The organism is Haladaptatus caseinilyticus (assembly GCF_026248685.1).
In the GTDB taxonomy this organism is placed as follows: Archaea; Halobacteriota; Halobacteria; order Halobacteriales; family Haladaptataceae; genus Haladaptatus; species Haladaptatus caseinilyticus.
This window is the reverse complement of sequence record NZ_CP111036.1, coordinates 495618-603595: the sequence shown is the minus strand read 5'-3', so window position 1 is coordinate 603595 and position 107978 is coordinate 495618. Positions and strand designations below refer to the sequence as shown.

General features: G+C 59.7%; 130 protein-coding genes and 2 tRNA genes (2 of these 132 cut by a window edge). 78 read left to right on the top strand and 54 right to left on the bottom strand.

Going from position 1 to position 107978, the window contains the following annotated elements; translation table 11 throughout:
• Together OOF89_RS03420 and secF are read right to left on the bottom strand one after the other, a co-directional pair.
• Positions 1-959, bottom strand: the 5' portion of a protein-coding gene (locus OOF89_RS03420) for a preprotein translocase subunit SecD (protein ID WP_266078473.1). 598 nt of this gene lie to the left of the window's left edge; only the first 959 of its 1557 coding nucleotides appear in the window; the start codon lies at positions 957-959; the stop codon falls past the left edge of the window.
• Positions 956-1810: a protein translocase subunit SecF gene (secF, locus tag OOF89_RS03415; RefSeq protein ID WP_266078471.1), complete on the bottom strand. Its 855-nt coding sequence runs from the start codon at positions 1808-1810 to the stop codon at positions 956-958. The genes OOF89_RS03420 and secF overlap by 4 nt, the downstream gene beginning before the upstream one ends.
• 110 nt (positions 1811-1920) lie before the next feature.
• Between secF and OOF89_RS03410 the strand changes: the two genes are divergently transcribed.
• Positions 1921-2262: a hypothetical protein gene (locus tag OOF89_RS03410; RefSeq protein WP_266078469.1), complete on the top strand. Its 342-nt coding sequence runs from the start codon at positions 1921-1923 to the stop codon at positions 2260-2262.
• Here OOF89_RS03410 and OOF89_RS03405 read toward each other — a convergent pair.
• The 5 genes from OOF89_RS03405 to OOF89_RS03385 form a co-directional block, all read right to left on the bottom strand.
• Positions 2259-3146, bottom strand: a complete 888-nt coding sequence (locus OOF89_RS03405) for a carbohydrate kinase family protein (RefSeq protein ID WP_266078467.1) — start codon at positions 3144-3146, stop codon at positions 2259-2261. The two genes, OOF89_RS03410 and OOF89_RS03405, sit on opposite strands and share 4 nt — an antisense overlap.
• Positions 3147-3240: 94 nt before the next feature.
• On the bottom strand, positions 3241-4053 hold the full coding sequence (locus OOF89_RS03400) for a DUF63 family protein (RefSeq protein ID WP_266078465.1): 813 nt from the start codon (positions 4051-4053) through the stop codon (positions 3241-3243).
• Between the two features lie 138 nt (positions 4054-4191).
• Positions 4192-4551 carry a DUF7344 domain-containing protein gene (locus OOF89_RS03395; protein WP_266078463.1) on the bottom strand — a complete coding sequence of 120 codons (360 nt, stop codon included), beginning with the start codon at positions 4549-4551 and terminating at the stop codon, positions 4192-4194.
• Between the two features lie 82 nt (positions 4552-4633).
• Positions 4634-5320, bottom strand: coding sequence for a helix-turn-helix domain-containing protein (locus OOF89_RS03390; protein WP_266078461.1), 687 nt, complete (start codon positions 5318-5320; stop codon positions 4634-4636).
• 74 nt (positions 5321-5394) lie between these two features.
• Positions 5395-6348, bottom strand: coding sequence for a ribose 1,5-bisphosphate isomerase (locus OOF89_RS03385; RefSeq protein ID WP_266078459.1), 954 nt, complete (start codon positions 6346-6348; stop codon positions 5395-5397).
• Between the two features lie 215 nt (positions 6349-6563).
• Between OOF89_RS03385 and deoC the strand changes: the two genes are divergently transcribed.
• Entirely contained in the window at positions 6564-7199 is a 636-nt protein-coding gene (deoC, locus tag OOF89_RS03380) for a deoxyribose-phosphate aldolase (RefSeq protein WP_266078457.1), read from the top strand.
• Positions 7200-7247: 48 nt separating this feature from the next.
• Here deoC and OOF89_RS03375 read toward each other — a convergent pair whose 3' ends face one another.
• The 3 genes from OOF89_RS03375 to OOF89_RS03365 form a co-directional block, all read right to left on the bottom strand.
• On the bottom strand, positions 7248-7991 hold the full coding sequence (locus tag OOF89_RS03375) for a mechanosensitive ion channel family protein (protein ID WP_266078455.1): 744 nt from the start codon (positions 7989-7991) through the stop codon (positions 7248-7250).
• Between the two features lie 320 nt (positions 7992-8311).
• A complete protein-coding gene (locus tag OOF89_RS03370) occupies positions 8312-8494 on the bottom strand; it encodes a hypothetical protein (protein WP_266078453.1) in 183 nt (60 codons plus the stop codon).
• A gap of 117 nt (positions 8495-8611) precedes the next feature.
• On the bottom strand, positions 8612-8767 hold the full coding sequence (locus OOF89_RS03365; RefSeq protein WP_266078451.1) for a hypothetical protein: 156 nt from the start codon (positions 8765-8767) through the stop codon (positions 8612-8614).
• Between the two features lie 207 nt (positions 8768-8974).
• Here OOF89_RS03365 and OOF89_RS03360 point away from each other — a divergent pair, with 207 nt between their 5' ends.
• A complete protein-coding gene (locus OOF89_RS03360; protein ID WP_266078449.1) occupies positions 8975-10231 on the top strand; it encodes a tRNA (N(6)-L-threonylcarbamoyladenosine(37)-C(2))-methylthiotransferase in 1257 nt (418 codons plus the stop codon).
• A gap of 39 nt (positions 10232-10270) precedes the next feature.
• Positions 10271-11230: a hypothetical protein gene (locus OOF89_RS03355; protein WP_266078447.1), complete on the top strand. Its 960-nt coding sequence runs from the start codon at positions 10271-10273 to the stop codon at positions 11228-11230.
• 145 nt (positions 11231-11375) lie between these two features.
• Here the strand turns inward: OOF89_RS03355 and OOF89_RS03350 are convergent, their stop codons facing one another.
• Both OOF89_RS03350 and OOF89_RS03345 read right to left on the bottom strand, forming a co-directional pair.
• Entirely contained in the window at positions 11376-12311 is a 936-nt protein-coding gene (locus tag OOF89_RS03350; protein ID WP_266078445.1) for a cation diffusion facilitator family transporter, read from the bottom strand.
• Positions 12312-12384: 73 nt separating this feature from the next.
• A complete protein-coding gene (locus tag OOF89_RS03345) occupies positions 12385-12921 on the bottom strand; it encodes an HIT family protein (protein WP_266078443.1) in 537 nt (178 codons plus the stop codon).
• A 460-nt stretch (positions 12922-13381) separates the two neighbouring features.
• On the opposite strand from OOF89_RS03345, the gene OOF89_RS03340 reads away from it, so the two are divergent.
• From OOF89_RS03340 to OOF89_RS03330, 3 genes are all read left to right on the top strand, one after another.
• A complete protein-coding gene (locus OOF89_RS03340; RefSeq protein WP_266078441.1) occupies positions 13382-14059 on the top strand; it encodes a potassium channel family protein in 678 nt (225 codons plus the stop codon).
• 1 nt (position 14060) lies between these two features.
• Positions 14061-15734: a TrkH family potassium uptake protein gene (locus OOF89_RS03335; RefSeq protein ID WP_266078439.1), complete on the top strand. Its 1674-nt coding sequence runs from the start codon at positions 14061-14063 to the stop codon at positions 15732-15734.
• Between the two features lie 205 nt (positions 15735-15939).
• Complete coding sequence (locus OOF89_RS03330; protein WP_266078437.1) at positions 15940-16140, top strand: DUF7835 family putative zinc beta-ribbon protein; 201 nt, start codon at positions 15940-15942, stop codon at positions 16138-16140.
• 88 nt (positions 16141-16228) lie between these two features.
• Here OOF89_RS03330 and map read toward each other — a convergent pair whose 3' ends face one another.
• Together map and OOF89_RS03320 are read right to left on the bottom strand one after the other, a co-directional pair.
• Complete coding sequence (gene map / locus OOF89_RS03325; protein ID WP_266078435.1) at positions 16229-17125, bottom strand: type II methionyl aminopeptidase; 897 nt, start codon at positions 17123-17125, stop codon at positions 16229-16231.
• A 404-nt stretch (positions 17126-17529) separates the two neighbouring features.
• Positions 17530-18381 carry an isoaspartyl peptidase/L-asparaginase family protein gene (locus OOF89_RS03320; RefSeq protein ID WP_266078433.1) on the bottom strand — a complete coding sequence of 284 codons (852 nt, stop codon included), beginning with the start codon at positions 18379-18381 and terminating at the stop codon, positions 17530-17532.
• A gap of 318 nt (positions 18382-18699) precedes the next feature.
• Here OOF89_RS03320 and icd point away from each other — a divergent pair, with 318 nt between their 5' ends.
• Together icd and OOF89_RS03310 are read left to right on the top strand one after the other, a co-directional pair.
• Positions 18700-19965, top strand: a complete 1266-nt coding sequence (gene icd, locus OOF89_RS03315) for an isocitrate dehydrogenase (NADP(+)) (protein ID WP_266078432.1) — start codon at positions 18700-18702, stop codon at positions 19963-19965.
• Positions 19966-20198: 233 nt separating this feature from the next.
• A complete protein-coding gene (locus OOF89_RS03310; RefSeq protein ID WP_266078430.1) occupies positions 20199-20957 on the top strand; it encodes an ATP-grasp domain-containing protein in 759 nt (252 codons plus the stop codon).
• Between the two features lie 90 nt (positions 20958-21047).
• On the opposite strand, the gene OOF89_RS03305 is transcribed toward OOF89_RS03310, so the two are convergent.
• On the bottom strand, positions 21048-21383 hold the full coding sequence (locus OOF89_RS03305) for a cupin domain-containing protein (RefSeq protein WP_266079843.1): 336 nt from the start codon (positions 21381-21383) through the stop codon (positions 21048-21050).
• Positions 21384-21543: 160 nt separating this feature from the next.
• Here OOF89_RS03305 and OOF89_RS03300 point away from each other — a divergent pair, with 160 nt between their 5' ends.
• Positions 21544-22065, top strand: a complete 522-nt coding sequence (locus tag OOF89_RS03300) for a DUF5817 domain-containing protein (protein ID WP_266078427.1) — start codon at positions 21544-21546, stop codon at positions 22063-22065.
• Between the two features lie 30 nt (positions 22066-22095).
• Here OOF89_RS03300 and OOF89_RS03295 read toward each other — a convergent pair whose 3' ends face one another.
• Both OOF89_RS03295 and hmgA read right to left on the bottom strand, forming a co-directional pair.
• Positions 22096-22236 carry a hypothetical protein gene (locus OOF89_RS03295; protein WP_266078425.1) on the bottom strand — a complete coding sequence of 47 codons (141 nt, stop codon included), beginning with the start codon at positions 22234-22236 and terminating at the stop codon, positions 22096-22098.
• Between the two features lie 119 nt (positions 22237-22355).
• A complete protein-coding gene (gene hmgA, locus OOF89_RS03290; protein ID WP_266078423.1) occupies positions 22356-23567 on the bottom strand; it encodes a hydroxymethylglutaryl-CoA reductase (NADPH) in 1212 nt (403 codons plus the stop codon).
• An 85-nt stretch (positions 23568-23652) separates the two neighbouring features.
• On the opposite strand from hmgA, the gene OOF89_RS03285 reads away from it, so the two are divergent.
• The gene (locus tag OOF89_RS03285) at positions 23653-24156 is read left to right on the top strand and encodes a GNAT family N-acetyltransferase (protein WP_266078421.1); all 504 of its coding nucleotides are present in this window, start codon (positions 23653-23655) and stop codon (positions 24154-24156) included.
• 251 nt (positions 24157-24407) lie between these two features.
• Here the strand turns inward: OOF89_RS03285 and OOF89_RS03280 are convergent, their stop codons facing one another.
• Entirely contained in the window at positions 24408-24593 is a 186-nt protein-coding gene (locus OOF89_RS03280) for a hypothetical protein (protein WP_266078419.1), read from the bottom strand.
• Between the two features lie 57 nt (positions 24594-24650).
• Between OOF89_RS03280 and OOF89_RS03275 the strand changes: the two genes are divergently transcribed.
• From OOF89_RS03275 to OOF89_RS03255, 5 genes are all read left to right on the top strand, one after another.
• The gene (locus OOF89_RS03275; RefSeq protein ID WP_266078417.1) at positions 24651-26183 is read left to right on the top strand and encodes an amidohydrolase; all 1533 of its coding nucleotides are present in this window, start codon (positions 24651-24653) and stop codon (positions 26181-26183) included.
• 25 nt (positions 26184-26208) lie between these two features.
• On the top strand, positions 26209-26400 hold the full coding sequence (locus OOF89_RS03270; RefSeq protein WP_266078415.1) for a hypothetical protein: 192 nt from the start codon (positions 26209-26211) through the stop codon (positions 26398-26400).
• Positions 26401-26544: 144 nt separating this feature from the next.
• Positions 26545-27297 (top strand): inositol monophosphatase family protein, encoded by a 753-nt coding sequence (locus OOF89_RS03265; RefSeq protein WP_266078413.1) that lies wholly within the window; start codon positions 26545-26547, stop codon positions 27295-27297.
• Positions 27298-27416: 119 nt separating this feature from the next.
• The gene (locus tag OOF89_RS03260) at positions 27417-27806 is read left to right on the top strand and encodes a hypothetical protein (RefSeq protein WP_266078411.1); all 390 of its coding nucleotides are present in this window, start codon (positions 27417-27419) and stop codon (positions 27804-27806) included.
• Positions 27807-27861: 55 nt separating this feature from the next.
• Positions 27862-28062, top strand: a complete 201-nt coding sequence (locus OOF89_RS03255; protein WP_266078410.1) for an HVO_0649 family zinc finger protein — start codon at positions 27862-27864, stop codon at positions 28060-28062.
• Here the strand turns inward: OOF89_RS03255 and gpmI are convergent.
• Positions 28053-29570, bottom strand: a complete 1518-nt coding sequence (gene gpmI / locus OOF89_RS03250) for a 2,3-bisphosphoglycerate-independent phosphoglycerate mutase (RefSeq protein ID WP_266078408.1) — start codon at positions 29568-29570, stop codon at positions 28053-28055. The two genes, OOF89_RS03255 and gpmI, sit on opposite strands and share 10 nt — an antisense overlap.
• A gap of 81 nt (positions 29571-29651) precedes the next feature.
• Between gpmI and OOF89_RS03245 the strand changes: the two genes are divergently transcribed.
• Positions 29652-30902, top strand: a complete 1251-nt coding sequence (locus OOF89_RS03245) for a DNA double-strand break repair nuclease NurA (RefSeq protein WP_266078406.1) — start codon at positions 29652-29654, stop codon at positions 30900-30902.
• On the opposite strand, the gene OOF89_RS03240 is transcribed toward OOF89_RS03245, so the two are convergent.
• A complete protein-coding gene (locus tag OOF89_RS03240; RefSeq protein ID WP_266078404.1) occupies positions 30896-31231 on the bottom strand; it encodes a DUF7113 family protein in 336 nt (111 codons plus the stop codon). The genes OOF89_RS03245 and OOF89_RS03240 overlap by 7 nt on opposite strands.
• A gap of 258 nt (positions 31232-31489) precedes the next feature.
• On the opposite strand from OOF89_RS03240, the gene OOF89_RS03235 reads away from it, so the two are divergent.
• Both OOF89_RS03235 and OOF89_RS03230 read left to right on the top strand, forming a co-directional pair.
• Complete coding sequence (locus OOF89_RS03235) at positions 31490-33298, top strand: ATP-binding protein (RefSeq protein WP_266078402.1); 1809 nt, start codon at positions 31490-31492, stop codon at positions 33296-33298.
• A gap of 165 nt (positions 33299-33463) precedes the next feature.
• Positions 33464-33598 (top strand): DUF7503 family protein, encoded by a 135-nt coding sequence (locus OOF89_RS03230; protein ID WP_266078399.1) that lies wholly within the window; start codon positions 33464-33466, stop codon positions 33596-33598.
• Here the strand turns inward: OOF89_RS03230 and OOF89_RS03225 are convergent.
• Both OOF89_RS03225 and OOF89_RS03220 read right to left on the bottom strand, forming a co-directional pair.
• The gene (locus tag OOF89_RS03225; protein WP_266078398.1) at positions 33595-35676 is read right to left on the bottom strand and encodes a hypothetical protein; all 2082 of its coding nucleotides are present in this window, start codon (positions 35674-35676) and stop codon (positions 33595-33597) included. The genes OOF89_RS03230 and OOF89_RS03225 overlap by 4 nt on opposite strands.
• A gap of 4 nt (positions 35677-35680) precedes the next feature.
• The gene (locus tag OOF89_RS03220; RefSeq protein ID WP_266078396.1) at positions 35681-36385 is read right to left on the bottom strand and encodes a DUF7504 family protein; all 705 of its coding nucleotides are present in this window, start codon (positions 36383-36385) and stop codon (positions 35681-35683) included.
• A gap of 109 nt (positions 36386-36494) precedes the next feature.
• Here OOF89_RS03220 and OOF89_RS03215 point away from each other — a divergent pair, with 109 nt between their 5' ends.
• Positions 36495-36923 carry a universal stress protein gene (locus tag OOF89_RS03215; RefSeq protein WP_266078394.1) on the top strand — a complete coding sequence of 143 codons (429 nt, stop codon included), beginning with the start codon at positions 36495-36497 and terminating at the stop codon, positions 36921-36923.
• Between the two features lie 53 nt (positions 36924-36976).
• On the opposite strand, the gene OOF89_RS03210 is transcribed toward OOF89_RS03215, so the two are convergent.
• Entirely contained in the window at positions 36977-38146 is a 1170-nt protein-coding gene (locus OOF89_RS03210; protein ID WP_266078392.1) for a KaiC domain-containing protein, read from the bottom strand.
• Positions 38147-38319: 173 nt separating this feature from the next.
• On the opposite strand from OOF89_RS03210, the gene OOF89_RS03205 reads away from it, so the two are divergent.
• From OOF89_RS03205 to OOF89_RS03180, 6 genes are all read left to right on the top strand, one after another.
• Positions 38320-39144: an NAD(+)/NADH kinase gene (locus tag OOF89_RS03205; RefSeq protein ID WP_266078390.1), complete on the top strand. Its 825-nt coding sequence runs from the start codon at positions 38320-38322 to the stop codon at positions 39142-39144.
• Positions 39145-39216: 72 nt separating this feature from the next.
• A complete protein-coding gene (gene mptA / locus OOF89_RS03200) occupies positions 39217-40158 on the top strand; it encodes a GTP cyclohydrolase MptA (protein WP_266078388.1) in 942 nt (313 codons plus the stop codon).
• A 239-nt stretch (positions 40159-40397) separates the two neighbouring features.
• On the top strand, positions 40398-41765 hold the full coding sequence (locus tag OOF89_RS03195) for an NAD(P)/FAD-dependent oxidoreductase (RefSeq protein WP_266078386.1): 1368 nt from the start codon (positions 40398-40400) through the stop codon (positions 41763-41765).
• 139 nt (positions 41766-41904) lie between these two features.
• The gene (locus OOF89_RS03190; protein WP_266078384.1) at positions 41905-43074 is read left to right on the top strand and encodes an inorganic phosphate transporter; all 1170 of its coding nucleotides are present in this window, start codon (positions 41905-41907) and stop codon (positions 43072-43074) included.
• Between the two features lie 113 nt (positions 43075-43187).
• A complete protein-coding gene (locus tag OOF89_RS03185) occupies positions 43188-43835 on the top strand; it encodes a DUF5828 family protein (protein ID WP_266078382.1) in 648 nt (215 codons plus the stop codon).
• 65 nt (positions 43836-43900) lie between these two features.
• On the top strand, positions 43901-44347 hold the full coding sequence (locus OOF89_RS03180) for a universal stress protein (RefSeq protein ID WP_266078380.1): 447 nt from the start codon (positions 43901-43903) through the stop codon (positions 44345-44347).
• A gap of 46 nt (positions 44348-44393) precedes the next feature.
• On the opposite strand, the gene OOF89_RS03175 is transcribed toward OOF89_RS03180, so the two are convergent.
• Positions 44394-44978 carry a DUF6149 family protein gene (locus OOF89_RS03175; RefSeq protein WP_266079841.1) on the bottom strand — a complete coding sequence of 195 codons (585 nt, stop codon included), beginning with the start codon at positions 44976-44978 and terminating at the stop codon, positions 44394-44396.
• Between the two features lie 145 nt (positions 44979-45123).
• Between OOF89_RS03175 and OOF89_RS03170 the strand changes: the two genes are divergently transcribed.
• The 3 genes from OOF89_RS03170 to OOF89_RS03160 all read left to right on the top strand — a co-directional run bounded on the left by OOF89_RS03170 (position 45124) and on the right by OOF89_RS03160 (position 47251).
• Complete coding sequence (locus OOF89_RS03170; RefSeq protein WP_266078378.1) at positions 45124-46371, top strand: NAD(P)/FAD-dependent oxidoreductase; 1248 nt, start codon at positions 45124-45126, stop codon at positions 46369-46371.
• A 150-nt stretch (positions 46372-46521) separates the two neighbouring features.
• A complete protein-coding gene (locus OOF89_RS03165) occupies positions 46522-46779 on the top strand; it encodes a hypothetical protein (protein ID WP_266078376.1) in 258 nt (85 codons plus the stop codon).
• Between the two features lie 58 nt (positions 46780-46837).
• Positions 46838-47251, top strand: coding sequence for a DUF7124 domain-containing protein (locus OOF89_RS03160; RefSeq protein WP_266078374.1), 414 nt, complete (start codon positions 46838-46840; stop codon positions 47249-47251).
• Positions 47252-47264: 13 nt separating this feature from the next.
• Here OOF89_RS03160 and OOF89_RS03155 read toward each other — a convergent pair whose 3' ends face one another.
• Entirely contained in the window at positions 47265-47522 is a 258-nt protein-coding gene (locus OOF89_RS03155; RefSeq protein ID WP_266078372.1) for a hypothetical protein, read from the bottom strand.
• A 178-nt stretch (positions 47523-47700) separates the two neighbouring features.
• On the opposite strand from OOF89_RS03155, the gene OOF89_RS03150 reads away from it, so the two are divergent.
• From OOF89_RS03150 to OOF89_RS03140, 3 genes are all read left to right on the top strand, one after another.
• Positions 47701-48234: a DUF5815 family protein gene (locus tag OOF89_RS03150; protein WP_266078369.1), complete on the top strand. Its 534-nt coding sequence runs from the start codon at positions 47701-47703 to the stop codon at positions 48232-48234.
• 54 nt (positions 48235-48288) lie between these two features.
• Positions 48289-48516, top strand: a complete 228-nt coding sequence (locus OOF89_RS03145) for a hypothetical protein (RefSeq protein ID WP_266078367.1) — start codon at positions 48289-48291, stop codon at positions 48514-48516.
• A gap of 91 nt (positions 48517-48607) precedes the next feature.
• Positions 48608-49495, top strand: coding sequence for a Vms1/Ankzf1 family peptidyl-tRNA hydrolase (locus OOF89_RS03140; protein WP_266078365.1), 888 nt, complete (start codon positions 48608-48610; stop codon positions 49493-49495).
• 26 nt (positions 49496-49521) lie between these two features.
• Here OOF89_RS03140 and OOF89_RS03135 read toward each other — a convergent pair whose 3' ends face one another.
• From OOF89_RS03135 to radB, 3 genes are all read right to left on the bottom strand, one after another.
• Entirely contained in the window at positions 49522-49728 is a 207-nt protein-coding gene (locus tag OOF89_RS03135; RefSeq protein WP_266078363.1) for a hypothetical protein, read from the bottom strand.
• 32 nt (positions 49729-49760) lie between these two features.
• Positions 49761-50645 (bottom strand): homoserine kinase, encoded by an 885-nt coding sequence (locus OOF89_RS03130; RefSeq protein ID WP_266078361.1) that lies wholly within the window; start codon positions 50643-50645, stop codon positions 49761-49763.
• 208 nt (positions 50646-50853) lie between these two features.
• Positions 50854-51552, bottom strand: coding sequence for a DNA repair and recombination protein RadB (gene radB, locus OOF89_RS03125; protein ID WP_266078358.1), 699 nt, complete (start codon positions 51550-51552; stop codon positions 50854-50856).
• Positions 51553-51638: 86 nt separating this feature from the next.
• Between radB and OOF89_RS03120 the strand changes: the two genes are divergently transcribed.
• On the top strand, positions 51639-52367 hold the full coding sequence (locus OOF89_RS03120) for a hypothetical protein (RefSeq protein ID WP_266078356.1): 729 nt from the start codon (positions 51639-51641) through the stop codon (positions 52365-52367).
• Positions 52368-52427: 60 nt separating this feature from the next.
• Here the strand turns inward: OOF89_RS03120 and OOF89_RS03115 are convergent, their stop codons facing one another.
• Both OOF89_RS03115 and larC read right to left on the bottom strand, forming a co-directional pair.
• Positions 52428-52652 carry a hypothetical protein gene (locus tag OOF89_RS03115; protein ID WP_266078354.1) on the bottom strand — a complete coding sequence of 75 codons (225 nt, stop codon included), beginning with the start codon at positions 52650-52652 and terminating at the stop codon, positions 52428-52430.
• A 24-nt stretch (positions 52653-52676) separates the two neighbouring features.
• Positions 52677-54035: a nickel pincer cofactor biosynthesis protein LarC gene (gene larC, locus OOF89_RS03110; RefSeq protein ID WP_266079839.1), complete on the bottom strand. Its 1359-nt coding sequence runs from the start codon at positions 54033-54035 to the stop codon at positions 52677-52679.
• Positions 54036-54239: 204 nt separating this feature from the next.
• Between larC and OOF89_RS03105 the strand changes: the two genes are divergently transcribed.
• On the top strand, positions 54240-56462 hold the full coding sequence (locus OOF89_RS03105) for a CDC48 family AAA ATPase (RefSeq protein WP_266078352.1): 2223 nt from the start codon (positions 54240-54242) through the stop codon (positions 56460-56462).
• Positions 56463-56977: 515 nt separating this feature from the next.
• Here OOF89_RS03105 and phoU read toward each other — a convergent pair.
• The 5 genes from phoU to OOF89_RS03080 are packed head-to-tail and all read right to left on the bottom strand — an operon-like array spanning position 56978 to position 62297.
• Positions 56978-57655, bottom strand: a complete 678-nt coding sequence (gene phoU, locus OOF89_RS03100; RefSeq protein ID WP_266078350.1) for a phosphate signaling complex protein PhoU — start codon at positions 57653-57655, stop codon at positions 56978-56980.
• 50 nt (positions 57656-57705) lie between these two features.
• The gene (gene pstB, locus OOF89_RS03095; protein WP_407661579.1) at positions 57706-58587 is read right to left on the bottom strand and encodes a phosphate ABC transporter ATP-binding protein PstB; all 882 of its coding nucleotides are present in this window, start codon (positions 58585-58587) and stop codon (positions 57706-57708) included.
• 3 nt (positions 58588-58590) lie between these two features.
• Positions 58591-60273 (bottom strand): phosphate ABC transporter permease PstA, encoded by a 1683-nt coding sequence (gene pstA / locus OOF89_RS03090; RefSeq protein ID WP_266078348.1) that lies wholly within the window; start codon positions 60271-60273, stop codon positions 58591-58593.
• 1 nt (position 60274) lies between these two features.
• Positions 60275-61231, bottom strand: coding sequence for a phosphate ABC transporter permease subunit PstC (pstC, locus tag OOF89_RS03085; RefSeq protein WP_266078346.1), 957 nt, complete (start codon positions 61229-61231; stop codon positions 60275-60277).
• Between the two features lie 55 nt (positions 61232-61286).
• A complete protein-coding gene (locus OOF89_RS03080; protein WP_266078344.1) occupies positions 61287-62297 on the bottom strand; it encodes a PstS family phosphate ABC transporter substrate-binding protein in 1011 nt (336 codons plus the stop codon).
• A gap of 320 nt (positions 62298-62617) precedes the next feature.
• Between OOF89_RS03080 and OOF89_RS03075 the strand changes: the two genes are divergently transcribed.
• Both OOF89_RS03075 and OOF89_RS03070 read left to right on the top strand, forming a co-directional pair.
• Entirely contained in the window at positions 62618-63616 is a 999-nt protein-coding gene (locus OOF89_RS03075; RefSeq protein WP_266078342.1) for a phosphate signaling complex PhoU family protein, read from the top strand.
• A 98-nt stretch (positions 63617-63714) separates the two neighbouring features.
• Entirely contained in the window at positions 63715-64140 is a 426-nt protein-coding gene (locus OOF89_RS03070) for an ester cyclase (RefSeq protein ID WP_266078340.1), read from the top strand.
• Positions 64141-64230: 90 nt separating this feature from the next.
• Here OOF89_RS03070 and OOF89_RS03065 read toward each other — a convergent pair whose 3' ends face one another.
• Positions 64231-64608: a 30S ribosomal protein S8e gene (locus tag OOF89_RS03065; RefSeq protein WP_266078338.1), complete on the bottom strand. Its 378-nt coding sequence runs from the start codon at positions 64606-64608 to the stop codon at positions 64231-64233.
• Positions 64609-64699: 91 nt separating this feature from the next.
• On the opposite strand from OOF89_RS03065, the gene OOF89_RS03060 reads away from it, so the two are divergent.
• Both OOF89_RS03060 and OOF89_RS03055 read left to right on the top strand, forming a co-directional pair.
• On the top strand, positions 64700-65146 hold the full coding sequence (locus tag OOF89_RS03060) for a DUF2240 family protein (RefSeq protein ID WP_266078336.1): 447 nt from the start codon (positions 64700-64702) through the stop codon (positions 65144-65146).
• Between the two features lie 24 nt (positions 65147-65170).
• The gene (locus OOF89_RS03055; RefSeq protein ID WP_266078334.1) at positions 65171-65548 is read left to right on the top strand and encodes a hypothetical protein; all 378 of its coding nucleotides are present in this window, start codon (positions 65171-65173) and stop codon (positions 65546-65548) included.
• Positions 65549-65564: 16 nt separating this feature from the next.
• Here OOF89_RS03055 and OOF89_RS03050 read toward each other — a convergent pair whose 3' ends face one another.
• Positions 65565-66221, bottom strand: a complete 657-nt coding sequence (locus tag OOF89_RS03050) for an HAD family hydrolase (RefSeq protein WP_266078332.1) — start codon at positions 66219-66221, stop codon at positions 65565-65567.
• 72 nt (positions 66222-66293) lie between these two features.
• On the opposite strand from OOF89_RS03050, the gene pyrF reads away from it, so the two are divergent.
• Positions 66294-67091 carry an orotidine-5'-phosphate decarboxylase gene (gene pyrF, locus OOF89_RS03045; protein WP_266078330.1) on the top strand — a complete coding sequence of 266 codons (798 nt, stop codon included), beginning with the start codon at positions 66294-66296 and terminating at the stop codon, positions 67089-67091.
• 46 nt (positions 67092-67137) lie between these two features.
• Here the strand turns inward: pyrF and OOF89_RS03040 are convergent, their stop codons facing one another.
• Positions 67138-67362: a hypothetical protein gene (locus OOF89_RS03040; RefSeq protein ID WP_266079835.1), complete on the bottom strand. Its 225-nt coding sequence runs from the start codon at positions 67360-67362 to the stop codon at positions 67138-67140.
• Between the two features lie 77 nt (positions 67363-67439).
• Between OOF89_RS03040 and OOF89_RS03035 the strand changes: the two genes are divergently transcribed.
• The 5 genes from OOF89_RS03035 (at position 67440) to OOF89_RS03015 (ending at position 72684) form a co-directional block, all read left to right on the top strand.
• The gene (locus OOF89_RS03035) at positions 67440-67955 is read left to right on the top strand and encodes a J domain-containing protein (protein WP_266078328.1); all 516 of its coding nucleotides are present in this window, start codon (positions 67440-67442) and stop codon (positions 67953-67955) included.
• Between the two features lie 164 nt (positions 67956-68119).
• Positions 68120-69523, top strand: a complete 1404-nt coding sequence (locus OOF89_RS03030; protein WP_266078326.1) for a BGTF surface domain-containing protein — start codon at positions 68120-68122, stop codon at positions 69521-69523.
• A gap of 79 nt (positions 69524-69602) precedes the next feature.
• The gene (locus OOF89_RS03025; protein ID WP_266078324.1) at positions 69603-70574 is read left to right on the top strand and encodes a restriction endonuclease; all 972 of its coding nucleotides are present in this window, start codon (positions 69603-69605) and stop codon (positions 70572-70574) included.
• Positions 70575-70664: 90 nt separating this feature from the next.
• The gene (locus OOF89_RS03020; RefSeq protein WP_266078322.1) at positions 70665-72308 is read left to right on the top strand and encodes a GTPBP1 family GTP-binding protein; all 1644 of its coding nucleotides are present in this window, start codon (positions 70665-70667) and stop codon (positions 72306-72308) included.
• A 31-nt stretch (positions 72309-72339) separates the two neighbouring features.
• Positions 72340-72684: a hypothetical protein gene (locus tag OOF89_RS03015; protein ID WP_266078320.1), complete on the top strand. Its 345-nt coding sequence runs from the start codon at positions 72340-72342 to the stop codon at positions 72682-72684.
• 175 nt (positions 72685-72859) lie between these two features.
• Here OOF89_RS03015 and OOF89_RS03010 read toward each other — a convergent pair whose 3' ends face one another.
• The 6 genes from OOF89_RS03010 to OOF89_RS02985 all read right to left on the bottom strand — a co-directional run bounded on the left by OOF89_RS03010 (position 72860) and on the right by OOF89_RS02985 (position 75864).
• Complete coding sequence (locus OOF89_RS03010) at positions 72860-73345, bottom strand: hypothetical protein (RefSeq protein WP_266078318.1); 486 nt, start codon at positions 73343-73345, stop codon at positions 72860-72862.
• Complete coding sequence (mch, locus tag OOF89_RS03005; protein WP_266078316.1) at positions 73342-74274, bottom strand: methenyltetrahydromethanopterin cyclohydrolase; 933 nt, start codon at positions 74272-74274, stop codon at positions 73342-73344. Before mch ends, OOF89_RS03010 begins: the two co-directional genes overlap by 4 nt.
• A gap of 90 nt (positions 74275-74364) precedes the next feature.
• Positions 74365-74676: an MTH1187 family thiamine-binding protein gene (locus OOF89_RS03000; protein ID WP_266078314.1), complete on the bottom strand. Its 312-nt coding sequence runs from the start codon at positions 74674-74676 to the stop codon at positions 74365-74367.
• Between the two features lie 140 nt (positions 74677-74816).
• Positions 74817-75458 carry a DNA starvation/stationary phase protection protein Dps gene (dps, locus tag OOF89_RS02995; RefSeq protein ID WP_266078312.1) on the bottom strand — a complete coding sequence of 214 codons (642 nt, stop codon included), beginning with the start codon at positions 75456-75458 and terminating at the stop codon, positions 74817-74819.
• On the bottom strand, positions 75455-75607 hold the full coding sequence (locus OOF89_RS02990; protein ID WP_266078310.1) for a hypothetical protein: 153 nt from the start codon (positions 75605-75607) through the stop codon (positions 75455-75457). The genes dps and OOF89_RS02990 overlap by 4 nt, the downstream gene beginning before the upstream one ends.
• A 186-nt stretch (positions 75608-75793) precedes the next feature.
• A tRNA-Gly gene (locus tag OOF89_RS02985) sits at positions 75794-75864 on the bottom strand.
• Positions 75865-76117: 253 nt separating this feature from the next.
• Between OOF89_RS02985 and OOF89_RS02980 the strand changes: the two genes are divergently transcribed.
• Complete coding sequence (locus tag OOF89_RS02980; RefSeq protein ID WP_266078308.1) at positions 76118-77092, top strand: DMT family transporter; 975 nt, start codon at positions 76118-76120, stop codon at positions 77090-77092.
• A gap of 191 nt (positions 77093-77283) precedes the next feature.
• Here the strand turns inward: OOF89_RS02980 and OOF89_RS02975 are convergent.
• Positions 77284-77354 (bottom strand) — tRNA-Gly (locus tag OOF89_RS02975).
• Positions 77355-77567: 213 nt separating this feature from the next.
• Between OOF89_RS02975 and OOF89_RS02970 the strand changes: the two genes are divergently transcribed.
• The 25 genes from OOF89_RS02970 (at position 77568) to secY (ending at position 92045) form a co-directional block, all read left to right on the top strand.
• On the top strand, positions 77568-78410 hold the full coding sequence (locus tag OOF89_RS02970) for an RNA methyltransferase (protein ID WP_266078306.1): 843 nt from the start codon (positions 77568-77570) through the stop codon (positions 78408-78410).
• Positions 78411-78414: 4 nt separating this feature from the next.
• A complete protein-coding gene (locus OOF89_RS02965) occupies positions 78415-79431 on the top strand; it encodes a 50S ribosomal protein L3 (protein WP_266078304.1) in 1017 nt (338 codons plus the stop codon).
• Between the two features lie 3 nt (positions 79432-79434).
• Entirely contained in the window at positions 79435-80181 is a 747-nt protein-coding gene (gene rpl4p, locus OOF89_RS02960; protein ID WP_266078302.1) for a 50S ribosomal protein L4, read from the top strand.
• Positions 80178-80429: a 50S ribosomal protein L23 gene (locus OOF89_RS02955; RefSeq protein WP_266078300.1), complete on the top strand. Its 252-nt coding sequence runs from the start codon at positions 80178-80180 to the stop codon at positions 80427-80429. The genes rpl4p and OOF89_RS02955 overlap by 4 nt, the downstream gene beginning before the upstream one ends.
• A gap of 2 nt (positions 80430-80431) precedes the next feature.
• Positions 80432-81154, top strand: coding sequence for a 50S ribosomal protein L2 (locus OOF89_RS02950; RefSeq protein WP_266078298.1), 723 nt, complete (start codon positions 80432-80434; stop codon positions 81152-81154).
• Positions 81151-81576 carry a 30S ribosomal protein S19 gene (locus OOF89_RS02945; RefSeq protein ID WP_266078296.1) on the top strand — a complete coding sequence of 142 codons (426 nt, stop codon included), beginning with the start codon at positions 81151-81153 and terminating at the stop codon, positions 81574-81576. Before OOF89_RS02950 ends, OOF89_RS02945 begins: the two co-directional genes overlap by 4 nt.
• A 3-nt stretch (positions 81577-81579) precedes the next feature.
• Complete coding sequence (locus OOF89_RS02940) at positions 81580-82041, top strand: 50S ribosomal protein L22 (protein WP_266078294.1); 462 nt, start codon at positions 81580-81582, stop codon at positions 82039-82041.
• The gene (locus OOF89_RS02935) at positions 82041-82934 is read left to right on the top strand and encodes a 30S ribosomal protein S3 (RefSeq protein WP_266078292.1); all 894 of its coding nucleotides are present in this window, start codon (positions 82041-82043) and stop codon (positions 82932-82934) included. The genes OOF89_RS02940 and OOF89_RS02935 overlap by 1 nt, the downstream gene beginning before the upstream one ends.
• Entirely contained in the window at positions 82934-83140 is a 207-nt protein-coding gene (gene rpmC / locus OOF89_RS02930) for a 50S ribosomal protein L29 (RefSeq protein ID WP_266078290.1), read from the top strand. Before OOF89_RS02935 ends, rpmC begins: the two co-directional genes overlap by 1 nt.
• Before the next feature lies 1 nt (position 83141).
• Positions 83142-83570: a ribonuclease P protein component 1 gene (locus OOF89_RS02925; protein WP_266078288.1), complete on the top strand. Its 429-nt coding sequence runs from the start codon at positions 83142-83144 to the stop codon at positions 83568-83570.
• Complete coding sequence (locus OOF89_RS02920; protein ID WP_266078286.1) at positions 83561-83887, top strand: 30S ribosomal protein S17; 327 nt, start codon at positions 83561-83563, stop codon at positions 83885-83887. Before OOF89_RS02925 ends, OOF89_RS02920 begins: the two co-directional genes overlap by 10 nt.
• On the top strand, positions 83887-84285 hold the full coding sequence (locus OOF89_RS02915) for a 50S ribosomal protein L14 (RefSeq protein WP_049969849.1): 399 nt from the start codon (positions 83887-83889) through the stop codon (positions 84283-84285). Before OOF89_RS02920 ends, OOF89_RS02915 begins: the two co-directional genes overlap by 1 nt.
• Positions 84282-84638, top strand: coding sequence for a 50S ribosomal protein L24 (rplX, locus tag OOF89_RS02910; RefSeq protein WP_266078284.1), 357 nt, complete (start codon positions 84282-84284; stop codon positions 84636-84638). Before OOF89_RS02915 ends, rplX begins: the two co-directional genes overlap by 4 nt.
• On the top strand, positions 84635-85336 hold the full coding sequence (locus OOF89_RS02905) for a 30S ribosomal protein S4e (protein WP_266078282.1): 702 nt from the start codon (positions 84635-84637) through the stop codon (positions 85334-85336). The genes rplX and OOF89_RS02905 overlap by 4 nt, the downstream gene beginning before the upstream one ends.
• The gene (locus OOF89_RS02900) at positions 85333-85851 is read left to right on the top strand and encodes a 50S ribosomal protein L5 (RefSeq protein WP_266078280.1); all 519 of its coding nucleotides are present in this window, start codon (positions 85333-85335) and stop codon (positions 85849-85851) included. The genes OOF89_RS02905 and OOF89_RS02900 overlap by 4 nt, the downstream gene beginning before the upstream one ends.
• The gene (locus OOF89_RS02895; RefSeq protein ID WP_266078278.1) at positions 85848-86024 is read left to right on the top strand and encodes a 30S ribosomal protein S14; all 177 of its coding nucleotides are present in this window, start codon (positions 85848-85850) and stop codon (positions 86022-86024) included. The genes OOF89_RS02900 and OOF89_RS02895 overlap by 4 nt, the downstream gene beginning before the upstream one ends.
• A gap of 2 nt (positions 86025-86026) precedes the next feature.
• Positions 86027-86419: a 30S ribosomal protein S8 gene (locus OOF89_RS02890; protein WP_227776046.1), complete on the top strand. Its 393-nt coding sequence runs from the start codon at positions 86027-86029 to the stop codon at positions 86417-86419.
• 4 nt (positions 86420-86423) lie between these two features.
• The gene (locus OOF89_RS02885; RefSeq protein WP_266078274.1) at positions 86424-86960 is read left to right on the top strand and encodes a 50S ribosomal protein L6; all 537 of its coding nucleotides are present in this window, start codon (positions 86424-86426) and stop codon (positions 86958-86960) included.
• A gap of 3 nt (positions 86961-86963) precedes the next feature.
• Positions 86964-87662, top strand: a complete 699-nt coding sequence (locus OOF89_RS02880; RefSeq protein ID WP_266078272.1) for a 50S ribosomal protein L32e — start codon at positions 86964-86966, stop codon at positions 87660-87662.
• Positions 87659-88099, top strand: coding sequence for a 50S ribosomal protein L19e (locus OOF89_RS02875; protein WP_266078270.1), 441 nt, complete (start codon positions 87659-87661; stop codon positions 88097-88099). Before OOF89_RS02880 ends, OOF89_RS02875 begins: the two co-directional genes overlap by 4 nt.
• Before the next feature lie 2 nt (positions 88100-88101).
• Entirely contained in the window at positions 88102-88656 is a 555-nt protein-coding gene (locus tag OOF89_RS02870; protein ID WP_266078268.1) for a 50S ribosomal protein L18, read from the top strand.
• Position 88657: 1 nt separating this feature from the next.
• Positions 88658-89305 (top strand): 30S ribosomal protein S5, encoded by a 648-nt coding sequence (locus OOF89_RS02865; protein ID WP_266078266.1) that lies wholly within the window; start codon positions 88658-88660, stop codon positions 89303-89305.
• Complete coding sequence (rpmD, locus tag OOF89_RS02860) at positions 89305-89769, top strand: 50S ribosomal protein L30 (RefSeq protein ID WP_266078264.1); 465 nt, start codon at positions 89305-89307, stop codon at positions 89767-89769. The genes OOF89_RS02865 and rpmD overlap by 1 nt, the downstream gene beginning before the upstream one ends.
• A gap of 2 nt (positions 89770-89771) precedes the next feature.
• Entirely contained in the window at positions 89772-90260 is a 489-nt protein-coding gene (locus tag OOF89_RS02855) for an uL15m family ribosomal protein (protein WP_266078262.1), read from the top strand.
• 324 nt (positions 90261-90584) lie between these two features.
• On the top strand, positions 90585-92045 hold the full coding sequence (secY, locus tag OOF89_RS02850; RefSeq protein WP_266078260.1) for a preprotein translocase subunit SecY: 1461 nt from the start codon (positions 90585-90587) through the stop codon (positions 92043-92045).
• Positions 92046-92148: 103 nt separating this feature from the next.
• Here secY and OOF89_RS02845 read toward each other — a convergent pair whose 3' ends face one another.
• A complete protein-coding gene (locus OOF89_RS02845; RefSeq protein WP_266078259.1) occupies positions 92149-92880 on the bottom strand; it encodes a hypothetical protein in 732 nt (243 codons plus the stop codon).
• A 116-nt stretch (positions 92881-92996) separates the two neighbouring features.
• Between OOF89_RS02845 and OOF89_RS02840 the strand changes: the two genes are divergently transcribed.
• Positions 92997-93998, top strand: a complete 1002-nt coding sequence (locus OOF89_RS02840) for an AI-2E family transporter (protein WP_266078258.1) — start codon at positions 92997-92999, stop codon at positions 93996-93998.
• A gap of 10 nt (positions 93999-94008) precedes the next feature.
• Here OOF89_RS02840 and OOF89_RS02835 read toward each other — a convergent pair whose 3' ends face one another.
• A complete protein-coding gene (locus OOF89_RS02835; RefSeq protein ID WP_266078256.1) occupies positions 94009-95040 on the bottom strand; it encodes a NosD domain-containing protein in 1032 nt (343 codons plus the stop codon).
• A 95-nt stretch (positions 95041-95135) separates the two neighbouring features.
• Entirely contained in the window at positions 95136-95840 is a 705-nt protein-coding gene (locus OOF89_RS02830; protein ID WP_266078254.1) for a 5-formyltetrahydrofolate cyclo-ligase, read from the bottom strand.
• 109 nt (positions 95841-95949) lie between these two features.
• On the opposite strand from OOF89_RS02830, the gene OOF89_RS02825 reads away from it, so the two are divergent.
• Positions 95950-96231, top strand: coding sequence for a GYD domain-containing protein (locus OOF89_RS02825; RefSeq protein ID WP_266078252.1), 282 nt, complete (start codon positions 95950-95952; stop codon positions 96229-96231).
• 816 nt (positions 96232-97047) lie between these two features.
• On the opposite strand, the gene OOF89_RS02820 is transcribed toward OOF89_RS02825, so the two are convergent.
• Positions 97048-98013: a succinylglutamate desuccinylase/aspartoacylase family protein gene (locus tag OOF89_RS02820; RefSeq protein WP_266078250.1), complete on the bottom strand. Its 966-nt coding sequence runs from the start codon at positions 98011-98013 to the stop codon at positions 97048-97050.
• Between the two features lie 298 nt (positions 98014-98311).
• On the opposite strand from OOF89_RS02820, the gene OOF89_RS02815 reads away from it, so the two are divergent.
• From OOF89_RS02815 to OOF89_RS02805, 3 genes are read left to right on the top strand one after another with little or no spacing between them, the layout of a single operon-like run.
• Complete coding sequence (locus OOF89_RS02815) at positions 98312-98725, top strand: hypothetical protein (protein WP_266078248.1); 414 nt, start codon at positions 98312-98314, stop codon at positions 98723-98725.
• 47 nt (positions 98726-98772) lie between these two features.
• Positions 98773-98949, top strand: a complete 177-nt coding sequence (locus tag OOF89_RS02810) for a hypothetical protein (RefSeq protein ID WP_266078246.1) — start codon at positions 98773-98775, stop codon at positions 98947-98949.
• 42 nt (positions 98950-98991) lie between these two features.
• Positions 98992-99198, top strand: a complete 207-nt coding sequence (locus tag OOF89_RS02805) for an SHOCT domain-containing protein (RefSeq protein ID WP_266078244.1) — start codon at positions 98992-98994, stop codon at positions 99196-99198.
• Here OOF89_RS02805 and OOF89_RS02800 read toward each other — a convergent pair.
• Positions 99170-99787, bottom strand: coding sequence for an adenylate kinase (locus OOF89_RS02800; protein ID WP_266078242.1), 618 nt, complete (start codon positions 99785-99787; stop codon positions 99170-99172). The two genes, OOF89_RS02805 and OOF89_RS02800, sit on opposite strands and share 29 nt — an antisense overlap.
• An 85-nt stretch (positions 99788-99872) precedes the next feature.
• Here OOF89_RS02800 and OOF89_RS02795 point away from each other — a divergent pair, with 85 nt between their 5' ends.
• The 3 genes from OOF89_RS02795 (at position 99873) to OOF89_RS02785 (ending at position 103151) form a co-directional block, all read left to right on the top strand.
• Positions 99873-100325, top strand: a complete 453-nt coding sequence (locus tag OOF89_RS02795) for a hypothetical protein (RefSeq protein ID WP_266078240.1) — start codon at positions 99873-99875, stop codon at positions 100323-100325.
• Between the two features lie 160 nt (positions 100326-100485).
• On the top strand, positions 100486-100917 hold the full coding sequence (locus tag OOF89_RS02790) for a universal stress protein (protein WP_266078238.1): 432 nt from the start codon (positions 100486-100488) through the stop codon (positions 100915-100917).
• Positions 100917-103151, top strand: a complete 2235-nt coding sequence (locus OOF89_RS02785) for an amino acid permease (RefSeq protein ID WP_266078236.1) — start codon at positions 100917-100919, stop codon at positions 103149-103151. Before OOF89_RS02790 ends, OOF89_RS02785 begins: the two co-directional genes overlap by 1 nt.
• A 14-nt stretch (positions 103152-103165) precedes the next feature.
• Here the strand turns inward: OOF89_RS02785 and OOF89_RS02780 are convergent, their stop codons facing one another.
• The 4 genes from OOF89_RS02780 to OOF89_RS02765 form a co-directional block, all read right to left on the bottom strand.
• Positions 103166-103396, bottom strand: coding sequence for an Lrp/AsnC ligand binding domain-containing protein (locus OOF89_RS02780; RefSeq protein ID WP_266078234.1), 231 nt, complete (start codon positions 103394-103396; stop codon positions 103166-103168).
• 41 nt (positions 103397-103437) lie between these two features.
• Positions 103438-105027, bottom strand: coding sequence for a TrkH family potassium uptake protein (locus OOF89_RS02775; RefSeq protein ID WP_266078232.1), 1590 nt, complete (start codon positions 105025-105027; stop codon positions 103438-103440).
• Positions 105024-106364 carry a Trk system potassium transporter TrkA gene (gene trkA, locus OOF89_RS02770; RefSeq protein WP_266078230.1) on the bottom strand — a complete coding sequence of 447 codons (1341 nt, stop codon included), beginning with the start codon at positions 106362-106364 and terminating at the stop codon, positions 105024-105026. Before trkA ends, OOF89_RS02775 begins: the two co-directional genes overlap by 4 nt.
• A 77-nt stretch (positions 106365-106441) precedes the next feature.
• Positions 106442-107978, bottom strand: the 3' portion of a protein-coding gene (locus OOF89_RS02765) for an amino acid permease (protein ID WP_266078228.1). It continues 884 nt past the right edge of the window; the window shows 1537 of its 2421 coding nt (coding positions 885-2421); the start codon falls outside the window, past its right edge; the stop codon is at positions 106442-106444.

Genomic DNA, 107978 nt, shown 5'->3' with positions numbered 1-107978 from the left:
GTCAACATTCGGAACGTCGGTTGTTGTTTGAACTCGCCGCTCTGGATGGACGGTGCGAGGCCTTCACCCATCGACGCACCGTAAACGACGCGGCCGTCGACGACCGTGTACAGACAGTAGCCGCCTTCGCTGGCGGGCGCTTGTGGGTATCTACAGGCCGCAATCCCCTGCTGACTCGTGAATCCCTTCTCGTTCATCACGCGGACGAACTTGTCCGCGGCCGAGTCGGTGAGCGTGACCGAGACGGATGACGCCCCGGATTGATCTTGTTCCGCCTGACCGATTTGCTCGAACGAGTCCTGCGTGAGCACCGTCGTGTTGTTGTAGCTTTCGTTGCCACTCGGATAGTGTGCGACGACGGTTACCTTTCCGCGTTTGGTGACCAGATCGTTCATCTGGGACTGGTTCGTGTTCGGCATCTCGATCTGGATGAAGTGGTCGTTGCCCGACGACACCTGCTGGACGCGGCCACCCGCGAGCCCGGACTTCGAAATCTTGTCGCTGAGCGTCCGGACGATTTCGCTGCGGGTTTGTTCGGTCACCCCCTCACGAACCTTCTCGTAGCCGATCCCAGCGTCGTCGAGCGAGGACTTTAGCTGTCCGGTCGTCACGTTTTCCGCGAACACTTCGATCGTCACGCCCGACTGACTGGAACGAACCATTACGTCGCTCTGTTCGACGCCGGAGATGTTCCCCGCGACGGCGGTCTGGACTGCACCCTCGCTCGTCCCGTTCGGGATATCGACGTTCTCGGCGGTGACGCCGTTGACGGGTGCACGGATTCGTGTCCCGCCCGCGAGTTCGAGGCCGTATTTCAGGTTTGTCGGGCCGGTTTCGTTGGTAAGTGCGTTGTTCTGGTTGCCGCCGGAGACCGTTCCAGGCGGGACGAACAGCGCGAACGCACTCCCCAGCAGGAGGAGGACGAGCAAGCCGACGCGCCACTGTTTGCGGAGGCTCATCGCGCCACCCCCTCGAACTTGTACCAGCGAAGGAGGCTCAGGTTGAGCATGTAGGTGTTCATCAGGTCAGTCGCCAACCCCATCACGAGCACCACGCCGATGGACGTGAGCAGGTCGATGCCGAAGAAGAACGCCACGAGCGCCATGACCGCCATCGCGGAGAGTGACGTGAGCGTCATCGTTACACCGGTTCGCATCGCACGATAGGTGCTCTCGTAGAAGCCACCCGACCGCCGAAGGACGTGGTTGTTGAGCAGGATGTCGGAGTCCACGCTGTAACCGATGAGCATCAGGAGTGCCGCCACCGTCCCGAGCGAGAGGGGAATTCCGACGATGTTCATCAACGCGAGCGGAATCACGATGTCGCTGAACGCCGAGAGGACGACAGCGATGGACGGCACGAACGTCCGAAACATGAGGAAGACGAGAATGCTCATGCCGACGAATGCGGCGACGAGGCCGTATAGTGCGAGTTGCTGTGACTGTCCGCCGAAGCTCGCGGACGTGCTCTGCACCGAGAGCACGTCGTATCCTGCCTGTTGAGCCTGCGATTCGAGCGCCTGCGTATTCGTCCCTTGGAACGTGACGATGTATTCGTTCTGGGCGGATTGGGACGGCGCGATCGAGACGGGGTCGAGCGTCGATTCTATCTGTGTCTGCGATGCGGTCGTCTGAATCCGCATTTCGGTTCCACCGGTGAACTCGATGCCGGGTGTCACCGGCGCGCCGGTGGTGATCCACCACCCGGCGAGCACGAGGAGGGCCAGCACGAGGACGGCAAGCGGTACCGCCGCCAGTTGCCGGTTCGAGTACCGAGTGTAATCGACCTCCGGTACTTGAAACTCTACCATGATCGATTGGTGCGGGATGGCCCTGAATAAGCCTTCTTAATTACTGTGGCCGAATGTGTCGTGTGAAATATGCGATAACGCATTTAGGCTTCGGCTACCTATGTCATTACATGACGACCGAAGAGGCCGTATCACCGAGTGAGACGGCGACCAGCGTCGTCGTTTCGTATCCGGAAGACCTGAGCAGTTGGGGCCAGTTTCAACTCGACCAGCGTCCGTTCCGCGCCTATCTCCTCAAAACGAAGGCCGAAGTTCGAGAGGGTGACGTCTGGGAGGAGTTTCTCGACGTGGGCTGTTGTGGCGATACGTTGGACGTTCCGCTCCGCGTCGAGTCGGTCGAAGGCGGCGACAGAATGGGACCGGAGACTGAAATCGTCTACGAAGCGCGGGAGGCCTGTGGTATCCGGGGTGGCTGGTTGGTCCAGAGTGCCGACGGTCCGAACGAGTTTTAGAACTGTTCGTCGAGAAACGCCTCGACGCGTTCTCTGGTCGGAGCGGTGCGAGCACCCGGTGTCATCGACGCCAGCGCACCGCAGGCGTTGGCGAACTCCAACGCCTGCTCGTAATCAGCGGAGTCGAGAAGCATGGTGATAAATCCCGCCGCAAAGGCGTCGCCAGCCCCGGTGGTATCGACCGATTCGACGCCGAACCCGGGGTGCGTGTAGGCTCCTTTCGTCGTGTCTACGCGCGCGCCGTTGCTTCCGTGTTTGATGACCACGACCCGACCGTGAAGTTCCGAGGAAGGGTGTTCCAAATCCTCGTCCAGCAGAGTCGTTGCCTCGTGGTCGTTTAGAAAGACGATGTCCGAATAAGCCAGTGCCTGCGAGAAGTTCCGTTCCACGAGACGACGACCGGGGTCGAAACTGACCGTCAATCCTGCTTCCGTCGCGGCTCGAGCGAGCGCTGCCGCGCTATCCGGCCGTTGACTGGTCAGATGGAGATGGGCTGCTTGCTGGACGTACTCGGCGTCAACGTCCTCCGGCGTGACCGCCTCGTTCGCACCCTCGTTTCCGAGCACCATCACTTCGCCTTTCTCGTCCACGATGAGGTATTTCGTCGTCGTTTCAACGCCCGTGACTTCGAGGACGTGTGTGCAGTCTACGCCTGCGGCGTCGAGTTCGCGCCGGACGAGCAGTCCGTGTTCATCCGTGCCGACGCTCCCGATGAGGCCCACCGGAATTCCCATCCTGGATAGCGCGACCGAGACGTTCGCGGCACTTCCACCGCCGGAGCGCTGTTGGGACCGAATTCGTGCTTCACCATCCGGGGTGGGGAGCGCATCGACGCGCAAGGTCACGTCCCAGTTGACGTGACCGGCAGTTACGACTCGAACCATGGTACTCCCCCATCGCGGCCCGTGAACGGCATACCGCTTCGATACGCGAGCACCAGTAAAAATCCTGACGACTCGGGGAAACCCACACGACTGCTCATCCCGTGATGGCAAAGAGAAGGAGGTTGTGTGCTCCTGGCCCCAGTCCAACGGCAGCAACCACGCCGAGCAGGAGGTAGCCCTCCACCGGTTCCTCCGCTACGTAATCCGCGAACAGGATGACGACGAACTCCGCGATGGCGAGTTTGACGAGGATGAACAGCCAGCCGACGCCGATGACGTCGGCCGTCGGGAGCACCTCCGCGAATTCGAGGATTGCACGGGAGACCGGCGTCCGTTCGCTCGCGTTGAGCACGTCGATACCGACCGCCGTCGAGACGGAATCGAGGGCGTGGCCGAACAGCGTGAGGGCGCCGACCGCTCCGGTGATGACGGCGACGTGTGGATAGAAATACTGTGTCGCCGCCCACAGAACACCGGTGAGGACTACCGCGACGACGAATGCGACGAACGGCCAGAACAGACGCAGACTGTCGTTTTGAATACCGTACCAGAGTGCAACGGAAATCACGAGCGCGATGCCGACGATGCCGACGCTCGCGAGCATCCGCGGAACGGCCGTTTCGAACCGGCGAAGACAGAACAACCAGACGACGCCAGCGACGACGAACGTCGTGAGATACACCGACGGTGTTCCGAACAGGGGTGCGATGATTTCGGGAATCACTTGCACTTGATAGAGAGCATGGAGTCCTGCACCGACGACCATCCACGGCGCGAGTGCGACGATGGTTCGCTCCGAGATGGCTGGCTCTGCGCGCCGAAGCGACCACACGACGATACCGACCGCCAACAAGAGTGGGAGAAGATAGGCCAACGGTGGGAGTGCGAACCCTTCCGGCAGTACCATACACCGACACGTGAACGGAGGTATCGAAAGGTTTGCGGTCTGTCTGTTAGGTCTCCACTATCGTCTCGTCGAGTCACGATGCCCGTTACGGACGGTTTCCCGTCACGGTGTCCGCTCCATTACCATTGCGTTCGGGCCTCACTCGGTCGATTCTCCGGACGAGGAGTCACCCATCGGTGCTATCTGGTCGAGAATCTCTTCCAATCGTGAGTCCCCGTGATATTGAACGTCGTTCGTCCCCGTGTCGTAGGTCACCAATTCAAAATCCATCAACTTCGGGAGGTGGACGTGGTGAAGTCGTAGCAACAGGCGCCGTTTGGGCCGGTCGGTACCATCCCCTTGCGAGTGAAGGTGCTCAGCGAGTTCCGTGACGGAACATTCGTTCTCGGACTGGGTTGCCAGATAGGTGAGAATGCGACGACGTAGGGGATCAGCTGCGATGTTCAATAGGTCATCCAGCGAAATCGGCGAACGTTTCCGGTCGTCGGATTTCTCCATCTAGTTCATGGATAACGGTGGCAACGATTAGTTATTGGCTTGTTCCTACGGGGGATTTATATACGACCCCTGATCGAACAAGTCAACTTCCCTCGTTCGTCTCGGTTACGTCCAATAGGGTCTGTTCGAGTAGAATTTTGTTCCCACGTCGAATTCGCTCCGACAGCGCTTGTTGGCTGATATTCAAATCCTTCGCCAGTTCGCTGAGCGTCACACGACTGGGCGATTCGAAGTACCCACGATGGAGTGCGAGGAGCAATGCTTCCCGCTGTTCGTCCGTGATCGAAGTCGGCGGTTTGGACCGTCCCACCTCCCGAAGTGTGTAGATACGCCCGAGCGTGTAGGTAACGTCGTTTTTTAGCGACTCGTTGTGAAAGGTGGAGAGGTCTTCGTACGAGGGAAACAGCAGTTCGAACAACCAGTCCTCGTCCCCGTATCCCTCCGCATTCCGGATGATTCCATTCGATTTTTGCAGCCCCTCGAGAAACGCTTCATCGGGTACCTCCCAGTTCATCAGGTAGAGGATACGGTCCTCGATGCGATGAAGCTCTTCGAGCTCGGTGACGTATTCATTGTCCAGTATGCGTCGTTCGAACTCATCGAAGTCGCCTTCGTCCAAATCGTCTGTCCACGCCCAGAATATAGGAACGACAAGCGTGCCAACCGGCACGACACGCTCGAACTCGATGTGAATATCCGTTCCGACGGTCAGGAGGTTCCCCAGGGGAAAATCGAGTGGATCGATAGAGAGTTCGGCTATGACCGCCATCGTGTCTCCCATACTATCGGAACGGTCTTAGTTACTCTGTGGCGGCGTCTTCGACCGGAACGGTTGGTGTTCCGTTACTCGTCCCACGGCTCTCCACTGTGCTGGTCGCCGAACAACTCGCGCATCAACGTCACGATACTCTCGGGCGGGAACTGCCCTCGCTCGGTGACGATGGCGTCCACGTACCGCGGCGGCGTCACGTCGAACGCCGGGTTTTCGACCGTCACCTCCCCGATCGCTTCGCGCTCATCGTCCGGAAGGATTTCCCGCTCGTCGCGCATCTCGATTTCGACGGTATGGCCGGTCATCGTCCCCGGATGCAACTTCAAGGTCTGGGCCGCGACCATGATCGGAACTCCGCGTTCGCGCGCGTTCACCGCCAATCCGGAGGTGCCGATCTTGTTGATGACGCTCCCGTCGGCGGCGATGGCGTCGGCACCGACGAGAACGTGGTCGGTGTCGTCCAGATACCGGCGAGCCGCGTTGTCCACGATGAGGGTGACGGGGACGCCCCACTCGCGCAGTTGTCGGGCAGTGATGTGTCCTTGCTTCCGTGGGCGCGTTTCCTTTACGATGGCGCTGATTTCTTTCCCATCTGCGAGGGCATGTCGAACGCAGGAGAGGGCGTCCGTGGAATGACAGTGTGTCATAATGGTATCCCCGTCGCGCAGGCGGTTCGCACCGATTTGGCCGAGGTTGTCCTGTGCCTGATCGAGTTCCCGACGGAATTCGTTCACACTCCCGATGACGCTCGCTCGCAGTTCGGGGACAGTGTCGCCGCTCATTCCACGGAGAACGTATCGGAGGGCGTTCGGGAGGCTCACCGCTGTCGGGCGTGTTTCGTGGAGTTGACGGGCCGCAGCTCGCATCTCGGCCCGAAACGCCGTCGGCGTTTCGGCGGCACTCGCTTTCGCCTGCTCGCCGAGTGCCGCCGCCGCCGCGTCCGCGATGGTCGCCGCACCGCGGATTTCCATCTCCGCGATGTCGTCCGCGGCGTCGGTGACGGCGGGGTGAATCTCGCGTTCCATAGGTATTCTAGAACGTTCACTCACAAAAAGATAGTCCGGGGGAAAGTCCACATCCGTGGCAATTGCAAGGGTGGTATGGACCTCGGCGTCACGGTGGAATATTCGAAATCGGTGATGCACGTCGCCGAACTCGTGGCGTTTGCTCTTAGCCACCTCGTCGCCGATCGATACAGTCGATAGCGGGATTTTTAGCCCGCCGGTCCATCGCCCCCGGTATGAACGAGACCGAACTCGCTAGCGCGATCGACCACACCGTTCTCGGCCCGGAGACCACATTGGACGACGTGAAAGAAGTTCTCGACGAAGCTAAGGAGTACGGAATGAACGCCTGTATCCCGCCGTGCTACGTGTCCGAGGCCGACGAATACGCTCCGGACGTTACGCTTGCAACGGTCGTCGGATTTCCACACGGACAACACGCACCCGATGCGAAGCGTGACGAAGCAGTCCGTGCATGGGACGACGGCGCGGACGAACTCGATATGGTCATCAACATCGGGCGACTGAAAGCAGGCGAACACGACGCTGTGAAAGCCGACATCGAGGAGCTCGTCGCCGCGGTGCCGATTCCCGTAAAAGTCATCATCGAAACCGCACTGCTCACCGACGAGGAGAAACACGACGCCTGCCGACTGGCGCAGGAGGCCGATGCCGCGTTCGTCAAAACGTCGACCGGATTTGCGGATGGCGGGGCGGAAATCGAGGACGTCGAGTTGATGGCCGACTACCTGCCAGTCAAGGCGAGCGGAGGTATCGGCGATTACCAAAAAGCGAAAGCGATGCTCGACGCTGGCGCAGAGCGAATCGGTGCAAGCAGTGGTGTCGAAATTATAGAAGACTTCCGCGGCTAGTCCGCGAAACCCCCCGTTGACAGTTTTCTACCCGTTGAGCGTTTTCTATCAGTCGTCGTCGTCGCTGGGCTGTGGACTCGGCGTTCCCTGACTCGCGCTGGACATCCAGCTATCGATGTGGCTCGCCACGTAATCCCTGCCACCCCAACCGAAGGCGACACCGACTCCGATGGCGACGGCGGCGGCGAGTCCCCACGCGAGCGCTCGCGCGAAGACGTACAGGATACCGACGTCGATTCCCATCGTGTCGAGACCGATGACGATGGCGGTGAAGTACAGGAACAGCCGAGTCCCGGTAGCGAACCAGTTGGTGTATGCGGTGTGCGTTGCCGCCCGGGTTCGCATGATCGCGTCACCGATGAAGTCCGCGACGACGAACCCGATAACGATCACCAGCAGTCCGGCGATCAGTGCCGGAAGGTACGAGACGGCGACAGCGACCCATTCGGATAGCGTCGCGATCGCTAGTACGTTCGCGGCGGCAAGGATCGCCAACGCGTAAATGAACCACGCGGCGAGTTTGCCGAACGCGCCGGAAACCGCGCTTTCGGTGCCACCGAGCATTCTTCCCAATGGCGTGTCGAGCACCATCCTGTCGAGTTCGATTCTGTCCGCGACCCGGCGAACGATCGCTGCCGCACCGCGACCGATAACCCATCCGATGAGCAGAATGACGATGGCACCGACCAATCGCGGTAGCAGCGCGATGAATCCGGCGACGGGGTCTTGTAACCACGGCGGTAGCCCCCCTACTTGCAGTACTGTATCCGTAACGAGGTCGTGTCGAGTCATTGTTTTTCTCCCCCCACTGTTGCGTGGGTAACAGAGGAATGGACTACAGCCAGTTTGTTGTTGACCACCTAAAACGAACGGACGACGAAGTAATGGTGAATGACTTGGGGAGCGTTTCGCCGAACTGATGTCGGAACGCGATAACTTCCGTCTTGGATCGTGTCAAGCTATTTTTAGTTTTCACACGGCTCGAAACACGGGAAAAACCCGTATCGACGGACTGTCTCCGTATTTTACTGTAAACGGACACGAGTCGTTAAACGCACTTTCCATTAGGGAGATACGTTTTTCGTATCCGTCCGTCTCTAAGCTCGTATTTTCTACGGGCCTTCGAGCACATACAGCATCTTCGGAGTGTCCGTCGGTCCGGTAATCGCAAACGGGGTTCTGTTCGCCCCAGCGAGACCCTGCCGAACACGGGTCCCGAGATCACGTTTCCAGCCACTACGCCGAATCGCCTGCCAGCGAACTCGGTTGTTGCCGTCCCCGAGGTAGAGAGCCATCGTGAACGGTCGGGGAAGACCAGTACACCGCGGCACCATCCTCGTCGGTTACCGACTACCGTTTTTCCCCTTTCTTTGCGTCGAACGCATGGACAGCGTCTCCGGCGATGACGTACATCATTCCCCCGCGATGACCGGTTGGGCCGTGGCGGTGCCGACGGATGCTCGCCACCGTTCTTTCACTCCCGTTCGTGGGGCGGTTCCGTTCGGATCGTATCCCGTATTCGCGTTGTCGTGTCCGTACATCGGCCAGTCAGTGGTGCCACCTGCCATCTTTGCAGCACCATCGAACGAGGAAGACGTGGAACTACAGCCAGCAGCGGCGGAGATAGTCGCCGACCCGAGAACGGCGAGAAACTCCCGACGAGGTCTGTGAAGGGTATCGGAGGGAATTTGTCAGCAGTTCGTAATTTGCCGTACTAGGTCTTCTGCACCCACAATCGTCGCCCTTTTGCCCGCGTAGCCGAAATCGAACACCGAATGGCTCGGTATCACATCGAGACGTACGGGTGTACCTCGAACCGCGGCGAGAGCCGTCAGATAGAGTCCGCGCTCCGCGACGCGGGCCACTATCGCGTCGAGGGACCCGAGCAGGCAGACGTCGCCATCATGAACTCCTGTACCGTCGTGGAGAAGACGGAACGCAACATGGTTCGCCGGGCCAAAGAACTCGAAGCGGAGACGGCCGACCTCATCATCACCGGGTGTATGGCACTCGCCCAGGGTGACGAGTTCGAAACGGAAGGAATCGACGCCCAAATACTCCACTGGGACGACGTACCGACGGCGGTGACGAACGGGGAATGCCCGACGCCCGGTCCGGGCGTCGAACCAGTTCTTGACGGCGTCGTCGGAATCCTGCCCATCGCTCGCGGCTGTATGTCCGACTGCTCGTACTGTATCACGAAGCACGCGACCGGAAAGATCGATTCGCCGTCGGTCGCGGAGAACGTCGAGAAGGCCCGCGCACTCGTCCACGCCGGTGCGAAGGAACTCAGGATCACCGGACAGGACACTGGCGTCTACGGCTGGGATCGCGGCGAACGGAAACTCCACGTCCTTCTCGACCGCATCTGCAACGAAATCGAGGGCGAGTTCCGCGTTCGCGTCGGTATGGCGAACCCGAAGGGCGTCCACGGTATCCGCGAGGAACTGGCGCAGGTGTTCGCCGAGAACGACGAACTGTACAACTTCATCCACGCGCCGGTGCAGTCCGGGTCGAACGACGTGCTCGGCGACATGCGCAGACAACATCAGGTAGGCGAGTACGTCGAAATCGTCGAAACGTTCGACGAATATCTGGATTACTGGACGCTCTCGACCGATTTCATCGTCGGTTTCCCGACGGAGACTGACGAGGACCACGAACAGAGCATGGCCCTCCTGCGCGAGACACGGCCGGAAAAACTCAACGTTACCAGATTTTCGAAGCGCCCGAACACTGATGCCGCGAATATGAAGGGACTCGGCGGCACGATAAAGAAGAAGCGCTCGAAGGAGATGTCCGAACTGAAGATGGATATCGTTGGCTCGGCCTACGAGGAGATGGTCGGCACCGAAAGGCGCGTCATGGTCGTGGAGGAAGGGACGGGCGACTCGGTCAAATGCCGGGACGAAGCCTACCGACAGGTCATCGTCCAGAACGCCTCCGACCACGGTATCGAACTCGGTGATTTCCTCGACGTGGAAATCACGAGCCACCAGACGGTGTACGCGTTCGGAACGCCGACTCGATAGGACAGAAAGTATTTATTTTCCCGACTACCTGTTCGGGTAATGCCCTCCCGCTATCGACGATCGTTTCTCGGTACCCTCGGAGTGACGCTGACCGGAATCGCTGGCTGTGTCGGCGATACATCGGTTGAGACGGACGCTAACGCACCCGCGGGGACGAAATCGCCCACACAAACCACGTCCGAAAACGCCGTACCGACCGACCCGAGCGAATCGTTTTCACTTCCCGATAGTTCGGTGAAACCCGTCGGCGACATCCGGGTCGCCGTCGCGGACACGGTGGCGAGGAAAGCGGTTTCCTACGAATCGGTGATGGGGTCCGGCGGCGTACTTGCATCCGATGGCAAACAGTTCGTCGTTGCCGCAGTGCAAAGCGAGTCCGACTCTTCGGTCGATACCGAAGCCGTCCCTCCCTACGATGCTTTCGAACTCGTCGCCGATGGCAGGACGTACCCTGCCGTCGAAATCGAGCAGCGAACGACGGGGGCGTATACGACCTCGCTTGCGGAACGGGGGAACATCCGATACGGCGGTTCCCATGCACCCAATCACGAGGTCGGTTGGGTTGCCTTCGAGCCTCCGTCGCCGCTCGAAGTGAGTAACGCCGCAATCCGGTGTAGAAACGGCGGTGAAACTGCGGAGTGGCGACTCACTGACGAACAGGTCGGGAAGCTCGCGCGTCCGGCTCCGACGTTTGAACCCCGGTCGTTCGAGACTACGGTCCGAACAGCGTCCGTGGAGGTGTCACTGGTTGCCGAGAACGTCTCCGAGGTGGATGGGCGGTTCCTCGCCGCCGTCTACTGGCCGACGACGGGTATCGCTGACGACGACGAGGCGACTATCGTCACTCGTTCGGTTGCCAGTGGCGACCACATGGAGTGGTCGAAGTCCTTCGGAACGATGTACAGCGGTGGCGAGGATGGAACCGTGGCTGTACGTGTGGAGGGTACCTTGACCGGAGAAACGACAGTTAACCTCGACGCCAGAGACGAAGGTACCTAGCGAGGGAGCTAACGGTGAACATCGCGCCAGTTACCTTCAGTACATCCGTCTATCGTGTTGTGAACTCTTGGGTTCCTGTATCCATGCTTACAAAGTCCGGTAAAAGATACCGGTCCCCGATTCTCACTTTCCGAAAACGAGTTAGTTAGTTATCATCACCGTCCCGAGTGTGCGTCTCGGCAAGTCTGTCCGCCTCGTCGTCGGCCTTCCATTCGCCGAGTTCCTTGGGATCGACATGGACGAACACGTCGTCCACTTCGGGAATCGCTCGGACCGATTCCATAACCTCGGTTTCGATGTTGTGAGCCTCGATGAGTGTCCTGTCTCCCTCGACTTCGACGTGCATGCTTACGTCGATTTCCGGCCCGACGTAGTGAGCGACGACATCGTGGACTCCCTCGACCTCGGGATGCGAAAGCGCCCGCTGGACGATTTTCGCACGAAGGTCTTCCGACGGGGCACGCCCCACGAGGTAGTCCACGTTGCTCTCGACGATTTCCCATCCGGTGTACAGAATGCCGAACGAGACGACGCCCGCTGCCAGTGGGTCGAGTTCGGGAATCCCAATTCGCGCACCGAGAACTCCGATAAGTGCCGCGCCAGCGGTGAGTATGTCGTTGCGGTTGTCCAGAGCGATCGCTTCTACTGCTGGCGAGTTGGCATCGTTACCGATTCGAAGACAGTATTGGAAGAGGCCGTACTTGATGGCTCCCGTTCCCACCAGAACGCCGACTGCGAGGGGGCTCATCGTCGTCGAGATGTCTCCCGAAATGAGGGATGTGGCCGAACGCCAGAGGATCAACCCACCAGCCGCGAACACGCCGAGAGCGACGAGCAGGGAGACGAACGGTTCGATTCGCTCGTGTCCGTGTGGGTGGTCGAAATCCGGCGGTCGAGTCGTTAGATACAGTCCCGCGAGGACGACGACGCTATACACCGCGTCCGAGAGGCTGTTGACCGCTTCGGAACCGACCGCGAGGCTCCCGGTCTGTAACCAGACGAGGCCCTTGGCGACTGCCAACAGGAGGTTCGCCGCCAGGACGACGACTCCCGCAGTTCGGACGGCGGTGGACCGGTCCATCACGCCTGCATTGGGTCGGGTCGCCTATGGCTATATCGGCGAAGTTCACTCCTCGTCCGAATTTCGTTTCGTTCTACTCGAACGAGACTGCGGTATCCGGGTCGGGTACCGTCGCACCGTCTTGTTCCGCAAACGCGTCGTGAACCCGTTCGTAGGTGTCCTCCAGCGCTTCCACGATGACCTTCGTATCGGAAAGGACGGGCATGAAGTTCGTATCTCCCTGCCACCGCGGAACGATGTGCGTGTGGAGGTGGTCGATGGATCCACCGCTTCCCTCACCGATATTTAACCCGGCGTTGAACCCGTCCGGGGAGAGGGCGGTTTCTAGTGCGTCGAACGTTCGCTGTTTCAACCTCGCGTGCCCGAGCAACGATTTGTCCGTCAGCTCGCGATAGTCCGCCGTGTGCTGGTCGGGAATGACCATCACGTGCCCCGGATTATAGGGATAGTTGTTCAACATCACGACGGCGTGGGCGTTTCGTGCCACGACGAGAAACTCCCGGTCCGCGCCACGATTTGGGAGTTCACAGAACACGCACCCCTCGATTTCGACGTCGCTGTCGTCGCGCTCGACCCATTCGATTCGCCACGGCGCGAACACTTGCTGCATGGGAAGTAATCGCGTTTCGAGTGTTTTATGTTTTCAGTCTCGTACTCGATTCGGCCTCCCATCGCGTCGCCACCATTGAGGGTTGTTTTCCCCTCCGTTCCCACTCGACTCCCATCTGCTCGCCGACGCCCGTATCGTGGGTCGAATTTGGAACTCGATTTACACGTAGTGCATGCCGATAGTGGCCCCAGAAATTTTCGCCATGGCATATTACTTAGTGACATCTCCTATCGGTAGTTCGAGAAGACAACGTGATTCTCGGTTTTATGAGTTACAGCTCGACACGACACACCTTCGGCTCAACCCCTCGGAAACTGCGGATACATCGTGTTTAATGGCTTCATAACCGTGACGAAACTACGACCTACCCGTATCGTTTCACGATCGTGGACGTGGGCGACACTGACCAGTTCGACAACAGTATCTTTTCAAATGCTGGCTTCGGAGAGGGGAACAACGAATGTATCTCATCATCGTCGGTGCGGGCGACATCGGCTCGCAACTCATCAGCATTGCGACGCAGAATAGCAACGACGTGGTGGTTATCGAGAAAGACCAGGCGCGCGCCGAACGCGCATCGATGGAATTCGACTGTCTCGTCCTCCACGACGATGCGACGATCATCGACACGCTGGAAGAGGCCGGTGCGGACCGGGCGGACGCCCTCATCAGCACGACAGACCAGGACGCGACGAACATCATGGTCTGCCTGTTGGGACAAGAGATGGACGTACCATCCCTGGTGTCCGTCGTTCACAACCCCGAACACATGAACATCTTCCGCCAAATCGGGGTAAACGTCATCGAGAACCCCCAGCGACTCATCGCGGAGTATCTGTATCGAGCCGTGAAACGCCCGTCCATCAAGGATTACATGAAGGTCGGCGAAACGGCCGAAGTGTTCGAAATCACGGTCGATTCGTACGCCCCAATCGCGGGTCTCACTCTCTCAGCGGCGGCGGACGATGGACTGTTCGACGAAGGGATGTTGGTGGTCGCCATCGAGCGTGACAATGACGTCATCACTCCTCGTGGGAACACGACGATCGAGGGCGATGACCTCATAACCGTCTTCTCCGAAGTCGGTGCAACGCCGGACGTGACCGACATTTTCGGCCACTACGAGGACCACGACTGATATGCCGCGACACCCGACGATTTCTGGGGTTCCGGCTGATCTCGCTGTGATCCTGCGAGATATCGGCGCACTCGTGTTGATGCAGGCGGCACTGATGGCGATTACCGTCGCCCTTGCACTGGCGTTCGGGGAGTTTTACGTAGCCCTCGCGTTTCTCATTGCGGGGGGAATCACGGCGGCGGCGGGCGGTACTGCCCGAAGGCTGTTCGAAGACGCGCCGAACCCGGTGATGAAACATGGTATGGTCATCGCCGCCGGGGGCTGGTTCGCGACCGCCATTTTCGGGGCGGTTCCGCTTTTCCTCTCCGCACATCTGACTCCCGTTCCGGTAATGAACACCTATGTCCCCATCGGTGCCGATTATCAAGCGATCCGAATCGACGGCGCGATGACGTTTTCCAGTCTCGCGTACTACGGAAACCCTCTCCACGCGCTGTTCGAGAGCATGTCCGGGTGGACCGGGAGCGGTCTGACGATGGCAGTTCACGAACCGTCGCTCCCGCGCGCCGTCCAGTGGTGGCGCTCGCTCATCCAGTGGGTCGGCGGTGTGGGTGTCATCGTCCTCACGACTGCGATTCTTGCTCGTCCTGGGAGCGGTAGTTATGCTCTCTACCGGGCGGAAACGCGCGAAGAGAGGATTCATCCGAGCATCATCCACACGGTGCAGACGGTGTGGCGGATTTTCCTCCTGTACACGATCATCGCCGTCGTCGTGTTGTTCGGCGCTATTTGGTGGAGTGAACCGCAGCAGAGCCTGTTCGAAACCTTCTGGCAGTCGTTGAATCACGCGATGACGGCCCTTTCGACCGGTGGATTCAGTGTGACGGACAACTCCATCGAATCGTACCATTCGCCGCTCGTCGAAGGTGTCCTTCTTCCCATCATGGCGCTCGGTGCAATCGCGTTTCCGATCCATTACGTGATGCTCCACGACCGGGACTTCGGCGAACTGTTCTCCGACCTTCAGACTCGTTGGCTGTTCATCCTCTTCGTCGTCGGGAGTTTCGTGCTGTCGGTTCAGAACATCATTTCGCTCCCGATTGCGAGCAGCGCGTTCACCCAGACAGGGTGGATCGGCGTTCAAAACGTCGGCTTGTCCGCGCTCGCGGGGGATGCGGCACGCGATTCCACGTTTCAGTTCGTCAGCGCTCTCACCTGTACGGGGTTCCAGTCGTCGGATATCGGCGCGTGGAGCGCAGGCGGGAAACTCATCGTCAGCGGGGCGATGGTGCTCGGCGGGGCGGCGGGGAGCACGGTTGGTGGTATCAAAATCATTCGAGGGTACATGATAAGCAAGGGTATCCAGTGGGAGTTCTCACGGGTGTTCCTCCCGGCTTCCGCAGTCATCAACACCCGAATCAACGGACGTGCACTCGACCGAAATCAGATGTACGAAGAGTTCAGCGAGGCCGCCATCGTCAGTATGCTCTGGATTATCCTGCTCATAACGGGGAGTGTCCTCCTCTCGAACGTCGCCCCCGGAGCCAGTTACGCTGACGCACTCTTCGAGGTTGCGAGTGCGCAAGGCAATGTCGGCCTCTCGACTGGAATTGTCGGACCGTCAATGTCTCCCTTCGGTGAAGGAATGCTCGTCCTGAATATGTGGGTCGGTCGGCTCGAGATCATCCCAGTACTCGTTTTTCTCCGGTCTACCCTGTTCGGTCTCAATCCCTGAACCAGTATATAAAGTATTCGGCTGTTGTAGAGCGTTCCACCCTCATTAACGTCTCACAGGCCTCGATAAACGAAATGGGACGCTCTCGATGTTCTATATGCCGAAATTGCAAGACTGAACCGGAAAAAACGGTTCGAACGTCCCCCAACAGAGAGGGGTTTTTATGCTCGTATCAGCGGTTGTATGGACTGAGCAGGAAGTCACCATGGCAACGAAAAATCAGGGGTTCCAGGCAATGGTCGAACTGTGCGACAACTGTGGGCGCGAAACCTCTCACGAGGTATCTGTCCAAATTCGAACCGAAAGCAAGAAACGCGAAAATGCCGAGTTTTCGCGCGAACCGTACCGAATCACCCAATGTCAGACGTGCGGTGAAGAGAAGAGCCAGCGAATGAACAACGCCTAATCGTTCGGCGGACCTGTCTGCTGTTCTCGTTATCGTCCGACACGAGTTACCGTGTCGTCACTACACGACGGATGACGATCCGGAGTCGTTACTTCGTGAACACTTCACAGCCATCCTCAGTGACGATGACCGAGTGTTCTTTCTGACTGACGAGGAAGCCGTCCTCCTCTTTGAGCACTGGATAACCGTGGACGATGTTTTTCATTTTCAGGCGGCGCAGTGCCATATCCGGGCGGGAACTGTCCAACCAGCGGGTTGCGAACGGAAGCGTTCGGAACTCCTCCGTGATCTGGTCGAGCGCTTTTCGAGCGCTTCGGTCACGAACTGACGCTTCGCGCTCGAGGGAGAAGATCTCCTCCTCTGCACCTTCCCTCACTTTTCCACTCCCGTCGGTGGCGAACGGTTCGATGGCCACGACATCACCGACTTGCAGTTCGATGCCCTGTGAGACGGCGCGGTTCGGGATGTTCGGTTCCGTGTGCTGTTCGTAGTGGGCCAGTCCGTGGCCCGAGAGATTGACGACGGGATTGTAGCCGTAGCCGTCGATAACGGACTCGATTTCTGCACCGATCGCTCCCGTCTCGACGCCGGGTTCGACGACTTCGAGCGCAGCGTTCAAGGCCTCTTCGCTCGCTTCTGCGAGATCGTCGTGTCCGGAGAGGTCCACCGTGATCGCGGTGTCGGCGAGCCATCCGTCTATCTGAACCCCGATATCGAGGTTGACCATGTCCTCACCGAACGTGCTCTCGTCGCCGATGCTCGGCGTCGCGTGGGCCGCTTCCTCGTTGATGCTGATGTTGACCGGAAATGCCGGTTTCCCGCCGAGTTCACGGATTCGATCTTCGGCGTATTCCGCGACTTCCAGATGGCTTGCACCTACTTCGACGCGCTCTGCAGTTTCCGTGCGAACCTGCGCGAGGATTTCACCGGCCTCCCGATGCTTTTCGTACTTCTCCGCCGAGAGGTCGATTGACTGGTCGCTCATAAAACGTGGTTCGCCCGAACGCCGGAAAGAGTTTGCGTTACAGAGGGAGGCTTCGGATCCGGCTACGAACAACTGTACCGCCATGCTATCATTCGTAATACAAAAATCGCATATGGGCGGATACATGAGTCGGCTTCTCGACATCTGTTCCTCACGATTGATCTGACTGTTCGTATCTGCAGAAGGGTACCGTATTCGCAGTGACACCGCTCGTAGTTGCCAGTCTAATGGTGGGTACGTTGGTAAACGTGGGGATGACGGCAGAGGACTGCCCTGTCACAGGACACGACTATCGATCGGCTCCACATCTGGACTTACGGAATCGAACACTCCATCCCGAGCGTCAGTTCGTTCCGCGACGTTTTGGACCGGAATGACTCCGAGCCGACTCCTCGTCTCCCATCTCACGACTTGTTTACCGCAGTCTGCATCGCGTCGCTGTTGAACGTGCTTCCAGTGTTTCCGTCCCGGTCGAGGACGATGACACCAGCACTCGATCCGGTGAGTTCGGCGAACTCCTCGATGGCGCGGTCTGCGGCCTCCTGTGCGCCGAAGCCCGATTCGAGGTGACGAACCGCTCGCCGGGTAAGCGTCGACTTTGCGATATCTTCGCCCGCACCCGTGGAACTGGCCGCACCGGCCGGTGCCGCGTAGAAGCCACTACCGATTTGCGGAACGTCGCCGACCCGCCCTGCGAGTGCAAGCCAGCGCCCACCCGTCGAGGTTGCGGCGGCGAACTCGTCGCCGTCGGAGGCGACTGCGCCGACCGTGTCCGCTCCGCCGAACTTCTCGTGGAGCCATTCGAGGTGTTCACTCGGCGCGCCATCGGGGGCATCGTACTCCTCCCATCGCTTCTCGCTCTTTTCGGTCCAGAGGTTGATTTCGGTTTCCACGCCGAAATCCGCCGCGAGGGAAACCGCGTGTTCCCCGCTGACGAGAACGTGTGGCGTCTCTTCCATCACGACTCGGGCCGCGCTGACGGCATGTTCGACGCTCGGCATCGAACATACCGCACCCGTCTCACGGTCGCTCGTCATGATTCCGGCGTCGGTTCGAATCTTGCCGTCGCTCTGAACCGCGCCGCCGACGCCCGCGTTGAACCTCGGTGATGATTCGAGAACGTGAACCGCTGCTTCGACCGCGTCAACGACGGTTTCGGCTTTGCCGCCAGTTTCTGCCGCTTCGTCGAGCACCGCCTGTCGAGAGGTCGGTTCGTCCGGTTCGCCGCCAGCACCGCCGTGAACGATGACTTTCATGCAGGGTGGTCTCGCGTGGGATGGCTTAAGTTCACGTCAAACGGCAGTTCGGACGAGGTGGTGATGCCCTGTACACGACCCACGGACAGATACTGGTTGCGCCACTTCGTGAGTCAACGAGAGCGGTGGAGAGCGTTCGAATGGCGATATTCGCGGACGAAACAACGATACTGACGTGACCGAGTCGGTCGCTCCGGCGATTCGGACGACTGCTAACTTCACCCACCGAAATCACCCAACTCTTTAAGGGCGTATAAGGCCCATACGAAGGGGAAACGGTAGGCCTTTTATCCTCCTCGGAACACTGTTCGAACGTTCATGAGCTACGAGTACGACAAGGTGGAAGTGCCCGAGGATGGGGCCACGATTACGGTCGACGAGGACACTGGTAAACTGGAAGTTCCCGACAACCCGATCATCCCGATCATTCACGGAGATGGAATCGGAACGGACGTCGGCCCTGCAGCACAGAAAGTGCTCGACGCTGCGGCGAAAGCGACGGGACGCGAAATCAACTGGATGCGCGTCTACGCTGGCGCCAGCGCCCGCGAAACGTACGACGAGAACCTGCCGGACGACACCGTCGAGGCTATCAAGGAGTTCAACGTCGCCATCAAAGGACCGCTCACGACGCCTGTCGGTGCCGGATTCCGCAGTCTGAACGTGGCGCTCCGCAAAACGCTCGACCTCTACGCGAACGTTCGACCGACATACCATCTCGACGGCGTCCCGTCGCCGGTCAAAAACCCCGAGGCGATGGACATGGTCACGTTCCGTGAGAACACGGAGGACGTCTACGCCGGTATCGAATGGGAAGCAGGCACCGACGAAGTCGAGGAAGTCAAGGCGTTCGTCGAGGACGAGATGGGCGCGGATGGCGTCATCCACGACGGACCGGTTGGCATCGGTATCAAGCCGATTACGGAGTTCGGAACGAAGCGTCTCGTCCGCGAAGCGATCGAGTACGCCCTCGAGAACGACCGTGATTCGGTCACGCTCGTCCACAAGGGTAACATCATGAAGTTCACCGAGGGCGCGTTCCGCGACTGGGGCTACGAACTCGCAGAGGAGGAGTTCGGCGATATCACCATCACGGAAGACGAACTGTGGGAAAAATACGACGGCGAACAACCCGACGACAAACTCGTCGTCAAAGACCGTATCGCCGACAACATGCTCCAACAGTTGCTCACCCGAACGGCTGACTACGACGTCATCGCCACGATGAACCTGAACGGCGACTACATGTCCGACGCCGCAGGTGCACAGATCGGTGGCCTCGGCATCGCACCCGGTGCGAACTTCGGCGAGCACCGCTGTCTCGCAGAACCGGTCCACGGTTCCGCGCCGAAATACGCCGGTGAGGACAAAGTCAACCCAACCGCGATGATTCTCTCCGGCCGTCTCATGCTCGAATACATGGGCTGGAAGGACGCCGGTCAACTCGTCCGCGACGCCGTCGAGGAGACGATTTCCTCCGGCAAGGTCACCTACGACCTCGAACGCCAGATCGAAGGCGGCGAGAAACTCGCCACCAGCGAGTACGCTGACGCCATCGTCGAAAACATCGAAAAATTGGCGTAAACCGATTTTTCGGCACGCTGGAGGTCGTCCAGCGGCGTTTGCGGCCACACGTAAGCGAGTCGTGGAGTAACTGGACGTCGCTCGGTGACGCCGTTTTCGTCTCGCTTCGCCTTTTATTCTCGTTTCACCTTTTTATATGGAGCTTCGACACGGGAGTCCCGATTCAATGGTTCGAACCCTCGAATCCGATAACCGGAGCAACGCATAGATACGCAACTCGCCTACTGTGTGTAATGGCGTCTCCTACTGACCGACCGAGAATCGGCGTTTCCTATTGGCACACCGGTGGGAACGCCGTCAAACTCGAATTACTCGACCGACTTCGAACGTGGGCCACGCTCGTCCTGATGGACCCCCGTACCGAACACTGGGATCTGGACGAACTCGAACTCGACTTCTATCACATGGCGCATTGGCATCCGGCCGCCCTCTCGGACTTGAAACGCGCTCACGAAGCCGGAATACCGACGGTAAACAGTTACAGCGGGGCGTCCGCAACGGCCGACCGACTCACCTGCTATCGGACGCTTCGACGTGGTAACGTCCTCGTTCCGGAGTACCAGTACGCACGAGCGCCGGACGTCACGCTCCCGCCGCCTACTATCGTCAAACCTCGGTACGAGTTCGAACCGAGCGGACACGAGTTTTCGGTTCATTTCGCCGATGCGTACGACTTTCCGGAAAAACGAATCGTTCAGCGATACGTCGTTCCACATCGAAGTTACAAACTGTTCGGCATTGGCGATGAAATCCGCGCCGTCAGATTGTTCGGTGACGGCAGCGTTCCTGTCGAACAGCGGATCACCCCAAGCCTCGCCCGCTACGTCGAGCGCGTTCGAGTTTTGTTCGACCTCTCGCTGTACGAATTGGACCTCCTCGTGCACAAATCGATCTACGTCATCGACGTCAACCCCGCCGTGAATCTCGACGGCGTTCTTGGGGGTGCGGCCCTATACGAGGAACTCATCCGAAGGAAAATCGACGACGAATAGTGGGCCGGTATACCTACGGTGACGAAGTGGGGTCGGTTCGTCTTCACGTCATTCGATGCTTGCACGCGATGTCGGGTCGTCGGCCGACGATCACTTCCACGGCACGTCCAGTCGTGGCGGGCTGAACACGTCGATTCCGCGAACCGGTTCGTCGGTTTTGTTCTCCGCAGCATGTGGTTCGTCGCCGGGAATCGCGTAGGAATCCCGTTCTTCGATGATGATTTCCTCGCCATCCACGAGGAACGTCAGCGCACCGCTGTAGATGAATCCGGTTTGTTCGTGCTCGTGGCTGTGTTCCGGCACCGTCGCGCCGGGTTCGATATGAAAATGCTGAATGCTCATCCGGTTCCCGGCGGCCAACTGCGCGAGAAAGACGCCATCGGTTACTTCAGTGGGCTCATGGTCTGGGAGTGCGCTCGTGTCCATGCGATCGATTCGCATGTGGGACTGGTAAACCTCCGGGAGAGAGTTTAAATATGAGAACGGACCAACTCCGGGGAGATGAAGGGGAAAAACACGTCTGCCAAGCGGATCAACCCGAAGCCCGAACGGAGGGTTGAACTGGGAGGCAGTCGGAGACAGAGGTATGTACAGCGTCGTGGGTTGTACTGCCTGTAGCAACCTGTGGATAGTCGATGGAAGACCCAAAACGACGCAGTGTTCACGCTGTGGAACGCAGCGAAAGTTTCGGAAGTTGAAGAAGTTCGTCGAAACCGACGACGAGGACCATGCGCGAGAGGTTCGCGCTTCGATGCTTGCGAATCGGCAGGGTCACGGCGATGCCTTCGCCGAACTCGACTCGTTCGCCGAGATGGAATCACGAGTCGAACACGCCGGAATGGACGACGACGAGTTTTTGGACCGCTCCGGAATCGACACCGAGGAAGTGTCTACCGTCGAAGACCGCTCCCGGCGTGGTAATTCGAGCACGAGCAAGAAACAAGTCGTCCTGAATGCCCTCTCGACTCTCGACAGACCCGAGGAGAGCGAAATCGTTGCCTATGCCGGTGAGCGCGGCGTGTCTCGGGATTACGTCGAAAAGGCACTCGAAAAGCTCGCTCGGCGTGGCGAAGTTAGCGAGAGCCGTGGGCGATATCGTCGGGTTTGAAAGTCGGGAGACGGCGGGGAGATTCCCGACTCAGAGGAGCGCACCGTTCAGTCCCTTCCACACCGCGACGACCAGCGTTAGCACGGTAAGCAACAGTTTCAGGAACTGGAGGACGTGATACGCCCTGGAGTCGGTAATCGGTGCGTCCCCATCGGAGGTGGATGTAGCCATTGACGGTCACCATCGGACGGCACGATGCGAGAGCATACGCCATTCGCACGTGCCAATTACGTAAAGACTCCCCTCCGTAATAAATTTCTAGGTCAATTTAGGTGAATTTAAATGAGGTCTTATCGTCCGAGCTCCTCGTGCGCGCTCGAGAGATGGCGCGATGCGAGTGCCGCCAGTAGCGAGAGCTCTCCCGCGAGCGCGCCGACTGCGATAACTTCCGCGAGTGCGTCCGTGTTGCTTCCCGCGGGGTCACTGCCGCCACGGAGTCCCAGTACGTCGAGGGCTTCCGACTGCGTGGGAAGTTTCGTCCCGCCGCCGACCGTGCCGACTTCCAGGCTAGCGATGCTAACGCTGGCGTACAACTCATCGTCCCGCGCTTCGACGGTCGTGATTGCGTTACTTCCCTCGACGACCTGCGCGGCATCCTGTCCGGTTGCGAGGAACGCAGCGGCGACGACGTTCGCGGCGTGCGCGTTGAAGCCGAGACTCCCTGCCTTCGCGCTTCCGATGAGGTTCTTTCGCGTGTTCGCCTCTTCGATCGCCTCCGGCGTCGTATGGAGTCGATTTTCGACCGTCTCCCGCGGAATTCGAACGTCCGCCGTGACGCTCCGACCGCGTCCCTCCACGGCGTTGATGGCGGCGGGTTTCTTGTCGGTACACAGGTTGCCCGAAAGCGCGACGAGGCTCGCGGGGGTTTCGTCCTCTACCAGTTCCGCGGCTTTACGCGTCGCGATCGTTACCATGTTCATCCCCATCGCGTCCTTCGTGTCGTAGACGAATCGGAGGAAGACGGAGTCGCCGACGACGTAGGTGGTAACATCGAGGAGTTCGCCGTGGCTGGTCGTGGATTCGGCCGCTTCGGCGAGTTCGTCTCGGTTCTCGCGAACCCAACTGACGACTTCCTCGGCCTCCGCGATGCCCTGCACGCGAAAGACGGGCGCGCGAGTCATTCCGGTCTTCGTGACGCGGGCGTCTGCTCCACCAGCAGTGCGGATAACCGAACACCCACGGTTGACGCTGGCGAGCAGTGCACCCTCGGTCGTCGCGAGGGGGAGGTAGTAGTCACCCTCCGCGGAGCCACCACTGACGGCAATGGGTCCTGCGACACCCATCGGAATCTGGGCGCCACCGATCATGTTCTCGATGTTCGGTTCGGCTTGCTCCGCGTCGAAGGAGTAATCACCGACCGTGTCCAGGGTCGCGTCGGTTTCCGATTCGAGGAGCTTGCGGCGAGCCTCGGCGGCGGTATCGTTGTCTGCATGGTCTTCAAGTTCGTGCAGGCGGAGGTCGCCCGCTCGAACCTGTTCCGCGAGTTCGTCTGCGTCGGTCATGGTTCGGAATTTCTCGCGGACCCCCTAACTGTTGCCCATTTGTACGAGCCAGCAACGATTTGACCGCCCTGCGAGAATAGATACCATGGAAACGAAACGCGTGACGAGGACGGATATCCCCGAAATCCGAACCATTTCGCGCGAAGCGGTGGAAGCGGCATATGACTTCCTCCCTGACAAGGAGCGTGCGGCAACGGTTCGCGAACGATTCAGCGAGGAACGACTCGAAACGGCACTGGCGGACGACGACGTGATAATCGTTGCCGCAATCGCGGACGGCGACCCCGTCGGGTACGCGCACGTAGATGTCGTCAATCGGGCTGACGCCGTCGGAGAGGCGAGGTTGCAGGGGATATACGTCACACCCGACCGCTGGCGACAAGGTATCGGAACCGCGCTTCTCGACGGTATCGAGGACGAAATTCGAACGCAAGGTTTCACACAGCTATCGGTCTCCGTCCTCATCGACAACGAACGAGGCAAACGGTTCTTCGAATCGAAGGGTTTCGAGCGAGTAGAAGAACGTGTCGAGGACCTGTTTACGGGGGGAACAGCCTATCAACAGGTCTACTATCACGATTTCGCGTAGAAACAAAACAGTCACTTGGATCGGGAACATCGCATATCTACGGTCGACGTTTCGATTCCGATATTTCTCGCCGTTCCGCCTGCCCTCCTCGGTTCCGTGTGGCTGTATCGTGATGCCGGAAAGCGAAGGATGGAGACCGTGGATATGTGGGCGGTCGGATTCTTCGTCGCATTCTTCATTCCGCTGATCGTGAGTGGACCCATCGTGTACGCGTTCTACAGTTTAAAACGAAAGCGCGGAGGCGGATCTGTCTACGCAGTCCCGCTGGAGTAGCGGTCCCTTTCATCGGTTCGCTTCCGAACTTCTGACTCGCGATGTTCCTCCGGTGGACGGTCCCCGTCGTGAACCACCGTCAGCACGAACTCACCGTGCGGACTGCAATCCGGAATCCGGAGGGTTACAGTGTCGTTTACTAGCGAGGGCCGCTTCCGCTTCATCGAATGCGTTCTGCCGCTCCCCGAACAGTTATCGCCGTCGGAATACACCACGAAAGCATGACAGCGCCAGCGGATGTGATTTTCACGAACGCCGAGGTCCACACCCTCGCGGACACCGACGAAACGGCGGAAGCGGTCGCCGTTCGTGACGGGGAAATCGTTCGTGTGGACAACGCCTACGAAGTCGACTTTCTGGAGGGTGTCGAGACTGAGGTAATCGACCTCGGTGGTCGAGTCCTCTTGCCTGGATTCATCGACGCCCACACGCATATGATGATGGTTGGGAGCTATCTCGTCAATGCCGACCTTTCCGTCGCCGACTCCCCTGCTGACTGTGTGGAGCTGCTCGCCGAGCTGGACGCCGACCGTGAGTGGGTGCTCGGCTACGGGTTCGACGAGAGCATGTGGACGGAATCGCGCTACCTCACCCGCGACGACCTCGATTCGGTAAGCGAAACCCGTCCCGTCGTCGCCTTCCGCGAGGACATGCACACGGCCTCGATCAACAGCGTGGCCCTCGCCCGACTTCGTGACGTGATGCCGGACGAGGACGTAGAGACAGAAGGAAGCGAACCGACCGGCGTCGTCGTCGAGGACGCCGTCGACGCCATCTACGAGGCCATCGAACCCGACGCCGAGACGATGCGGGAGCTCCTCCGTTCGGCGCAGCGGGACGTCCACGAGAAGGGGATCACGGGCGTTCACGATATGGTCCGACGCTCCCGTGCGCCGGAAGTGTACCGCGCACTCGAACTCGACGGCGACCTCGCTCTTCGGGTGCGCATCAACTACTGGAGCGACCATATCGACGCGGTCGAAGAAATCGGCCTCCAGACGAATCACGGAAGCGAGTTCGTCCGGACCGGGGCGATAAAGTCGTTCACCGACGGGAGTTTCGGCGGTCGAACCGCGAAGCTCTCCGAACCGTATGCGGACGGCGACGGAACCGGTCAGTGGGTCGTTCCCCCGGAAGAACTGGACGAACTCGTCGAACGCGCGGACGACGCTGGAATGCAGTTTACGGCGCACGCCATCGGCGACGAGGCGATCGAGGCAACCCTCGACGCGTTCGAGGAAACCGACGACCCCGGTGCGAAGCGACACCGGGTCGAACACGTCGAACTCGTCACCGACGACCAGGTCGAACGATTCGCCGAATCCGGCGTCGTCGCCTCCGTCCAACCGAACTTCCTGAAGTGGGCGCAGGAGGGCGGCCTCTACGATACCCGACTCGGAGAAGAGCGTCGAAAACGGACGAATCGCTACCGAACCCTGCTCGATGCTGGCGCTTACCTCGCGTTCGGAAGTGACTGTATGCCACTCGACCCACTGTTCGGAATTCACCAGACCGTCAACGCACCGGTCGAAGCACAGCGACTCGGCGTCACCGAAGCGCTCCGTGCGTACACGCACGGAGGGGCCTACGCAGGCTTCGACGAGAATCGGCTTGGAACCGTTGAGAGGGGCAAAAAGGCCGATTTTGTCGTCCTCGACGTATCCCCGTGGGAGCACGAAGACCACATCGAAAACATCGACGTAGCGATGACGGTCGTCGATGGCACTGTCGTTTTCGACGGGCGGAACGATTAAGCCGTATCGTCATCGTGTTTTTATCATGTCTTTGCCCCTCCTCGCTGCCGATTTCGGCGGTGTATTCCCGTTGTTTCTCCTGTTCGTCGTGGGTGCACCCTTCGTCCTCTGGTCGCTCATCGACTCGGAAAGCGACCGGGAACTAACGGAGCACACGGATTGGCAAAGTGCCGAACGTGCGGCCCGTCGCGACACACGCGACGATGATGACTCCTAGCGAGTAGGCAGTCAGCAGTCGATTACACTACCACATTGCCCGTAAACCGTTCTCGCTGTCGGTACCGACCGCGACTCGGCGATTCGTGTTTTTGGCTGTCGAGTAAACCGAGCATGGTTTTACAGTAGGGTGAAAGCTACTCGTATGGACTCGTTCGAAGGGACAGCAGTGCGAGCGTGTCGGGCAGCAGGCGAGTACCTCGTTTCGGAGTTCGAAGCTGAGTCACTGGAAGCTAACTACGGAACGGACGATGTGAAGGCGGTCGCGGACAGGGGTTCCGAACGTCGAATTCTCGACATACTCTCCGCCGAATACCCGCACCACGGGATTTTCGCCGAGGAATCCGGCGAACAGGCTGGTGAAAGCGACTATCGGTGGGTTATCGACCCTCTCGATGGGACGAACAACTTCTGTTCGGGGATTCCATATTTCGGAACCGCGCTGGCACTGCTCCACGAGGACGAACCAATTTTGTCCGTGATCCACGACCCGCTTCACGACGACACATACGTCGCCCGTCGTGGCGAGGGGGCGACGTTGAACGACGAGCCGATGCGCGCGGACAGCGATGTGGCGAGCGACCATGCGACGGTTTCGTTCGTTATCGGTATCGACGTACTTCGAAATGACGGGCTGCAAACGCGGGCCGACGAACTCGATTCGGCGCTTTCCGGGCACTGCAAACGTGTCTGGAAAAGCTGGGCACCGACCCTCGACTGGGGATTACTCTCCCGTGGCAAACTCGAAGCGGTCGTCTGTTTTCATCCGGACGAAGTGGAACAACACGCGGGGTGGCTTCTCGCCGAGGAGAGCGGTGCACGATTGGCGAACGAGGGAGACCTGTTCGTGGCGGCGGCGAGCGACGAGGTGTTTACCACGCTCGAATCGGTGATCTGATGCGACCGTCTTTTCGATCGTATCGATACTCCTATATGACGGGGCTGGATCTCGAGTTGGACGCATGAACCTTCCGCGCAGTGCTGTCCTGAAATACTACTGCTATCGTGCGTGTATTCGTGAAATCCCGTCTCGGCCTTCGACGCTGGTTCGTCTCGATTCCTCCGCCACTCGGCGCACTACTGGCATTACTGTGGTTCGTACCTATCGCGGCGATTCCGGCGTTCTTCGCGGTGAGTGCGGTCGATAACGTCACTCGTCCCTTGGCAGGACAGTACGTGAACGATTTGACGCTCTCCGTCGGACGGGCGACGGTACTGAGTTCCGCGTCCATGGTTTATTCGCTCGTGACGATTCCGTTCGCGGTTGGAAGCGGCGTCGTCGCCGACTCGATCGGCCCGGTGAGAGCGCTCGCAGTGCTCGGTGGACTGTTGGCGGTTGGGTCGCTCACCCTGCAACTGTGGGAATCCCCGGTCGAACACGAGCGCGTAGTTACGTCGTCGGACTAGCGGGTGGGTCTGAACAATCGTTACAATTATTATCTGGGGTGATATACGTTACCACATGGCGATCAAACAAGGTCGTTCTCCGTTCGATAGGCTCCGAAAACATTACGAAAAGACGGAACGGCGATGCACGAAATGTGGTTTCGTGGACGAAGAGGGCGACTGGCGGGTCACTGCGCGCGGCGGCGAAGTTCACTTCCAGCACATTTGCCCGCGCTGTGATGCCGTCGATACGCGGGTGCTTCGGTATCAGCGGTAGAGGAGCGATTCGCCCGTCATCGCGTCCGGTTGTGGAACCCCGATGACCGAGAGGAGCGTCGGCGCGAGGTCACAGAGCGACCCGCCACTGCGGATTTTACTGCTATTGTCTCCCTCCGGCGAGAGATACACGAGCGGAACGGCGTTGTACGTGTGCGCCGTGTGTGGGTCGTCCGGCGTCCCCATGTCGTCGGCGTTGCCGTGGTCAGCCGTGATGAAGACGTGTGCGCCGTGCGCTTGCAGGCTTTCGACGAGTCGGCCGAGCTGTTCATCGACTGCCTCGACAGCGGTGACGGCGGCGTCGAAGTCGCCGGTGTGGCCCACCATATCCGGGTTCGCGTAGTTCAGTACGAGCACGTCGGGGTCGTCCGATTCGATGACCGAGATGGCCGTGTCGGTCACCTCTTTCGCACTCATCTCCGGTTTTTGGTCGTAGGTCGGTACGTCCGGACTCTCCACTATTTTTCGGATTTCCCCGTCGAATTCGACCTCGCGACCACCGTTCAAGAAGTAGGTAACGTGGGCGTACTTTTCGGATTCGGCGAGTCGAAGCTGTGTTTTACCGTTCTCCGCCAAAACCTCGCCCAGCGTGTCCTCCGGTTGATCGGGCGGGAAGGCGACGGGCAAATCGAACTCCGCATCGTACTGGGTCATCATCACGAACTCGATTTCCGGGGGGTGGGTTTCGAACTCCCAGACGGGGTCGATATCACAGATCATGCGTGTGAGTTGGCGGGCGCGGTCGGAGCGGAAGTTGAAGAAGACGACCGCGTCACCGTCTTCGAGGGCAGGGGTGCCCGAAATCACCGTCGGTTCCACGAATTCGTCCGTCTCGCCACGCTCGTAGGATTCACGGACGGCATCGACAGCGGTTTCGGCCGTGTACTCGGCGTCTCGATTCACGATAGCGTCGTAGGCACGTTTCGTCCGCTCCCAGTTCTGGTCGCGGTCCATCGCGTAGTAGCGACCCGAAACCGTCGCGATTTCGCCCGTTTCGTGTTCCCCCACGACTTTCTGTAGGTCGCCGAGGAAGCCCTCGCCGCTTTTCGGTGACGTGTCACGCCCGTCCGTGAAGGCATGTGTAACTGCCTCGACGCCACGATTCGCGGCGAGTTCGATGAGTGCGTATAGGTGTCGTTGAGCCGAGTGAACCCCGCCCTCGCTGACCAATCCCATGAAGTGAACGCGGCCGTCGTGGTCGTTCGCATACTCGAAGGCGTCGGTGATGGCGTCGTTTTGGCCCAGTTCGTCCGCCTCGATCGCGTCGCTAATACGGGTGTATTCCTGCCTGACGACGCGGCCCGCACCGATGTTGAGGTGGCCGACCTCGCTATTGCCCATCTGACCTTCGGGAAGGCCGACCCGGCGACCCGACACGTCGAGCGTCCCGTACGCGCCCACGTTCGCAATTCGGTCGAAGTTAGGCGTGTCGGCGGCCTCGATGGCGTTTCGTCCGCCGTCGTCGCTTCCAAGTCCCCATCCGTCGAGCACGATGAGTCCCGCTTGCATGGGCGAACCGTCGTCGTGGGGGTGTAACTAAGCTTCGCTCGAAAGGTGGCCTTTTTCCGAGTGCGATGGGATGAGGCGTGCATGACCCTCGACCCCGTCCACTTCGATGGCATCGCCGGACTGGCCGACAGAATCGATTACGAGGGAGAAGAGCGCAACCATCAGGAACTCGCCAGAAACGTCTGGGAGAACTATCTCGACCCGTTGTACCACGAAGGTATCGCGGTTCTCGAACCCCTTGATGACCTCAAGCGACGGTGTGCGAATATCGAGAACCTCGCCCTCGAAGACGATCGGTTCGAAACGATGCACGGTCTCGACTCGGGTACCATCAACCCGCAACCGTTCAAAAACGGTCTGGTGGTAGACGTTGCACACGCCGCGATGAGTTCGACGCCGTCCGACCTCGACCTTCACGACTCCCGGACGGTCGTCAAGGCGATTCACACGAACGACGTGGAGCGGAATTTCGGTACCGACTGGGAATCCTACAGCGAAGGAAGCAAACGCCGAATCGTTCATGCACCTCGTCGGGACGACCACGAGGAAGACATCGTTCATGCACTCGCCCTGTATCGTGCCGAAAGTCGGCACGCACTGGACCATGCGAGCGAAGTATCGGACTTTCTACTACTCGACGGACCCGTGTATCCCAAAGGGATCATCCGGTGGCGTGACCGCGGGACGGTCCTCCCGAACCTTTTCGAGGAGTCGGAGGACATACGGACGATTCTCGAAAATTACGTCAGGCTGGTCGAAGCGTTCTTCGAGCGTAACGTCCCACTCGCCGGATTCGTCAAGAACATCTCCGCGAAGTCGATTATCCGAACCCTCCGGGGGAAAGGCGTGAACGCACCGTGGGCACACGACGCGGCGTTCTTCTCGCAAGTGCTCGAACGCGGGGAGTACGAAGACGGTCGATACGAGCGATCGACCGATGACCTGACACTATCGAATTGGTTCGTCTCCCGTGCGGGGTCCGACTCGTTTTTCGGAAGCGAGGAAGCCGACCGCTACGTCGAGCGGGAGTACGAACCGGAGCAGTACGAGGTGACGTTCTGCGTCATCTACGACCCGCGTCGGGATTTGCTGTACAAGGTCGAAGCGCCACGGATGTTTACGGCGGACGAAGATTGCAGACGGCGCATCGAACGGCAGATCCTCAAGGAAATCGCGGTCGCTGGGGGACCGCCGCTCGTCATTTCGAAGGCCGATTCGCTGGCCAACATCAGCCAGCACAGTACACAATCGTTGATACGGAGCTTCGAGCGGTCGTTCGACAGCGAACTCGATGCGAACTACGACGCGATTCGCTGGGGTCGCAACTACTGAGGGACGTTTTTTTCGACCGTAATCTCGACTTCGCTCACGTCCACGCCGATACGCGCGAACTGCGTCCGAATGTGCTCCTCTGCGGCAGCGATGGCCTGTTCTCGGGTGTCGAACCCGCGCGGCATCGGTGTCTCGAACGCGACGTTTACCTCCTCGCCGGAGACCGTTTGGGCGGTGCCCCCGCTTTCGACTTGATAGAACTCGTCACACACCCACACGTAGGGAGCGTCTTCGTCGGGTGCGCCTTTGAACGTGGGCGCGCGCTCGCCCCGCTCGTACAGCGTCCCGGTTAGGGTGGTGCCCCCTGCTTCGCCGCGAACGAGTAACATACCACGAAATAAGTTATGAGGACATAAAAGGAACGCGGGAAGATAGGTATGTCAAAACATATCTCCCATGGACCCGACAGCAGTATTTTCCACTTTCGACGTCACGGTGGTGCGATCTCATCCCGACTCCGGGACGACCTGCACGAAGTACGTTGTACGGTATCTCGCGAGATATCGACCATCCGAAAGGAAGCTACCGAGACGGGACTTCCGATTTCGTGCGAAACACGTTTTAGCCACGCATGAGATGGCAGGCGCATGAGCGATTTGCGTAATTTCGAGGACTTCGGAAATGATTCCGGCGACGACGAGGAGACAACTGCGTCGGACGCCGAAGAAAAGGAGTCGTCTCCGGGTGATGGATTCGACCGCGTCGAACTCGATCCTGTCGGTGACGACCGAGGTATCGGAACGCTTGCCGTGTCCGAGGGGTTGGCGATCGGCGAAGATAGCGACGACACGCGACTCCGCGCGTACGTCACCGCCCCGAACCGAGCGAACGTTCGAATCGGGAAATATCTGCTCGTCCCCTATCCGGATGGCGAGAAACTGTTCTGTCGAATCACGACCCTCGAATACGCACAGGAGTTCCACAGCGACGACGCTACCGAGATTCACGCCCGGCGGGCCATGCGAAGCGAATCGATAGACGAGACGGATTACAAGTTCATGGCCACGTTGGAGCCGATTGCAGTCCTTTTCGAGGACGATAACGAACTGAAACGCCGGATGACCGACCGCGTGCCGAAACCCGAAACCGTCGTCCGACAAGCCCGCGATAAACGCGACATCAAAACCGGGCTGAAAATTCCGGAGGACGGTGTCTTCCTCGGTCATCTCTCGGTCGGTGGCGAGAAAGTCAGAACCGCGGCGGAACCGCCGACGATAGATTATCGCGTAAAGGACGATTACGAGTCGGGTGACCCCCTCGTCTTCCGTCACACGCTCGTCGCCGGTGGAACCGGTTCGGGGAAGACTCACGGTGCGAAAAACATCCTTCGACAGTATCTGTCGGGCGAACGCACCTATCCGATGGAGGACGGCCGCGACGCCAGAATGGCAGTCGTGCAGTTCGACCCACAGGACGAATACGCCCAGATGCACGACGACAATCCCGAAGTGAGTACGGACGACGAACGAACGTGGGAACGCGAGGGTGTCGCGTACGGAGGCCACGACGAGACGGTCGCGTTCGTTCCGAAAGTCAGCGGCGTCTCGTACGCGGCGGACCACCACCGTGCGGAACAGGTCGAGTTCACGATTCCGTTCTCGATGGTCGAGGACAATCCGTGGCTCGTTGCGGGGGCGAAACTCAACGATAACCAGTACGGTGCGCTGACATTCCTTATCAAGCGATTTTTCCGTAATTATGGCGGGAACGGCACGTATCAGAACTTCCTTTCGTATCTGGATGACCCTGCACTCCGCGAGGAGTTGGACGAGAGCGGTCGTGTTCACGAAGCGACGTTCGACGCCGTCAAACGCCGCGTGCGATCGGTCCCGAGCAGCGTCTTTGACCAGTCAGCCGAGCCGATTACCGACCTCGTCCCCCAGTTCGTTCGCTCGGGCCGGTTGTCGGTCGTTCCGACGTACCATCTCCCGACGAGTCGCGCGAAGGAGATGGTGGTACTCGCGGTGTCCAGTCTGCTGGTCGATGAAAAACTCTCGAACTCGCCGGAGTACTCCGAAATCAAGGAAACGCCGTTAGTCGTCGGGATGGACGAAGCGCACAACTTCCTCTCCGATGCGGAGAGCGTGCAGGCACAGAAAGTCATCGGGAAGTTCACGGAGGCCGCAAAACAGGGGCGCAAGGAGCGGCTTGGACTCTTCCTCATTACGCAGGACCCCCAAGATATCGCCGAACCGGTCTTCAAGCAGGTCAACACGACCGTCGTGCTGAATCTGGGCGACGAAGACGCTATCAAGAGCGTGAACATCCCGCCGAACCTGGAGAAGAAGGTGCCGTATATGGAAAAAGGACAGATGGTCGTCTACTCACCTGACAACTCCGAGCCGGTCGAACTCATCGGTCTTCCGAAGTGCGTCACTCGCCACGGACGTGATTGAAGAGCCGATATAGGAATGCATTTCTCCGCACATTCGATTTATCGCTTGTAATAATTGCCAACAACTGCTATTTTATTTACTAAAAATTATTATGTATTAATTAATTATATATGAGTATAATTTAGTTAAATAAAATATAGACGTAAGCTTAATATCGCTTGTAACATGGTTCAGAACGTATTGTTGGACTCCCTCGAATCGAACCCACGAATGATTAGCATCCTGTTTACGGCGAGCCTATTGCTGATGCAGGCAGGGACGGCTCTCGCGTGTTGTGGGGGAGCAAACCCCGGACCTTAACTCGAGCTATCCAAACAGTCCACGGTTATTTTGTCGCTCCAATACAACCCGTTTCCGGTGGTTATTGGCAACACCCCACAGTCTAGGTATTCGCTCAGTGTTTCTTTCGATACGACCCAGCTATCGAGAACTCCGGAGTTGAGATACTGCGTACGTTCTTCGTCGAAATAGGGGTGGAACAAGCACCCAATACCGTGGGTTCTGGAGGAATACGCGACAATATCGACCTCGAACAGGTCGTCTTGTCTGTGCTCGACTCGCAGGTGCATCGGGCATCCACTCTCACACTGTACCAGCGCCATTCCACCGTCACCCACGGTAATATACCGGTACCCGGTCAGAATCTCGTTCTTCGCTATTTCGAGTCCCGTCCGAAGCGAAAACCCGATGTTGAGCAGGCGGGCGAGTGCCCGCCCGACTTTGGTCGCGCTGACGTTCGCTATCTCGGATAGCGTTACGACGCCACCCTGACTTCCGGTTTCGACGAGCGCCATACCCTGTTCGTAGGACCGACAGGCGTTGAGCAAGAACGCCCTCGTGCGAACGGTGTCCAGCGTTTTCGCGTCGAGATACCCATCGGAACACTGTATCCCTTGGTCATCCACGTGGCCGATGTAGTGGACGAAATCGATTGGTTGGGCGAACAGTTCGGCGAGTTCGTCGGTCGTCAGGTCGTATGAGATGTCCACGTCGAACTCCAGAAAATCCCGGAAGCCGTAGGATTCGTTGACAATACCTTCCTCTTTCATCTGTTCGTCGTTACAGACGACGTGGATTTGGATGTTCGAATCGTCGGGTGCAGTCCGTTCGATTCGACGCCGACACGATTCGATTGTCGTTTTATTACTCCCGAGAGGATAGCCATCGCCGATCCATGCGTGCTCGATGGATTCTGACGGGTCAGGTTGGACGATATCGTTTACGGACCCGGCGTCGTCCCCGCCCCGAACGAAATCGGAACGATAGAACTCCGACAACGGTTTCGGCTGTGAACGCACCGTTCGCGTGGTCGGTTTGGGTGGACAGCGAACGAGCGAAAGGTCGTTCGCGACGAAAGGAAGACACTTTACATTGTCAGATGTCGGCACCACGTCCGTCGTGAGATGCCAATCCGGAATGTACGGTTCGAGCGTCTCGAACGGAATGGAGAGATACGCTTCGAGTCGTTCCGTGAACGAGGCCTCGTAGAGCGCGGCAAAATCCAAATCGACAAGCGGTTCGACCTGCTTGCGTTCGTGCAGCTCCACTCGATAGTATCCCTCCGTTCGAGTGAGACAATCGAGGAAAAACACCTGTCGAAGCGTGTTCGCAACCGCGTGTTCGAACCCGGTGGAACTCGTAAGCGACCGTTCGAATTCGTCGGCGACGAGTCTTGGATACTCGCCGGGGACGACTTTTGCCCCCAAATAACATGCGAGTGGCGTCGCTGCGTAGGTCACAGCACGCTCGCGTGGTAAAACGAGCGTGACGCCTGTATCCGGACGCTCGATACCGTCGGGGGCCGAGAACTCGTCTCCGTACTCGATAAGTGGTGGATGACCACGCAAGGTTGGAAACGACCGTTCCGGACTCGTCGTTTTCAGTGCCGAGCCGAACAACGAGACGGCCCGCATCACGTCTTCGATCTGGTCACTGATGGTGATGGTTCCCGCCGGTTGCTCGTGGAACGAGCGCGCACCGACTCTGAGAGGGGTCTTTTCGTCGAAGTTGAGGATGATGGACTGGTTTCGCGCTTCGATCGATACCCCGCTTTCGACGGCGAGATACAGTTTCATCGGTGCCGTATTGAGCTCGAGGTTGTACGCACCCGGTGGAACCGTCGTGCTCCCGTCGGTTACGCTGAAATTTTCCGTGAGTGTACCGCCCTGTGTTCGAATATAGATGCCCGTGTTTTTTGGAATTTCAACCCTGTTCGTTTCGAGCTCGACGGCGGCATCGACTGGAAAACGAAAATCGGCCGGGTCGGAAGCGCGGAGCGGCGACTGTTCGGGCGTGTAGAGTGCGAAACGGACGCTTTCGATGGGGTCGGTTATCTGTAGTCCCTGGCGGTTCGGGGGTGGGGCGAATGCTGGTTGCATCGTCTCAGAGTCGTACCCAGTTGGTACTCCGGTCGTGAGCAGGCACGTGCCATCGTTGCTCCGGAACCAACCCGTCCCGCTGGCGCAGTTCGATACGCGCATCGAACAACGGTCCAATCCTCTTCACGAGGGTGTCGTCGTCGGCCATCGGGAGGTGGTAATGACCCATCCCTCGGACACCCCTGATCATTGCGGTTAGCATCCGGAGGAAACATTCGAACTCCATTCGGGTGTGCTCCTCGGCCAAAAAGCTGAGCGAATCGACTGAAAGGCGGAGTCGTGCCGGTTCTAACCCGTCAGTCGTGGTGTCGAAGAAGCTGATCGCGAGGGTGGCTTCCTCGGCAACGTCCCAGAGGTCGTTTCCGCTCCTTTGCCGCGGTGGAAGCTCCACGTCACCGACTTTGGCATCGACTGAGATCGATCGTTCGTCGCTCCGTTGGTCGATGATCCACACGCCGGCGCTATCGAGTCGAACCCCTGTCGGAAGACACGGCTCGGCCTGTCGAGTGGTCGAATCGGTCAGCACCAGTATTCGCTTCCTGTCCGCGGCGGGATCTCCGAGGAGCATTCGTGTCGCTCGTGTACTGACGCGCTCCGATACCTCGCCGGTGATGAGGAGATTGCATCCGTCCGTTTTGAGTTCCGAGAGCAGTTCTGAGAAGTCGGGGGAACTTTCCTCGCCGCGGAACTCGATACTTTCGAACCCCATTTTACTCTATTGATGAAAGTAAGAAGATAAAAACGCTCGGGTCAGTATTCTTTCACGACTGTATAAAAACGTGTGAAATACTATACCAATCCCGCTCGTACCAGTTGCCATGAACAAACGGATTCTCGTTCCAATCGACGGGTCGGAGCACTCGGAGAAGGCACTGTCGTATGTGCTTGCGGAGTTCCCGGACGCAGAACTCACCCTCCTCAACGTTATCGACCCCATCGATGTCGGCTACTCTTCGACGGTCGGTATGCCGGGGTATTCCGAGGAGTGGTACGAAGAATCGAAAGCGAACGCCGAAGCGCTGTTCGAAAACGCACGGAAGACGGCGGCAGAACACGACCGGACGGTTTCGACGGCGACAGAAGTGGGGCGACCATCGCACGTCATCGTGAACTACGCCGAGGAGAACGATTTCGACCACATCGTTATGGGTAGTCATGGACGAACTGGTGCCTCCCGAATCCTTCTCGGGAGCGTCGCCGAGACTGTCGTTCGGCGCTCACCGATGCCGGTGACGGTCGTTCGGTAACCGACGCTCGCAACTTTTCGTTCCGAGCGTTGAACACGAGCGAAGCGGGTCGTTCAGAAGAGGTTAGCTTGTTGGTACACACTGATTCCCTCGTTCGTGATATCGTAGGGTTTGATCTCGCGCGAGTGGTTCGCATCACGTATCTTTTGGATTTCGACCGCGAGTCTCGTCTCGCGGAAATCGTCCGTGCTTCTGACGTACTGGAGGATGAATACGGCGTCAGTGAGATATTCAATGATTCCGTGACGCGAGGCGTAGGGGTTATCATCGCTCGCTTCGCTCGTGAGCATCGTCGTAACGCCGGCTTCCTTCAAACTACGGGTAAAATCATAAATCTCGTTTCGTCGGGTTGCACGCTCCTCGTACATCATTTCGAGCAGGGATACCGAATCGAGGACGAGGCGGGTCGCATCGAACTCGCGGACGAGTCCGGGGAGTTCACTCCGAATGCTCGACAACGAGTTGGCCATCTCGATGGGATCGACATCGACGATCGCGAGGCGGCCGTCCTCCTCGTATTCGTCGTAGGGCCACCCTTTCTCCGTCGCGCTGTCGATGATTCGGTCGTGGCTCTCCTCCAGGGTGACGTAAACCGCGCTTTCACCGCGCGACAGGGCGTGGTCCAGGAACTGCAGTCCGAACGTCGTCTTGCCGGTCCCGGCGTTGCCGATCGCGACCATCAAGGTACGTTTCGGGATACCGCCCTGAATCATACTGTCGAGGCCGTCGATACCGATGTCGGTCCGTGGAATATCCGATTCGAACGCCTCATCGTCGAACCCATCGGTATCGAACCCGCCGCTACCGCCTCCGAACCCACTACCGGCGAATCCGGCATCATCGTCGAACCCCCCGCCAAAATCGAGGTTCCCTCCCGGCCCCGCACCGGGCGCATTCGAGAACGCGGACGCGAAGTCATCCTCGAACAGCGAGTCACTGCCGGATTCCGAAGTGGAATCCGACGACTCGGAGTCCGATTCCGGAATGCTGTCGCCCGCGGCCGTGTTCGGTTCCGTCTCGATGCCAAAACCGCGGGACGATTCAGTGCTGGCGTTGGCCACCTCGCCCGCGTTGAGGTCTGACTTCTCGACGCGGGCGTCTTCGACGTCGTCAGCGATCGGTTCTGACGTAGCGGGCGAATTTGTCCTTTCATCGTCATTGTTTCCGGTCTTTGCGTCATCGTCCCGGAGTGCGGCCTCGAACCAGTCGTCTTCCTCGGTCACGCCACCACCGCCGTCGGGGTTCGGGGAACGTCACTCCAGTTCGTACTCTCCTCGCCCGTGTCCATTACGTCGGTATTTCGGGAGGGAGTTCTCATTATCCTGTCACTGGAACCCGACGCAAATTAATGTTCGTGTCGGCGGCTTTTTGAGCACCCGGCGAGAACGAAGTCGTGATGAACGTCGGTATCGTCGCTCAAAGGGGAAACGAGCGGGCCGCAACACTCGCAGGGCGACTGCAGGAGACGCTCCGGGAAGACAGCGTGACAGTTCGCATCGACGCCGCGACTGCCGAGCGACTGGGCACCGACGGAGTGGACGTCTCCGAGATGGCTGGAAACGACCTCGTCGTAAGTATCGGCGGCGATGGCACGTTTCTGTTCGCCGCCAGCGGGGCGGGCGGAACGCCGATTTTGGGCGTGAACCTCGGCGAAGTCGGTTTTCTCAACGCCGTCGCACCGGAAGACGCGGTGGACGAAGTTCGGGCAGTCGTCGAAGAGTACTACGCATCCGAGACGATTCCGTCGCGTGAGGTCCCCCGACTTCGTGCGATGGGGAACGATGACTGGTCCGTCCATCCTGCACTGAACGAGATCGTTGTACAGGGCGCACAGCGAGGGCATGGTCAGGGGCTCGATTACGAAGTCCACGTTGACGGCATCGAATACGGAAGCGGTCATGCGGACGGTGTACTGGTTTCGACACCGACCGGGAGCACAGCCTACAACCTCAGCGAGGGAGGTCCGCTCGTCCACCCCGGGGTGGACGGGTTGGTTCTCACCGAGATGTGCGCGACTGACCCCATGCCACCGCTCGTATTCGACCCCGACCACGAGGTCGAAATTCACGTGGAAAACGCGCCGTTCGCCGTAGTCGGTAGCGACGGGACACAAGTCCGAATCGAACCACCGGAAACGATCACGGTTTCGCTCTCGCCTGAACCGGCACGGATCGCCGGGCCGTCTCCGAACTTCTTCGGGGCGCTCTCGAAGTTGGACTGAGTGCCGAACGCGGACCGGGAAGGAGTTCCGGAAGCGGAAGCCTCTAATTCTGTCTCTTACAACAGAGGGACAATGAAACAGCAACTTCCCGACGTGCAGGCGACGGAACCCGACGTGACGGTCGGGTTGAACCGAGTCGGCGTGACGGGTGTCGAAAAGTTGGTCGAAATCGCCCGCCCCGACAAACGACCCTACGTTCTGACCGCCGAGTTCGACGTGCTCGTCGACCTCCCGAGTTGGCGCAAAGGCGCCGACATGAGCCGAAACATGGAGGTCGTGGACGAGGTCCTCGAAGACGCCGTCAGCGAACCGACCTACCGCGTGGAGGACGTCTGTGGCGATGCCGCAGAACGTCTGCTCGAAAAACACGAGTACACGACGAAAGCGGAAGTCCAGATGGAAGCGGAGTTCATGGTGCGCGATACGACACCCGAAAGCGGACGACCGACGCAAGCAACCGTGGACATCATCGCCAGCGCGACGGCGACCGAAGAGGAGACGAAAGAGGAAATCGGCGCGCGCGTCACGGGAATGACGGTCTGTCCCTGCTCGCAGGGGATGATGGGCGGTCGTGCGAAAAAGAAACTCCTCGACCTCGGCGTCGGCGAACAGGAGGTCAAAGAGTTCCTGCGCGACGTTCCACAGGCGGGCCACTCCCAGCGCGGACACGCCACCCTCACCGTCGAGAGCGCAGGTGCGCCGGAAGTGGACCTCCACGAACTCATCGAAGTCGCACGGGATTCGATGAGTGCCAGAATCTACAACCTCGCGAAGCGCCCCGACGAAGACCACATGACGTTTCAGGCGCACGCCGACGCGAAGTTCGTCGAGGACTGTGTCCGCGACATGGCTCACGGCGTGGTCGAACAGTTCCCCGACCTGCCGGACGATGCGGTCGTGACGATGAAACAGAGCAACGACGAGTCCATCCACCAGCACAACGCCCACGCGGAGCGCATGGCGGAGGTCGGGAAGCTTCGTGAGGAAGTCGCCGAGAACGAAGCGGACGAGTGACGTCGGTTCTTGTTCCGTCTTTTCGTTCGTCGTCGCGGATATCTTTTCAAATCGTGTCTCAGCACGAGCGCCCTCGGATCGTTCAAACCACGAATCTCAACCGCAGTGAAGACGCTCCCGGCGGTCCTTCGGTCACCTCTCACGCGCGGAACGTTCTCGTGGACGACCCGTCCGAAAAACGAACCTCCCAAATCGCGGGGTCGTAAGACGTATTCCATGCGCCGACGAATCCAACATTTATGATAGGTATCGTCGGCGGGGGAATCGCCGGATTGGCCGCCGCCTACCGCCTCCAACAGCACGACTACGACGTGCAGGTGTTCGAAGCGAGCGACGACGTCGGCGGACTCGCCGCGACGTACGAGACGAACGGCGACCGCATCGAGAAGTTCTACCATCATCTCTCCGCGTCGGAAGAAACCATCATCGACCTCATCGACGAACTCGGACTCGGCGATGATCTGGAGTGGCCCATCGGGAAAAACGCCTACTACGTCGATGGTGTGGTCCACCCTCTCGACAAGCCGTGGGAAATCCTCGCTTACCCGCATATGAGCGCCTACGACAAGTTCCGTCTCACCCTGCTGACGCAGGAAATCGACATTCGAGGCGGCATCCCGAAGTTCGACACCTACGAGCGATTGGAGGATTTCGAGGACGTCCCCATCGACGAGTTCCTCATCGAACACACCTCCCGCGGCGTTTACGAGAACTTCTTCGGCCCGCTTCTGGACGCGAAATTCGGAAGCAGAAAAGAGGACGTGAGTGCGGCGTGGCTCCTCGGACGGATCAAGTTCCGCGGCGAGCGCGACCTCCTGCGTGGGGAACCCCTCGGCTACCTTCGCGGTGGCTTCGGGCGTCTCATCGATGCCCTCGTCGAGGAAGTCGGCGAGGAAAACATCACGACCGGTGTACGAGTCAGCGATATCGATACCGCGGATGGCGAGGTTCGGTCGCTTTCGACCGAGACGGCCCAAACGGCGGCGACGGCCGCTGCGGCGGACGGCGGAACGACGACGGAAACCCACGACGTGGATAGCGTCATTGTCGCGGCGATGCCGAACGTCCTCGAAAGCCTCACGGGGTACGAATGTGACATCGATTTCCAAGGGGCGGTCTGCGCGCTCGTGACTATGGACGAATCGCTGACCGACACCTACTGGCTGAACATCGGTCACGAGGCGCCGTTCGGTGCGCTCATCGAACACACGAACTACATTCCGCCGGAGCGCTACGGTGGCGACCACCTGCTCTACGTCGCGAGTTACATTCAGGACTACGAGGAGGAGTTGTGGCAGATGAACGACGACGACATCGAAGACCTGTGGCTCGATCACATCGAAGGGATGTTCCCGCAGTGGAACCGTGATGCGGTGAAACAGTTCCGACTCGCGCGGAACCCTCGCGCCGCGCCGGTGTACGAACGCGGCTACCTCGATATGGTCGTTCCCTACGACCTCGGCGACGACATCGCGGACGGTATCTACTACGCGGGAATGGCGAGCAAGGCCCAGTATCCCGAACGCAGTCTGAACGGCGGTATCGTCGCGGGCTACGAATGTGCCGACAGGATAGCCGGCAAAAAGCAAGTCGTCAGTCCGAGATAACCCGACGAGCGCCGTCGTATCCCGCAATGGCGAACTCGCGCGGACTCGTTACTCCCGTCGACTGTCGGGTTCGACTGTTGTCGCTTCCTTCTTGTTCCATGCATGAACTTTTCTTGTTGCGCGACTAGTATACTGTACTATGGTGGGGGTCGAGCAGGTACTCTTTCTGAGTGTCGGCGCAGTGGCGAGTTTCTTCATGGCGTGGACCGTCGGAGCAGGGTGGACTCCGTACGCCCCGAGCGTCGGCGCTCGAACGACGACGATCATGCGTGGTGCCTTCTTCACGGGGCTGTTCGGTATCGCTGGTGCCGTGTTGCAGGGCGCGAACGTCACGGAAGCGATGTCTGCCGGGCTGATCAAGGGCGTGTCGCTCTCGCCCACCGCGGCAGTCATCGCTCTCATCGTTGCGGCGGGGTTGGTCGCCATCGGCGTCTTCGCGGGCTACCCCCTCGCAACGGCGTTCACCGCGACGGGGGCTGTCGTCGGCGTCGGACTCGCACTCGGCGGGCAGCCTGCCTACGCGAAATATCAACAAATTTTGGCCTTGTGGGTGTTGACGCCGTTCATCTGTGGCGGCGTCGCGTACGGACTGGCGCGACTGATCCGTCGGGACGACATCCCAGACGAGTACACGATACCGCTTTTCGGCGCGCTCGTCGGGTTCATCTTCGCCAACTCGCCGTTTACGTTCCTCGCTCCAGCGAAAGGCGGGGCATCGATTGCGGCGGTTCTGTCGGCAGGCCTTCCACTTCCATCACTGATCGGACTCGTTAGCGTAACGCTGTTGGTCGGTATCGTCGTCGGCGGCGCACTCTTGCTCGAAGTGCGGTCGAGCGTCAGAAGGGCCCAACGCCATCTGTTGTTTGCAATCGGTGCGTTGGTGTCGTTCTCGGCGGGTGGGAGTCAGGTCGGACTCGCGGTCGGACCGCTCGTTCCGATGCTCACACCGCTGGAACTGCCGCTCCTCGTCGTTCTCGTCTTCGGTGGTCTCGGCGTCATGCTCGGAGCGTGGATGGGTGCGCCGCGAATGATAAAGGCGCTCGCGCGTGACTTCTCGTCGCTCGGTCCACGGCGGGCGACGGCCGCGTTGATTCCGGCGTTCGCGATCGCACAAACCGCAGTGTTGTTCGGTATTCCGGTCTCCTTCAACGAAATCGTCGTGAGTGCCGTCGTCGGTAGTGGGTACGCTGCGGGTGGGGAGCGGACCAGCACGGGAAAAATTCTCTACACCGTCCTCGGTTGGGTCGTCTCGTTGCTCCTTTCGTTCGTCCTGGCCTTCGGGTTGTTGGCGATCGTAGAGATGCTGTGATTCGTCTTCATGTTGGCCATACAATATCCTTTGGCGACGAACGAGTTGTGCTAACTCTCAGAACTCCATTAGTTGTCAGAAATACGGATATCTGTGGCAGGCGTCATAGTGGTATGGAGGAGAGCGTCGCGGGGTTCAAAAAGCGAGGGGACTGGGTAACCATCGTTGAACACGGTGAGCGCATCACACAAGCGCTCGAGGACGAGGGAATCGATAATTCGGATTTCGACGACTGGAACGAGTGGCGCCCGAAGGTTCACGAACGTCTCAGCGAGGACGTTACGGAGAAAACGGCGGAACAGGCGAGTGCGGCGAAGGGGGAGGGGGAAAAGGCCGGTAAATCACCGACGGAGGACGTCGGCGCGGCAGGAGACGAACTGAAGGATTCGGTCACCGAACTCGCGGAGGGTGATTTGGAGGATGCTATCGACGAAGGCCAGGAATCGCTCGAACGGGCCACTCGCGCAGTGGATACCGCGGGGCGCAAAGCACTTCGGACGGTCGAGGAGACCGTGTACAAACACGTCATGACGCAGGTTTCGCCGGTGTATTTCGACAACGAACTCGTCAGTGCAAACGTGGAGCGAACGCGTGACCGCGACCAGCGATACGTCTTCGAAGTGAACGTCAACGACGACGAACTCAAAGACCGCGTTCGAGACCGGTTGGAGGAGTACGATGACGAAAAACGGTGGCGTGGCGAAACGCCGAAGAAGACCGATTCGGTGGAGGCAGCGGAAGGAACCGAATCCCCCGAGTAACCGGAACTGTCGTTTCAACACCGTATCGTCCGGTCGAACGGGCGGCAACAACACGATTCAAAACCATGTACGAACGAATTCTCATACCCATCGACGGGAGCAAGGCGGCGAAAAACGCGATTCCACACGCACTCGAACTGGCGGAAATGTACGATGCGAACCTGTACACCGTCTCAGTCGTCGATACGAGCGAAGCCAAATCGAGTGAAAAACGCGAAGCGATGTTCGACGAGTTCGAACAGCAATCGCAGGAAATGGTCGAAGACGTGATTCACAGGGCGGAAGAGAGAGGGATCGGAACGACTGCCGGTTCGATCGCTGAAGGTAAGCCCCACCGTGCGATTCTCGACTACGCCAACGCCCGGGATATCGACCTCATCGTGATGGGAACACACGGTCGAAAGGGTATCCTGTATCCGCTTCGTCGCAGCGTCACGGAAAAAGTCGTCAGACGGGCGACTGTTCCCGTCGTAACTGTTCGACTCGGGGAGGGCGAGGAAGAAGGGGAGTGATTGGCGAGGAAAGATCAGGACTGATGTCGGTCGAAACGGGACCTGTTTAGGCCTCGCCTTCGTCCACACCGACCGCGTCCGAGATGTCCACATCCTCCGGTTCTTCTTGGCCGCCGATTCGAACTTCGCCGTCGTCGCCTTCGACGTAGACGTCGTCCGCGAAGCCACCCTCCGCGTGGGGATGTTCCGGGTCGTCCAGCTTCTCGGGCGTGGACGGTGCTTCGGGCATCTCTTCCGGCGCGAACTCGCCGAGGGGGTCGGCGATGGTGATTCCGTGCCGCTCGAAGAACGTCTCGTACCGTTCGTAATGGTCCTCGAGTTCGTCGCCGGGGAACTCCATCATCTCGGTCCAGCCGTGGTTGTAGAAGTCGAAGTTGGCTTGAATGTGCGTGATTTCGCGGGCTTCCGCCTCGGGTGCACCTTCCTGGAGTGCGGCGAGATAGGAGTCCATCGTCGCGCCGAAGAACGCATCGAGTCGTTCCCTGCGTTCGTCCTGATGGTCGGGGTCCGCTTTTTTCAGGAAGATTTTCGTGTGCAAGTCCACCAGTTTCGATTTCACCACGTCGCTCACGACGGGCAGTTCGAGTGCCTTTCTCGACGCGAAGTGACGAGCGTTCTGACGGATTTTCATGGACGAGGGTTGGAACGCGAGCGTCTTCAACGTCCCGGCACACTCGTCGGGGAGAGGACTACTCCCGGACTCGAAGGTGTGTTGGCCTTTGACACCAATTTCGAGATAGCAATCCACTTTAACCCTGACGCAGAACTTCTCCCACATGAGCGAATCGTACGTGATTATCGGCGACGGTATCGCGGGCAGTTCCGCGGCGGAGACCATCCGCGAGGCGAAACCCGATGCCGACGTCGCCGTCATTACCGACGAGGGCGAAGCCCTCTACAATCGTATTCTCATCAAGGAGTTCGCGAAGGGCAAACTTCCGGAAGCCCCGATTTCGATCCACGAGGAAGATTGGTACGCGGAGCGCGACATCGACCTCGAACTGAACACGTTCGTTACGGATATCGACGCGGACGCACACGAAGTCCACACTCACGACAGCGGCACCTTCGAGTACGACAAACTGCTCGTCGCCACGGGTGGAACACCGACCCAACTGCCGGTGGACAACAGCGACGCGGACGGCGTACACCACTTCTGGACGTTCCAGGATGCGCGCAAAATCGCGGAGAACGCGGAACAGGCCGACACCGGCGTCGTCGTCGGTGCCGGACTACTCGGCATCGACCTCGCCGCGATTTGTGGCGAACAGGACGTTGACGCCCACTACATCATGCGCGGTAATCGGTGGTGGCGCTACGGTCTGAGCCTCGACGGTGCGGAAATCATCCACAACGCGCTCGAAGAGAAGGGCGTCACGCCGGTTCTCGAAAGCGGCGTCAACGGGTTCAAGACGGACGACGACGGCAACGTTGTCGCCACGCTCGACGCGGACGACAACGAGTACGACAGCGAGTTCGTCGGCATCGCCATCGGCCTCAACTTCAACACCGAATACCTCCAGGGAAGCGGTGTGGAGACCGACAACGGCGTCGTCGTGGACCAGTACATGCAGACGAACGTGGAGGACATCTACGCCGCCGGTGACATCACACGCTATTACGACGTGATTCTCGACGAATACGCGCAGAACGGGTCGTGGGGCAGTGCGAAACAGCAGGGTGCCATCGCTGGCAAGAACATGGTCGCGGATGGCGACGACGAGAAAGAGGAGTTCCGCTGGGTCTCCTCCTACTCCATTACGCACTTCGACTTCCCGTTCCTCTCCTTCGGCTTCCCGACGATGGGCGACGACGAATGCGAGGAGAAGTACAGCGACACCGAATGGCGGCGGCTCTCGTTCAAGGACGGCAAACTCATCGGCGGCGTTCTCATCGGCGACATCGCGCCGCAGGGCAAGTACAAGGACCTCATCCGGAACGAGGTCGAAGTCGCGGATCAAAAGGAGATCCTCCTCGAAAAGGAGTTCGATCCGGACAAACTCGCACAACCACAGGAACAGTAACGGCGCAAGACGGTTTCGAAGTCACTTTTCGTCGTAGTTCATACAACATCGGCTACTATCGGATTTCCCTTTCGGCGATCGATTTATTCTTTTCACGTAGAATATCCCACAACGTTTAAGCTATGCCACGACAATTGGTATCATACATCAATGGCTTCGAACACGACAACTAGCGTTGACACTGTTCCGAGCGGTGGTGCGAGTTCCCTCGTCGTCCGCCGAACCGAAACCGTCGCTCCCGAGACGCGAGTCCGTCATTTCGACGAACTGTCCGAGGCGACACAAACGCTTTTCACGGCGTTCGATGGCGACGAGATGACGGTTCCCCTCACACGCGAACTGGCGACAGACATCGCCACCGATACGACCGTCGTGTTCACCGACTACTACCGAATCGACGTCGTCTAACGCCACCGGCGGCGGAACAACCGAAGCCGTTTTCTCCGGCAGGCCGGGATGTAGGGATATGAACGGAAGCGGAGAGATGACGCTGGCGTTCGAACTGTCGGCGCTCAAAGCACTGGCAAGTCCCGGCGCGGTGTTCGACGACGCCCGGCGCTGGACCCAGTACGTCGGCGTTATCTCCGACCAACCGACCTACGTGGTGACGAATTTCACTCGAAAGAACCGTATCCGGCAGGATTTCTTCTCCGGCCCGAAAGGGAAAGCCGAGAGTCTGGACAGCGTCAAAGCCCAGTTCGACACCGACCGCCACGTCTTCGTCGCGATGAGCGACGACGACCGCGAACTCGCCGAAGCGCACGGTTGGGAGTTCCTGCACGTCGAAGACGCGGCGGAGGCGGCGGATTGGAGCCTCGCATCGGACGATGATGAGGACGAAAACGCGGTCGAAGAGGACGTCCGCGACGACTGGCCCTAACGCCTCGAATCGGCTATCGGGAGAAGCTCTGCACCGAACTTCTTCGCAGACACTGACGGCCTCGTTCCGTAATCTCGTAACAACACCAGTTGGTGTTGCGGACCAAGCCACTGTCCGCGAGCGAGCGGCAACGTCTCGCCGTCAGGAGTCCGGGGAGGGAGAGTTGCTGCTCGATGTCGACTCGTACCTGCATACCCTCCACGTCGAGCAGTCGGAGGATTCGCTCGTCGGTCGGTTGTAGTCGGTCGGGGACCCGGCTTGCCTGTGCCATGTTCTCCGTTAATTATTCCCCCATCAAATAGCTCGCTAAGAGTACAATATATTTCGAATCGTCCGAACTGAGGACTATTGTCCGATACCTCTACGGTTCGATCATGTATCCAGTTCGTGACAAGATCGAATGAGCGACAATCACGTCGTTTAAACTCGTAAAGGACGAACCCTCGACTATGGCAGAACCGCGCGTGCCGGGAAGCAACGGTGCGACGCTCGACCTTCCGTGTGGCGAGTCGGTTTCCGTCCAGCGACTCGACATGGGAATGCGCGAGTACGACTGCGACTGCGGCGACTCGCACGCAGTCGTGATGGATATCCACCCGCCCTCACGATTCGTTCCGGAGTTTCTCGTAGATATCCTCCGCGAAACCATCGAAACGACGGACGATGCTGGGGAGTTCGGTACCCTACACATCATGGGCGTCGTGCTGGAGGAGTTCCCGAGCGAAGTCGTCGCCGAGGATGTCGCCGAAAACCCCGACGTCGGCTACGCGATGGTCTGGGTCGCCGACTTCGACTCGCGACGACTCCACGAAATCGTCGTCGAACTCATCGTCGAACTGATGGAACACGCCGTCAGCCACGCCGAAAACGAAGACGCGATGAGCCAGTTCGAAGCGGACATGCTCAACTTTGATGTGGCCGAATTCGTGGACCAGTACCGGAACGAGCGGGATTTCACCGGTCCACACGACCGCCCCGCATAACGTCTGCCACACGTCTGACTGAAGACTAAATAGCATTCATCAGTAGTATGAAATATGCACGCTCGGGGTCACGCGTTCGATCGAATTCGGGCAGTTATCTCGAAAACTGGAGCCGACGATCCCCTTACGGCACGTGAAATCCTCTCACTGCTGAACGACCACGACGAAGAGTTCGAGAGTGCACACGAAATCGCAACCGTGCTTGGACGGCAAGCACAGTTCGGAGACGTGACCGTGATTCGCACATCGCCCTACCAGTACGAACTCGCCGACGGTTCGTAGTCGATTTTTTCCTGTCACCCCCATCGCTTTCTCTCCGCTCTCTGTTCCAACACACCAAACTACAAGACAGTAGGACACGCGCTTCGAGTCGATGCTGGACGAGCTGCTCGGGCGTGCGGAATTAAAGGAGCGAATCGACGACCTCGAAGAGGAAAAACACCACCTCGAACGACAACGCGACGCCGAACGGGAACGCCGATCGGAGGCCGTCACCGAACGACAGGAAGCCGAGGAGCGAGCCAACCGCCTCGAAGATAGAGTCGAGGAACTCGAGGACCGAGTCGAACGGCTGCAAGGCGACGAGGATACCCTCGAGTTCCGAGGCGTCGAAACCGTTCGGGGGAAACGGCTCGACGGCGTTCTCTCCCGCCTCCGATCGGTCGAGACGGACCCCGAGGGGGCACTTACCGCGATGGTTCGTGACGACCTCCCTGATGTCGTTCGAGACGAGTTCGGTGACCACGCTTCGCTCGTCGCCCGTGCATCCCCGTGTCTAGCAGTGGCCGACGACGCCGGGCTCGTCAGCGCCGCCCTCGTCCCACCGAATCCGCCGGAGCAGTTCGTCACGTGGGCAGATGGGTTCGAACTCGATACTGGATGGTTTCGCCCCGAAGGCACGTTCGCGCTGGCACTCGTTCGCTCTGACCTCTTCGCCATCGGTGAGTACGAGGGTCCGAAACGACAGTCGATTTCGGGTTTCGAGAGCGACGTGAAAAGCGACCACTCGAAAGGCGGCTTTTCCCAGGGCCGATTCGAGCGTAGACGGGACGCCCAAATCGACGAACATTTGGAACGCTGTCGCGAGAAAATCGAAGATAGAGGGGCGGAACGACTGTACGTCGTCGGCCAACGAACGCTCCTTTCCGAATTTCGAAACGAGGCAGAGCGGACGAAACCAGTCGATGCGACGGGTGATCCGGAGGACGCACTGGATGACGCGTTCCGCGAGCTCTGGACGACACGTCTGTATCGGATTTAGATCGGCATCCCGCACCACCGAGACGTTCAGTCGATTTCCGCGTGAAACAACAGGCGGCCACATTCGGGACACATCCGCGTTCGAACGGCTCTCGTTTCGTTCAACCCGAGAGACCCGAGCAGTCCTCCTCTCCGGTCGTTCGTTTTCACGTGCGGTTGCCATGCGTCGCTCATCCCGAATTTGACAGGTTCGAGTGTGACGCTACAGTCTGGACAACGGTTCCTATCCGTCATATCATCACCGTTTCCACGGGTCCCCGTGGTCGTTACGTTTTCCGTACGATGGTGGCTCCACCGCCGACCGACGTTTGATAGGCTCGTGCTTCGACCCCGACGTCGAAGAAGGCGTCGAGCATCGCGCTCGCAATCTCCGCCTGCGTTCCTTCGTGACAGATTGCCAGCATGCTCGGCCCTGCACCGCTTACGGCGACGCCGGTTGCGCCCGCATCGAGCGCGGATTCTCGAACCGAGTCGAACCCGTCGATGAGCGGTTCGCGTGACCCGGTGAGCGAGTTGTCTCGGAGTCCCTGTCCGACGAGCGTCGGGTCGTTTCGGAACATCCCCGCGGTGAGCGTCGCGGCGTCACCAACGGTTCCGACGAGTTCGTCGATAGCAACTGATTGCGGAACGACCTGTCGTGCGTCTCGCGTCGAAACCACGATTTCGGGAAGACACGCGACCACCGGAATGGAGGTATCGACTTGCGTCACGTGGTCTTCGGAGACCACCGTGAATCCGCCAAGGATGGCGGGTGCGACGTTGTCGGCGTGAGCCTCGCCCGAGACCGCGGCTTCACCCTCCGCGGCGACACGGACCAACTCCGTCGGCGTGAGTCCGCAATCGTAGAGTTCGTTCAACGCGACCGCGGCAGCAGCAGCACTCGCCGCCGACGAGCCTAGCCCGGACGACGGGCGGACTCCCTTGTCGATTTCTATGTGTGCTGGCGCGTCGAGTTCTTTGGCGACGATACCTGCTGTGTTTTTCGCCGGATCCTCCGGAATATACTGTTGTCCGACTCCGATAACCTCTATCGTCGTTTCGGGGGCACGTTCGACCCGAACCACGTCCCCGGGTCGTTCCAGCGCCAATCCGAACACGTCGAATCCGCTTCCGAGGTTGGCGCTCGTCGCAGGTGCCCGCACGGTGACCATAATCTACATTTAAAAACCAGGGCCAAAAGCCTTCGCCTCGAACATGTATTTGCGACTCGAGCGGTCATCGAGTCCGGTGAATCGTGGCCGGGTTGCTGACCTCTCCGCCCGTCGGTATGAGCGCAAGTTACGTCGGGAATTCGGTGTCTTCACCCTGCCAAAATCGGTCACGACACGGTCGATTCGGCTGGAAGATCCCGTTTCGAGTCTACGGCATATCTTCGACGCCTTCCAGTCCGGCATCCGTAATTCGGAACTGGGCACGCTTCCCGGCGGGTTTCGAGCGATGCTTTTCGAGAGTCGCCCGGCGATTCCCTCCCCGGAAGCGGTCGACTCGGAGGACCACACCGGTCCAGTGTTCCAGCGTGTGGCCGCCGAGGGGGCGGGTACCGTCCGAATCCGGGTCGGTGTACACCTGATTCGTCAGGAGAACGGCGAGGTCGTGCTTTCTCGCTAGCGAGAGGAGGTGAGTGACTTGTCGGGCGACGCCACGCAGCGCTTCGCCGCCCTTGGTGTCGTCACTTCGTTCGAGTCGGTAGAATCCGGTTGCGCTGTCGAGGACGACGAGGTCCGCGCGGTTGGCGAACTCGGTTACGTCTTTGACGGCCTCCTCCTGCTCCGAAAAATCGAGCGCCTCCTTGATGACGATGCGAGAGGCGACGTCGTCCACGTCGTCCACTCTCGCTTCCGCGACTTGCTCGAATCGTTCGATAGAGAGTCCTTCGGTGTCGATGTAAACCACCGTCCCGCCATCGCGCGCGGTCTCGATCGCGGTTCCCAGCGCCACGTTCGTTTTCCCTGCTGCGGGCGGCCCATACACCTGTGTTACGGTTCCGCGTTCCAGTCCTCCTCCGAGCAGGTCGTCCATGGGCGGGCACCCGGTCGTCAGTTTCTCGGCGTCGGTCACATCCGGTCGTTAGCCCTTCTCACGCAAAAGGTTCCGGTTTCTGCTCGACCGTTGGGATTTTGTTCTATCCCTGCCAATACCGAGCAGTGACAGTCGTCGTTGCGACAGCGGATTTCGAAGTGTACCACGACGTGGTAAACGAACTGCGCGACAGGGGCGTCCAGTTTACCACCATCGAACCGGGCGATGACCTACCGGAGCAGGCACGGATTTGCATTCGAGCCGAGGGGGACGATGTCGACACGGAACTCCCGGTTATCGTCGCTGACTCGAACCATCCCCGGAAGGTCGTCGAGGAGGCACTCGCGGTTCTCCGCGGGGAATCGGGAAGAACAATCATCGGTATCGATCCCGGAACGCGCCCCGGAATCGCGATTCTCTCGGGCGACCTCGTCGTTTCAGCATTTCACGTCCCACTCGCTGATGCCGCGGCTGTCGTCCGCGAAGAAATCGAAGACGCCATCGATCCAGTCGTCCGAATCGGCGACGGCGCGCGCTTGCAGGGTGCACAACTTATCCGCGAACTCGAAGACGTGCTGGTCGAACTCGTGGACGAAACCGGTACGACTCCGTATCTCGGCACCGGCGCGCGCGGCATGGGTGACGTGCTCGCCGCGGTCAACATCGCGCGATTGGAGGGCGACGTCGTCGAGGAGCGCGATATCGACCCGACGCAAGGGGAACTCGGCGTCATCAAACGTCGCTCACGTGAACGTTCCGACGACAACCGGGAAATCGACGAGCAACTCGCCCGCCGAGTAGCGGCGGGCGAGTTGACCATCGAGGAAGCACTCGCGGAACATCGCGAGGAGTGAAAACCAGCGCCCGACGGGAGTCGTCGTTCCGACACCGATAAAAATCCGGCCCAACACCGATCAGAGTTCTACCAACACGGTATATCGGTGGGTTTCGTCCACCGGACACCGGAGAAACTCCTCTTTCAGGATCGTCCCCGAGAGCAACTGTTTCCCGACTTTCTGGAACTTGTCCAGTTCGACGTGACCCATTTCGCGGGCGACGACTTCGCCCTCCGGGTCGGTTTCGAACTCACCCATCCCGTCGCAACCATCGAACGGACACTGCACGCGAACGAGGACCATACGTTTAGTACAAACTGTCGTGTATTATCGGTTTCCGTGTATCGCGTTTTCCGCCAGTCGCATCACTTCCCGAACCGTGACCCCCGTCTCCTCCGCCACTGCGAGGGCATCGTCGAATTCGGTGCTCACGTCGTAGACCGACCCGGATTCGTCGCTCGCGATTTTCACGGTGACGTCGTACTTCGACTCGTCGATTTCCAGGGATATCGTCTCGAACTCTCGGTGGGCGATCCACCGATGGCTCGCACCGGAAGCGCGAACGCCGAGGGTGCCGGTCTCCTCGGCGAGCCTTCTCGCGACTCGTTCCGCGTCTTCGGGTTTCGTGATGATCTTCACGAGATGCCCCGGACGCGATTTCTTCATCGTCGCCGGGAGGATAGATACGTCTCGTGCACCTACGTCTGCGAGCGTCTCCTGCAGTCCCCCGAGCACTTCCGGCGGTGCGTCGTCCAGATTCGTTTCGAGGACGGTGATATCGTCGCGGACGAGTCCGACGATGTCCTCCGATTCACCGGCCAAAACACGGAGGACGTTCGGATGGTCGGGAAAATCGTATCCTCCTGCGCCGTAACCCGAGTTTTCGATGTTGAGGGTCGGAATCGTCTCCACACCGTCCGCGAAATGCGCCAGAATCGCCGCACCCGTGGGAGTCAGTAGTTCCGCATCGATCGGACCGCCCGAGAGCGACCAGTCCGCCTGCGACGCGATTTCGACCACGGCGGGGGCGGGAATCGGATACGTTCCGTGGCTCATTTCGACCTCCCCACCTCCGGTCGCGAGCGGCGTCGTCACGATCCGTTCAGGGTCGAGATCGGCGAACAGCAGGGACGCTCCGACCACGTCCGCGATGGCGTCGTCCGCGCCGACCTCGTGGAAGTGCGTCGAATCGAGGTCGGTGTCGTGGACGTTCGCCTCCGCTTCCCCGAGAATTCGGAAGACGGCTTTCGCATCGGATTCGATGTTCTCGTCGAGCCCCATCGATTCGAGCAGGTCGATGACCTCCCGATAGGTTCGTGCCGGGCCTGCACCTTCCGCGTGCTGGTGGTCGTGTGAGTGACCGTGATGACTCGCGTGTTCGTGCCCGTGATGGTGATGCTCCCCATCGTCGTGTTCGTGGTGATCGTCGTGGGTATCGCCCGCATCGTGAGTCTGTTCGTGGTCATCGTGACCTTCCTCGTCGTCGGATTCCCCATCGTCCGTCAACAACACGCGAACGCGGGTCGCGGAAATCCCACTTTTCACGGTCCGTTCGACTTCGTATTCCACATCGAGAGCGTCTTCCACCGGCGCGAGGACGTCGCTGTTCGCCCCGGCGTCCAACAGCGTGCCAAGAATCATGTCGCCGCTGGCTCCCATTCGCCCGTCGAACGCAAGCATTTCCATACGTCGCATCCCGTTCCGGAACGCGAAAATTCCACCGGTCATGTCGGCACCACTATCCCTTTGTACTGTTATCCCGTAGTGTCAACCATCGCACGCGGGCACCGTCCACCGATATCGGGAGATAGCGTGGCCGAGAACCCCGGTAGCAAAGGACTTATACCCCGCGAACTATCACCCATAACTATCCCCCGTGACTGAACAATCATGAACGAAGTGCAACTGGAGGTTGCGAAAGCGTATCCGAATGATTCGGGGCGCGGTATCGCCCGTCTCGACCCGGACACGCTATTGCATCTGAAGCTGAGCCCCGGAGACATCATCGAAATCGAAGGCGGCGATACGACAGCGGCGAAAGTCTGGCGTGCCGACCGCCAGGACTGGAACACCGATACAGTCCGAATCGACGGGTTTACGCGCCAAAACGCCGACGTCGGCATCGGCGAGCGCGTCGAAATCCGCAAAGCTGAGGCTGAAAAGGCCGATAAACTGGTGCTCGCGCCGCCGGAAGAGGCGAGCGTCCAGTTCGGAAGCGACGCCGCAGGCATGGTCAAACGCCAGATTCTGAAGCGTCCCGTGGTCGAGCGCGACATCGTGCCCGTCATGTCGAGCACGAACCACCCGTTCATGCGCTCCCCCGGGCAGGCAATCCCGCTCATCGCGGTCGAAACCGACCCGCAGGGCGTCTGCCTCATCACCGAGGACACCGAAGTCGAACTCCGCGAGGAGCCGATTTCGGGCTTCGAGAAGACCGGTGGCGGGATCACCTACGAAGATATCGGTGGTCTGCAGAACGAAATCCAGCGCGTTCGGGAGATGGTCGAACTCCCGATGAAACACCCGCAGATCTTCCAAAAGCTCGGTATCGAACCGCCACAGGGGGTTCTCCTCCATGGCCCACCGGGTACCGGGAAGACGTTGCTGGCGAAAGCCGTCGCCAACGAGACCAGCGCGAGTTTCTTCTCCATCGCCGGTCCCGAAATCATCTCGAAATACTACGGCGAATCAGAACAGCAACTGCGTGAAATCTTCGAGGATGCGGCCGAGGAGTCGCCATCCATCATCTTCATCGACGAACTCGACTCCATCGCACCGAAGCGTGAGGACGTGACCGGCGAGGTCGAACGCCGCGTCGTCGCGCAACTGCTGACGATGATGGACGGCCTCGAAGCGCGTGGTCAGGTTATCGTCATCGCGGCGACCAACCGTGTCGATTCGGTCGATCCGGCGCTCCGACGCCCCGGCCGTTTCGATCGCGAAATCGAAATCGGCGTGCCGGACGAGGAAGGCCGCACGGAAATCCTCCAGATTCACACCCGCGGAATGCCGCTCTCTGACGACGTGAACCTCCCGAAGCTGTCGAACGACACCCACGGCTTCGTCGGTGCCGACATCGAGAGCCTGACGAAAGAAGCCGCGATGAAGGCACTTCGCCGGTATCTGCCCGAAATCGACTTGGACGAGGAGTCCATCCCGCCGTCGCTCATCGACCGGATGATCGTCAAGCGCAAGGACTTCAGAGGTGCGCTGAACGAGGTCGAACCCTCCGCGATGCGGGAAGTGCTGGTCGAACTCCCGAAGGTCTCGTGGGACGACGTCGGCGGTCTCGAGGACCCCAAGAGCCAGGTCAAGGAGAGCGTCGAGTGGCCACTCTCCTCGCCCGAGAAGTTCGACCGGATGGGAATAGACCCGCCGTCCGGCGTCCTGCTTTACGGACCACCCGGAACCGGGAAGACGCTCATGGCGAAAGCCGTCGCCAACGAGACGAACGCCAACTTCATCAGCGTGCGTGGCCCGCAGCTGCTGTCGAAGTGGGTCGGCGAGTCCGAGAAGGCCATCCGTCAGACCTTCCGCAAAGCGCGGCAGGTCAGCCCGACGGTCATCTTCTTCGACGAACTCGACAGCCTCGCGCCCGGCCGGGGCCAGGAGGTCGGGAGCAACGTCTCCGAGCGCGTGGTCAACCAACTGCTCACGGAGCTCGACGGCCTCGAAGAGAAGGGCGACGTGATGGTCATCGGCGCGACCAACCGTCCGGACATGATCGACCCGGCACTCATCCGATCGGGTCGCTTCGACCGCCTCGTCATGATCGGTCAACCCGACGAGGAAGGCCGCGAGCAAATCCTCAAGATTCACACGGAGGACACGCCGCTCGCGCCCGACGTGAGCCTGCGTGAACTCGCGGAGATGACCGACGGGTACGTCGGCAGTGACCTCGAATCGATCGCCCGCGAAGCGGCAATCGAGGCCCTCCGTGAGGACGACGACGCCGAAGAGGTCGAAATGCGTCACTTCCGCAAGGCGATGGAGAGCGTGCGCGCCACCATCACCGAGGACCTGCTCGATTACTATTCGGAGATCGAACAGGACTTCAAGGGTGGCTCGTCCGGCCCGCAACGCCAGGCGGGCGGGCGGATCGGTTTCCAATAGAACGTTTTACCACGGTCGAGGGACGAAGCCAGCGCGATTCGCGCTGGCCACGTCCGTCTCCCTGTAAAACGTTCATCAAAAGCACTCCTCCTTCACTTCGTCACGGCAGACTCGCGGTACGAGTCCGTCGGACTCCATTCAGTCGTCGGCCCGCTCACTTCGTTCGCGGTGAGTATGCTTGTCCCTGTGAAAAGTAGGCCAGCCTATCGCTCCTTCGTCACTAACGAGAACTTCTCAGTGACGTAGGATAGCGAGCAACGGGAGCGATAGGTCAGTGACACAACCGGCAAAAGCAGCAAATTACACACCCGCTGGCGGCCAGTCCATTCTCCGGAAAATTTCCAATTTTCCGGGCCAAGGAACCTTCGACGGAGCGAGAAAACGAGCACCGCGAGTTTTCGAAGTGACGGAGGAGGTGACGCAGTGCTTTTGGTGCAGATTTTTCCAGGGAGGTAGGCCGAGACGAACGCCACGTGGCGTTCGTCTCGGCTCCCGACCGCAGAAAAAGGTGTGTTCTAGTAGATGAGTTCGTCGTCGTTTTCGACCATGTAGAACGTTCGTGCGGCGATGTTAACCGCGTGGTCGCCGATACGTTCGAGGTCGCGGATGGTGAGCAGGAGGCGGGAAACGTCCTGGAGGAGCCGTTCGATTTCCGCTTCGGTGTTCTCTTCGAGTTCGGTCTCGATGAGGTCTCGAACGACGAGCGCGCTGGCGCGCTCACAGAGGTCGTCCAACTCGTCGTCCTTGTCAGCGACGGCGTAGCAATTGTCGGTGTTGTCCTCGGCGTAGGCCTCCATCGTCGCCTCCAGCATGTCGAGCGTGACGGTCCCGAGTTCCTGAATATCGACTTCGGGGAACACGTCGTGGTCCGCCTCGAGCGTGTACTCGCCGAGGTTCACTGCAAGGTCGGCGATTCGTTCGAGGTCGGTGATGATTTTGAACGACGCGGCGATCATCCGAAGGTCGCTCGCAACTGGTTGTTGCAGCGCAAGCAGGTCGATACAATCCTGTTCGAGGTCGAGATACATCTCGTTGACTTCGTAGTCGCCCTCGATGACTTCCCGGGCGAGTTCCCGGTCTTTCTGTTCGAGCGAGTTGAGACCGAGGCGGAGGCGCTCCATCACGACCTCGCTCATGTAGAGGACGTTTTCGCGGAGGTCCGCCAACTGCTGTTGGTAGCTTTTGCGTGCCATAGGTTGTATTTGAGAGTTAGTAGTGTGTTCGAGAGTCTTCGGTATGAATCTTATCCGAATTTGCCCGTGATGTAATCCTCGACGCGCTCGTGTTCGGGGTTCTCGAAGATCTTCTGTGTGTCGTCGAACTCCACGAGCTCGCCGCCGGTCAGGAAGACGGCCGTCTTGTCGCTGATACGTGCCGCCTGCTGCATGTTGTGCGTGACGATGACGACGGTGTAATCCTCCGCGAGTTCAGCGATGAGATCCTCGACTTTCGAGGTTGCGACGGGGTCGAGCGCGCTCGCGGGTTCGTCCATCAACAGGACTTCCGGGTCGGGTGCGATGGCGCGGGCGATGCAGAGTCGCTGTTGTTGCCCGCCGGAGAGTTCGAGACCGGATTCGTCGAGCCGGTCTTTCACCTCGTCCCAAAGTGCAGCGCGCTTCAGCGACTCCTCGACGATTTCGTCGTAGTTGCCATCTTTGTCCTGAATGTCCAGGCCGTAAGCGACGTTGTCGTAGATGCTCTTCGGGAACGGGTTCGGCTTCTGGAACACCATCCCGACGCGTCGACGGAGTGCAACGGGGTCAACATCGTCGTCGTAGACGTTCTTGCCGCGCAGGGTGAGTTCACCCTCGACGCGTGCCGCGTCGATGAGGTCGTTCATCCGGTTGATACACCGGAGGAACGTGGACTTCCCACAGCCCGACGGACCGATCATCGCGGTGACGCGGTTTTCCGGGATCTCCATGTCGATCCCTCGCAGCGCCTGATCGTCGTCGTACCAGACCTTGACGCCTTTCGACGTGATGATGGGTCGGGTGTCCGCACGGTTGACGCTTCCCGAGTCCACTTCGGTGTCGATGACCATCTCGTCGGTCATCGAGTCGGACGGTTCTTCCGCTCGCTCTCTGTCGCTCGTTTCCTCGTTCTGCATGTTCTCTTGACTCATTGTTTATCCCTCTCTCTGAAACCTGTTGCGCAGTGCGATGGCGACCGAGTTCATCGCCAGCATGGCGATGAGGAGGACGATGACGCCCGCCGGAACGACCCGGTTGAAGAACTCATCCGTAGCGAAGTCCCCTGCCCACACGTAGATTTGCATCGGCATCGCGGCGACGACCGACTCGAACGTGCGTGGAACCGGAGCGATGGCCGCCGCACCGATCATAATCAGAGGCGCGGTCTCACCGACTGCACGTCCGAGTCCAAGAATCGTTCCGGTGAGGATGCCGGGGAACGCCCGGGGAAGGACGACGTTTTTCACCGTCTGCCATTTAGTCGCGCCCATTCCGTAGGACGCCTGTCGCATGTCATCCGGAACCCCCCGAACCGCTTCCTGTGACGAGATGATGATAATGGGTAGGATAAGTAGCGAAAGCGCCAGTCCTCCCACGATGATGGTACCGGAACCGAACAGATTTCCGGCGACATATATCGGAGAGAGGCCGAATGGATTCGCGATCGCTGGCGGAAGGACCGGAATACCTGGGCCGAGATAGGTGACGAAGACACCTGCAGCGAGCAGTCCGTAGACGACGCTCGGGACGCCAGCTAGGTTCGAGACGTTGATCGTAATAATTCTGGTCAACTTGTTGTCTGGTGCGTACTCTTCGAGGTACACCGCTGCACCGATGCCAACCGGGAACGAAACGAGCGCGACGACGAACATCAGCAACACCGAACCGACGATTGCGGGATACAGACCCGCATTCGCGGCCTCTCCCGAACTGTCGCCCGTAACGAACGCCCAGTCGAGCCACGAGTGCGGTCCGGCGAACGAGAACACGTCGACGAGGAACGCACCGAGGAGCACGCCGACGACGACGATGACGGGCAGTGCGAGCCCGATGACGTATTCCGGTCGATGAGCCATCGTACTAGCGACGTAGAGTCCGACCGGGACGAGAGCTATCGTCGTCAGAATCGGTGCGGGAACCGCCCCGATACCGACGATGGCGCCGACAAATGGCGACAACATTGTTACGAGGAGAACGATACCGGCGGCAATGTCACCGGTTCGTTTTCCGTCCCATCGTTTACCCACGTAGCTTCTCGCGGCCAACGCAGCCACCGAACCGAAGGTGAGCGCCATCGACATCCCGTTAGTCGGGACGTAGAGCAGACGGAGGATGCCGTACGGCACGAGCGCGAACGATGCGGCGAAGGTGAGTATTATGATACCCAGCCATCCAAGGAACGGGATATCGAAATCGCTTCGACTCAATCCAACGGCGAATACGACGGGAACGGCGAACGCGGCGAAGTATGCGAACCACATGAGTGGGTACACCACGTCGATGAAGACAGTCGAGATTCCCGCCGCGAATATCGTCCCGACGAGCGGCACGCCGAGCGCGGTTACCCCAGTCGAAAGCGATCGTTCGTCTGTTCGGTTCAGATACCAGGCGACGGCGACGGTCGGTAGAACGAACGTCGTGAAGAAGACGAGGTACCATCCTGGGTCGGCGGTGAGCGGTTGAATGGCGTCGTTCGCCACGTACAGCAGCAGCACGCCGAGCGCAACGATTCCGAAGAGTGTCGCGGCCAGGAGTGCATATTTGAAAATCGTCCCGGTGGTTCGGCTGACCCTCGAAAACTGTTTCGTCGATTCGTATCCGCCAGTGTCCGTTGCCATCTCAGTATTCCTCCCGGTAGTGTTCCGCGATGAGGTCGCTTACGACATTCATCACGAGCGTGATGATGAACAAGGTGAGACCGACGGCGAACGCGCTTCGATACGCGATACCGCCACCGGCGAAGTCACCCGTGAGCGAGTGCACGATTGCCGAGGTCATCGGCATGTTCGGGTTGGTGTATGCCGCCGGGTTGAGCGGATTCCGGAAGAACGACACGCTTCCTGCCGCGATGGTTACCGCCATGGTCTCCCCGATCGCCCGCGACAGTGCGAGGATAAACGAGGAGAAAATACCCGAAATCGCCGCGGGAATAACGATGTCGACCGACACGTCGAACTTCGTCGCACCCATTCCGTATCCTGCTTGCCGAAGGCTATCGGGAACGGCGCTCATCGCGTCCTCGCTAATGGATGCGACCATCGGGATGATCATGATACCGACGACGATGCTCGCCGATAGCATGTTGAAAAACTGCAAATTTATAAAGATGTCGAAAAACGGAGTGATATAGATGAGCGCGAAGAATCCGTAGACGACGGTTGGTACCCCGGCGAGGATTTCGAGTGCCGGTTTTAGCACCGATCGTGTCCGTGGACTCGCGTACTCACTGAGATAGAGTGCGGTCGCGACACCTAGCGGTAACGCGATGAACGCTGAACCGATGGTCACCATGAGCGTTCCGGTCAGCGGTGCCAACACACCGAACTGACCGCTACTGGGTCGCCACGTCGTATGTGTGTAGAAGTCGACGATGGACGTGGTTTCGCCGCTGACGCCCAACAGTCCCGCAGTTTCGCTGAAAAACCGCAGCGATTCGTTGAATAACAGAAGGACGATACCGACGGTCGTGATTATCGACAGGAGTGCGCAAGTGAAGAAAAATAGGCGCGCTAATAGCTCCCGTGACGAATTTCCTGTTCGTCTTGTTAGGGTTTGTGTTATCTGATCAGTACTCATTGTTCGTAATCTCCGGTCGTCTTCGAAAAGGCCTTCGTTTACCGATTCGGTCGCTTCAGTTACCGTTCGCCTTCTCGATTGCCGTTTCGAGGGTGTTCATCTGCTCTTTCTTCTCGGCTTCGTCGAGCGGGACGTATCCGACGCTGTTCGCCACGATCTCCTTGCTCGTCGCGTTTTCTATCCAGAACTTCGCGAACTCGGCGACGTGGTCTTCGCTGAGTGCTGACTGCTTCGGATACGTGAACAGCGGCCGCGAAAGCGGCTTGTATTTGCCGGACTTTGCGGTTTCCAGCGATGGCTTCACACAGCCGTTACCGTTATCGACTCCAAGTGCTTTCACCTTGTTTTTAGCCTCGCTGTAGTAGGCGAATCCGAGGTAACCTAGAGCATATTTGCTTTCTTCGACCCCCCCAATGATATTACGGTCTGTTTCGCTCGCCTGGTGATCCATCCGATGTTCGTTGTCCTCCCCGACGATAGCCTCGTGAAAGTAATCAAGCGTTCCGGAGGCTTCGGTCGGTCCGTAGAGTATGATCTTCTCGTCCGGCCATTCCGAGTTCACGTCGCTCCACTTCGTGACTTTGTCGTTCCCACCTTGCCAAATCTGTTTGAGTTGATCGACGGTCATACAGTCGACGAAATCGTTGTTCTTGTTGACAACGACTGTCAGAGCGTCCGTCGCCACTTTCAGTTCGACGGGAACGACGTTGTTCTTCTTGCAAGCCGATATCTCTTCCTTCTTAATCGGTCGAGAGGCGTTGTTGAACTCCGTGGTTCCTGGACAGAAGTGATTTGCGAAGCCGCCGCCGCTTCCGGTCGATTTGATGTCGATGCTCACGTTTTCGTGTTCTTCGACGAACTTCTCCTGCATCGCTTGGGCCAACGGGAACACCGTCGAACTGCCCGAAATGCTGATCGATCCGCTCAGTGCATCGTCGTCTCCCGAACCTTCGGAACCGCTGGCCGCCGGGTTTTTGGTACAACCCGCGATGGCGATTGCTCCCGATGCACCTGCTCCCACGATGAACTTGCGCCGTGAAACACCGTTTGACGACTTCCCTGACATCACTGAATTCCAAGAACAGAGCATAATAATACGTTGCTATTATTTCTATATATTCCTACGTATGGTATTGTTCTACGGTTGGTCATGTATGTCATCCGGAATCGTTTGGTATCCAGATACCGCTCAAACCCGTATTTAGACGACTTGTCCGGATTTATACGGCGCATTTATTTTATAATTCCATCCTTTTAGCTGCTTGAATTCTTCTCCAAATATGAATCATATGAGTTTGACCTATACTGTCGGTGAAGATAGTGTTATACTGGAAGATGTATATAGAGATAGTTGGATTTATAGTGTGGTCGAAACCACGTGAGGGTATGGAGACGCGCAAGGTGCAGGTTACCGGCGGTTCGACGTATACCGTTTCGCTCCCGAAGACGTGGGCAACCGACAACGGCATCGAAGCCGGAAGCGTCGTCGAGTTCTATCCGGAATCGGATTCGCTTCTGCTCACTCCGAAGGACGAGCGGGACCAACTCGAGGGGTCGCTCGACATCAGGGACCTCCGAGACGAAGAGTTGAAACGCGCGGTCATGACGATGTACGTGAGCGGCTTCGACATCATCACCCTCGAATCGAACCGTATCACGACCGAACAACGAAGAACTATCAGCTCCGCTACGCAGGGCCTCGTCGGACTCGAAGTGCTGGAAGAGACCGGCAACAAGGTCGTCATTCAGGATCTTCTCGACTCCTCCGAGCTGTCGATTCACAACGCGGTCACACGCATGCGACTCATCGCGCTTTCGATGTTGGACGACGCGATAACCGCGCTCGCGGAAAACGACGCGGATATCGCACGCGATGTCATCACCCGTGACGAGGACGTTGACCGCCTGTGGTACGTCGTCTCCCGGATCTTTCGGGCCGCACTCAGGACGGCGAAAGCGACGGAGGAACTCGGCATGTCACGTGAGGTGTGTTTCGACTACCACTCCAGCGCACGGCAACTCGAACGTATAGCGGACCACGCCACCAAGATCGGTCGGTTGACGCTCCAGATGTCGTCGAGTCCACCCGAAGACGTCATCGACAGCCTCGAAGAACTCCACACCGACGCGACCACCGTCATCGACACCGCGATGGATGCGCTCTTTTCCGACGACAGCGACGAAGCGACCGAACTCGCGAACGATGCCCGCCAGTCGATCCTGGAAATCGACGAACACGCACGCTCCATCGACAAACTGCTCCGCGAGCAGGACCCACAACAGACCCAGTCGCTCGGACTCGTCGTGGACTCGTTATCTCGCTGTGCCGACTACGGCGGTAACGTCGCAGAGACGGCACTACAGAAGGCGGCACCGCGTCCATAATCGACGTATCGGTTTTTTCGCGTTGTTCGATAACGGTTCGAAATCACGAAACACTAACGACTACTTACATGGCCAGCGACGGGTATTGCGGAAAGCCGATGACAGTGACAGAGCACACAGAACTGCTTCGAACGCTCTACGAAGGTGTGTGGAACGGCACGAATCCGGATGTTGCGGACACACTCGTTGGTTCAGAGTACATCATTCACGACCGAGAAATCGCCGAGGAGATGCGGGGTCCGAAACTGTACAAGACGCTCGCGGACATGACCCGTGAAATCTTCCCGGATATGATGTTTACAATCGATGACATGGTTGCGGAGGACGACGAAGTCGCCCTCCGATGGACGATGACTGGTACCCACGAGGGCTCGATGTTCGGAATCGCCCCGACGGGAAAACGGGTGACCCTGACCGCTATCGAGATCGACCGCTTCGAGGACGGCAAACTCGCCGAGACATGGACACAGAGCGACATGCTCGGTCTCATCGAGCAACTCGACGCCGATCCATCCAGTAAATGATTATCCGAGGGAGGGACGGTCGGTTCGCAGTCACGAAGCGGAAGCTATCGCCCAACACATCGAGTGTAATCGAAAAAGACGGCAGTTCGCTTATTCGTCGTCGACGAGAACGGCGTTGACCTGTCCGTTCTGGCCGGGACGCGAGGTCACGCGCGCTTTGCCTTCGGTCGTGACGATGATGGCACCCTTCGTGATGATGTTTCGGCGAGCGTAGTTCGGGTTCGCGCCGTTCTCGAGCACGTCCTGAATCGTCGCGCTGACCGTCTCACCGTCGGTGGTCACGTTGGCGCTGTCGGTCGTGAGCGCTCGAACCTTCGTGTTGTGGCCGCGAGCGTCCGTGGTGCGGAACCGTGGTTCTCCGACCTGCGTCTCGGTCGGTTGTCGGCCGAGTTCGTGTTTCTTCTTCTTCTTCAGGGGCTTCAGTCGGCCACCGGTTCGCTTTCGCGTAGAACGTCCTTGGTCTTTCATATCGTGAGGGTCGCCCACGAAATACTTCAATGACTCGATTCGCGGTTCGACATCGGCAGATTTAGGCCACCACATCCAGTTCCGCAGGACGATGAGTTTGCGGATAGCTGTCGCCGCGCCGTTCCAGCAAAACGGGCGCAAACGGATGCGTGAAAGCGAGTTCGTCGTCGCGCTGTCGCTCGACCGGGACTGGTTCTCACCCGACCAGGCCAAACGTCTCGTCGATATCGCCAGCGGACAGGGGCTTCTCTCGCACGACGAGGAGACGCTCGTCGCGGAGTTCGACCCCGCCGATGTCGAGATACCGGAGGATTTTCACCCGGACGAAAGCCTCCTCCAGGAGCAATCGACCTTCGAAAAGGCGCTCGATACGATCGTCGCGCACGGGACGACGAAACAGACCGCGGTCGCGGAGATCAACGAACTGCAACGAAGTGCAGGTATCTCCGTGGAGGCGGCGGCAATCGTCTACGCCCGACGGAAGGGAATCGACGTAAGCAGTGAAGCCGACGAGGCGCTCTCCGACCTCAAAACGTAAACCTCCCCTCCACCAACGCGGGATATGGTCGAGGATATAACTACGGATGGCGTGCGAATCGCACAACTCCTCTCGTCCGAACTCGACGGACGCGAAGACCCACCGCTCGATTCGCTCGCCGTCGTGAACGCCGATACGAACGTGGAGCCAACAGACGACGGTGCGCTGGCGTACGAAGTCGAACGGGACGGTGAGCGTGTGGCGAGCGTGTTCGTCCAACCCGACCGAATCAGAATCGAACTCACCGACGGCATCGAGTCGGCGGAGCGAACTGCCCGTCGGGCGGAGCTTCGCGTTCGTCCGAAAGCGGTCGAACCCCCGCGAGTCCTCATCTTCGTCGAACAGGGTGCACACGTCAAACGCGCGGTGGACGCTGTCATCGCCGGAGTCGAGGCCAGCTAATCGGAACCGAAAGCAACTACAGCGACGAAAGCAGGTCGGGAAGCCCCAACACGAGTTCCTGGCGGTCGATGTGCGCATCGGCCACCGACATCGGGTCGGGACCGTCTGGATACGTCACCTGTATCGTTCTCATTCCGGCATCGCTCGCACCTCGAACGTCCATCTCGGGATCATCCCCGACGTAGGCGGTTTCTTCGGTCGGGACTCCGAGTTCGGTACTGAGCGCGTCGAACGCCCGCCTGTCCGGTTTTCCCGCTTCGAGTTCGCCCGTAACGATCGTCGTATCGAAGTACGGTTCCCAGCCGAGTTGGGCGATTTTCCCACGCTGTGCGACGACCGGTCCGTTCGTGAGTAATCCCACGCGATACTCCTGACGAAGCGTATCGAGTAGATTCGGAACGCCGGTGAGTGGCGTGAGCGCGTCCAAAATCGCGTCGCGATACGCCTCCGTCAGCCGTTCCGACGAGGTATCGCTCCCCTCGGGAAGCAGGTCGGCGAAGATCGGCTCGCGCGTCTCGGTCGCGAGGTGCCGACTGTGGGCGTCCAGATAGTCGTCGCGTGAGAGCGCGGGTGCGCTCACCGCGTTTGTCGCGTCCGAGAGAAGCGTCGCTCGCGGTCGGTCGGTCACCGCAAGCGTGTCATCGAGGTCAAAACCCACAGCGGTCACGCGCATTTGAAACAGCTATGTCGCGAGGACTCTTTACCAGTTCGATACATCCATAACCGATTGGATGAATTTCGGCGTATGAACTTCTTCGACCGACTCGGTGACCGCATCGCCGCCACCGACAGCATCGTTTCCGTCGGACTCGACGCGGACCTCGATCGGATTCCGGACCACCTCCACGAACACGACCTTCCCCGCTGGGCGTTCAACCGACGCATTATCGATGCGACACACGAACACGCGGCGGTCTACAAACCGAACGTCGCGTTTTACGAGGATAGGGACGGATGGGCTGCACTGCAAGAAACCATCGCGTACGCGCACGGGAAAGACGTCCCCGTCCTTTTGGACGCAAAGCGCGGCGATATCGGGAATACGGCGCGGAAGTACGCGAGACTGCTCGACACGGCCGACGCCATCACGGTCAATCCCTACATGGGCCGTGATTCGCTCGACCCGTTCCTCTCGCGCGAAGACAAGGGCGTGTTCATCCTCTGCCGAACGTCGAATCCCGGCGGAACGGACATCCAGGACCTCGAACTCGCCTCCGGGGAAAGGATGTACGAGTGGGTCGCATCGCTCGCCGACCTTTGGAACGCGAACGGAAACGTCGGACTCGTGGTTGGGGCGACGACGCCCGACGAACTGGAGGAAGTGCGCGAGCGTGTGCCGGACCTTCCGTTCCTCGTTCCCGGCGTCGGCGCGCAAGGTGGCGATGTCGAGGCCGCGGCGACTTTCGCCCTCGCCGACGGTGCCGGGTTGGTCAACTCCTCGCGGGGAATCATCTTTGCGGGCGAAAACGCCGGTGAGGACTTCCACAAAGCCGCCGGGCAAGCGGCAAAACGACTGAAAAAGCGGTTAAACCAGTATCGATAGCCGTGGGCGACGCCCCGGTTTTGCGACAGTAGGTCTTTCCGTTTCGTTACAGTTGGTGCGTCTCGTCGTCCGTGTCCGGCGGGCGGATGTCCTCGCTTCCCGATCCACGTGGTGTTTTCTCCCCGCTTCCTCCACCGATTTCGGCCGTACATTCGACGCAGAGACCGTTCCCCCGATTCCAGTGTTCGGAACAGACGAGGGCACCACAACGGTCGCAATCGTGCGTCGCTTCCGCGGTCTCACAGATTTGACATAGCCCTGTGACGCTCATGACTCCCCGTTCGTCGTCCATCGATTTCAGTCTACGGGCGGCGAGAGGCTTAACATCCATCCACCCGTAGCGCAAACATGTACAGGTCCCGCCTCTTGCTCGGCGTCGCAGCGGTCTTTGCCGGGATTACGGTTTCGCTCTCCATCCTCGGGTTCGTGTACAACCTGTTTTTGGTCGTGTTTGCGATACCGTTCGCCATTACGACGGCTATCCTGTGGTATCATGCGACGGGACGACTGCAGAAGAAAGTAGAACGAGACGCCGTGTACGGCGATCCGACCCGTGGGTTCGGACCAAATTCCGACGGGGTTGGGGCGGGAGCACGACGGCGAACCCGGCAACGAACACGCGAACGAGCGGGGTGGCGAACGAGGGGGGACGAGCGCCAGCGCGCGACGGTCGGTAGTGCTTCGGGACCGAGTTCGGCGGAAGCGTATCGAATCCTCGGCGTGGACGTCACTGCCGACGACGAGACGGTTCGCGAGGCATACCGTGAGAAAGTGAAGAACGTTCACCCTGACCAAACGGACGGTAACGAAGAAGCGTTCAAGCGCGTCAACAGGGCATACGAACGAGTTCGGAACGACCGCTGATTATCACTCGCGGTACTGACGGACGAATTTATTACCGTCGGTTCATAACAGTCTTATTAGTAATTTATGACGACACTATCGATACCGTCTATCAGCACTCATATGCGCCGAAAAAAACTGTTTCAGGGCTCCCGTCTTCGATACTATAAATTATGTGGTGCTAAATGACGTCCGAAAAGCACGCATGGGTGGTCGCGGTACTCCTCTGTTCGCTCGTCGTCGCTCCGCTGGCGTCTATTACCGTCGTAGATGGAAAGAGCGCCGCCTTCACGGATTCGACGGTAAGCGACGACCGCGGCGACGTGATCGAAATAACTGTACGAACGAACGAGGCCGCAACCGTAAATATCGGATCGAAGGCCGAGGGGTTCTGGGTAAAAGCAAACGTGACGGGCGGGAAGACGACGCTCGCGCTCAACACCTACCGAGCGGATGGTAACGACTCGGTTACACTGGTCGAGGGCGGATTGCGGGGAAAGGTCGACACACTAGTTCCATCCGAGGCGGGGCCGCTTCAGACAGGAACGTACGATATGAACGTCACGATCGACGGGATTACGCAGGACGTTGGGTCGTTTACCGTCGAGGAGCGTGAAACGGGCAGTGCGCGCACGCTGGTTCTCCCCGCCAGTACGGATCTCGCGTCGTTCGAATCACCGGCCGACCTCGAAAAAGCGGCATCGACGACCGACGCCAACGGAACGATTGCGAGCCGTGACCGGTTCGTTTTCGCACTCGATGTATCCGGCCTTGCGGGCTTCATTCACGATGCGAGCCTCGACGGAAGCGACGAGAACGTCTCGATTGCGTTCTACGAGAGTAATAGCGAGCGAAACACGGTTCCGAACGAGTTCGACGGCGCGGACGTGACCGAAGTCGAACCGGAACGGCTTCGACTAGACGAGGAAACCGATACGCTGTACCTCGTCGTCGATACGGCGAAGCACGGCATGGAAGTCGGCGACGAGTACGATGTGACGTTCGAAATCGGTGCGGACAACTCGATGGTCACTGATGTCGAAACCGCGACGACGAGTTTCAGGGTGGTCGAACGCCGAGTGACGCTGGATTACGATGGCGACGTGCTGATCGTTGCGGACGAGACTACCATTGGCGGAAAGACGACGCTCGCGCCAGGAACGACCATCAATGTGACCGCATTCGACGAGGGGAAAAAACCGTTCTTCTGGCCAGCGACACCAGTCGTCACTGAAAACCGGACGTTCGGTGCGACCTTCGATTTCGGTGCGGTCACGTCCGGTACCGAGTTCACGATCGAACTCCGAGACCAAGGGAAAACGACCCGCGGGATCGTGGCATCGACACCCGTGACCATCGTACAACCCACGACGACTACGACGACCACACCGACCACGACGATGACGACAACGGCTACGACTACCGCGACTACGACTACGACCGGGACGGCACCGCCGACATCGATTTCCACCGACGCACCGATTACCGCCCAGACGGTTTCGCAGGGCGGCCTGCCGGGATTCGATGTGACTGTTGCACTCGTTGCGCTCGTGGCCGCCGGATTCCTCGTCGTTCGACGCTTCCGATGAAATTGTCCAATAGTTTTTATACGATGACTGAGGATAACTGCACGAACCCAGCGGTGCCCCGCAGACCATGATACGTTCAATGGAACAGTCCCAGTTCGCCGAGTTCGTCGCTGCCCTCTGGTCGAAACAGGGGTGGCAAACACAGGTGACCACGAAAAAGGAGAAATCGTTCGTCACACTGCAACGCGACGGTGCCGAAGGCCTGATTTGGGCGCGGCCAGCGACTGGTGAAGGCATCAGTGGTGAGGAGATCCAGCAGTTCGGTCTGCTCTGTAAGCAGTATGGTGTCGGCGAAGGTGCCGTCGTTACGTCGGGGAATTTCACCGACGATGCCGAGAAAATCGGTTCACAGGCGGGTGTGCAGTTGGTCGATGGCGAAAAACTTCGAACCATCGTCGAAGCACGCGAACTCCACGACCTCGTCCGACGATACGCGGACACCGACGTGGATGAAACGACCGATTCCGACGACGCCGGGCCCTCACTCCCGTCGCTTCCGGACTCGATGCATATCTCGCCGAAAGTCGCCGCCGGTATCGTCGTTGCCCTCCTCGCTCTCGTCGGTGCGACGACCGTCGCACCGATGATTTTCGAAACCGGCGGAGAGGTACAGGAGCGTGAATGGAACCTTACGGCACGATTCACGTCACCTCACAACGCCACCGATTCACTGTCGATCCGGTGGAACGCCAAGCGTGTGTCGGAAATCGACCCGGAGTCCGGTGATTCGGGCGTCTATAAACCGAACGAGGGTACGCAGTTCCTCCTCGTCAGGATGAACGTCACGAACGAGGGCAACGATTCGGTCGGCCTCAAACCGGCGGATTTCGGCGTTCGTTCGAACGGAACGGTTCACGGGTATCAGCCATTAGAAAACGTAACTGCGTTCTCGCCCACGGTGATCGGGGTTGGGCAGACGGAGACCTTCTGGACCGTCGTCTCCCTCGACGCCGATGCGAGCGAGGCGACGCTCATCGTCAGCGACCGGGTAAAACACGGTGGCGTTCGTATCGCGTTCACTCGGGATTCAAATTTGGCCGTCACGCTGTAAGTAGTTCTCTCGAGTGCTCTATATCCGACCACTGTCGACGGTCCTGTAACGCGGGCAAACCTTTTGTCTGACCGTCCCTAACTCGGGTTCATGAGCGCCGACCGCGCCGCCTTGCAGCATGCTCTCGACCAAGGGGAGCAGGAAGGCGGTAGCGTTGAGTTCAAGGAACGGCTAACGAGGGAGATCCACCTCGCCGAAGGGCGGATGGAAAGTCTGGCCGCACAGTTACGCCACCGCGTCCTGTCGGGGAACGGCGAGGCGACGTACGTGGTCGGCGTTACTGACGATGGGGGACTGGCAGGAATCAACCCCGATCTCTTTTCGGAATCGATGGACGTCCTTTCGTTTCTCGCGGAGGAGGCTGGAGCACACATCGAGGACGTCCAGACGTGGGGAATCGACGCTACGGAAACCAGTACTCGCGCCTCGACGCGAAACGGGGCTGGGGGTATCGTCGGCGTCGCAACCATTCGCGAGGGAGCGGTGCTCGAAACCGACAGCGAGCATATCGTCGTCGGAACCGCGGGCCACGTGGACCACGGGAAGAGCACCCTCGTCGGCAGTCTCGTCACCGGCCAATCGGACGACGGCGAAGGCGGAACCCGAGGGTACCTCGACGTGCAACCCCACGAAGTCCAGCGCGGACTCAGCGCCGATCTCTCCTACGCAGTCTACGGATTCGACGAGGATGGGCCGGTCCACATGGACAATCCGCACCGCAAGTCGGACCGCGCACGAATCGTCGAGGAGAGCGACCGACTCGTCTCGTTCGTCGATACCGTGGGGCACGAACCGTGGCTCCGGACGACGATTCGCGGCCTTGTCGGACAGAAACTCGACTATGGACTCCTGACCGTCGCCGCGGACGACGGTCCGACGAAGACGACGCGCGAACATCTCGGCATCCTGTTGGCGACCGAACTGCCGACCATCGTCGTCATCACGAAGACCGACATGGTGGACGAGGACCGCGCTATGGCGGTCGAACGCGAAGTCGAGCGACTGCTTCGTGAGGTCGGCAAGACACCCCTTCGGGTCGGACGCCACGGCGTCGACGTCGCCATCGAAGAGGTGAGCAAGGACGTCGTTCCCGTTCTGCTGACGAGCGCGGTCACGATGGACGGGATGGACGACTTGGACTCGATGTTCGAACGGTTACCGAAGACGACCGCGGACAGCGGCGAGTTCCGGATGTACATCGACCGTAGTTATAGCGTAACGGGTGTCGGTCCGGTCGCGAGCGGAACCATCAACTCGGGGTCGGTGGAGGCGGGTGATGAGCTGCTGCTCGGCCCTATGCCCGATGGCAGGTTCCGAACGGTGGTCGTTCGATCCATCGAGATGCACTACCATCGCGTCGACGAGGCGAAGGCGGGCCGAATCGTCGGTATCGCGCTGAAAGGAGTACGAGAAGCGGACATCGAGCGTGGAATGGTGTTGGTCCCGCCCGAGACGGACCTCACCGCAGTCCGGGAGTTCGAGGCCGAAGTGATGGTGCTGAATCACCCCACGAGAATCGGAACGGGCTACGAACCCGTCGTCCACCTCGAAACCGTCAGCGAAACCGCCGTCTTCGAACCCGAGGGTGGCCACCTCCTTCCAGGCGACAAAGGGACGACGACGGTCCGATTCAAGTTCCGTCCCTACCTCGTGGAGGAAGGTCAGCGATTCGTCTTCCGCGAAGGCCAAAGCAAGGGCGTCGGTACCGTCACCGACGTGACGCCGGTCGAGTAGGTTTATTTTCCCGCTTACCGAAATATCGTTCATGTCGAGAGTGCGATTTGACGCAGCCACCGTGACGAAGGTGTTTACAGCACTCCTCTTGCTCGTTTCACTTGCCTCGGTTGCTGGGTTGGTCTCGGAACGAGGCGTCCGCGGACTGGTCCAAGGCGTTCCTATCCTCTACCTCGTCGGCGTCCTCTTCGTCGGCGTGTTCCGCGATATAACGCGAACCCTCCGCTGGCAGGTGGCGTTCTTCAGCGGTGTCGTCGTCTGGTCGCTGACGGATTATTTCCTCGGCGGCCGCGACCAGTTCTCCCTGCTGATGGGTGTGGCGGGGTCGGTCATGCTCGTCACACTCGGGTTTCGATATCTGCAAGCCGAGGAATGACGGATAAACGAGGTATATCGACGGAGACCCTTACACCCACGGACGCTCGACGAGCGGTCGGGGCTTTTTCGACGGCGAAATCGGATGCTGGGTCGGCGTACGTTTATATACGAAAACGGAACCACTTCGGGTTGATGTCCTCCGATTCCGGGTTTACTCCGCTCCACCGACCCGTTTACACTCGCCGATACTCGCCATTCACGTGCTCCGCCAGTCCGAACAGCACCGACCAGTCCAGTATATTTCCGACTCGTTCGCGCCACACCGATTCTACCCTGGTCGGGTCTTTGTGGCGTTCCCACGTCGGAATCTCCTCGCGGAATCGTTCGAACACGGCCTGCTCGGTAAGTGGGCCGTGTTCGTCGAGCACGGACAGAACGGTCGAGACACCGTATACCCGCGATTCGAACGCCTCGGCCAGCTCGTCGCGGTTCGGGTCACGACGCAGTCGGGCGTACCCCGACTGCGTCTCTTCTGCCAGTTCGAGCGCCCGGAGGAAGGTAAGCCACGTCCGGGCGACGTCACGACTCGGGAAATCGAGCCGGTTCATGAGACGGGCACAACAGTCGTCCTCCGTACCGGGTACCAGCGGTACGGCCCGCTGGGCGTCCGCCACGAAACCGAACTCCGCGGGTGCTTCGGGGACGAGTTTGAACTTCACAGGTCGAAACTGTCCGTTAGCAAGTCGTGGTTCGTCTCGCCGAGGACGTGCGTTGGCCCGTTCACTACGTCCACCGTAACCTGTGCCGGTGCAAAGACGCTCTCGGGAATCGTGTCGAAATCCCAGTCGGCACCGTCGAAGAACGTCTGGAACGTCGTGCCGTACTCGTCACTCGCGGTGGACGGCAGTTCGTCGAACCGGTCGAACTCCTCGCGAACGGTGAGGTGAACTCGTCCGCCGTACGCGAGGGCGTCGTTCGTTCGCCCGATAGCGGTCGCTTCGTCGTAGCTGACCGGCGCGACGGGAGCCGAACCCCTCGCGGAGAGGATGTCTAGTGGGTCGTATCCGAGTTCGCTCAGTCGGAAGACGGCGAGTTCGGCGGCTCGAGAAGCGACGCTCACGCTCCCCGTAGTGCTCCCCGTGGAAAAGGTAGGGAGGAACACCGAGTTCGGCTCGACATCCGCAAGGTCGGCAACGTGCTCGGCGACCGCCTCGTCCGGAAGCTCGTCGGATTCGATGGCGAGCACGGCGAAATCGAAGGCATCCGTGTAGCCGACGCGCCGGTATTCGTCCTCCTCGGCAACCAGTGCGCGGGCCGGGCCGCTTCCGAGTCCCTCGAATCCATCGACGGCGAGTTCCCACCCCGCCTTTTGCGAACAGAGGAGGGAGAGCGCGGGTTGGTCCGTCGAGAGTTCGACGTACGGGAAGGGAGCCCCGGCGACGTCGCCCATCCGGGTCTGTACCGTCGCCAATCCCGCAGTTTGGAGCTCCGTGAGAAGGAGCCCAGCCTCCGTTCCGCCCCGTGCTTCGATACCGAAATCGAGAACGGTCGCTTCGTTGTCCAACTCGTACGCGGCGACGTTCAGTTCGCCCGCGAAGTCGATAGCCTCGTCCACGAGTTCGAGGGCCATCCGATTGAGACTCTCCATGTCTCCGGGTTGGTCGTCACCCGGTAAACAGTTCCGGGTTCCTGACTCGGTGGTCGTCCAGTCGGCGGGGTATCGATCCCCAACCAACCCTCACCGGTCGCGTTTCGCTTCCCGGCCGAGCGCCGCTTCGACCGCATCGACTTTCTCGTGAGCGCGCTGGTCGCGCGTGCGCTTGTCGTCTATCTTGAGCACCGTGCTCACACGTTCACCGTCCACCGCTTCGTGTGCTGCCCGTGCGGCGGCGAACAGTTCATCGATAGAATCGGCTTCGATGACTGTCCCCATTGGATTCGTTTCATACGAAACGTCGAAATCGTCCAGTGCTTCGACTGCCTTCGCGACTTCGCCTGCCATGCTTCCCTCGGTAACCGGTGCGACTGAAAGGAGCGCGATTACTGTCATACGGTTCCTGTCGATCGCGAATGACGTTAGCGTGTGGGTTTTCCTCCCGGCAGTCGGTCCGGTTCTCGTCTCGTTGCGTAAAATATGGGGTCGATATATCCCGTTCCAGTATCGCACGCGCCGTATCCGTGTACCGTTCGTTACCGTGTCGGAGCTGTTCCTTGCTGATAGCGCCGTGGTCGGTCTTTCCCGTTTTCGTTCGACTCCCGTTTCGGACTGCGTCCCTGTTCTTCGACCGCTGGCTGAATCGGTTCCCGTTGTAGATGCGCCTCGAGGAACCAGAGGTACTTGTCCACCTCTCGCGAGAGTTCGGTGAGCAGATCGGCGGTGTCTTGATCGGTGTGTGTTACCGCGATATCGATACCTTCCCGCACGTTTGCGGCGTGGATGGACACGTTGTTCGCCAGTGCTTCGACGTACTGCTGGCCGGTGACGGCGTCGGTTCGAATTTCCGGAAGCCGAGAGTTAGTAGACGCCATCCGAACCGTCCCCATCGCTTCGCCGCCGAGGGCAGTCGCCCGCTCCGCGATTTCGTCACCGTGTTCGAACAGCACCGACGCGAAATCGTCGAACAAGAGATGCAGTTGGTAAAACTGCATCCCTTTCACGTTCCAGTGTGCGTACTTCGTCTGTGTCAGCAAGTCGGTCGTGTCCGCGAGTTCTTGATTCAGCAGTTCGACCAGTGCCCGGCGGTCACGGTCCGGGACATCGTTCTGTGTGAAAAACATTCGGGCTGTCGATTCGCCGTGTCGATCTTCGGATCTGTGTTCCGGTTGGTTCATTCTCCCCACCTCATCCTCTGGACGACGGATTCCGGCAAGAGGATTTCGGACGGATAGTCATCAGTTTGTGATTCGAATACTTCGCGCAACGCACCCCTGACCCGGTCGAGCGCGTCGCCAGCGCGCTCGATATTGGGAAAACGGGTCATCTATCTGTCGCACGCTGGGAGAATCGGCGCACAAAATTCCCGAACTCACCGAACATTCCCGCTCGGCTTACGGTCGTTCGCCTCCGCGGGCCGCGACATCGTCTGCTCGAATCTACAGTCGGTTTTACCTCGCACGGAGTCGAGCTACGAAGCAGCAGTCGCTCGTCGATTTGCTCGTGATAGAAATGCGCTGGCTGGGATTTGAACCCAGGTTGTGACCATGGCAAGGTCACGTGATACCACTACACTACCAGCGCGTAGCGTTGCGTTCGTCGCGCCTCGCGACAGTACAATCTTGCCACGCGTGGGTATAAATGCATTACGCAAGCAGGGCGGTGATACGAAGTCGTTGGCGGACCCTACGATTCGAAAGGTGTTCTTTTCTTTTTACCGTCGAGCGTTGTCCGCGTATTCGTGAACTACGACTGTGACACAGCACTCCGTTCCGGTGCGAACACGGCCTCACGAGCGGCCGCAATGGTTAGTTCGCTTGGTGTGGTATGAACTACCATGTCAGTACAATCGGTAGCGACGCGAAACCGCGCATTCGTCCTCTTCTCGCTTGTTTCCCTCCTTCTCGGGTTCGGATTCGTCGCGATCAAAATCGGATTGGGGTTTATCCCCCCGTTACTGTTCGCGGCGTTCAGACTCGATATCGCGGCCGTCTTACTGCTGGCGTACGCGATTTTACGGACCGACGACTGGCGGCCACGCACGCGACAGGACGCAGCGGGTATCATCGCGGGAGGTATCTTCTTCGTTTTCGGTTCCCTTTCGCTGCTGTTCATCGGTCTCGAACAATCGACCAGCGGGGTTGCGGCGATCATCTTTAGCTTCGACCCGGTTCTTACCATCGCGCTCGCGGCGCTCCTTCTCACGGACGAACGCCTCTCTCGATTCGGCCTCTTCGGTGTCGTCATCGCGTTAGTTGGCGTCGCAATCGTCGTCCAGCCCAGCCCAGCCCGCTTCGTCTCCGGGAACCTCCGTGGTGAGGAGTACATCCTGCTCGGTGCGATGAGTCTCGCGCTGGGAGGTGTGCTCATTCGGCTATCGCACCACCAGATGGGGAAAATCACATTGACCGCGTGGGCGATGGCGGTCGCTGCACCCGCGATGCATCTAGTGAGCCTCGGCATCGGTGAGTCCCTTGCGTCGATCAGCCCAACCGTAACGGCGCTCGCCGCGCTCTTGTATGTCGGTGTGCTCATGACCGCGATTGCCTATCCCATGTACGTCACACTCATCGAGGACATCGGTGCGGTTCGTGCCAGCTTCGTCCAGTACATCGTTCCGGTCGTCGCCTCAGTTGCGGGGTGGTTGGTGCTCGGCGAGCGACTCACTCCAGAGGCGTTCGTCGGATTTCTCGTCATCTTCCTCGGATTTCTTCTCATGAGTTCCGGGGAAGTGACGGTCGTTATCGACCGATTTCGACCATCGTCTACTTCGAGGGAGGAGGCGGAAGACGCCACGGCAGATGTACGCTGACGACAGATCGACTCGCCGACGAACGGGCGAGATCTCGCCGGTCCTGAATCAGAGCCGAAAATCGGTTTCATCGCTCGCGCGTGGGTGATCACTAATCGTGGCGCTCGCTGCTGTGAACGGTTTTTCCTCTCTGACGTCGGTTTCCCCTCACTGACGACGAGCGGAGCGAGTCGTCGTGAGTTCGATAAAAGTGCGCTGGCTGGGATTTGAACCCAGGTTGTGACCATGGCAAGGTCACGTGATACCACTACACTACCAGCGCAGTGTTGCTTGCACTTCCCCGTATTCCCGACTAATGTATAAGGCTTGCGAGTCGCCCCCTCCATCGTGTGTGACTCACTCACCTACCTCTCTTAATTCGGATGTTTTCGGGCGCGTGACGGAGTCACACGCCCAAATCGGAAGCGTCACCCTTTTAACCATCACTGAGAAAATTTCGCTACAGTCTAGTGATGAGGCGTCGAAGCGTCACGGTATGACCGTCAACATACTCGTCCCGTCGTCCCTCGTCCGGGAGGCCGAAGACAAACGCGAGGCAACTCGCAAGATCGGCTACGTCGCCCGCGCGGCGACCATCTTCCGGGCAGATAACCTGATCGTCTTCCCCGATTCGGAAGGCGAACGCAGGTGGGGCGGCGGATTCGTCGAAACCGTACTCCGGTACGCCGCTACACCGCCCTATCTTCGAAAGGAGGTATTCGGGAAGCGCGACGAATTGGAATATGTGGGCGTCTTACCGCCGCTCCGCGCTCCATCGCAGACCGGCTCCGAATCGGAGGGTTCGGGGTCGTTAAGACAGGGAATCGTGACCGAGGTCGGACCTGAAGGGCGCGTTCGGGTCAATTGCGGACTGCAACACCCGATCTCCCTCGTCGTTCCGTCACAAATGACGGTCGGTGAGGGAGAGCGCGTTACCGTCAGGATCTCTTCGAGAAGACCGGTCCGTGCGAAGCTCGTGGACGTCCCACTATCGGGGTTCACAGTGATGCGCATGGACCTTTCGGCGGCCCTCGACCGCGACGATGCTGGCGTCCGAATCGCCACGTCACGCTTCGGAGAATCGCTCTCCGTGGCGCGACTCGACGAAATCGTTGCGCGAACCGAACACGACGGAATGTCCGTCGTGTTCGGTTCGCCCGGTCGAGGACTGCCGGAGATACTCGGGATAGACCCCGAGCGTATCTCCACGGTCGAATCCGGCGTACCAGCCCGGTTCGACCTCTGGCTGAATACGGTTCCGAACCAAGGCAGCGAGGTCATACGAACTGAAGAAGCGATGTTCGCCTCCCTCGCGTGCCTCAACCTCAACAGCGAGTGATACGATGCCACAAACAAGCAGACCACGAAAAGGTTCGCTGGGCTTCGGCCCCCGTAAGCGTGCAACCAGCGAGGTTCCGCGCTTCAACTCTTGGCCCGAGAGCGACGGTCAGCCGTCGCTCCAAGGCTTTGCGGGCTACAAGGCAGGAATGACTCACGTGGTGATGGTCAACGACGAGGCAAACTCCCCCCGCGAAGGGATGGAGGAGACCGTTCCCGTCACCATCGTCGAGACGCCCCCGATGCGGGCAGTCGCCGTTCGTGCCTACGAAGACACGCCATACGGGAAGAAGCCGTTGACTGAAGTGTGGGGTTCGGAGTTCCACGAGGAACTCGACCGCACGCTCAACGTGCCGGAGAATCACGACGCCGAATCCGCGGAGGACGAACTCCGCACCGCCATCGAGGCAGGCGACGTGGCTGACCTCCGAGTCATTACCCACACTGTCCCTAGTGAACTGCAGAACGTACCGAAGAAACGACCGGACGTCATGGAAACGCGCGTCGGCGGCGGCTCCCTCACGGACCGCGCCGATTTCGCGCTCGACGTACTCGAAGACGGCGGAGAACACGACATCACGGACGTGTTCCGCGCAGGCGAGTACCTCGATATCGGTGGCGTCACGAAAGGGAAAGGAACGCAGGGTCCCGTCAAGCGATGGGGCGTCCAGAAGCGAAAGGGCAAACACGCCCGCCAAGGCTGGAGACGCCGCATCGGTAACCTCGGCCCGTGGAATCCGTCGCGCGTTCGATCGACGGTTCCACAGCTGGGTCAGATGGGCTACCACCAGCGTACCGAACTCAACAAGCGCCTCATCTCCCTCGGCGACGACGACGAAGCCTCCGTCGATGGCGGATTCGTCAACTACGGCGAGGTCGATGGATCATACGCGCTCATCAAGGGCTCGGTTCCTGGACCGAACAAGCGCCTCGTGCGCTTCCGCCCTGCGATTCGACCGACTGACCAACCGCGCCTCGACCCCGAGGTGCGCTACGTAAGCACGGAGTCTAACCAGGGATAACCCATGCAGGCAACAGTACGAGACCTGAATGGCGAGGAAGCTGACACGGTTGACCTTCCGGACGTGTTCGATACGACCATTCGGACGGACCTCATCAAGCGTGCAGTACTCGCCGCACAGGCAAATCGGAAACAGGACTACGGTACCGACCCGCACGCCGGAATGCGTACGTCCGCCGAGTCGCCGGGCAGTGGCCGCGGTATGGCCCACGTCCCGCGAACCAACGGACGCGGTGCTCGCGTTCCATTCACCGTGGGCGGTCGTGTCGCACACCCGCCAAAGGCGGAGAAAGACCGAACGCTCTCCATCAACAAGAAAGAGCGTAAACAGGCTGTCCGCAGCGCTATCGCCGCAACGGTCGACGCAGAGCGCGTCGCCGAGCGCGGCCACCGCTTCGATGACGACCTCGAACTTCCGCTCGTCGTGAGCGACGAGTTCGAGGACCTCGTCAAAACGAAGGAGGTCGTTTCCTTCCTCGAAGCAGTCGGCATCGACGCCGACATCACGCGCGCGGAAGAAAACAAGAAGGTCCGAGCCGGTCGCGGGACGACCCGTGGTCGTAAGTACAAGACGCCGAAGTCGATCCTGTTCGTCACCAGCGAAGAGCCGTCCCGTGCGGCACGCAACCTCGCTGGCGCCGACGTCGCGACGGCGAGCGAGGTCAACGCAGAAGACCTCGCCCCCGGTACGCAAGCAGGACGACTGACCGTCTGGACCGAGAGCGCACTCGAGGAGGTGGCCGACCGATGAGCGTCATCGAGTATCCGTGGGTTACGGAGAAGGCGATGAACGAGATGGACTTCGACAACAAGCTCCAGTTCATCGTTTCGCTCGACGCCACCAAGCCCGAGATTCGAGACGAAATCGAAGAGCGCTACGAAGTCACCATCGAGAAAATCAACACCCAAGTAACGATGAAGGGGAAGAAAAAGGCGACCGTCGCGCTGTCCGACGATGACGACGCGCAGGACGTCGCCTCCCGAATTGGGGTGTTCTAACAATGGGACGCAGGATTCAGGGACAGCGACGTGGTCGCGGTACACCGACGTTCCGCGCACCGTCGCACCGATACAAAGCTGAACTGAGCCACAAGCGGACCGAAGACAGCGACTTGGTCACTGGCACGGTCGTCGGAATCGAACACGACCCTGCTCGCAGTGCCCCCGTCGCGGCTATCGAATTCGACGATGGCGACCAGCGACTCGTCCTCGCGCCGGAAGGCGTCGGTGTGGGCGAGGAGATTCAGGTCGGCGTCACCGCCGAAATCAAGCCAGGTAACACGCTCCCGCTCGCCGAAATCCCGGAAGGGGTTCCGGTGTGCAACGTCGAGCGCCAACCCGGTGACGGCGGAAAGTTCGCGCGCGCCTCCGGCGTCAGCGCGGACCTCATCACGCACGACCGAGAGGCCGCAGTCGTCGAACTCCCGAGCGGCGAAATCAAGCGATTGTCGCCTGATTGCCGTGCCACCATCGGCGTCGTTGCCGGTGGCGGTCGAACGGAGAAACCGATGGTCAAGGCCGGTAACAAACATCACAAGATGAAAGCGCGCGGCACCAAATGGCCGAACGTGCGTGGTGTGGCGATGAACGCCGTAGACCACCCGTTCGGTGGCGGTGGCCGCCAGCACCCTGGCCGACCGAAAAGTGTCTCGCGGGACGCCCCGCCGGGACGAAAGGTCGGGGACATCTCGTCCAAACGAACCGGACGAGGAGGTAACAAATGAGCGGAAACGAATACCGAACCGGACGCGAGGGTGAGTTCACCTATCGCGGCTACGACCTGGACGAACTGCAGGACATGAGCCTGGAGGAAGTCGCAGAACTGCTCCCCGCACGTAAGCGGCGAAGCATCCTTCGCGGGTTGACCGTCGAGCAGGAGAAACTGCTCGAAAAGGCCCGGAACAAGACCGAGGAAGAATCGGCGAACAGCCCGATTCGAACGCACCTGCGCGACATGCCGGTGCTCCCATCGTTCGTCGGCAAGACGTTTGCCGTCTACAACGGCAGCGAGTTCGAGCGCGTACGCATCGAACCCGAGATGTTGGGCCACTACCTCGGCGAGTTCCAGCTGACCCGCAACTCCGTCGAACACGGACAAGCGGGCATCGGTGCGACCCGCTCCTCGAAGTTCGTGCCACTCAAATAAACCATGGGAATCAGCTACAGCGTCGATGCCGACCCGGACACCACAGCGAAAGGGATGCTCCGGGAGCGGCATATGAGCCACAAGCACAGCAAGGCGATTGCCCGCGAAATCAAGGGCAAAACTGCCGGGGACGCGAAAGCGTACCTCCAGCAGGTCGTGAACGAGGAGCGGTCGGTGCCGTTCAAGCAGCACAACAGCGGCGTCGGCCATCGCTCGGACATCGACGGCTGGGACGCAGGTCGCTACCCCGAAAAGGCGAGCAAGGCGTTCATCGAACTGCTCGACAACGTCATGGCCAACGCGGATGCCCAGGGCTTCGACGGCGAATCGATGGAAATCATGCACGTCGCCGCCCACAAGGTCGGTGAAGTGCAGGGCCGCAAGCCCCGCGCGTTCGGCCGCGCAACCGCCTGGAACACGCCCGAGGTGGATGTCGAACTCATCCTTGAGGAGGTCGAAGAATAATGGCAGACGAACATCAGTTTATTCAGGACGGGCTTCAGCGCTCGCAGATAGACGAGTTCTTCGCGGAAGAACTCGGCCGTGCTGGCTACGGCGGCATGGACGTCGCCAAAACTCCGATGGGGACACAGATCGTCCTCAAGGCGGAAAAGCCAGGTATGGTCATCGGAAAGGGCGGGAAAAACATCCGGAAAATCACCCGAGAACTCGGTGAGCGGTTCAACTTGGACGACCCGCAGATCGACGTTCAGGAAGTCGATGAACCGGATCTCAACGCCCGAATCGTCGCCGACCGGCTCGCCAACGCGCTCGAACGCGGTTGGTACTTCCGAAAGGCAGGTCACACGACCATCGACCGAATCATGGATTCCGGCGCACTCGGCGCCGAAATCGTCCTGTCCGGCAAAGTCACGGGCGCACGGTCGCGCGTGGAGAAGTTCAACCGTGGCTACATCAAGCACAACGGTGAACCCGCACAGGAGATCGTCGATCACGGCCAGGGTGTCGCAGTGATGAAACTCGGCACCATCGGCGTGGACGTCAAAATCATCCCGCCGGGAGCGAACCTACCGGATGACTTCCAGATCGAGGAGGGTGCGGACCCAGAAGAACTCGTTCCGGAAGCGGTCGAGGCCAACGAGACGGCGGACCTCATCCAGGAACCCGACGAGGAAACACTCGAAGAACTCGAAGACGACGACGAGGAATCGCCGGAACCCGGCGAGACCGACGTCGATGAAGAGATCGTCGAAGAGGTCATCGAGGAAGAATCGGCAGACGCTGACGCGTCCGAATCCGAGTCCGTCGAGGAAGAGCTCGACGAACTCGAAGAGGAAGTCGAAGCCGAAGCCGAGGAACTGCTAGAAGAGATGGAAGACGAGGAGGGTGAAGAATAATGGCTATTCTTCACACCGAAGAGATCCGCGACATGACGCCTGCAGAGCGAGAAGCAGAACTCGAAGAGCTCGAGACGGAACTGCTCAACTCGAAGGCGGTCAAAGCCGCGGGTGGTGCACCCGAAAACCCGGGTCGCATCAAGGAACTTCGCCGGACCATCGCTCGAATCAAAACGATTCAGCAAGAAGAAGGCGACTCCGAATAAGATGCCACTGACACCCGAGACGCTCACGAAACACGAACTCGCCGGTCTCCCAGTGCGAGTCGTTTCGGCCACGAATCCGTCCCTCGAAAGTATCGAGGGTCGAGTCGTTTCCGAGACGATGCGCACGCTTACCGTAGAGGCTGCGTCTCGGTCGTGGCAGGTACCGAAGCAGGGCACGAGATTCGAGTTTGCACTCACAGATGAAGCCGCCGTCTCCCGCGAGGGAACGGGGACTCCGTCCAAACGGGAGTTGGAAACTGCTGGAGGAAAATCCAGTCAGTCTTGCTCTTTCTCCGAGCCACGCTCGGAGGCCCGTCGGAACCGTTCCGACGGTGGCGAGGGCGGAGCCTACGTTACGGTGGATGGAGTCACACTGCTCTCACGACCCGCATTGCGTACCGAAGCAGGAGGTAATTCGAAATGGCGTTAGGATTGAACGTACCAGAACCGGAGGAGACATGCTCCGACGAGGACTGCCCGTTCCACGGAACGCTTTCCGTGCGCGGACAGATTCTCGAAGGGGAGGTCGCCTCCACCGACATGGAAAAGACCGTCGTCGTCGAGCGAGAGTACGACGTTACAGTGCCGAAATACGACCGGCAGATGAAACGTCGTTCCCGCGTTCCGGCCCACGCGCCGGACTGCCTGGCTCTCGAAGTTGGCGACACGGTTCGTATCGCAGAGACCCGACCGCTCTCGAAGACGAAATCACACGTCGTCGTCGAGACACTCGGAGGTGACAACTGATGGAAGCACTCAAAGCTGATGTGACACAGGGTGTCGAGAAGGGCTCCCTACTCAACTGTGCCGACAACACCGGCGCAAGAGAGCTGAAAGTCATCAGCGTTTCCGGCTACCACGGCACGAAGAGCCGACACCCGAAGGCAGGCATCGGTGACAAGATCACCGTGTCCGTCACGAAGGGGACGCCCGAAATGCGGCGTCAGGTGCTGGAAGCTGTCATCATTCGACAGCGCAAATCCATCCGCCGTCCGGACGGCACGCGTGTCAAATTCGAAGACAACGCGGCCGTCGTTATCGACGACGTCGAAGAGCCGCGAGGGACGGAGATCAAAGGTCCCATCGCGCAGGAAGTCGCCGAGCGGTTTGGAAGTATTGCAAGCACAGCTACGATGATAGTATGACCCGACAACCACGCAAACAGCGAAACCAGACCGAACGCGCCCCGCTCCACAAGCGGCACCAGCAGGTCAAAGCGACGCTGTCCGACGAACTCCGTGAGGAGTACGGACAGCGAAGTGTTCGCGTCAACGCGGGCGACACGGTCGAGGTCATGCGCGGCGATTTCGCCGGCGAAGAGGGTGAAGTTCTCGAAGTGGACATGCAGAACGCGGTTATCCACGTCGAAGAGATCACGCTCCCGAAAGCCGACGGCGAGGACGTTCCGCGTCCGCTCGACACGAGCAACGTTCGCGTGACAGACCTCAACCTGGAAGACGACCGCCGCGAGGCACGTCTAGAAGGTGATACCGAATGAGCAACCATCAGAAACGACTCTCCGTTCCGAACTCCTGGCCGGTCGAGCGAAAGACCGCCACGTTCACCGTGAAGGCCGGCGCTGGCCCGCATGGACGTGACGGTGTCCCGCTCCTCATCATCCTGCGGGACGTGCTGGGCTACACCAACTCGAAGAAGGAAGCCCGCTACGCGCTCAACCAGGACTCCGTTCTCGTGAACGGCGAGGCAGTTAGCGACGAACAGCGACCCATCGGCATGTTCGACATCATCGCGTTCACCGAACGCGAAGAGTATTACCGCGTCTTCCCCGACGAAGGTGGACGCCTCGCGCTGACCCACATCGACGAAGATGCGGCGGACGGCCGACTGGCGAAAATCGAGGACAAGACGCAGGTATCCGGTGGCGAAACCCAACTCAATCTCCACGACGGAAGCAATCTCCGCGTGGACGATGCCGACGACTACAGCACGAAAGACTCCATCGTCGTGGGAACCGAGGACAAAGACATCCTCGCTCACTTCCCATACGAAGAGGGCTGTCTCGTCACTGCCGTCCGCGGTCAGCACGCGGGCGAAATCGGTGAGGTCACCGATATCACGGTGACGCCCGGTAGCGGTTCGAACACCGTCACCGTCGACGGTGACGACACCTCGTTCGAAACCGTCGAGGAGTACGTCGTCGTCATCGACGAGAACTTCACGGGTGATGACGAATGAGCGAAGCCGAATTCCACCAGATGCGAGAGCCGAAAGTGGAGAAGGTCGTCGCCCACATGGGCGTCGGTGAAGGTGGTCGAGAACTCGCCAACGCCGAGGAAATCCTCGAAGACGTAACCGAACAGGAAAGCGTCCGAACGCTGGCGAAATCAACGCTTCCCGACTTCGGTATCCGTCAGGGCGACCCGATCGGCGCGAAAGTCACGCTCCGCGGCGAGGCAGCACACGAGTTCCTCGACACTGCACTGGAACTCTCGGATCTCTCGAGGACGCAGTTCGACGAGACCGGGAACTTCAGCTTCGGTATCGAAGAACACACCGAGTTCCCGAGCCAGGAGTACGACCCGAACGTCGGAATCTACGGGCTTGACGTGACCGTCAACCTCGTTCGACCGGGCTACCGCGTCGCGAAACGTGACAAGGTTTCCCGCCAGATTCCGTCGAACCACCGACTGACGGCCGAGGACGCCATCGCGTTCCTCGAAGCCAACTTCGACGTTGAGGTGGATGAATGAGCGAAAGTGAGAACGATGCGACCGGCGAGCAGACGGCCAAGCGCACGGGACAACTCCAAACGTGCCAGCGCTGTGGTCGAAAGCAAGGTCTGGTCGGAAAATACGACATTAACCTCTGTCGCCAGTGCTTCCGCGAAATCGCACGCGACATGGGATTCAAGAAGTACCGATAATCATGGCAGGAAACGACCCACTCAGCAACGCACTCTCCGGCGTGGATAACGCCGAGAGTGTCGGTCATCTGTCCCACACGGTACAGCCCGCCTCGAACGAGATCGGCAGTGTACTCGAGGTCTTTTACGACCACGGGTATATCGACGGCTTCGAGTTCGTCGATGACGGAAAAGCCGGTCGCTTCGAGGTCGAACTAAAAGGCGCGATCAACGAATGTGGTGCGGTCAAACCCCGCTACTCCGCGGGTAAAGACGACTTCGAGAAGTGGGAGAAACGGTTCCTCCCCGCCCAGGACTACGGGTCACTCGTCGTCACGACCAGCCACGGCGTCATGAGCCACTACGAGGCCCGCGATCAGGGTATCGGTGGCCAAGTCATCGCGTACGTGTACTAGAACAATGCCACGAGTAGAAATCGAAATTCCGGACGAGGTGACCGTTGACGTAGACCACCTCGACATGACCGTTGATGGCTCGGAAGGATCCGTCACACGACGGCTCTGGTACCCGAACATCAGTGTCAGCGTCGAGGACGACGCAGTGGTCATCGAGAGCGATGCCACCGACGCCAAAACGAAGGCGACGATGGGAACGTTCGAGAGCCACGTACGAAACATGCTTCACGGCGTGTCCGAGGAGTGGGAGTACAAGATGGAAGTCTTCTACTCTCACTTCCCAATGCAGGTTCGTTCCGAGGGCGACCAAGTCGTCATCGAGAACTTCCTCGGTGAGAAAGCGCCCCGTCGGACGAACGTCCACGGGGACACCACCGTCGAAGTGAACGACGAGGAACTGTCCCTGCGCGGCCCGAGCATCGAAGATGTGGGCCAGACCGCCGCGGACATCGAACAACTCACTCGCGTGAGCGGCAAAGACACGCGCGTGTTCCAGGACGGCGTCTACATTACGGAGAAGCCGTCTACGGGAGGTGCCTGATAGATGGCTGACGAACCAGAACAGATCGAAGACATCAGCGGTGTCGGCGAGAGCAAGGCGGAATCGCTCCGCGACGCTGGCTACGAGTCCGTCGAGGACATCGCCGGCGCCGAGCAGAGTGAACTCGCCGAAGTCGACGGTATCGGCAACGCACTCGCCGCCCGTATCAAGGCGGACGTCGGTGCCCTCGAAGTCGAAGAGGAGACGGAAGCCGAAATCGAAGACGAAACCGAAGAAGAGGAACCGGAAGAGGACGTCGAAACCGAACTGCAACCCCGCGGGCTGACCGAGAAGACGCCCGACCTCGGCGACGAGGAAGCGCGACTGCTCAAACAGCGTAAACGCGAGGGCAAACCGCAGTTCAATCGACAGGACTACCACAAGAAAAAGCGGACGCCCACGTCGTGGCGCAAGCCTCGGGGCAACCTGAGCAAGCAACGCCGCGGTATCAAGGGCAAAGGCGACATGGTCGAGTCGGGCTACCGCTCGCCGAAATCGGTTCGGGGCAAGCACCCGAGCGGTTTCGACGAAGTTCGCGTTCACAACGTCGATGACCTCGACGGCGTGGACGGCGACACGCAAGCGGTTCGCATCGCCTCGAAAGTCGGTGCTCGCAAACGCGAGCGCATCGAGGAAGTCGCCGAGGAAGAGAAAATCCGCGTTCTCAATCCGACCTACGTCGAAGTTGAGGTGGAAGAATGAGTGACCTGAGTGCACAGAAGCGACTCGCCGCCGACGTGCTCGATGTCGGCAAGAACCGAGTCTGGTTCGACCCCGACGCGCAGGGTGCCATCGCGGACGCGATTACCCGCGAGGACATCCGCGAACTCGTCGACGACGGGTCGATTCAGGCCAAGGACGCAAAGAGCAACTCCCGCGGCCGCGCCCGCGAGCGCAACCGAAAGCGCAAATACGGTCACCGGAAGGGACCAGGTACCCGAAAGGGGAAGAAGGGCGGCCGCAAGAACTCGAAAGAGGAGTGGCAGAACAAGATTCGTGCGCAGCGACGCAAACTGCGTGAACTCCGCGCCGAGGGCGAGATCACGAAGTCACAGTACCGTGACCTCTACGACAAGTCCAAGGGTGGCGAGTTCCGTAGCGTGCAATACCTGCTGAACTACATAGAGAACAACTACTAACAATGGCAACTGGACCACGATACAAGGTGCCGATGCGCCGCCGCCGCGAGGTCCGAACTGACTACCATCAGAGGTTGCGCCTGCTGAAATCGGGCAAGCCCCGCCTGGTCGCTCGGAAGAGCAACCAGCACGTCAGGGCGCAGCTGGTCACGATGGGTCCCGACGGCGATAACACGGTTGCGAGTGCGTACTCCGGCGATCTGGAGGAGTACGGCTGGGAAGCCCCAACGGGCAACCTCCCCAGCGCGTACCTCACTGGATATCTGCTCGGAAAACGCGCACTCGATGCCGATTACGACGAGGCTGTGCTCGACATCGGCCTCAACACGGCAACACCCGGTAGCAAGGCATTCGCAGTACAGGAAGGTGCAATCGACGCTGGCCTCGACATCCCGCACAACGACAGCGTGCTGGCTGACTGGTCGCGTAACCGCGGCGAACATATCGCCGAATACGCGGAGCAGCGAGACGAACCGCTGTACGGTGGGGATTTCGACGCCACAGAACTACCTGAGCACTTCGACGAAGTGCTCTCTACCCTCCAGGAGGACGAATAATATGTGTGCAAACTATAACGACGGCTGGGAACCCCAGACCCGTCTCGGCCGCAAGGTCGCCGAGGGCGAAATCGATACGATGGAAGACGCCCTCAACTCCGGTCTCCCGCTGAAGGAGCCGGAACTGGTCGACCAGCTCCTCCCCGGACTCGAGGACGAAGTGCTGGACATCAACATGGTTCAGCGCATGACCGACTCCGGGCGACGCGTGAAGTTCCGCTGTGTCTGTGCCATCGGCAACCGCGACGGCTACGTGGGTTACGCCGAAGGCCGAGACGACCAGGTCGGCGGTGCCATCCAAAAGGCGATCGAAATCGCGAAGCTGAACATCATCGACGTTCCCCGCGGCGCAGGGTCGTGGGAGGACCGCAGCGACCGACCGCACTCGCTCACCCACCGGACGACCGGCAAGGCTGGCAGTGTAGAAGTCGAACTCATCCCGGCACCCGCCGGACTGGGTCTCGCAGCGACCGACACCGTCCGCAAAATCCTCGAACTTGCCGGTGTCGAGAACGCATGGACGAAGAGCCACGGCAACACCCGGACGACGCTCAACCTCGCCAAGGCAACCTACAACGCCTTGGAGAACGCGTCACAGGCACGCGGCCCGCGCGCCCGTCCTGACGAAGAGCCGGAGGTGGCCGACTGATGAGAGCAGTCGTCCAGATTCGCGGTGAGGTAGACATGACGCAGGGTGTCCGTGACACGCTCGGCATGCTCAACCTCCACAAGGTCAATCACTGCGCGCTGGTCCCGGAAACGGAGACCTACCGCGGAATGGTGACCAAGGTCAACGACTGGGTCGCACACGGCGAACCCGGCCAGGAAGTCCTGGAAACGGTGCTGTCCAAGCGAGCGCAGCCGCTCGAAGGAAGCGACGACGTTGACGAGGAATGGCTCGCAGAGAACACGGAGTACGCCGACTTCGCCGAGCTCTCGGAGGCACTGCTCGATGAGGAAACGACCCTCCGAGAGCAGGGTCTCACTCCGGTCCTCCGACTCCACCCGCCACGCGGTGGTCACGAGGGCATCAAACACCCAACGAAAGAGGGCGGCCAACTCGGCAAACACACGACTGAGGAAATCAACGAACTCCTCGAGTCGATGCGATAACCATGAGTAAGAAACGACGCCAACGTGGCTCGCGCACGCACGGCGGCGGGACGCACAAGAACCGCCGCGGTGCGGGTAACCGCGGTGGACGCGGACGCGCAGGCCGCGCCAAACACGAGTTCCACAACTACGAACCGCTCGGAAAGCACGGGTTCAAACGACCCGAAGACGCAAAAGACACGGTGCGCACCGTGTCCGTGCAGAAACTCGACGAGGACGCTGCACTCTTCGCGGCAGAGGGTGTCGCCGAAGAGACCGACGACGGCTACGAAATCGACGCACGCGACGTCGTCGATGACGGCTGGGACGCCGACGCCGTCAAGGTGCTCGGCGGCGGCCAGGTTCGCAACAGCCTCGATGTGACCGCGGACGCCTTCTCGGCGACCGCAGTCGAGCTCCTCGAGGAAGCGGACGGCAGTGCCGTCCTCAGCGACCGCGCCGAAGAGGAAGAGGAAGCGTCGGACGACGACGCAGAAGACGAAGCCGAGTAGTCTCACTCGAATTCATTCTCTCGGTCAGTATTTCTTCGGTACCGACTGGTACTGTCTCTCGTTTCGGACAGTCAGTCGTATCGACAGTCCGATTCAGGTCTACTGTCGTCTCGAGCGCAGTATGCGATTCGTAGATATGTCTCGATTCGACGGCTCCCGTCGACGGGCCGACAGCGACTGAAACGTTCCTGTGATTCGGCCTTGATTTTCCGACGGAGGTTGGACAAGGTTCCCTCGATGGGAGAAGGGAACGGGAGAAACTCCGTTGGCTGTCACATTACGAAGTCGAAGGAGATACATGTGATGAAGTCGGAGGCATAGTCAATGGGTTGGAAAGAAACCGCAGAGCCGGTTTTAACGCGGATGCCCGCCGTCCAGCGCCCAGAGGGGCACGTGCCCTTCAAGCGGAAGCTGGCGTGGACGGCCGGTATCCTCGTGTTGTATTTCTTCTTAACGAACGTCACTCTGTACGGGGTGAACACGAGCACTGACCTTTTCGGCCAGTTCCGCTCACTGCTCGCGGGTGCACAGGGGTCCGTGCTACATCTCGGTATCGGTCCCATCGTCACGGCGAGCATCGTCCTCCAACTGCTCGGCGGTGCCGACCTTCTGGGATTAGATACGGACGATCCCCGCGACCAGGTGCTCTATCAGGGCCTCCAGAAGCTGCTGGTGGTCGTGATGATCTGTCTGACGGGGCTGCCGATGGTGTTCGTCGGCGGGTTCTTCCAGCCGCAGGATGCGCTCGTCGCGGCGCTTGGCTCCCCGATGGCCGTCAAGTGGCTCATCTTCGCGCAGATATTCATCGGCGCTATCTTCGTCCTGTTCATGGACGAGATCGTGAGCAAATGGGGCGTCGGGAGCGGTATCGGGCTGTTCATCATCGCCGGTGTCAGCCAGAGCCTCGTCGGCGGGCTGTTCTCGCCGCGCGGCCTCGGTAACCAAGTCGGCCTCATCCCACAGTGGTTCGACATCATTACGGGCAACGCCGGCAACGTTCCGTCGCTGTTGACCGGTGAGGGTATCCAGTTCCTCCTGATCGGTCAGGGACAACTCATCGCGCTCATCACGACGGTGCTCATCTTCGCCATCGTCGTCTATGCGGAGAGCGTCCGCGTCGAAATTCCGCTCAGCCACGCACGAGTGAAGGGTGCCCGCGGCCGCTTCCCCGTGAAACTCATCTACGCGAGCGTCCTGCCGATGATCCTCGTCCGCGCCCTGCAAGCGAACATCCAGTTCCTCGGGCGCATTCTCAATAGCCAGCTTGGTGGTCTTCCGGCGTGGCTCGGCAGCTATTCGCAAGGTCAGCCCACTGGTGGCTTGTTCTACTACTTCGCGCCGATTCAGGCACCACGGGATTGGATGTGGTGGGCCGGAACGATCGCCCAAGAGCCATGGCAGGTCCTGCTCCGCGTTGCGATCGACCTGGCGTTCATGGTCGTCGGCGGGGCTATCTTCGCCGTCTTCTGGGTCGAGACGACGGACATGGGTCCGGAGGCGACGGCGAAACAGATTCAGAACTCCGGCATGCAAATCCCCGGTTTCCGCCAGAACACGGGCGTCATCGAGAAGGTGATGGAGCGGTACATCCCACAAGTCACCGTCCTCGGCGGCGCGCTGGTCGGTCTGCTGGCCGTGCTGGCGAACATGCTCGGTACCATCGGTGCGGTCTCCGGTACGGGACTTCTGCTGACGGTCTCCATCACGTACAAGCTCTACGAGGAAATCGCCGAAGAGCAGTTGATGGAAATGCATCCGATGATGCGCGAGATGTTCGGCGGCTAACGCGACACTCGCTGTCGATTCACTTTTCCGATACCGTATCGCGATCAGCCATCGACTCGGTAGCAGTAGGTGTCAAAAAAGGACTGTTTCTCAGTGTTCGGAGCTAGTACTGGCCCTGTCGTCCCATCGACTGCTGACCGGCTGACTGTCGTCCCCCGAGCTGTCCGCCGGTCGATTGTGGACCCATGGACTGTGCCCCACTCGATTGCTGCCCACCCGACCGTTGGTCGATCGATTGTTGACCCATCGATTGTTGGTCGATCGGTTGTTGACCCATCGACTGCTGTCCACCGACCTGCTGACCGAGGCTTCCCAGCATCTGGGTCGTCGAGTTGATGGTCCGCTGAAGGTCTGAAACGACCGTCACGAGGACGGGCTGTTGCTGGGCCATCTGCTGTAGCTGTTGGACGTCCTGTCGTGCCACTTTGAGGAACGTCTCTGCAACCTCCGGGCCGTGTCTCGAGTCGCGAACGATGAGCTTTTCGTTCAGTTCGGCGATCTCCGCGAGGTCTTCGAGGGTTCGCGGGATCTCCGTCTCGCCCGGCATCTGTCCATGAACTTGCTCGGCCGCCCACTCACACGACTTCTTCAGGTGGCTGAAATCGTGGAGCGCCGTTCGCATGTCGTTCGGAAGCAGTTCGTCGTAGGACGTCACCTGCTGTTTGCCCTGCTGGCTCGCTTGCTGGCCGCCGAACTGCTGGCCCATCCCGCCGAACTGCCCTTCTGTCCGTGGTTGTGACGTTTGTCCCTGCGATTGCTGTTGACGCTGTGGTTGGTACTGCTGGCCGTGTGATACTCGATACTGCTCGTCCTGCGGTTGCTGGTTCTGTGCCATCGTATCCCCCACGCCCGGCGACGACAGGGGTTTCTATAGGCGTGATGGCTAGATGCTGATGGTCGATTTCAGTCATCGACGTGTCGATTTATACGCGTTCGCGTCGTTGTGGGGGCATGAACAGGGAACGTGGGTTTTTGCTGTTTTTGATCGTCGTGTTCGGCCTGCTCGCGTTACTGCTCGTCAAACCGTTTCTTCAGTTCGTTCTTGCCGCGATTCTGCTGAGCTACGTCCTCTACCCGCTTCAAAGACGGCTCGCACCCCGTATCGGTCCGCGAGTGTCCGCACTCTTCCTTCTCATCGTGACGACGCTCGTCGTCCTCGTCCCCGTTGCGACGCTTCTCTTCGTCGCCGCTCAGCAAGCGCTCGAGATCTTCGGAGCGATCCTCCGTGGTGACCCGCAGATTCTCGAACTACTCCGCCTCGTCGAGCGTTACACCGGCATCGTCATCGAGGGACGCAACATACGCGAATTCATTCCTTCCGACGGTACGTCACAACTGTTGCAAAACGCGATGAGCATCTTCGGAGGGATTTCGGACGCCCTCATCGGCATTACGGTGCTGGCGTTTCTCCTCTACTATCTCCTCGTCGATGGCGACACGTTTCTTCGCTGGGTTCGCCGGAGTACGCCGCTTCCGGCATCGGTGCAGGACGAACTGTACGGTGAGATGAATCGAGTGATGTGGGGTGTATTGGTTGGAAACGTCCTCGTCGCCGTCGTGCAGGGAATGCTTACGGGTGTCGGCCTCGCCATCGCGGGCGTTCCGGGCGTGGTGTTCTGGACGGTCGTGACGACGCTTCTTTCCTTGCTTCCCCTTATCGGCGCGTCCGTCGTTTGGCTGCCCGCTTCAGCATATCTGTTCTTCGCGAACCGTCCGGTTTCGGCCGCGTTCCTGTTCGTCTACGGAACGTTCGTCGTCAGCCTTTCGGACAACTACCTCCGTCCCGTGGTCAGCGGCCACGAGGCACGACTCAACCCCGGCCTGCTCGTCGTCGGCATCTTCGGTGGCGTCTACGCGTTCGGATTCATGGGTCTCTTTTTCGGTCCGATCGTCCTCGGTGTGCTCAGGTCGCTCGTCACCGTCTTTGCCCGTGAATATGCACCTCGGGTATAGCTCCGTCCACTCATCGTCCCCGTTCTTCGACCGAATTGTTGGAGAGGGTCGTGTCTCGTGAAGACGGTGACACGATAATTCCACGTCGATTTCCGGTTCCGACGTTGTCGACAACCCGATTTTTGTCACTCGAAATGAGGAGAATTCCGGTGTCACTGCTGTTCGATACTCGATTACTGAGAATTCGATTCCGGTCGCTCGACCGGAGCCGAACGCCGACCGGGTTTCCCCGTGCCGTGTTCGACTCGACGATGTTGTTTCGTGCACCGTCGGCGAGGTAAATCCCGTAAAATCGGTTCGTCACTCGATTGTTTCGAACGACGGTATCGCTGGCTGCCGAGAGCCAAATCCCCGCGATGTCGTTTCCAGTCGCGACACTTCCTGTCACCGTGTTTCGGTTCGCGCCGAGCAGGGCGATGCCGAACTCGTTGCCACGGGCGACGGTGCCGACGATTCTGTTTTCTCGTGCTTCGACGAGTTGCACGCCGACCAGCGCGTTATCGGTCGCTGTCGTGTTTCTGAGCGTATTGTCCTCGCTCGTACCGACGAGGAAGACGCCAGCTACGGCGTTCGAGCGGGCAGTGTTGTTCTCGACAGTCCCGCTTCGAAGTGAGACGAGGGAAAGGCCAACTCGGTTCCGAGCCGTCGTCGTCCGCTCGATGGTCGCATTCCGGGTACCAGTGAACCGAACTCCGTCGTCCCAATCGGTCGCCACCACGTTCCGAACCGTAACGTTCGTCCTTCCGGTGACGAGGACGCCGGCAGAACCGAACGCGCCGACGCCATCGACACTGTTTCCTCGTCCGTCGAGCACCACGTCGTTCGCTCTCACTCGAACACAGGTATCGACCCTACTGTTCGTCACGTCAGTCGTGAGAACGTACTGGCCCGGATCCGAAATCGTCGTGCAGGAATCGATCCGCTCCTGTCGCGTGTCCGCTTCGACCGTCTGTTGGCCCACCGTTCCCTCGATTCCGCCCCCACCGACGAGCGTCAAAGCGAGAACGAGCGAAAGCGTAGTCAGAGCCCATGCCGTTCGCATACTCCGCTTTCGCGCCGCCCATAGTTCGTTATTCACTCGCAGTGTTGGTGGTATGCGCCATTCCTCGACCGTAACTGCTCGTTTCCGCTCGTCGGCTACGGCCGTAGTCGCGCGAGAAGCGGGATTTCGTCGATTTTCTCGACCGGTAACGTCTTCCAGTCGATTCCCGGCGGACGCGAAAACGTCGTTTCCGTCCGGATAACACGGTCTGGAGTGACGATCGAATCCATCGGTACGTCGTGCGATTCGACCGGAACCTCGTCCGCGACGAGTTGCGTTTCGTGTACCGTCGTCGCGATCGTCGTCGCCTCGTCCACCGATCCCAACTCGTGAAGGACCGCGTATTCGAGGTCGCTGTATCCTTCTCCTTTCCCGATTCGTGCACCGCTTTCCGTGACTGCGACGCTTCCGGAGACGACGAAATCGACAGGCGGCATCTCGTCCGGGGAAACGGGTTCGGCGTACTGGTCCATCTTCGAAACCGTAGCGGCCGCATCGGTGTCCTCGATTTCTGCCGGGTCGAGTTTCATGAACGGTTTTTCGTCCCGCAATCGGGGTTGCGCCATATAGACGGTTTTTCCCTCGCTGAGCGCACGTCGCCGGACGGGGAGTTGCGGTGCGTCGGGGTTTGCCTTCACGACGTTCGCGTCCCGCCACTCCGGCAGGTCCGCGAGACGTGCCGCCGCCGCTTTCGCACCCGCGAAGTTGGGGATTCGGCCGTGTGGTGGAAACGGGAACCGTGCGATGCCGTCGTCCTCCAACCGTGTCCAGATTCGGTCGCGGAGGTCGTCTTTGTCCATATCTGGACTGGTGTTTCCCGAGATAAAAAGCGATGGTACGTGAGGGCTTGAGACGATGGTGAATCCCTTTGCCACAATCGCTTTGCCGATGACTCGCGTTCCTCGTATGATGGCAAAGTACGTCTCACTGGTGAAAATTCGTGGTTCCGTGCAGAACCCACAGAAGTTGGCGTCCTCGTTAGGGAACCTTGCGTCGGAAGTCGATGAGTACGATGCGGGGATAGTCGAGAGCTATGCGATACTCGGCGAGTACGATTTCATGGTCGTCTTCGACGCACCCGACCGGAACGCGGCATTTCGGGCATCGATAGCTATCGAAAACCAGGGTCTCGACGCACAGACGATGGAAATAATCCCCATCGAGGAGTTCGCGAATATCGTCCAGGAGTGACACCTAACGGTCGGAACGTCCGCATCCGTCGTAACTGGTTGCGCGTGAACGGGTGATCTACGCGAACCGTCTCGCCCGGTTGGACAACGGCTACCGGGATCGGGTCCCCGACCTGGCGAACCCTACCGCTGGTAGTGGTCACAAGGGGATTCCCGATTCGTCCGCATTGGCCCAGTGTAACGACCGGGAAAGGGTCGCTTGATGCGTAACAGGTGGTCGATAACAAAGCCGGTATTTCTCGTTTCCCCGGGTCGTGCCCTCTCTTCGCCGACTGGTCGTTCAAGCCATCACGGTCGTCCTCGTCGTTAGTCTGGTGTTCATGGCGACGATGGGCGTTTGGCCGCCTGCCTACACCGTCATCAGCGGAAGCATGGCCCCGAACGTCGAGACGGCCGACGTCGTCGTCGTCATGGAGGAACATCGCGTGACCCCACCCGGGAGTCGAGAAGGCGTCGTCTCGGCCCGTGTCGGTCGCGACAAGGGCTATCACTCGCTCGGTGACTCGGGGGATGTGCTCGTCTTCCAACCGGACGGCAACGGGTCCGCGATTCCGATACTCCATCGTGCGCGGTTCTGGGTCGAGAAGGGCGAAAACTGGTACGACAAGGCCAATCCGATCTACCTCGCAAAAGCCGATAGCTGTGCGGAACTACAGAACTGTCCGGCACCCCACGCGGGGTTCGTGACGAAAGGGGATGCCAACCCATACTACGACCAAGCGGTCGGCATCTCCGAACCGGTCCGTCCCAAATGGATCGTCGGTGTCGCCGTCGTCCGCCTTCCCGGTCTCGGGCGAATGACGCCCCAGTTCGCCGTTCAGCTTCGAAGCAAAGCGACGCTGAGTAGTTTTTCGCCGCCACAGACCGTCGCTTCGCGGGTAAGTGCGTACAGTACTCCCTCCCGGTCGGTTTCGACCTCCTGTAACACTTCGTACGTCGCCGGATCGTACAGGGTCCCGATACGCTCGCCTGCATCCACTCGCTCGCCGAGTTCGTGATCCGATTCGACCACGAATAGGCCCGAATCGGTCGCATCGACTCGGCCGAGGTGGTTGCGTGCGAGGGCCCAATCGCCGTTCTCGGTGGGGGATGGCTGGAGCAAGTCGAGTTTCCGGCAGACGTTCAACAGACCGGTCAGACCGGTTTCGACGGCATTTTCCACGACTTCCTTGTTGTGGGCGAGTTCCGGCGTGATCGACGGAATTCCCTCGCGCGTGGCCGCGACGCGGAACTTTCCGCCGAAATCTCGCTCGCTCCACTCCACATTTGCGTCGTCGCCTGCTCGCTCCGAAAGCAGGAGGTCCGTCCCGAACGCCTCCGCAAGTGCTCGCGATTCCTCGTCGCCCTCCATGAACACGACGTGGGTCATCATGTCGGGACTGCCGGTGTGGAGGTCCACGATGGCGTCCGCCTCGCTCGCGTACTCCCAGAGCGTGGCCGCCATGCGCTCGTGAAGCGTTCCTTCGTCGTCGCCCGGCCAGACCCGGTTCATGTTCGGGTTGATACTGTCCAACTGCTCGGGCGTGGTGTAGGACACGCGGTCGAAGGTGAGCGGGTCTGCGACCGGAACTGCGACGATGCGTCCGGCGAGTTCGGCGGGGTCGATTTCCTCGTGGAACCGTCGAAGCACTTCGCTGCCGTTGATTTCGCGACCGTGTTGTGCGGCTTGCACGTAGAGAGTTGCCCCGTCTTCCGCACCTTCGTAGGTGTGTATCGTGGTTTCGAGCTCGACACCGGAGGGGAGTCGAGCGAGCGTTACACGCTCCGCGCTGTGTCCTGCCATCGGCTAAATCACTGCGTCGGGAAGGCAATGAACATATCGAAAGTCGGTGGTTTCGGCGATCTACGGGCTTTTTTATTTCCCGTAGCGACAGAACCCGAGCGTGTTTCCACAGGGATGCACGGATGGAAGTATTCGAATCGCGGTTTCGACACGGTTACCGGTCCGGTCATCCAAGCGAATGATCTGACAGTCGTATAAAAATATGAGCTATACAGTGGAAGTAAAATCGCAGCGGATATCATCGGGTTTCCGGGTAGGACGCTACCTTTTACTCCCGTCACCGTGTCGGGTTCGACAGATGTACTCGCGCGAGCATTTCCTCATCGGCGTGGTCGTGTCTGGCGTTCTCCTCGTTCCGCTTTCGGGAGCCGTTTCGGTTCCACTGCTAGCGGGGTTGTTCGTCTACGGCGTCCTCCTGAGCGTCTTCATCGACTTGGACCACTTCCTCCTCACCCGTCTTCGTACCGGAAGTTGGCGGCACCTCGAAGCCTGTCTCGCCGACCCCGTCGCCGCCTTTGGCGACCAAGACTGGGTGTTCGAGGACGTGGATGGTGCGAAACTGGAACACGAACGTATCCTCTCGCATGCCCTACTCGCGGGCCTTCTCGTGGGTGGGTTCCTCCTCGTCTCACCGGTGGTGGCGATTTTCACCGCCGTGGTGCTCTACTTCCACGTTCTCGCCGACCTGCTTCGGGACAACGGCGTCCTGTAGACTCGGATCGCCGATCGTGTTCGGCCCGAAACTGTTGCGCTGCGACGATGGAATCCCCTCCGCCTCCGAGCAAAAACTCGACCGTTTTCGACGAGCCCTTTCACCACAACCATTCGAATCCAGTGACACGGTCGGATGGCTTCCTCGTCATTCCCGTTGCGATTGCCGGGGCCTTCGCTTCCAATGCCATCATCGCGGGAGTCGTCCTCACTTTCATCGCTTGAGTAACGAGTCGGTGGGTCGAATCGACGGGCGAAACCACAGGCGTGAACGACGAACGGGAACCAACCGCGCTCGAAACGCTTCGGAAACGATATGCCAGCGGTGATATCGGCGAAGCGGAGTTCGAGCAACGGCTGGACGTACTTTTCCGAGCAGAGTCCGCCATTCCGCGAGAAAGAACTGACGGTAGAGTAGTCGAGTCGAAATCGAGCGCGTTCGACGTTACGCTTCGTTTTCGACGGTCGTTCTGATGTCTTCCCACACTTCGTCCGGGGTTTGCTCGCCGTCGATACGGACGAGTTCACCCGTTTCGTCGTAGTGTTCGATGACGGGTTCGGTGTTCTCTCGGTAAACCCGGAGTCGCTCCCGAACGGTCTCCTCGTTGTCGTCGTCACGCTGTTCGAGACGCGCTTCGACTGCTTCGTCTTCCGGCGGGTTGTACTCGACGTGGTAGATGTCGCCCGTTTCGGGGTCGAGTCGTCGCCCCGTCAGTCGGTGGACGAGTTCCTCTTCGTCCACGTCGAGATAGAGCACGACGTCGAGGTCGGTGATGTCGTCCAGATACTCCGCTTGCGAGAGGTTCCGCGGATAGCCATCGAGGACGTATCCGTCAGCATCCGAGAGTGCGGCGTTGACGATCTCGTTCACCACGGGGTCGGGGACGAGTTCGCCGGCGTCCATGAAACTCGCGGGCGTCCCGTGCTCCGTTTCCATGTGTTTGTTCGCGCGGAGCGCGTCGCCCGTCGTGACGTGCTCAACATCGAACTCGTCGGCGATTCGCGCACTTTGAGTTCCTTTTCCGGCACCGGGCGCACCCAGAATGAGGATGTTCGGGTTCATGCTTACATCTGCAGTGCCATCGCATAAAGGCTTAAGGAAACCGTCCGAGCGTCCGCTTTTTGTCGGCGGCCCACGAAGTGTGGATATGGGTCGATTTAGCGCCGACACACCGAAAGAGCGGCGAAAGCTCGTCGTGGATGCGATCGGTGCCCACCGCGAGCGCGAAAGTCCGTTCTGTACGCTGACGGTCGGGCACGAGGCTGAAACGGACGTGGACGATAGCGAAACCGAAACGAAAAACGACGATGGTGAAACGGATCGTTCGGAATCGGAACTGGCGCCGCCGTGGATCCAATTCGGGGATCGGACGTTGAACCTCGATTGCACCGACGAGGAACTCGACCGCCTCAAAGCACTCTTGGGCGAGTTTCCGGCGTTCAAAATCGAGCAACTCCGGAGCCCGGAGGAAGCCGAAGGGACGAACGTCCGCATCAGCGCGAAAGCGGACGTCAACAGAATTGCGCAGTTCGTGGAACGAACGTTCCAAGAGGTGTACGAATGTCCAAAATCGGCCACGGTTTGGGCAGTCGAGGTGTAACGAACCGGTAGGATTTTCGTAGCCATTAAGAATACCCACCGCAACTACTGCGTCACATGACGCACAGACACGCCATTAGAGATACGTCTGACATAGAACACTGGATGGATGCGATCCGACGGCATACGCGCCAGGTAATCGACACCGGGTGGTACGTCACATGAGCCTGTTCGACCGCGTCGTCATCCCGGTCGCCAGTGAAAAAGACGCCGAAGCAACCTGTGACGCCGCGCTCGAACGAATCGAGTCGGCGGGCGGTCGGGTCATCGCCCTTCACGTCATCGAGAAAGGTGGTGGCGTCCCCGACAAGGCATCGGTCGAACAGCGCGAGGAACGAGCGGACGACATCTTCGACATCGTCAGGAAGCGCTGTAGCGATGCAGGCATCTCGTGTGAGACGAAACTCGCGTTCGGAACCGACGTGGCGGAAACCATCTTCGACATCGCTGACGAGGTCGATGCGACGGCGATCGCGTTTACGCCTCGTGGGGGCAGTCGCTGGGTGAAACTGCTCACCGGGGACGTAATGCTGTCCCTCATTTCGGACACGAATCGACCGGTCGTCGTGCTACCCGACGCGGAGGAGGACTGATGTCGGACGAGGAACTCGCCAAGGACTTGGGCCCGCTCGCTGCCCTGACCATCGGAATCGGGACGATGATCGGCGCAGGAATCTTCGTCCTTCCGGGGCAGGCCGCGGAGATGGCCGGGCCTGCCGTCGCCCTGTCGTTCGTCATCGGCGGCATCATCTCCCTGTTTACCGCACTTTCTGCCAGCGAACTCGGAACGGCGATGCCGAAAGCGGGCGGTGCGTACTATTACATCAATCACGCGCTCGGCCCGCTGTTCGGCTCCATCGCGGGACTCGGCAACTGGATCGGTCTCGCGTTCGCCTCGGCGTTCTACATGCTCGGCTTCGGTGGGTACGTGAAGACGCTGGTCGCAGTGCCGTCGCTGTGGATTCTCACGCCCGACCAAGTCGGCGCGCTGGTCGCTGGGACCCTGTTCGTCGTCGTCAACTACGTCGGCGCGAAGGAAACGGGACGACTTCAAAACATCATCGTCATCACGCTTGTGGGTATCCTCACCGTGTTCTCTATACTCGGGTTCACGCAGGGTAATCTTTCGACCCTCCGACCGTTCGCACCGAGGGGAACCGGGCAGATCATGCCCGCGACTGCGCTCATCTTCGTCTCCTATCTCGGCTTCGTCCAGATTACGACCGTCGGCGAAGAGATCAAAAACCCGGGACGCAACCTCCCGCTCGCAGTCGTGGGAAGCGTCGTTATCGTGACGGCGATCTACGCCGTCGTGATGGTCGTGTTGATGAGCGTCATCAACTGGACGGAACTCGTTCCTGCGGTGACGGAAACGCCGGTTATCGACGTTGCCGAAGTCGCGTTCGGAACGATCGGCCTCGCCGTTCTCGGCGGTGGCCTCATCACGTTCGGTGGCCTGTTGGCGACGGCGTCCAGCGCGAACGCCTCGATTCTGGCGTCCTCCAGAATCAACTTCGCAATGGGCCGTGACAAACTCGTCACCCCGTGGCTGAACGAGATCCATGAACAGTTCGGTACGCCGTATCGATCCATCGCGGTGACGGGCGGTATCATCCTCGGACTCATCCTCATCGGTGACGTTACGCTGCTCGCGAACATCGGGAGTATCCTCCACCTCATCGTGTACGGCCTGCTCAACATCGCGCTCATCGTGATGCGAGAAGCGGAGGTCGATGAGTACGAACCGTCCTTCCGAGTGCCACTCTATCCGATAACGCCGATTTTGGGTGCAATACTGTCGTTCGCCCTCATCGCGTTCAACCCGAGGAACATTATCGTCCTCGCACTCGCATCGATTCCGGTCGGGATGCTCTGGTATTTCCTCTATGCTAGCGACAAGACCGACAAACAGGGCGTTCTGAGTAAGTACGTCCTCAGTCGGTCCGACGAGATGCCGGAGCCGGCCGTTTCGGCGGCGACATCCGTGAAACCGGACGGCGGCGATTACCGCGTTATGGTACCGCTGGCGAACCCGGAACACGAAAAGGACCTGATTTCGCTGGCCAGTGCGGTGGCGAGTCAGCGCGGCGGAACCGTCGTCGCCACCCACATCGTACAGGTGCCCGACCAGACGCCACTCGCCAGCGGCGCGGAGCACGTCGAAACGCTCGACGCGGAATCCAGGGAGCTGCTCGACCAAGCCCGCGAAGACGCCGAAACGTTCGGCGTTCCGGTCGAAACACATACCATTCTCTCCCACCGCTCGTTCGAGGAAATCTTCGACGCCGCCCGAACCCACGGTGCGGACCTCGTCGTCATGGGCTGGGGCGAGGACAGCCATGGATCGCCCGGACGTGCGGAGAGCGCGATCGACGAACTCACGAACGACCTCCCGTGCGATGTAGTCGTCTACCGTGACCGTGGCTTCGACCCCAGCAGAGTGCTCGTGCCAACTGCGGGTGGACCGGACTCCGACCTCAGCGCCGCGATCGCTCGGATGCTCCGTTCCGAATACGACTCCGAGGTGTCACTTCTCTACGTTACCGACGATTCGACGGAGGACGGTGAACGGTTCCTCTCCGAGTGGGCCACGGACCACGATCTAGACGATGCGAACCTCGTCGTCGAGAACGGCGACGTCGAATCGGCGATCGAGCGAACGGCCGAAGCGTGCACGATGCTCATTATCGGCGCAACCGAGGAGGGGCTACTGTCGCGTCTCGTCCGCGGGTCGCTCGCGCTCGACGTGGTGAACGACGTGGACTGTTCGGTCCTCCTCGCCGAGAAAGCACGCACTCGGTCGATTCGGGAGCGCCTGTTCGGATAGCTTCGAACGGGCGTTCAATCCAATAGGACGTACGTTCGGGTTCGTCCGACACCGGGAATCGAACCGATTCCCGACGTCACCGTTTTTTGAATCTCGTACTGATCGTCGGCTTCGATTTCCGCGATGATGTCGAAATCTCCCGCGACGATGTGCGCTTCCGTTACGGTCTGGAGTTCGCGAATCGCCTCGACGACGTCCGACGACATTCCGGAGCCCGTAATGATGGCCGTGTATGCGCGAATCATCGACCCTAGTAGGGGTGGCAAAAGGAAAAAGAGTCCATTCCTCACGACCGCCAGTAGGCGGGCGTCAGCAACACCAGCACGGGGAGGATTTCGAGTCGGCCGATCCACATCAGCATGATCATGAGCAGCTTCGAGGCGTCGGAGAAGGGGAGATAGTTGTTCATCGGGCCGAGCAGTTGGAACCCCGGACCGACGTTGCCGAGCGTCGCGGCGATAGCCGAAAGCGCTTCCAGCGAGTTCAGGTTCGGTCCGCCCGCTCGCTCCGCGTCGAGGAAGAGCAGGAGCGTGCTGACGAGGAAGATGACGAGGTAGAGAAGGCTGAACGCGTAGATGCCGCGAACCGCACGCTCGTCCAGTGCCCGTCCGCCCAGGCGGAGGGGTCGAATCGCTTCCGGGTGGACGGTCGTGAACAACTCCCGGCGGAACGATTTCAGGATAACCATCCACCGAACGATTTTGATAGCACCGCCGGTCGAACCGGCGCTTCCGCCGATCAGCATCGCCGCAAGCAGCAGGTATTGAGCCGAACTGTTCCACGTGTTGAAGTCCATGCTCGCATATCCCGTCGTCGTGACGATGGAGACGAGTTGGAAGGTGGCGTGTCGAATCGACGATTCGATGTTGCCCGCGACAGGTGGCCCGCCGGGAACGAACACCAGCCCCTGGTGGGTGTAGATAAGTATGGTCAAAACTGCGGAAAGAACGGCTAGAACGCCGATGTAGAACCGAAACTCCGCGTCGCGGATGAGCTTTCGCGGTTCGCCGTTCAGTACGTGCCAGAACAGCGCGAAGTTCGTTCCCGCCGCGATCATGAACGGGACGATGACCCACTGTGCCCACATCGAGAACGCTTCCACGCTTCTCGCCTCGGGCGAGAAGCCGCCGGTCGCCATCGTCGTAAACCCGTGACCGACGGCGTTGTAGAGCGTCATCCCGGGCGCGAGTCCGGCGAGGTAGAGACCATAGAGCAGGACGATTTCGAGCGCCGTGATGCCGAGATATGCCTTCCAGAGTGCACGGGCAGTTTCAGCGATTCGCGGTGTGAGTTTCTGAATCCCTGGTCCGGGCGCTTCCGCGTCCATCAACTGCGCGCCGCCGACCGACAGTTCCGGGAGGATCGCGACGGCGAGAACGACGATACCCATTCCGCCGAGCCACTGGGTCAACTGCCGCCACATCAACAGGGCACGGGAGTGCGTTTCGAACGAGATATCCCCCATCACCGTCGCACCGGTGGTCGTGAAACCACTCATGCTTTCGAATAGCGCGTTGATCGGGTCGGCCAGCGTCGAGGGACCCGAAACGATATGAATGAAGGGGAACTGACCCAGGAAAGAGATCTGATTCCCGGCGATAACGTACGGTAGCCCGCCGACGATAGAGACGACGAACCACGTCAGCGCAACCATGAGGAACCCTTCGCGTGCACCGAGGTCGGGGTCAGGGTCGATTCGCTCGAGTGACCATCCAACTACCAGTGCGATGGCGATCGTCGTGACGAACGTTCGAAGTCCGTTGAGCTCGCCGTAGTAAACAGCGATGAGGAGCGGAAACAGTAGTGGGACTGAAAGCCATTTGACCACCGACCCGACGAGACTGACGCTGGCTCGCCAATCGACACGGAACTTCATATCGCGGCACTCACTTCGTTCAGCACGTCGGTATCGACGAACATCACGACGTGGTCGCCTTCTTTTACGATCGTATCACCACGCGGGACGACGAACGCCCCCTCACGGGTAATCGCGCCGATGACGACACCGTTCGGAAGGTCGGAAACGGCTTCGCGGATGGGTCGGTCCGTGAGGACGCTGTCGGCGTCGATTTCGATCTCGAGCACCTCCGCACGGTCGTTCTCGATGAGCGCGATGTTTTCGGCACGTTCCTCGCGGGTAAAGCGAGTGATCTCTTCTGCGGTAACTTCGCGCGGGTTGACCGCTACGTCGATACCGACCGCCTCGAACAGTGAGACGTACTCGGCGTCCTCGACGATCGCGATTGCCCGCTCCGCACCGAGTTGTTTCGCGAGCACCGAGACGAGGAGGTTCTTTTCGTCGTTCTCCAAGGCCGCGACGACCACGTCCGCTTCGTCCACGTGTTCACGGGCGAGAAACTCGGCATCGGTCGCGTCGCTGGCCATCACAACGGTTTTCGGTAGATCTTCGGCCAGTTCCCGAGCACGCTCCTGATTCTGCTCGATGAGTCTCGGTCGCAAATCCCGATTTTCGAGCAACCTGGCGGTATGGAACCCGATTTCGCTCCCACCGATGATGACCAACTCCTTGTCCGCACTCGGCGTTTCGTCGGGTGCGACTTCGAGCGCGAACTGTTGGACGCTCTCCGGACTGCCGATGACGACGACTTTGTCGTCGGCTTGGATCACCGTCTCACCGCGGGGGATCGCGACGTCGCCGTTACGGATGATCGCGGCGAACGTGAGCGAGTCGAATCGGTCCGCCTGACGAACGGTCTGGTCCGCGACCGGACTCTCCGCGCGGACTTCGAACTCAGCCATCTGCACCTCGCCGCCGGCGAAGGGATCCACGTCGCGCGCGGCGGGAAGGCCGATAACACGGACGATATCCATCGCGGTGAGCAGGTTCGTACAGACCATAAAATCCACGCCGAACGCGCCCTGCTCGGCGTGATCCCACGTGTCGAGGTAGTCCACCTTCTTCACCCGCGCGATGGTGAACGGGTCGTCTATCGTTTTCGCCGTCCCGCAGATGACGAGGTTGGTCTCGTCGTCGTCGGTGCTGGCGATTATCATGTCGGCCTGTTCGATACCGGCGTCCCGTAACGTGTCGAGCGAGGTCCCATCACCCTCGATTGCGAGCACGTCGAGCGAGTAGGTGAGCGAGTCCACGCGCTCCCCGTCCTGGTCGACGACGACCACTTCGTGGTTATCGGCGAGACTCTCGGCGATGGACGAACCGACCTCACCAGCGCCGACGATGATGACGCGCATGCATTACCCTCCGTGTCATTCTTGTCGGGTCTTTCCACCGGTAGGGTAAGGATATTTCTCTTTTCGAACAGCGGCGGTTACTGGAGCCACCGGGCGAACCGCGAGGTGATCCCGAGGTTCCGTTTCGTCATGATGACGGTCGATTTGGCGCGTTGCCCGACGGTTTCGGGCAGCGCGCCGAAAACGAGTTGTTGAAGTTCGCTCTCACGCGTCGCGCCGATGACGGTGAGGTCGTGGTCGTCGGTTCGTTCGACGATCGTCGCCGCGACGTCCTCCCCTTCGAGTACCGACTGCGTAACCGAAACGCCGTCCAACACCACTGCGGTCTCTGACAGCGTTTCGCGGGCCGATTCGCGCTCCGCGTCCGAGGCGGTTGGGGGGACAACGTGTGCGACTTCGACCGTCGCATCCTCGGCACGCGCGATAGCGCGGGCAGCCTTGCTCGCCAGCTCGGCGTGGGGACCGCCCGCCGTCGGGACCAAAACGGAATCGGTATCCGCGGTTTGCGGGCCGATTTTCTCCACGAACACGTCGCAGGGGGCTTCCTCGACGACCCTATCGACGGTGCTTCCGAGCACGACTTCCCTACGGTGTGACCCCCGACCGCGCCATCCGATAAGCACCGCATCGCTGTCGTGCTGTTCGACCGTATGTAGGATGGCGTCGGAGGCGCGGTGGCCGATTCGGACGATGCCGTTCACCGGCACGTCCGAATCCTCGGCGGAGGACATCGCTTTGCGGAGGACCTCTCGTTCCTCATCGACGGAACGGTAGCTTTCCGAGATAGGCGTCTGTTCGGGAACGAGCGCGGCCGAAAGCACCAGCAGTTCGCCGTTCCTGTCTTCGGCGATATCGATCGCCGTTTCCATCATCTGCTCTACGTGCTCGGGGTTGGCGATGGGCACTGCGAGTTGGTACTCCCGGCCGTCGGACGGTTCGCGTTCGGTGACGACCGTCGGCGTCGCGCGTTCGAACTGCGTTTCCTCCGGGTCGGTGGCTTTCCACGCGAACCAGAACCCGATGCCGATGACTTGCGCGAGGAGACCGACGACGAACGCTTTCGGTTCGACGTTGACCAGCAGGACGAGGTTCGCGATGACCGCGATAATCGGAACCCACGGGACGAAGGGCACGGTAAATCCTCGGTCGATGTTCGGCCGTTTTCGGCGGGACTGGATGAGGGCGAGATTGACGAAGATGAGGCCGCCGAGCAGCATGAAGTCCGCAAAGTGGGTGACAGCATGGAGGCCGAGGTGGAAGACGTGCGGAACGTGCAGTCCAACTCCGAGCGACGACAGCAGGCTGTTGACCCCCATCGTCGCTCCCTCTTCCGCACCCGGTGGCGTCCCGAGCAACACCGTGAACACGACCATGTAGAAGGTGATGAGTCCCCCCGTCAGCAGGACGGATTTGTATGGCGTGTTCAGCGAGGGGTGGAGGTCCTCGAACTGCTCCGGCAGGTGGTTTCGGCGGGCCATCGCGAGCTTGACCCGTGACCCCGCGAGAATCGTCGCGTTCGCGGCCGACAGCATCGAGAACAGCGCGCCGACGATGATGACGTAGAAACCGAAATCACCGAGATAGTACTGAGCCGCCCGTCCCATCGAGATCTCG

Excerpts from the sequence above, each read along its gene's own strand:
- secF (WP_266078471.1), bottom strand. The coding sequence starts at position 1,810 with ATGGTAGAGTTTCAAGTACCGGAGGTCGATTACACTCGGTACTCGAAC.
- OOF89_RS03410 (WP_266078469.1), top strand. The coding sequence starts at position 1,921 with ATGACGACCGAAGAGGCCGTATCACCGAGTGAGACGGCGACCAGCGTC.
- OOF89_RS03405 (WP_266078467.1), bottom strand. The coding sequence starts at position 3,146 with ATGGTTCGAGTCGTAACTGCCGGTCACGTCAACTGGGACGTGACCTTG.
- OOF89_RS03400 (WP_266078465.1), bottom strand. The coding sequence starts at position 4,053 with ATGGTACTGCCGGAAGGGTTCGCACTCCCACCGTTGGCCTATCTTCTC.
- OOF89_RS03395 (WP_266078463.1), bottom strand. The coding sequence starts at position 4,551 with ATGGAGAAATCCGACGACCGGAAACGTTCGCCGATTTCGCTGGATGAC.
- OOF89_RS03390 (WP_266078461.1), bottom strand. The coding sequence starts at position 5,320 with ATGGCGGTCATAGCCGAACTCTCTATCGATCCACTCGATTTTCCCCTG.
- OOF89_RS03385 (WP_266078459.1), bottom strand. The coding sequence starts at position 6,348 with ATGGAACGCGAGATTCACCCCGCCGTCACCGACGCCGCGGACGACATC.
- deoC (WP_266078457.1), top strand. The coding sequence starts at position 6,564 with ATGAACGAGACCGAACTCGCTAGCGCGATCGACCACACCGTTCTCGGC.
- OOF89_RS03375 (WP_266078455.1), bottom strand. The coding sequence starts at position 7,991 with ATGACTCGACACGACCTCGTTACGGATACAGTACTGCAAGTAGGGGGG.
- OOF89_RS03370 (WP_266078453.1), bottom strand. The coding sequence starts at position 8,494 with ATGGCTCTCTACCTCGGGGACGGCAACAACCGAGTTCGCTGGCAGGCG.
- OOF89_RS03365 (WP_266078451.1), bottom strand. The coding sequence starts at position 8,767 with ATGGCAGGTGGCACCACTGACTGGCCGATGTACGGACACGACAACGCG.
- OOF89_RS03360 (WP_266078449.1), top strand. The coding sequence starts at position 8,975 with ATGGCTCGGTATCACATCGAGACGTACGGGTGTACCTCGAACCGCGGC.
- OOF89_RS03355 (WP_266078447.1), top strand. The coding sequence starts at position 10,271 with ATGCCCTCCCGCTATCGACGATCGTTTCTCGGTACCCTCGGAGTGACG.
- OOF89_RS03350 (WP_266078445.1), bottom strand. The coding sequence starts at position 12,311 with ATGGACCGGTCCACCGCCGTCCGAACTGCGGGAGTCGTCGTCCTGGCG.
- OOF89_RS03345 (WP_266078443.1), bottom strand. The coding sequence starts at position 12,921 with ATGCAGCAAGTGTTCGCGCCGTGGCGAATCGAATGGGTCGAGCGCGAC.
- OOF89_RS03340 (WP_266078441.1), top strand. The coding sequence starts at position 13,382 with ATGTATCTCATCATCGTCGGTGCGGGCGACATCGGCTCGCAACTCATC.
- OOF89_RS03335 (WP_266078439.1), top strand. The coding sequence starts at position 14,061 with ATGCCGCGACACCCGACGATTTCTGGGGTTCCGGCTGATCTCGCTGTG.
- OOF89_RS03330 (WP_266078437.1), top strand. The coding sequence starts at position 15,940 with ATGGCAACGAAAAATCAGGGGTTCCAGGCAATGGTCGAACTGTGCGAC.
- map (WP_266078435.1), bottom strand. The coding sequence starts at position 17,125 with ATGAGCGACCAGTCAATCGACCTCTCGGCGGAGAAGTACGAAAAGCAT.
- OOF89_RS03320 (WP_266078433.1), bottom strand. The coding sequence starts at position 18,381 with ATGAAAGTCATCGTTCACGGCGGTGCTGGCGGCGAACCGGACGAACCG.
- icd (WP_266078432.1), top strand. The coding sequence starts at position 18,700 with ATGAGCTACGAGTACGACAAGGTGGAAGTGCCCGAGGATGGGGCCACG.
- OOF89_RS03310 (WP_266078430.1), top strand. The coding sequence starts at position 20,199 with ATGGCGTCTCCTACTGACCGACCGAGAATCGGCGTTTCCTATTGGCAC.
- OOF89_RS03305 (WP_266079843.1), bottom strand. The coding sequence starts at position 21,383 with ATGGACACGAGCGCACTCCCAGACCATGAGCCCACTGAAGTAACCGAT.
- OOF89_RS03300 (WP_266078427.1), top strand. The coding sequence starts at position 21,544 with ATGTACAGCGTCGTGGGTTGTACTGCCTGTAGCAACCTGTGGATAGTC.
- OOF89_RS03295 (WP_266078425.1), bottom strand. The coding sequence starts at position 22,236 with ATGGCTACATCCACCTCCGATGGGGACGCACCGATTACCGACTCCAGG.
- hmgA (WP_266078423.1), bottom strand. The coding sequence starts at position 23,567 with ATGACCGACGCAGACGAACTCGCGGAACAGGTTCGAGCGGGCGACCTC.
- OOF89_RS03285 (WP_266078421.1), top strand. The coding sequence starts at position 23,653 with ATGGAAACGAAACGCGTGACGAGGACGGATATCCCCGAAATCCGAACC.
- OOF89_RS03280 (WP_266078419.1), bottom strand. The coding sequence starts at position 24,593 with ATGAAGCGGAAGCGGCCCTCGCTAGTAAACGACACTGTAACCCTCCGG.
- OOF89_RS03275 (WP_266078417.1), top strand. The coding sequence starts at position 24,651 with ATGACAGCGCCAGCGGATGTGATTTTCACGAACGCCGAGGTCCACACC.
- OOF89_RS03270 (WP_266078415.1), top strand. The coding sequence starts at position 26,209 with ATGTCTTTGCCCCTCCTCGCTGCCGATTTCGGCGGTGTATTCCCGTTG.
- OOF89_RS03265 (WP_266078413.1), top strand. The coding sequence starts at position 26,545 with ATGGACTCGTTCGAAGGGACAGCAGTGCGAGCGTGTCGGGCAGCAGGC.
- OOF89_RS03255 (WP_266078410.1), top strand. The coding sequence starts at position 27,862 with ATGGCGATCAAACAAGGTCGTTCTCCGTTCGATAGGCTCCGAAAACAT.
- gpmI (WP_266078408.1), bottom strand. The coding sequence starts at position 29,570 with ATGCAAGCGGGACTCATCGTGCTCGACGGATGGGGACTTGGAAGCGAC.
- OOF89_RS03245 (WP_266078406.1), top strand. The coding sequence starts at position 29,652 with ATGACCCTCGACCCCGTCCACTTCGATGGCATCGCCGGACTGGCCGAC.
- OOF89_RS03240 (WP_266078404.1), bottom strand. The coding sequence starts at position 31,231 with ATGTTACTCGTTCGCGGCGAAGCAGGGGGCACCACCCTAACCGGGACG.
- OOF89_RS03235 (WP_266078402.1), top strand. The coding sequence starts at position 31,490 with ATGAGCGATTTGCGTAATTTCGAGGACTTCGGAAATGATTCCGGCGAC.
- OOF89_RS03230 (WP_266078399.1), top strand. The coding sequence starts at position 33,464 with ATGGTTCAGAACGTATTGTTGGACTCCCTCGAATCGAACCCACGAATG.
- OOF89_RS03225 (WP_266078398.1), bottom strand. The coding sequence starts at position 35,676 with ATGCAACCAGCATTCGCCCCACCCCCGAACCGCCAGGGACTACAGATA.
- OOF89_RS03220 (WP_266078396.1), bottom strand. The coding sequence starts at position 36,385 with ATGGGGTTCGAAAGTATCGAGTTCCGCGGCGAGGAAAGTTCCCCCGAC.
- OOF89_RS03215 (WP_266078394.1), top strand. The coding sequence starts at position 36,495 with ATGAACAAACGGATTCTCGTTCCAATCGACGGGTCGGAGCACTCGGAG.
- OOF89_RS03205 (WP_266078390.1), top strand. The coding sequence starts at position 38,320 with ATGAACGTCGGTATCGTCGCTCAAAGGGGAAACGAGCGGGCCGCAACA.
- mptA (WP_266078388.1), top strand. The coding sequence starts at position 39,217 with ATGAAACAGCAACTTCCCGACGTGCAGGCGACGGAACCCGACGTGACG.
- OOF89_RS03195 (WP_266078386.1), top strand. The coding sequence starts at position 40,398 with ATGATAGGTATCGTCGGCGGGGGAATCGCCGGATTGGCCGCCGCCTAC.
- OOF89_RS03190 (WP_266078384.1), top strand. The coding sequence starts at position 41,905 with ATGGTGGGGGTCGAGCAGGTACTCTTTCTGAGTGTCGGCGCAGTGGCG.
- OOF89_RS03185 (WP_266078382.1), top strand. The coding sequence starts at position 43,188 with ATGGAGGAGAGCGTCGCGGGGTTCAAAAAGCGAGGGGACTGGGTAACC.
- OOF89_RS03180 (WP_266078380.1), top strand. The coding sequence starts at position 43,901 with ATGTACGAACGAATTCTCATACCCATCGACGGGAGCAAGGCGGCGAAA.
- OOF89_RS03175 (WP_266079841.1), bottom strand. The coding sequence starts at position 44,978 with ATGAAAATCCGTCAGAACGCTCGTCACTTCGCGTCGAGAAAGGCACTC.
- OOF89_RS03170 (WP_266078378.1), top strand. The coding sequence starts at position 45,124 with ATGAGCGAATCGTACGTGATTATCGGCGACGGTATCGCGGGCAGTTCC.
- OOF89_RS03165 (WP_266078376.1), top strand. The coding sequence starts at position 46,522 with ATGGCTTCGAACACGACAACTAGCGTTGACACTGTTCCGAGCGGTGGT.
- OOF89_RS03160 (WP_266078374.1), top strand. The coding sequence starts at position 46,838 with ATGAACGGAAGCGGAGAGATGACGCTGGCGTTCGAACTGTCGGCGCTC.
- OOF89_RS03155 (WP_266078372.1), bottom strand. The coding sequence starts at position 47,522 with ATGGCACAGGCAAGCCGGGTCCCCGACCGACTACAACCGACCGACGAG.
- OOF89_RS03150 (WP_266078369.1), top strand. The coding sequence starts at position 47,701 with ATGGCAGAACCGCGCGTGCCGGGAAGCAACGGTGCGACGCTCGACCTT.
- OOF89_RS03145 (WP_266078367.1), top strand. The coding sequence starts at position 48,289 with ATGCACGCTCGGGGTCACGCGTTCGATCGAATTCGGGCAGTTATCTCG.
- OOF89_RS03140 (WP_266078365.1), top strand. The coding sequence starts at position 48,608 with ATGCTGGACGAGCTGCTCGGGCGTGCGGAATTAAAGGAGCGAATCGAC.
- OOF89_RS03135 (WP_266078363.1), bottom strand. The coding sequence starts at position 49,728 with ATGACGGATAGGAACCGTTGTCCAGACTGTAGCGTCACACTCGAACCT.
- OOF89_RS03130 (WP_266078361.1), bottom strand. The coding sequence starts at position 50,645 with ATGGTCACCGTGCGGGCACCTGCGACGAGCGCCAACCTCGGAAGCGGA.
- OOF89_RS03115 (WP_266078354.1), bottom strand. The coding sequence starts at position 52,652 with ATGGTCCTCGTTCGCGTGCAGTGTCCGTTCGATGGTTGCGACGGGATG.
- larC (WP_266079839.1), bottom strand. The coding sequence starts at position 54,035 with ATGGAAATGCTTGCGTTCGACGGGCGAATGGGAGCCAGCGGCGACATG.
- OOF89_RS03105 (WP_266078352.1), top strand. The coding sequence starts at position 54,240 with ATGAACGAAGTGCAACTGGAGGTTGCGAAAGCGTATCCGAATGATTCG.
- phoU (WP_266078350.1), bottom strand. The coding sequence starts at position 57,655 with ATGGCACGCAAAAGCTACCAACAGCAGTTGGCGGACCTCCGCGAAAAC.
- pstB (WP_407661579.1), bottom strand. The coding sequence starts at position 58,587 with ATGAGTCAAGAGAACATGCAGAACGAGGAAACGAGCGACAGAGAGCGA.
- pstA (WP_266078348.1), bottom strand. The coding sequence starts at position 60,273 with ATGGCAACGGACACTGGCGGATACGAATCGACGAAACAGTTTTCGAGG.
- pstC (WP_266078346.1), bottom strand. The coding sequence starts at position 61,231 with ATGAGTACTGATCAGATAACACAAACCCTAACAAGACGAACAGGAAAT.
- OOF89_RS03080 (WP_266078344.1), bottom strand. The coding sequence starts at position 62,297 with ATGTCAGGGAAGTCGTCAAACGGTGTTTCACGGCGCAAGTTCATCGTG.
- OOF89_RS03075 (WP_266078342.1), top strand. The coding sequence starts at position 62,618 with ATGGAGACGCGCAAGGTGCAGGTTACCGGCGGTTCGACGTATACCGTT.
- OOF89_RS03070 (WP_266078340.1), top strand. The coding sequence starts at position 63,715 with ATGACAGTGACAGAGCACACAGAACTGCTTCGAACGCTCTACGAAGGT.
- OOF89_RS03065 (WP_266078338.1), bottom strand. The coding sequence starts at position 64,608 with ATGAAAGACCAAGGACGTTCTACGCGAAAGCGAACCGGTGGCCGACTG.
- OOF89_RS03060 (WP_266078336.1), top strand. The coding sequence starts at position 64,700 with ATGAGTTTGCGGATAGCTGTCGCCGCGCCGTTCCAGCAAAACGGGCGC.
- OOF89_RS03055 (WP_266078334.1), top strand. The coding sequence starts at position 65,171 with ATGGTCGAGGATATAACTACGGATGGCGTGCGAATCGCACAACTCCTC.
- OOF89_RS03050 (WP_266078332.1), bottom strand. The coding sequence starts at position 66,221 with ATGCGCGTGACCGCTGTGGGTTTTGACCTCGATGACACGCTTGCGGTG.
- pyrF (WP_266078330.1), top strand. The coding sequence starts at position 66,294 with ATGAACTTCTTCGACCGACTCGGTGACCGCATCGCCGCCACCGACAGC.
- OOF89_RS03040 (WP_266079835.1), bottom strand. The coding sequence starts at position 67,362 with ATGAGCGTCACAGGGCTATGTCAAATCTGTGAGACCGCGGAAGCGACG.
- OOF89_RS03035 (WP_266078328.1), top strand. The coding sequence starts at position 67,440 with ATGTACAGGTCCCGCCTCTTGCTCGGCGTCGCAGCGGTCTTTGCCGGG.
- OOF89_RS03030 (WP_266078326.1), top strand. The coding sequence starts at position 68,120 with ATGACGTCCGAAAAGCACGCATGGGTGGTCGCGGTACTCCTCTGTTCG.
- OOF89_RS03025 (WP_266078324.1), top strand. The coding sequence starts at position 69,603 with ATGGAACAGTCCCAGTTCGCCGAGTTCGTCGCTGCCCTCTGGTCGAAA.
- OOF89_RS03020 (WP_266078322.1), top strand. The coding sequence starts at position 70,665 with ATGAGCGCCGACCGCGCCGCCTTGCAGCATGCTCTCGACCAAGGGGAG.
- OOF89_RS03015 (WP_266078320.1), top strand. The coding sequence starts at position 72,340 with ATGTCGAGAGTGCGATTTGACGCAGCCACCGTGACGAAGGTGTTTACA.
- mch (WP_266078316.1), bottom strand. The coding sequence starts at position 74,274 with ATGGAGAGTCTCAATCGGATGGCCCTCGAACTCGTGGACGAGGCTATC.
- OOF89_RS03000 (WP_266078314.1), bottom strand. The coding sequence starts at position 74,676 with ATGACAGTAATCGCGCTCCTTTCAGTCGCACCGGTTACCGAGGGAAGC.
- dps (WP_266078312.1), bottom strand. The coding sequence starts at position 75,458 with ATGAACCAACCGGAACACAGATCCGAAGATCGACACGGCGAATCGACA.
- OOF89_RS02990 (WP_266078310.1), bottom strand. The coding sequence starts at position 75,607 with ATGACCCGTTTTCCCAATATCGAGCGCGCTGGCGACGCGCTCGACCGG.
- OOF89_RS02980 (WP_266078308.1), top strand. The coding sequence starts at position 76,118 with ATGTCAGTACAATCGGTAGCGACGCGAAACCGCGCATTCGTCCTCTTC.
- OOF89_RS02970 (WP_266078306.1), top strand. The coding sequence starts at position 77,568 with ATGACCGTCAACATACTCGTCCCGTCGTCCCTCGTCCGGGAGGCCGAA.
- OOF89_RS02965 (WP_266078304.1), top strand. The coding sequence starts at position 78,415 with ATGCCACAAACAAGCAGACCACGAAAAGGTTCGCTGGGCTTCGGCCCC.
- rpl4p (WP_266078302.1), top strand. The coding sequence starts at position 79,435 with ATGCAGGCAACAGTACGAGACCTGAATGGCGAGGAAGCTGACACGGTT.
- OOF89_RS02955 (WP_266078300.1), top strand. The coding sequence starts at position 80,178 with ATGAGCGTCATCGAGTATCCGTGGGTTACGGAGAAGGCGATGAACGAG.
- OOF89_RS02950 (WP_266078298.1), top strand. The coding sequence starts at position 80,432 with ATGGGACGCAGGATTCAGGGACAGCGACGTGGTCGCGGTACACCGACG.
- OOF89_RS02945 (WP_266078296.1), top strand. The coding sequence starts at position 81,151 with ATGAGCGGAAACGAATACCGAACCGGACGCGAGGGTGAGTTCACCTAT.
- OOF89_RS02940 (WP_266078294.1), top strand. The coding sequence starts at position 81,580 with ATGGGAATCAGCTACAGCGTCGATGCCGACCCGGACACCACAGCGAAA.
- OOF89_RS02935 (WP_266078292.1), top strand. The coding sequence starts at position 82,041 with ATGGCAGACGAACATCAGTTTATTCAGGACGGGCTTCAGCGCTCGCAG.
- rpmC (WP_266078290.1), top strand. The coding sequence starts at position 82,934 with ATGGCTATTCTTCACACCGAAGAGATCCGCGACATGACGCCTGCAGAG.
- OOF89_RS02925 (WP_266078288.1), top strand. The coding sequence starts at position 83,142 with ATGCCACTGACACCCGAGACGCTCACGAAACACGAACTCGCCGGTCTC.
- OOF89_RS02920 (WP_266078286.1), top strand. The coding sequence starts at position 83,561 with ATGGCGTTAGGATTGAACGTACCAGAACCGGAGGAGACATGCTCCGAC.
- OOF89_RS02915 (WP_049969849.1), top strand. The coding sequence starts at position 83,887 with ATGGAAGCACTCAAAGCTGATGTGACACAGGGTGTCGAGAAGGGCTCC.
- rplX (WP_266078284.1), top strand. The coding sequence starts at position 84,282 with ATGACCCGACAACCACGCAAACAGCGAAACCAGACCGAACGCGCCCCG.
- OOF89_RS02905 (WP_266078282.1), top strand. The coding sequence starts at position 84,635 with ATGAGCAACCATCAGAAACGACTCTCCGTTCCGAACTCCTGGCCGGTC.
- OOF89_RS02900 (WP_266078280.1), top strand. The coding sequence starts at position 85,333 with ATGAGCGAAGCCGAATTCCACCAGATGCGAGAGCCGAAAGTGGAGAAG.
- OOF89_RS02895 (WP_266078278.1), top strand. The coding sequence starts at position 85,848 with ATGAGCGAAAGTGAGAACGATGCGACCGGCGAGCAGACGGCCAAGCGC.
- OOF89_RS02890 (WP_227776046.1), top strand. The coding sequence starts at position 86,027 with ATGGCAGGAAACGACCCACTCAGCAACGCACTCTCCGGCGTGGATAAC.
- OOF89_RS02885 (WP_266078274.1), top strand. The coding sequence starts at position 86,424 with ATGCCACGAGTAGAAATCGAAATTCCGGACGAGGTGACCGTTGACGTA.
- OOF89_RS02880 (WP_266078272.1), top strand. The coding sequence starts at position 86,964 with ATGGCTGACGAACCAGAACAGATCGAAGACATCAGCGGTGTCGGCGAG.
- OOF89_RS02875 (WP_266078270.1), top strand. The coding sequence starts at position 87,659 with ATGAGTGACCTGAGTGCACAGAAGCGACTCGCCGCCGACGTGCTCGAT.
- OOF89_RS02870 (WP_266078268.1), top strand. The coding sequence starts at position 88,102 with ATGGCAACTGGACCACGATACAAGGTGCCGATGCGCCGCCGCCGCGAG.
- OOF89_RS02865 (WP_266078266.1), top strand. The coding sequence starts at position 88,658 with ATGTGTGCAAACTATAACGACGGCTGGGAACCCCAGACCCGTCTCGGC.
- rpmD (WP_266078264.1), top strand. The coding sequence starts at position 89,305 with ATGAGAGCAGTCGTCCAGATTCGCGGTGAGGTAGACATGACGCAGGGT.
- OOF89_RS02855 (WP_266078262.1), top strand. The coding sequence starts at position 89,772 with ATGAGTAAGAAACGACGCCAACGTGGCTCGCGCACGCACGGCGGCGGG.
- secY (WP_266078260.1), top strand. The coding sequence starts at position 90,585 with ATGGGTTGGAAAGAAACCGCAGAGCCGGTTTTAACGCGGATGCCCGCC.
- OOF89_RS02845 (WP_266078259.1), bottom strand. The coding sequence starts at position 92,880 with ATGGCACAGAACCAGCAACCGCAGGACGAGCAGTATCGAGTATCACAC.
- OOF89_RS02840 (WP_266078258.1), top strand. The coding sequence starts at position 92,997 with ATGAACAGGGAACGTGGGTTTTTGCTGTTTTTGATCGTCGTGTTCGGC.
- OOF89_RS02835 (WP_266078256.1), bottom strand. The coding sequence starts at position 95,040 with ATGCGAACGGCATGGGCTCTGACTACGCTTTCGCTCGTTCTCGCTTTG.
- OOF89_RS02830 (WP_266078254.1), bottom strand. The coding sequence starts at position 95,840 with ATGGACAAAGACGACCTCCGCGACCGAATCTGGACACGGTTGGAGGAC.
- OOF89_RS02825 (WP_266078252.1), top strand. The coding sequence starts at position 95,950 with ATGGCAAAGTACGTCTCACTGGTGAAAATTCGTGGTTCCGTGCAGAAC.
- OOF89_RS02820 (WP_266078250.1), bottom strand. The coding sequence starts at position 98,013 with ATGGCAGGACACAGCGCGGAGCGTGTAACGCTCGCTCGACTCCCCTCC.
- OOF89_RS02815 (WP_266078248.1), top strand. The coding sequence starts at position 98,312 with ATGTACTCGCGCGAGCATTTCCTCATCGGCGTGGTCGTGTCTGGCGTT.
- OOF89_RS02810 (WP_266078246.1), top strand. The coding sequence starts at position 98,773 with ATGGAATCCCCTCCGCCTCCGAGCAAAAACTCGACCGTTTTCGACGAG.
- OOF89_RS02800 (WP_266078242.1), bottom strand. The coding sequence starts at position 99,787 with ATGAACCCGAACATCCTCATTCTGGGTGCGCCCGGTGCCGGAAAAGGA.
- OOF89_RS02795 (WP_266078240.1), top strand. The coding sequence starts at position 99,873 with ATGGGTCGATTTAGCGCCGACACACCGAAAGAGCGGCGAAAGCTCGTC.
- OOF89_RS02790 (WP_266078238.1), top strand. The coding sequence starts at position 100,486 with ATGAGCCTGTTCGACCGCGTCGTCATCCCGGTCGCCAGTGAAAAAGAC.
- OOF89_RS02785 (WP_266078236.1), top strand. The coding sequence starts at position 100,917 with ATGTCGGACGAGGAACTCGCCAAGGACTTGGGCCCGCTCGCTGCCCTG.
- OOF89_RS02780 (WP_266078234.1), bottom strand. The coding sequence starts at position 103,396 with ATGATTCGCGCATACACGGCCATCATTACGGGCTCCGGAATGTCGTCG.
- OOF89_RS02775 (WP_266078232.1), bottom strand. The coding sequence starts at position 105,027 with ATGAAGTTCCGTGTCGATTGGCGAGCCAGCGTCAGTCTCGTCGGGTCG.
- trkA (WP_266078230.1), bottom strand. The coding sequence starts at position 106,364 with ATGCGCGTCATCATCGTCGGCGCTGGTGAGGTCGGTTCGTCCATCGCC.